General features: G+C 50.6%; 85 protein-coding genes, 1 tRNA gene and 1 riboswitch (1 of these 87 running past the window's edge). Of the genes, 50 read left to right on the top strand and 36 right to left on the bottom strand.

Translation table 11 applies throughout. The features are described from left to right. The 4 genes from NDI52_RS16775 to NDI52_RS16760 all read left to right on the top strand — a co-directional run. A protein-coding gene (locus tag NDI52_RS16775; protein WP_242045875.1) for a rhodanese-like domain-containing protein crosses the window boundary here: on the top strand, positions 1-60 show its final stretch. 357 nt of this gene lie to the left of the window's left edge; the window shows 60 of its 417 coding nt (coding positions 358-417); the start codon falls outside the window, past its left edge; the stop codon is at positions 58-60. A 420-nt stretch (positions 61-480) separates the two neighbouring features. After that, positions 481-954, top strand: coding sequence for a hypothetical protein (locus NDI52_RS16770; protein WP_190770563.1), 474 nt, complete (start codon positions 481-483; stop codon positions 952-954). A 931-nt stretch (positions 955-1885) separates the two neighbouring features. Beyond that, a complete protein-coding gene (locus tag NDI52_RS16765) occupies positions 1886-3160 on the top strand; it encodes a phosphatidylserine/phosphatidylglycerophosphate/cardiolipin synthase family protein (protein ID WP_190770562.1) in 1275 nt (424 codons plus the stop codon). Between the two features lie 256 nt (positions 3161-3416). Beyond that, positions 3417-3761 carry a hypothetical protein gene (locus tag NDI52_RS16760; protein WP_190770561.1) on the top strand — a complete coding sequence of 115 codons (345 nt, stop codon included), beginning with the start codon at positions 3417-3419 and terminating at the stop codon, positions 3759-3761. Between the two features lie 190 nt (positions 3762-3951). On the opposite strand, the gene NDI52_RS16755 is transcribed toward NDI52_RS16760, so the two are convergent. From NDI52_RS16755 to cruF, 3 genes are all read right to left on the bottom strand, one after another. After that, positions 3952-4731 (bottom strand): ZIP family metal transporter, encoded by a 780-nt coding sequence (locus NDI52_RS16755; RefSeq protein WP_190770560.1) that lies wholly within the window; start codon positions 4729-4731, stop codon positions 3952-3954. 64 nt (positions 4732-4795) lie between these two features. Continuing rightward, on the bottom strand, positions 4796-6013 hold the full coding sequence (gene cruG / locus NDI52_RS16750; RefSeq protein WP_190770559.1) for a 2'-O-glycosyltransferase CruG: 1218 nt from the start codon (positions 6011-6013) through the stop codon (positions 4796-4798). Positions 6014-6244: 231 nt separating this feature from the next. Next, positions 6245-7180 carry a gamma-carotene 1'-hydroxylase CruF gene (cruF, locus tag NDI52_RS16745; protein ID WP_190770558.1) on the bottom strand — a complete coding sequence of 312 codons (936 nt, stop codon included), beginning with the start codon at positions 7178-7180 and terminating at the stop codon, positions 6245-6247. 411 nt (positions 7181-7591) lie between these two features. Here cruF and NDI52_RS16740 point away from each other — a divergent pair, with 411 nt between their 5' ends. Beyond that, positions 7592-8779 (top strand): F420-0:Gamma-glutamyl ligase, encoded by a 1188-nt coding sequence (locus NDI52_RS16740; protein ID WP_190770557.1) that lies wholly within the window; start codon positions 7592-7594, stop codon positions 8777-8779. Between the two features lie 55 nt (positions 8780-8834). On the opposite strand, the gene NDI52_RS16735 is transcribed toward NDI52_RS16740, so the two are convergent. Then, positions 8835-9719, bottom strand: a complete 885-nt coding sequence (locus NDI52_RS16735; RefSeq protein ID WP_190770556.1) for an alpha/beta hydrolase — start codon at positions 9717-9719, stop codon at positions 8835-8837. Between the two features lie 501 nt (positions 9720-10220). Here NDI52_RS16735 and NDI52_RS16730 point away from each other — a divergent pair. From NDI52_RS16730 to NDI52_RS16720, 3 genes are all read left to right on the top strand, one after another. Further along, positions 10221-10808, top strand: coding sequence for a hypothetical protein (locus tag NDI52_RS16730; RefSeq protein WP_190770555.1), 588 nt, complete (start codon positions 10221-10223; stop codon positions 10806-10808). Positions 10809-11709: 901 nt separating this feature from the next. Next, a complete protein-coding gene (locus tag NDI52_RS16725; RefSeq protein WP_190770577.1) occupies positions 11710-12366 on the top strand; it encodes a sigma-70 family RNA polymerase sigma factor in 657 nt (218 codons plus the stop codon). 265 nt (positions 12367-12631) lie between these two features. Further along, positions 12632-13165, top strand: a complete 534-nt coding sequence (locus NDI52_RS16720; RefSeq protein ID WP_190770554.1) for a zf-HC2 domain-containing protein — start codon at positions 12632-12634, stop codon at positions 13163-13165. 433 nt (positions 13166-13598) lie between these two features. Here NDI52_RS16720 and NDI52_RS16715 read toward each other — a convergent pair whose 3' ends face one another. The 3 genes from NDI52_RS16715 to NDI52_RS16705 all read right to left on the bottom strand — a co-directional run bounded on the left by NDI52_RS16715 (position 13599) and on the right by NDI52_RS16705 (position 17773). Continuing rightward, a complete protein-coding gene (locus NDI52_RS16715; protein WP_190770553.1) occupies positions 13599-16289 on the bottom strand; it encodes an ATP-binding protein in 2691 nt (896 codons plus the stop codon). Between the two features lie 225 nt (positions 16290-16514). After that, a complete protein-coding gene (locus tag NDI52_RS16710; RefSeq protein ID WP_190770552.1) occupies positions 16515-17240 on the bottom strand; it encodes a DUF3891 family protein in 726 nt (241 codons plus the stop codon). After that, positions 17237-17773, bottom strand: a complete 537-nt coding sequence (locus NDI52_RS16705; protein ID WP_347280185.1) for a GAF domain-containing protein — start codon at positions 17771-17773, stop codon at positions 17237-17239. Before NDI52_RS16705 ends, NDI52_RS16710 begins: the two co-directional genes overlap by 4 nt. A 203-nt stretch (positions 17774-17976) precedes the next feature. On the opposite strand from NDI52_RS16705, the gene menD reads away from it, so the two are divergent. After that, a complete protein-coding gene (gene menD, locus NDI52_RS16700) occupies positions 17977-19710 on the top strand; it encodes a 2-succinyl-5-enolpyruvyl-6-hydroxy-3-cyclohexene-1-carboxylic-acid synthase (protein WP_190770551.1) in 1734 nt (577 codons plus the stop codon). 345 nt (positions 19711-20055) lie between these two features. Then, a complete protein-coding gene (locus tag NDI52_RS16695; RefSeq protein ID WP_348256469.1) occupies positions 20056-20691 on the top strand; it encodes a TerB family tellurite resistance protein in 636 nt (211 codons plus the stop codon). Positions 20692-22620: 1929 nt separating this feature from the next. On the opposite strand, the gene NDI52_RS16690 is transcribed toward NDI52_RS16695, so the two are convergent. After that, positions 22621-23445: a tetratricopeptide repeat protein gene (locus NDI52_RS16690; RefSeq protein ID WP_190770549.1), complete on the bottom strand. Its 825-nt coding sequence runs from the start codon at positions 23443-23445 to the stop codon at positions 22621-22623. A gap of 1224 nt (positions 23446-24669) precedes the next feature. On the opposite strand from NDI52_RS16690, the gene NDI52_RS16685 reads away from it, so the two are divergent. Both NDI52_RS16685 and NDI52_RS16680 read left to right on the top strand, forming a co-directional pair. Then, positions 24670-25398: an S-layer homology domain-containing protein gene (locus NDI52_RS16685; RefSeq protein ID WP_190770548.1), complete on the top strand. Its 729-nt coding sequence runs from the start codon at positions 24670-24672 to the stop codon at positions 25396-25398. A gap of 69 nt (positions 25399-25467) precedes the next feature. Beyond that, positions 25468-26250, top strand: a complete 783-nt coding sequence (locus tag NDI52_RS16680) for a class I SAM-dependent methyltransferase (protein WP_190770547.1) — start codon at positions 25468-25470, stop codon at positions 26248-26250. A gap of 57 nt (positions 26251-26307) precedes the next feature. On the opposite strand, the gene NDI52_RS16675 is transcribed toward NDI52_RS16680, so the two are convergent. Next, positions 26308-27123, bottom strand: a complete 816-nt coding sequence (locus NDI52_RS16675; RefSeq protein ID WP_190770546.1) for a carbon-nitrogen hydrolase family protein — start codon at positions 27121-27123, stop codon at positions 26308-26310. A gap of 756 nt (positions 27124-27879) precedes the next feature. On the opposite strand from NDI52_RS16675, the gene NDI52_RS16670 reads away from it, so the two are divergent. Then, the gene (locus NDI52_RS16670; RefSeq protein ID WP_190770545.1) at positions 27880-28425 is read left to right on the top strand and encodes an FHA domain-containing protein; all 546 of its coding nucleotides are present in this window, start codon (positions 27880-27882) and stop codon (positions 28423-28425) included. Between the two features lie 132 nt (positions 28426-28557). On the opposite strand, the gene NDI52_RS16665 is transcribed toward NDI52_RS16670, so the two are convergent. After that, a complete protein-coding gene (locus NDI52_RS16665; protein ID WP_190770544.1) occupies positions 28558-31353 on the bottom strand; it encodes an EAL domain-containing protein in 2796 nt (931 codons plus the stop codon). 438 nt (positions 31354-31791) lie between these two features. On the opposite strand from NDI52_RS16665, the gene NDI52_RS16660 reads away from it, so the two are divergent. Further along, positions 31792-34590 (top strand): DEAD/DEAH box helicase, encoded by a 2799-nt coding sequence (locus NDI52_RS16660; RefSeq protein ID WP_190770543.1) that lies wholly within the window; start codon positions 31792-31794, stop codon positions 34588-34590. Between the two features lie 327 nt (positions 34591-34917). Here NDI52_RS16660 and NDI52_RS16655 read toward each other — a convergent pair whose 3' ends face one another. Continuing rightward, entirely contained in the window at positions 34918-38133 is a 3216-nt protein-coding gene (locus tag NDI52_RS16655; protein WP_190770542.1) for a hypothetical protein, read from the bottom strand. Positions 38134-38695: 562 nt separating this feature from the next. On the opposite strand from NDI52_RS16655, the gene NDI52_RS16650 reads away from it, so the two are divergent. The 3 genes from NDI52_RS16650 to NDI52_RS16640 all read left to right on the top strand — a co-directional run bounded on the left by NDI52_RS16650 (position 38696) and on the right by NDI52_RS16640 (position 44083). Next, positions 38696-41503, top strand: a complete 2808-nt coding sequence (locus NDI52_RS16650) for a LamG domain-containing protein (protein ID WP_190770541.1) — start codon at positions 38696-38698, stop codon at positions 41501-41503. Positions 41504-42080: 577 nt separating this feature from the next. Further along, entirely contained in the window at positions 42081-43109 is a 1029-nt protein-coding gene (locus NDI52_RS16645; RefSeq protein ID WP_190770540.1) for a hemerythrin domain-containing protein, read from the top strand. 113 nt (positions 43110-43222) lie between these two features. Then, the gene (locus NDI52_RS16640) at positions 43223-44083 is read left to right on the top strand and encodes an SDR family oxidoreductase (RefSeq protein WP_190770539.1); all 861 of its coding nucleotides are present in this window, start codon (positions 43223-43225) and stop codon (positions 44081-44083) included. A gap of 124 nt (positions 44084-44207) precedes the next feature. Here NDI52_RS16640 and NDI52_RS16635 read toward each other — a convergent pair whose 3' ends face one another. Beyond that, positions 44208-45167, bottom strand: coding sequence for an FkbM family methyltransferase (locus tag NDI52_RS16635; protein ID WP_190770538.1), 960 nt, complete (start codon positions 45165-45167; stop codon positions 44208-44210). A gap of 480 nt (positions 45168-45647) precedes the next feature. On the opposite strand from NDI52_RS16635, the gene NDI52_RS16630 reads away from it, so the two are divergent. From NDI52_RS16630 to NDI52_RS16590, 9 genes are all read left to right on the top strand, one after another. After that, the gene (locus NDI52_RS16630; RefSeq protein WP_190770537.1) at positions 45648-47297 is read left to right on the top strand and encodes an alpha/beta hydrolase; all 1650 of its coding nucleotides are present in this window, start codon (positions 45648-45650) and stop codon (positions 47295-47297) included. Positions 47298-47641: 344 nt separating this feature from the next. After that, the gene (locus tag NDI52_RS16625) at positions 47642-48523 is read left to right on the top strand and encodes an alpha/beta hydrolase (RefSeq protein WP_190770536.1); all 882 of its coding nucleotides are present in this window, start codon (positions 47642-47644) and stop codon (positions 48521-48523) included. Positions 48524-49447: 924 nt separating this feature from the next. Beyond that, positions 49448-51511 (top strand): AMP-binding protein, encoded by a 2064-nt coding sequence (locus NDI52_RS16620; RefSeq protein ID WP_190770535.1) that lies wholly within the window; start codon positions 49448-49450, stop codon positions 51509-51511. A gap of 38 nt (positions 51512-51549) precedes the next feature. Then, on the top strand, positions 51550-53874 hold the full coding sequence (locus tag NDI52_RS16615) for a 3-hydroxyacyl-CoA dehydrogenase/enoyl-CoA hydratase family protein (RefSeq protein ID WP_190770575.1): 2325 nt from the start codon (positions 51550-51552) through the stop codon (positions 53872-53874). Positions 53875-53876: 2 nt separating this feature from the next. Further along, positions 53877-55055 (top strand): acetyl-CoA C-acyltransferase, encoded by a 1179-nt coding sequence (locus NDI52_RS16610; RefSeq protein ID WP_348256468.1) that lies wholly within the window; start codon positions 53877-53879, stop codon positions 55053-55055. A 151-nt stretch (positions 55056-55206) separates the two neighbouring features. After that, the gene (locus tag NDI52_RS16605; protein ID WP_190770533.1) at positions 55207-57630 is read left to right on the top strand and encodes an acyl-CoA dehydrogenase; all 2424 of its coding nucleotides are present in this window, start codon (positions 55207-55209) and stop codon (positions 57628-57630) included. 397 nt (positions 57631-58027) lie between these two features. After that, the gene (locus NDI52_RS16600; protein WP_190770532.1) at positions 58028-59026 is read left to right on the top strand and encodes an MBL fold metallo-hydrolase; all 999 of its coding nucleotides are present in this window, start codon (positions 58028-58030) and stop codon (positions 59024-59026) included. A 461-nt stretch (positions 59027-59487) separates the two neighbouring features. Further along, entirely contained in the window at positions 59488-60432 is a 945-nt protein-coding gene (locus tag NDI52_RS16595) for a phosphoribulokinase (protein WP_190770531.1), read from the top strand. A gap of 628 nt (positions 60433-61060) precedes the next feature. Next, a complete protein-coding gene (locus NDI52_RS16590; RefSeq protein WP_190770530.1) occupies positions 61061-62092 on the top strand; it encodes a helix-turn-helix transcriptional regulator in 1032 nt (343 codons plus the stop codon). Between the two features lie 312 nt (positions 62093-62404). Here NDI52_RS16590 and polA read toward each other — a convergent pair whose 3' ends face one another. Both polA and arfB read right to left on the bottom strand, forming a co-directional pair. Beyond that, positions 62405-65290, bottom strand: a complete 2886-nt coding sequence (gene polA / locus NDI52_RS16585) for a DNA polymerase I (RefSeq protein ID WP_190770529.1) — start codon at positions 65288-65290, stop codon at positions 62405-62407. A 240-nt stretch (positions 65291-65530) separates the two neighbouring features. Beyond that, complete coding sequence (gene arfB / locus NDI52_RS16580; protein WP_190770528.1) at positions 65531-65947, bottom strand: alternative ribosome rescue aminoacyl-tRNA hydrolase ArfB; 417 nt, start codon at positions 65945-65947, stop codon at positions 65531-65533. Positions 65948-66541: 594 nt separating this feature from the next. Between arfB and NDI52_RS16575 the strand changes: the two genes are divergently transcribed. The 3 genes from NDI52_RS16575 (at position 66542) to NDI52_RS16565 (ending at position 70554) form a co-directional block, all read left to right on the top strand. Then, positions 66542-67555 carry a TauD/TfdA family dioxygenase gene (locus NDI52_RS16575; protein WP_190770527.1) on the top strand — a complete coding sequence of 338 codons (1014 nt, stop codon included), beginning with the start codon at positions 66542-66544 and terminating at the stop codon, positions 67553-67555. A gap of 128 nt (positions 67556-67683) precedes the next feature. Then, on the top strand, positions 67684-68439 hold the full coding sequence (locus NDI52_RS16570) for a ferritin-like domain-containing protein (protein WP_190770526.1): 756 nt from the start codon (positions 67684-67686) through the stop codon (positions 68437-68439). A gap of 189 nt (positions 68440-68628) precedes the next feature. Next, positions 68629-70554 (top strand): ABC transporter ATP-binding protein, encoded by a 1926-nt coding sequence (locus tag NDI52_RS16565; RefSeq protein ID WP_190770525.1) that lies wholly within the window; start codon positions 68629-68631, stop codon positions 70552-70554. A gap of 184 nt (positions 70555-70738) precedes the next feature. Here NDI52_RS16565 and NDI52_RS16560 read toward each other — a convergent pair whose 3' ends face one another. The 5 genes from NDI52_RS16560 to NDI52_RS16540 all read right to left on the bottom strand — a co-directional run bounded on the left by NDI52_RS16560 (position 70739) and on the right by NDI52_RS16540 (position 73486). Further along, on the bottom strand, positions 70739-71914 hold the full coding sequence (locus NDI52_RS16560; protein WP_190770524.1) for a DUF4336 domain-containing protein: 1176 nt from the start codon (positions 71912-71914) through the stop codon (positions 70739-70741). After that, positions 71907-72068, bottom strand: a complete 162-nt coding sequence (locus NDI52_RS16555; protein WP_190770523.1) for a hypothetical protein — start codon at positions 72066-72068, stop codon at positions 71907-71909. Before NDI52_RS16555 ends, NDI52_RS16560 begins: the two co-directional genes overlap by 8 nt. Before the next feature lie 3 nt (positions 72069-72071). Then, positions 72072-72260 carry a CPXCG motif-containing cysteine-rich protein gene (locus NDI52_RS16550; protein WP_190770522.1) on the bottom strand — a complete coding sequence of 63 codons (189 nt, stop codon included), beginning with the start codon at positions 72258-72260 and terminating at the stop codon, positions 72072-72074. A 153-nt stretch (positions 72261-72413) separates the two neighbouring features. After that, the gene (locus tag NDI52_RS16545) at positions 72414-72947 is read right to left on the bottom strand and encodes an FKBP-type peptidyl-prolyl cis-trans isomerase (RefSeq protein WP_190770574.1); all 534 of its coding nucleotides are present in this window, start codon (positions 72945-72947) and stop codon (positions 72414-72416) included. 215 nt (positions 72948-73162) lie between these two features. Beyond that, on the bottom strand, positions 73163-73486 hold the full coding sequence (locus tag NDI52_RS16540; protein WP_190770521.1) for a phasin family protein: 324 nt from the start codon (positions 73484-73486) through the stop codon (positions 73163-73165). 366 nt (positions 73487-73852) lie between these two features. On the opposite strand from NDI52_RS16540, the gene NDI52_RS16535 reads away from it, so the two are divergent. From NDI52_RS16535 to NDI52_RS16500, 8 genes are all read left to right on the top strand, one after another. Further along, a complete protein-coding gene (locus tag NDI52_RS16535) occupies positions 73853-74158 on the top strand; it encodes a TIGR03792 family protein (protein WP_190770520.1) in 306 nt (101 codons plus the stop codon). Between the two features lie 388 nt (positions 74159-74546). Next, positions 74547-74903 (top strand): zinc ribbon domain-containing protein, encoded by a 357-nt coding sequence (locus NDI52_RS16530; protein WP_190770519.1) that lies wholly within the window; start codon positions 74547-74549, stop codon positions 74901-74903. A gap of 404 nt (positions 74904-75307) precedes the next feature. Then, the gene (locus NDI52_RS16525; protein WP_190770518.1) at positions 75308-75580 is read left to right on the top strand and encodes a GlsB/YeaQ/YmgE family stress response membrane protein; all 273 of its coding nucleotides are present in this window, start codon (positions 75308-75310) and stop codon (positions 75578-75580) included. A 167-nt stretch (positions 75581-75747) separates the two neighbouring features. Continuing rightward, positions 75748-77094: a hypothetical protein gene (locus NDI52_RS16520; RefSeq protein WP_190770517.1), complete on the top strand. Its 1347-nt coding sequence runs from the start codon at positions 75748-75750 to the stop codon at positions 77092-77094. Positions 77095-77292: 198 nt separating this feature from the next. Then, positions 77293-78762: a TldD/PmbA family protein gene (locus NDI52_RS16515; protein ID WP_190770573.1), complete on the top strand. Its 1470-nt coding sequence runs from the start codon at positions 77293-77295 to the stop codon at positions 78760-78762. A 170-nt stretch (positions 78763-78932) separates the two neighbouring features. Next, on the top strand, positions 78933-79373 hold the full coding sequence (locus NDI52_RS16510) for an NUDIX domain-containing protein (protein WP_190770516.1): 441 nt from the start codon (positions 78933-78935) through the stop codon (positions 79371-79373). Between the two features lie 356 nt (positions 79374-79729). Beyond that, entirely contained in the window at positions 79730-80275 is a 546-nt protein-coding gene (locus tag NDI52_RS16505; protein ID WP_190770515.1) for a DUF1003 domain-containing protein, read from the top strand. A gap of 197 nt (positions 80276-80472) precedes the next feature. After that, positions 80473-80673: a hypothetical protein gene (locus tag NDI52_RS16500; RefSeq protein ID WP_190770514.1), complete on the top strand. Its 201-nt coding sequence runs from the start codon at positions 80473-80475 to the stop codon at positions 80671-80673. Between the two features lie 62 nt (positions 80674-80735). Here NDI52_RS16500 and NDI52_RS16495 read toward each other — a convergent pair whose 3' ends face one another. After that, positions 80736-80942: a hypothetical protein gene (locus NDI52_RS16495; RefSeq protein ID WP_190770513.1), complete on the bottom strand. Its 207-nt coding sequence runs from the start codon at positions 80940-80942 to the stop codon at positions 80736-80738. Positions 80943-81422: 480 nt separating this feature from the next. On the opposite strand from NDI52_RS16495, the gene NDI52_RS16490 reads away from it, so the two are divergent. Beyond that, positions 81423-84686 (top strand): DUF1574 domain-containing protein, encoded by a 3264-nt coding sequence (locus NDI52_RS16490; RefSeq protein ID WP_190770512.1) that lies wholly within the window; start codon positions 81423-81425, stop codon positions 84684-84686. Positions 84687-84883: 197 nt separating this feature from the next. Here NDI52_RS16490 and NDI52_RS16485 read toward each other — a convergent pair whose 3' ends face one another. Together NDI52_RS16485 and NDI52_RS16480 are read right to left on the bottom strand one after the other, a co-directional pair. Beyond that, a complete protein-coding gene (locus tag NDI52_RS16485) occupies positions 84884-85876 on the bottom strand; it encodes a ribose-phosphate pyrophosphokinase (RefSeq protein WP_190770511.1) in 993 nt (330 codons plus the stop codon). Between the two features lie 387 nt (positions 85877-86263). Then, positions 86264-86383, bottom strand: a complete 120-nt coding sequence (locus NDI52_RS16480) for a photosystem II reaction center protein Ycf12 (RefSeq protein WP_190770510.1) — start codon at positions 86381-86383, stop codon at positions 86264-86266. A 177-nt stretch (positions 86384-86560) separates the two neighbouring features. Here NDI52_RS16480 and NDI52_RS16475 point away from each other — a divergent pair, with 177 nt between their 5' ends. Further along, on the top strand, positions 86561-86929 hold the full coding sequence (locus NDI52_RS16475; RefSeq protein WP_190770509.1) for a YkgJ family cysteine cluster protein: 369 nt from the start codon (positions 86561-86563) through the stop codon (positions 86927-86929). 120 nt (positions 86930-87049) lie between these two features. Here NDI52_RS16475 and ftsH3 read toward each other — a convergent pair whose 3' ends face one another. After that, positions 87050-88891 (bottom strand): ATP-dependent zinc metalloprotease FtsH3, encoded by a 1842-nt coding sequence (gene ftsH3 / locus NDI52_RS16470; RefSeq protein ID WP_190770508.1) that lies wholly within the window; start codon positions 88889-88891, stop codon positions 87050-87052. 508 nt (positions 88892-89399) lie between these two features. Beyond that, complete coding sequence (locus tag NDI52_RS16465) at positions 89400-90200, bottom strand: hypothetical protein (RefSeq protein WP_190770507.1); 801 nt, start codon at positions 90198-90200, stop codon at positions 89400-89402. 464 nt (positions 90201-90664) lie between these two features. Here NDI52_RS16465 and NDI52_RS16460 point away from each other — a divergent pair, with 464 nt between their 5' ends. Further along, the gene (locus NDI52_RS16460; RefSeq protein WP_206754915.1) at positions 90665-91045 is read left to right on the top strand and encodes a hypothetical protein; all 381 of its coding nucleotides are present in this window, start codon (positions 90665-90667) and stop codon (positions 91043-91045) included. Between the two features lie 385 nt (positions 91046-91430). Here NDI52_RS16460 and sat read toward each other — a convergent pair whose 3' ends face one another. Both sat and mnmA read right to left on the bottom strand, forming a co-directional pair. After that, positions 91431-92609, bottom strand: coding sequence for a sulfate adenylyltransferase (sat, locus tag NDI52_RS16455; RefSeq protein ID WP_190770505.1), 1179 nt, complete (start codon positions 92607-92609; stop codon positions 91431-91433). A 209-nt stretch (positions 92610-92818) separates the two neighbouring features. Next, on the bottom strand, positions 92819-93883 hold the full coding sequence (gene mnmA, locus NDI52_RS16450) for a tRNA 2-thiouridine(34) synthase MnmA (RefSeq protein WP_190770504.1): 1065 nt from the start codon (positions 93881-93883) through the stop codon (positions 92819-92821). 432 nt (positions 93884-94315) lie between these two features. Here mnmA and NDI52_RS16445 point away from each other — a divergent pair, with 432 nt between their 5' ends. Next, positions 94316-95314, top strand: a complete 999-nt coding sequence (locus NDI52_RS16445) for a CHAD domain-containing protein (RefSeq protein WP_190789285.1) — start codon at positions 94316-94318, stop codon at positions 95312-95314. A gap of 419 nt (positions 95315-95733) precedes the next feature. Beyond that, positions 95734-96513, top strand: a complete 780-nt coding sequence (locus tag NDI52_RS16440) for a class III extradiol ring-cleavage dioxygenase (RefSeq protein WP_190773619.1) — start codon at positions 95734-95736, stop codon at positions 96511-96513. 75 nt (positions 96514-96588) lie between these two features. Here NDI52_RS16440 and cysC read toward each other — a convergent pair whose 3' ends face one another. Continuing rightward, positions 96589-97137: an adenylyl-sulfate kinase gene (cysC, locus tag NDI52_RS16435; RefSeq protein ID WP_190773626.1), complete on the bottom strand. Its 549-nt coding sequence runs from the start codon at positions 97135-97137 to the stop codon at positions 96589-96591. Positions 97138-97429: 292 nt separating this feature from the next. Continuing rightward, positions 97430-97593: riboswitch (cobalamin riboswitch) on the top strand. 34 nt (positions 97594-97627) lie between these two features. Between cysC and NDI52_RS16430 the strand changes: the two genes are divergently transcribed. Continuing rightward, positions 97628-98713 carry a sirohydrochlorin chelatase gene (locus NDI52_RS16430; protein WP_190773620.1) on the top strand — a complete coding sequence of 362 codons (1086 nt, stop codon included), beginning with the start codon at positions 97628-97630 and terminating at the stop codon, positions 98711-98713. A 455-nt stretch (positions 98714-99168) separates the two neighbouring features. On the opposite strand, the gene NDI52_RS16425 is transcribed toward NDI52_RS16430, so the two are convergent. The 7 genes from NDI52_RS16425 to NDI52_RS16395 form a co-directional block, all read right to left on the bottom strand. Continuing rightward, positions 99169-99447: a hypothetical protein gene (locus NDI52_RS16425; RefSeq protein ID WP_190773621.1), complete on the bottom strand. Its 279-nt coding sequence runs from the start codon at positions 99445-99447 to the stop codon at positions 99169-99171. A gap of 5 nt (positions 99448-99452) precedes the next feature. Then, positions 99453-100100, bottom strand: a complete 648-nt coding sequence (locus NDI52_RS16420; RefSeq protein WP_190789243.1) for a class I SAM-dependent methyltransferase — start codon at positions 100098-100100, stop codon at positions 99453-99455. 56 nt (positions 100101-100156) lie between these two features. After that, positions 100157-100645 (bottom strand): VOC family protein, encoded by a 489-nt coding sequence (locus NDI52_RS16415; RefSeq protein ID WP_190773623.1) that lies wholly within the window; start codon positions 100643-100645, stop codon positions 100157-100159. Beyond that, positions 100645-101304: an HAD-IA family hydrolase gene (locus NDI52_RS16410; RefSeq protein ID WP_190773624.1), complete on the bottom strand. Its 660-nt coding sequence runs from the start codon at positions 101302-101304 to the stop codon at positions 100645-100647. Before NDI52_RS16410 ends, NDI52_RS16415 begins: the two co-directional genes overlap by 1 nt. 380 nt (positions 101305-101684) lie before the next feature. Then, complete coding sequence (locus NDI52_RS16405; protein WP_190773625.1) at positions 101685-102884, bottom strand: NAD(P)/FAD-dependent oxidoreductase; 1200 nt, start codon at positions 102882-102884, stop codon at positions 101685-101687. 270 nt (positions 102885-103154) lie between these two features. Beyond that, entirely contained in the window at positions 103155-104618 is a 1464-nt protein-coding gene (locus NDI52_RS16400) for a phospholipase D-like domain-containing protein (RefSeq protein ID WP_190789244.1), read from the bottom strand. 507 nt (positions 104619-105125) lie between these two features. Beyond that, a complete protein-coding gene (locus NDI52_RS16395; protein WP_190772860.1) occupies positions 105126-105851 on the bottom strand; it encodes a hypothetical protein in 726 nt (241 codons plus the stop codon). Between the two features lie 337 nt (positions 105852-106188). Here NDI52_RS16395 and NDI52_RS16390 point away from each other — a divergent pair, with 337 nt between their 5' ends. The 7 genes from NDI52_RS16390 (at position 106189) to NDI52_RS16360 (ending at position 112713) form a co-directional block, all read left to right on the top strand. Next, positions 106189-106707, top strand: a complete 519-nt coding sequence (locus NDI52_RS16390; protein WP_190772861.1) for a GNAT family N-acetyltransferase — start codon at positions 106189-106191, stop codon at positions 106705-106707. Between the two features lie 367 nt (positions 106708-107074). Then, positions 107075-107148: transfer RNA gene (locus tag NDI52_RS16385), tRNA-Pro, on the top strand. A 122-nt stretch (positions 107149-107270) separates the two neighbouring features. Next, positions 107271-107990 (top strand): hypothetical protein, encoded by a 720-nt coding sequence (locus NDI52_RS16380; RefSeq protein WP_190772900.1) that lies wholly within the window; start codon positions 107271-107273, stop codon positions 107988-107990. Positions 107991-108048: 58 nt separating this feature from the next. Beyond that, on the top strand, positions 108049-108576 hold the full coding sequence (locus NDI52_RS16375) for a hypothetical protein (protein ID WP_242035642.1): 528 nt from the start codon (positions 108049-108051) through the stop codon (positions 108574-108576). A 511-nt stretch (positions 108577-109087) separates the two neighbouring features. Continuing rightward, positions 109088-109405, top strand: coding sequence for a hypothetical protein (locus NDI52_RS16370; protein ID WP_190772907.1), 318 nt, complete (start codon positions 109088-109090; stop codon positions 109403-109405). Positions 109406-109463: 58 nt separating this feature from the next. Next, positions 109464-111116, top strand: a complete 1653-nt coding sequence (locus NDI52_RS16365) for a sensor domain-containing diguanylate cyclase (protein ID WP_348256467.1) — start codon at positions 109464-109466, stop codon at positions 111114-111116. Positions 111117-111255: 139 nt separating this feature from the next. Continuing rightward, on the top strand, positions 111256-112713 hold the full coding sequence (locus NDI52_RS16360) for a phosphoglucomutase/phosphomannomutase family protein (protein WP_190772902.1): 1458 nt from the start codon (positions 111256-111258) through the stop codon (positions 112711-112713). Between the two features lie 101 nt (positions 112714-112814). Here the strand turns inward: NDI52_RS16360 and dmeF are convergent, their stop codons facing one another. Beyond that, on the bottom strand, positions 112815-113828 hold the full coding sequence (gene dmeF / locus NDI52_RS16355; RefSeq protein ID WP_190772903.1) for a CDF family Co(II)/Ni(II) efflux transporter DmeF: 1014 nt from the start codon (positions 113826-113828) through the stop codon (positions 112815-112817). A gap of 454 nt (positions 113829-114282) precedes the next feature. Continuing rightward, positions 114283-115056: a 1-(5-phosphoribosyl)-5-[(5-phosphoribosylamino)methylideneamino]imidazole-4-carboxamide isomerase gene (hisA, locus tag NDI52_RS16350; RefSeq protein WP_190772904.1), complete on the bottom strand. Its 774-nt coding sequence runs from the start codon at positions 115054-115056 to the stop codon at positions 114283-114285. Positions 115057-115343 lie beyond the last annotated feature (287 nt).

The raw sequence follows: 115343 nt of genomic DNA, 5'->3' as shown, positions 1-115343 counted from the left end.
GGCCTTGAGGGCTGGAAAGCTGTCAGTGGTCCTGTAGATACGGCTCCAGGACTCATGTAAGAGATGGTTTGAAACGGTGTCCTCTTCAGGGTAATTGATAATATCCTTACCCGTTTCAAACCGATCTTCTGCACAGTCAAAATACAAGTTTCGTCAGGGGAGATGAGGGCAATACATTGCCCTCTTTTTTTTTGCTTATGCTGGCGTTGTTAATAAAACTCCGATTGGATAGTTATACATTCCAAATTTCAGCTTATTGAAGAATCCGCAATATGATTTTGTAAAGAAACTCAAGAATAATATTTATCCTGTCGTTGGGTAGAGTCAAGGGGAAACTATTAGCTGTATTCTCATTTTAGAAAGCGGTTTAGAAAGACTTTTCAGAAGTGAATTTTTCATGCTAGTGGACATGAAAAATTCACTTCTGAAGTAGCTTATTTAAGAAGTAAATAATATATTCTCTAAGGTTCCATAATGCATTTGTATTTTGGTTTTCCAGTTGCAGCATGGGCTAATCTTATTCAGTGTACTTCCCACACTGCACAACGAGAACTGGCTCATTTTTTAAGTCAGCAGTATTCTATTTTTCCTTGTGTTGAACTCCTACAGGTGAATGGTTTTTCTCTTCAGACTGCGGGAAGTTGGGAATTAGATAATGGTCTAATTGCTTGCCTACCGGTTAAAATATTTGGCTGGAATTTCCAGGATCAAGAATTTTCCTTAAAGCTATTTAATGGACTATTAGCTGAATCTCCCAGTTATGCTGAGATTTCTGAAGATGGAAAGCAAGTTTCCCTTTTTCAGTACCAGCCTGAAGCACAGATTTGCTACTCCTACCGTGCGATCGCTCGCACAGATTCTCTATATCCCACACGCTATCTAATTCAGGCCTTTGCCTGTACAGATCAGGAACATTGGGATCTTTTAATTGAAGGAGAATATCGTACCGCTTGAGTGAGCTATTACAGATTGGAACGATTGGCCGTTTTTCAAGAGCTTTATGGAGAACTCGCTCGTCATTACTTCCAACAACAGTTAAAAAACTGATACTTTAGAGCATCTTATTCAGAGCCGTATTTATCGATAGAGTTTGTGTGCGATCGCACCAGCTGTTATGTCGCGATTGAGTTCATATTCGCTATTGGGGAAGTGCGCCATACCGTGCGGGATCTAAGCAAAGCATAGAAGTGGCTTCTGGTAATTCCGAAACACTAGTAGGCGTAGGCTGCGGCCTAAGTTCACAACCTATGTTTTGTGTGGGGTGCGAAGCACCCCACACAAAACATAGGTGATGGATTTCCGCCTCAGCGTACTAGGTTCTGTTTGAAGGGTTGTTTTCGTGTGTACTTCGCACACGCAAATAACCCTTCCTACTGGCATGAAAGTACAGATCAAAACAGCTTGCTCCTGTAAGCGTCAAGCACCTATAAAGGTAGTTCAGCTTGAGACAAGCTGAAGTGCTTATTTTTATAGGCCCGAAGCGTATACAAAAATGAGCGTCTTCGAGCTCAAGCTTAGTAAGTTGTTTTCAGCAATTCTGATGGGTATATGCCGGCTCTGCAAGTGCGGTAATTTCCTTTCAGGTAACTGCGAAACCGCGATGTGCTTGAAAGTCTGCCTTCAGAGAGTTGTAAATGACGGTAAAAAGCCGCTATCTCTAATCTCATCAATAATAATTCTTGAGGCCGTATTCTGGGATGTGCGGATTTTATGTGCGCGTGGCGTATAAAAAATCAGTATTTCTTAGAGCACGGCTTGAATGAATAACAGTCAATCTATTTTTGAGGTTTTAGTCTCTGATGCACTAGCTATTGTCTCTTGGCATAGCTTTGTCTCTCAATCCATTTTCACCAAAGCTTATTCCGTAACTATATAGGAAAACTCAATGATAGAGCTGGTATCTCTGATTACAACTGTCATTCTTATTCTCATTCTTTTATTAGTGCTCTATCTACAGGGGTTCTTTCATGCAAAACAAACCTATAAATTATTGGGTTTACCTGCCAGTGCTCCTCATTTTCCCCTGACATTAGCAAGTCTTTCAGATTCCCAAACCACCACAGGTACAGCCACTTTTTTTCTGGATAATATTGATTTAATTCAAGAGTCCCGTCTGGAAGCGATTCGGGCTGCGAAGCAAAGTATTCAGTTTGAAACATTTATTATGACCCCGGGCGATCGCGCCGAAGCCTTCGCCCAGGTTCTCTGTGAGAAAAGCCAGGAAGGCGTTACGGTACAGCTTCTGGCAGACGCCCATGGGGCCGATAGCTTACCCTCTAGCTACTGGAAAAACTTGAGAAGTAAGGGTGTTGAAGTTCGTTTTTTCAATGCATTTTCCTGGAGGAATCCTCTTAGTTATTTGCGACGTAATCACCGTAAGTTGCTGATAGTTGACCAACAGGTTGCATCCATTGGAGGAGCGGGAATTTCAGATTGGTGGGATGGTCATGAACAGAAATATGATAAACCCTGGCTCGATTTTGAGACCCAATGGCGTGGCGAAGTAGTCAACTGGTTAACAGGAATTTTTTGGCAACATTGGTTGGATGCAGGGGGCACTGTTGACCTCACTGAGCATTGTCCCCCCGACAAACGTTTTGAACCAGATGCCGATGTCTTAATTACCCCAGGGGAAGACCCAAGCCTTCGTAGCTCCTCTATTCGTAGTTTGTTTCAGGTGGCCGTTTTATCAGCTCAAAAGCGAATTTGGATTGCTAGCCCGTATTTACTACCTGATAAAGCAACATGTCAAATGTTGGTTAAGAGTAGCCAACAGGGGGTTGATATCCGCATTGTGACCATGAGCCGATGCACTGATAAGCCTTATGTTTACTTCACATCTCAGGAACGTTATGGTCACTTGATTAAGTATGGCATCAAAATCTACGAGTATATGCCCAGTATGATGCATGCAAAGATTCTACTGATTGATGACTGTTGGGTCAGTCTGGGTAGTGCGAATCTAGATCCTCGTAGTTTCTATCACAATGATGAACTCAATTTATTCACGAATGATCGGTCTACTATTCAGGGCGTTGAATCATTCTTTGAGCGGGCTTTCACTCGCAGCTACGCGGTGAACTTAAAGCAATGGCTCCATCGCCCTTTAGGAGAACGTATTATTGGAAAGCTTTCGAATTTATTGTACTGGCAATTCTAAGATGTGCCTTAAAACTTATGGAAAGCGATGTTTAGCTAATGAATTAGTTAAACAAATACTTTATGGAAATTGCGGCTCAACTCTATCCCAAATTGTATACAACCCAAGAAAGATGCAATTAATTCCTATTTTTGAAAGACTATAGACCAAGCTGCTGTGAGTTTGCTTGAGGCTTTAGCAGACTATCTCTTGTCTTGAGATAACAAATGTTCAAGTTCACAGTTGAAAAGACTAAATTTGCAATTTGGAGTTGATTATGAACAATCCCAGGGTAGAAAGCGATAATTATGATCCCCATATTATTCCCGCTGAAACTGCTGCTCGTAAAGAGCGTGAGGAGGAGAACTATAAGCAACTTCCGGATAAGTGTGAAGGCGATCTAGATACAGGCGGCGGCTTTACCGTTGATAAGGAAGGCCTGGTCAATAACTTTGCCATTGAGCCTGAAATGTACTACGAAGTACCAGGCGATCGCCGCGAGAAAGAAGCTGCTGAGAAGGCTGCGCGGGAACAAGAACTACATGATGCTCAGCAAAACGACGAAACCGGCAAGCTGACCATGGAAGACGACAAGCGCAGCAAAGGACCTGGATTCATCTAATGTTGAATCTCTAAGAATAAAAGTGCGTGGCGTGGTGCGTCGCGCACTTTTTGTTTGTGGGTATCCTGCTCTAAAGGTTCTATGGCGATACACGCTCAGACCCAGGAGGTTCGTGTTTAAGAGCCTTATTCATCAAGGTTTTCAAACATGAACTGTTCTAACTAAATTGCGTAAGGCTAAAACACGGGTACTAGCCCAGGGTTACATCCAGAAAAAACATCAACACAAAGCCCACCATCACTCCAATGGTTGCAGCTTTTTCATAGCCCAAACGGTGAGATTCGGGAATGATTTCGTCGCTGATGACGAAGAGCATGGCTCCAGCGGCAAAACCCATCGCCAGGGGTAGGAAGGGCTGGAATAAAGAAACAGCCGCCGCTCCCAGAAAGCCACCAATGGGTTCAACCAGGCCAGTCAGTAGGCTGATCCAAAGAGCGGCAAGTTTGGTGTAGTTTTCTGTGAGCAAAGAGATTGCGACGACCAACCCTTCAGGAATGTTTTGCAGGCCAATCCCGGTGGTAAGGGCGATGCCGTTAGAGATATTCTCACCGCCAAAGCCGACACCGACCGCTAATCCTTCGGGGAAGTTGTGGATGGCGATCGCCAAAATAAATAACCAGATCCGCTTCAATTTGCTCTGGTCAGCATTTTCTCTCCCTTTGAAAAAGTGCTCGTGGGGAAAGTAGCGATGAGCCACCCACAGAAATGCTCCCCCAAGCAAGATGCTGATGACCATTTCCATCGCTGCCCAGAAAGGATCGAGCTTTTCCATAGCCGCTTCTAATCCTGGGACGATAAGGGAAAAAGAGGTGGCGGCAAGCATAACCCCAGCGCCAAACCCGAGCAAAACACCCTGGGTATTCTGGGTAATACGGTTAAAAAGGAAAATTGGTAGCGCGCCTACGCCCGTGCATAGTCCGGCGATCGTACTACCAGCCAGGCCTAACAGTAAAACGGGAAGGTCATTCATGGGAGCTTAGTTCGAATAGTTGATTTTGCCAGCCCAGGGGACTGGCAAAATCAACGGTTCAAAATTATTCGGGGCGAGCGGGATAAACCCGTCCCCGCCAGCGAGTGGGGGTACGGACGGAGGATAGAAGAATCCGCAGCACCGCTAAGGGATCAGCCAGGGGCGACAGCCAGTAGGCCCAGAAGCCGGACGTCTGGGTGCGATCGTAGGCTGAAAGAATAGCTGTTAGCAAGGCAAAGCGGATACTAACCAGAGCGACATTCGTTCCGAGCGCAGCTGTAAGGACAGGTGTATGGACACCCGCGAACCAACAGGCTCCCAAAAGTGGTAACACCAACCAGGGTAAGCCTTGTACGGCTGCAAGAAATCCTAAGTCTCCCCATTTTTGACCGGGGGATGCGGCATCTTTGAGGTCAAGAGAACGGCCCCACTCGCGCCATACCTCCATTGCGCCTTCGTACATGCGTACTCGCAGCAGGTTAGCCCCATCCAGAAAGCCAACACGTGCTCCGTGACGGGCTGCGTTGCGGGCAAGGGTTACATCATCACAGAAGGAACGGCGGGCGCTGCTGTAACCGCCAAGGTCAGCGAGGAGCGATCGCCGCACCAAAAAGCATTGTCCATTCGCCATGACGCGCTCAGGGTTTGCAGCATCCGACCCTGCAGCCCCAAAGCGGTAGAGAAGGGTGATCAGCAAAGCGGGCTGTAACCACCATTCGGCAGCACCTTGCAGAATAAACTGTGGAGCCAGGGATACCAAGTCATACCCCCGCGTTTCCGCCATTTGCACCAGACTGGCAATGAGCCCCGGTTGTGGACGTGTGTCAGCATCAATACCCAAAACCCATTGGCTGGATTCGGCTGTGTTGAGAAATCCGTTGTGCAACGCCCAGGGACGACCAACCCAATCCGCAGGGAGGGGATCATCGGTCATGACGCGAAAGCGAGGATCCCGCTGCTGCATCGCTTTGACCTTGTCTACCGTGCCATCTTGAGAGCGGCTGTCTACGACAATGACTTCCCGCAGTTCGTAGTTCTGGCGGGTCAGACCGTCGAGGCAGGGCTGGATGCGATGCTCCTCATTCAGGGTAGGAACGATAACACTGACGGTGCCCAACAGGTCAGGGGTTGGGGCCGCAGGCGGAAGCGGAGGAAGGCGGCTAGCCCCCTGCAAGAGGCGTGAGAGCAAAATGGCGATCGCCGGAAGCTGCACTGCTAGGAGGAGGAGTGCGATCGCACTCGTCCAGAGTTGCAAGGAGTTGAAGGCAGCGGAGTAATCCACAGGTGACCTGACAGAAATTGAATAGAAATTGTTAGAAATTAATAGTTGTAGGGGCGAATAACCATTCGCCCCTACAAGCCTGCTGGATCAGAAGAAATTAAATTGCATCTGCTCGGTTTAATCGACTGACTGGTCAAAAGCGAATAACTCTTCAACCCAGTCAGACAATTGAACACTAAGGGCTTAGCCTGCTGTCGCTCAATCAAGAGCAATCTTCAATTTCCCCTACGACTACTTGGTGCCAACACCGACCGAGGCAGATAGTTTTGCTTTCTGGGCTGCTTCCTGAGAGAGTTCCACGGTAGTTGTTGAGAGGCGCAGAACAGGCTTTTGTCCGGCACGCCAGAAGAGGATGGCCGGAATGGTACCCGTTAGCATTCCCAGGGAGACCGGCACCCAAAAACCAGCTGCCAGGCTCATAACTGTTGCAAAGGCAATATTTCCCAGGTAGATAGCCAGAGGATAATTCAAATCGGTCTGGCGTACAGTCGGTACACGATTTCCCCAGGTGAGGCTGGCGATACTCATGAACACGACACCTGTGCCAAACCAACCCGCAAAGTTTTGATAGGGCATGCCGAAGAATGCACCGGGGGTGTGCCAGTACCAGAAGGGCATAGCGGTCTGGCTCATAGCAGGATCCAGCACAAAATCCCAGGAGGTGAGTAGAACGGAGCCGAGGGCGATCGCCCCTAACGTCCGCCAGGGTCGGCCAGGATTGTTTTCAACATCGGCTTCCAAACCCGCGCGTGCCAGCAAGTAAGCACACAGACCGAGGTAGTACCAGGAGAGCGGAATGGTAAAGGGCACCAGACCTGCAATTTTATAGCCCAGACCGCTGAGGTAGCTGTAGTCACCAAAGGGAAAACCTGTGCTGGTGCCCAGCAATTCACTGGTCAACGAAATACCTACCGAGGGAATCAAAAAGCCCAACCAACCTCGCAGGCCTAAAACCCGTAAGGCATACAGGGTAACGCCAATCGCCCCAAGCAAAATATAGATCACACCGCCGCCTGCCATACTCCAGGCGTACGCTGTCGGCCCAAAGGGCACATGCTGCAAAAACTCTGGATGGGGCATTACCAGCAACAACCCCGCCAACCCAAATGCCATGGCGAGGAGATGCCCCACCAAACAGGAACGCTCAACCATCTGCCATTTCTGCATGACCCACTCCATCCCTTCTGTCAGCAAAGATTATCGGGTTCTGATCACTCAAAACGTTACACCCAAACACAGCCACGTTCACATTACGAAAGCCAAACTGAGCGAACTCTGAAGCTTGATGCCACGGTGTGCTCTAACGGCCAACTCCCAAATTTGAATAAGACTGACTTAACAAATGTTAAAAATTGACCGTGACAGCATCCTACCTCAGAGTCATAAGGTTTGTAAATTTAGGGCGATCGCCGGATTTAAGATCCTTCTGTTGGGTTGCGGTCGTGCCCTTCCCCTGCTTCTATGAAGCTTGGAGCAGGCGTAGAGTTTTTAGAGGGTTATGACTCAGGCTCACGTTCTGTCCTATCCAGAATGGCTCTGGATTTTCAAATGCCCCTTGATGCTTAGGTTGGAGACACTGTGGTCGTAGGAAAAATCGTTGCTGGACTGGGAGCCCTGGCGTTGGTAGGGTGGGCTGCTATTGAGTGGCAATACCGTCGCCGCCCCGGCAATGCACTGGAATTGACCGCTGGGGACTGGAATGTAGAGATTTATGAGCCCAATCACTACCGTCTGGTAGGTGATCTGGAGCTGCGCAATCAGACGAAACGTCTGGAAATTATGGTGCCTGAGGTCGAGGCCGAAGCTACGCTCCTCTCGAAGGGGAGTCTGGAGGGTGTGACTCATCGCATTACGATTACTCCCAACCATGCGGATGCTCCGGCCCGGCCCGATGGCTATTGGTTCGGCTACATCGTCAAGGTTGGAAAGAGTACCCGGTTGACGGTTACCCTTGACATTGAAGGCTCCGACTTGAGCCAGCTCCAGGCGGCATGGTTACGGCTCCGCTATGTCACCTATGGCCCTCAAGGACGCATTCCCAAAAACCGCAACGTGGTGGTGCCTCTCAAATTCCCGGCTGTGGAAGACTCCAATCGCTGGCGGCCCACGGAGGATGCTGATTTACTGCCCATTCGCACTCACCTGCTGAGCCATCTGGATACTCCTGAGCAAGTGATGCAGCGCTATGTGGTGCCCCATTCCCAACCTGGGGATATTGTGGCGATCGCCGAAAGCCCTGTTGCCCTCATGCAAGGCCGGTTCCGCCACCCCAGCGAAGTGAAACCGGGTTGGCTGGCGCGTCGCATTTGCTATTACTTCCTGCCTACCTCCAGCCTGGCAACCGCATGCGGTATGCAGACCCTGGTCGATTTGGTGGGGCCATGGCGGGTGGCGTGGGCTTTTGGGGTGGGGGCGATCGCTAAAAAGTTCCTCCGCCAACCCGGTATGTTTTATCAATTGGCTGGAGAGCAGGCGCGGCTGATTGACGATGTGACCGGCACCCTGCCCCCCTACGACCAGTTCATTGTGCTTGGCCCTGAAAACCCTCAGGACGTTGTGGACAGTATCAAGCGTGAAACCGGTTTATCTGCGGCGATCGTGGATGTGAACGACCTGCGAGCCGTCAAAGTGCTGGCAGCTACCTCCGACGTATCGTTGCCTTTCCTGGAGCGAGCGCTGATCTCAAACCCGGCCGGGAACGCCGATGAACAAACCCCCATTGTGTTGATTCGGCCTACCGCAGCAAAAGGTGGCACGTCGAAATAATCCAATTCTGTTGGGAGCAAGCCGATCTAGCGTAGGGGCGTTGCATGCAACGCCCCTACAACTTATGGAGCCATCGACGCAGTAACCCTATCGTTACGGCAGGTAGTTCTAGCTGTGGGGTAAGGCCACAGTCTTCGACGACTTCGAAGGAGCGAATAGCCTGAGGGTTGAGAGTTGCCAGGCGACGGCCCAGTTCCAGGTCAGTGAATTGGGAATTGCTGCCCCAGATGATGGCGGTGGGGACTCGCAACTTGGGCATACACTCGGCCAGGTCAAAGCAGAGATCGCCCCGCACAAAGGAGAGGGCGCTGTACTCAGCGTTGGGCTGTTGAGCAGAGGCCAGGTATGCCTCGACGATCTCAGGGCTAATCCGGTTAGCACGGGCAAATTGCCGCTGTTCCAGGAAGGAGCGAATGCCAAAGGGAGTGGCCAGTACTGTGCTATACAGAAGTCGATCGAGTAAGGGTGTACTGATGAGTTGGGCGAAGGGACTGCGACGGTAATCTTCACCAAAGTCAGATAGCCCTGAGGGTGCAACCAGAAATAGCGAATGGAAGCGGTGCGGTTCGGCGATCGCCAGGCGAATGACCAGGGCTGCGGTGAGGGAGGAGGCGATCGCGGTAACGGGCGTTTCGCTCTGATCCAGCACTTCTGAGAGGGTAGTTAAGTAATCTTCCGCTTCATAGCGTCGGGGCAGGTGTTCTGATCGCCCCCAACCTAATAGGTCAAGAGCCAGAACTGAGTATTCCGGTACCAGAGCGGGATAGACACGAGCCCACTCGTAGGCAGAGGAACCTCCCCCAAACCCATGGAGGAAAAGGAGTGGAGGGCTTGCTATATTGCCTCCTGCGGTAGCAAGCGTTTGATCCGGCTCATAGCCTATGAGAGTACCGCGGGTTGTTGTAAATCGGCGGAGTCGGAAGCCGGAAGGATAAAACATAGCTTTGATTTCACAAGATAATTTTGATGATCAAAATCTGGACATCTATGGGGAGGGCGTTTAGAGTATGGTCATCTATAAAAAGGCATAAAAGTTTAAAAAACTTTCAGTATGGAGTGACATTGATAAAAAGGACGTGAAGTAGACTATTATCTCTATGAATTTTTCGTGAAAAAATTCTAGCTCTTTCACACCTCCCAAGGCTGGAACGATTGCAATGTCAGTATTTTAACGGTTTGTTCAAGGGGTTGGGAGCGATAGCGTGAATCCGGAGAGCTCGAAAAAATTCGCGATAATCCAATATAGGAGTCAGGAAACTACGCAGAAAAAGCAACTTGATTTAAAAAAACTTTAGATTTGGTGCGGAGCATACATACGGAAGACTGTATCCCTGGGTATCATGCCTCAGTAGCCCTCAATGAGCCATCTACCAAAGCCCATAGCGACGCAGATCCAATTGGCTATCCCTTTTGTAAACAGATGTGGAGATGACAAAGATCTATGACAGGGTTTAATCAAGCGCGGGGTGAACGCCGCCATTCCAATTCTTCATTTTCTCAGCCAGTCAATTTTGCTGAGGCTCGTGCCCGAGGGTTGGATGTCTCACTAGAGTCACCTTCTAGCGAAGCCAGAACGACCGAGGCGATCGCCGCTCGTACTCTAGGCCAGATACGTATCAATTTCGATCAATTACGGCCCTTCGAGGTGGTTGATCGGCAGTTTCAAAACCATGGGGTGACCTTTAAGAATGTGATCGCCCTGATTCCCTCTAATCCTGCCTTTCCGGCTCGTAATGGGCAAACGGTACTGATGGGCAGCCCGAAAAGTGGATTGGTAGAAGCCCAATTTGAACGTCCGGTCGAGTACGTGGCGGGTTTTGTGACAGCATCTTCCAGCGCGGTTATGGCAGCCTACGACGCTGACGGTAAACCTCTAGCTCAGGATAGGATTTCTGGGGCAAATCTAGCGGGTTCTGATTCTAAAATTGCACCTAATGCAGAATTGCGGGTTCGGGGTCAGAACATTCGCCGGGTTACATTTCAGGCGTTTGACGGTCAGCTTACCCTGGGTGAATTTTGCTTTGGGTAGTCGAAGCAGTTATCCAGTCCATTTTATTTATCAAAGCTTCAATCAAGGAGCGGCAGAGGCTGACTCCTTGGCCTTGTGAGATTAGAACTATAACTTTTTGGGCGATCGGGTATGGCCGACTGCAGCTGGCTAACCTGTTTCTTTAAGCATCTACTAACGTTTTTATACTCCCACTTAATTTTTAGGGAAATCAGAAGAGAGGTAGCGTCCCATGCTGCCTCTCTTTTGTTTGAGAGGTTAATCAGGGATGTAGGGCTTTATCCCTTATCCCACCCTTATAAACATCAAGTTTCTATGAAGCTATATCGAACAAAAAACCGGTATTACGATTTCAACCCTGTATAGGTAAGTGACAATTTACTCTTTTCTAGAAAACTGGGAACGGCAGGGGATTCAATGCTTCACCGCTGGATTTATTTGTAAATCAATTTTTACGAAAGTGGGGAACGGCGATCGCCAAAATATTAGGAAAAAAATGTGGAACAGCGGTGTAGCCTCTTTTCTGCCTTTCATCGCTACAGCTTTAAATACGCCTGAAGACAGAGGGCATTTTTTTTAAGTGTGTTAAGGCTTAACGAGAAGTTGCCTGACTAGAATCCATATTTTGTTTTTTATCTAGGGACGGTTGATGTGCAGCTAAAAAACCGTCCCACTCTTCAGACGCATTCCTTGATATCAAAGGATAAAGTAACCATGCCTCAAGTTTATAGTTCATCACTAAATGTGTGATTAGCTGTGCATCAATGCTGCAGCTTTCTTCTTAAGGGGTACTCTACTCGCCTACGAAGAGACGCGACTCTGGCTCTTCGCTGACCGCACGACACTCTTCCGCTTTCACAGGAACTTGCGAGTTATGGATGCGTCATCTGAAAATATCAACCCTCAATGCAAAGCACTGCCCATGACTGATTCTCTGTCTGCTCCCTGGTCTGCTGTTGTGGCAAAGGCTTCCCAGAAGAGAGTCCCGATTGAGCAGCTCTCAAACTACGACTTAATTCTGCGGTGCCAAACTGGGTTTCGCCCAGATAAAGCCGCCTTCGCGGAGTTGATTCGCCGCTACCAACCCCATGTAGATAAGGTTCTGTACCACCTGGCACCGGAATGGACGGATCGAGCCGACCTGGGTCAAGAGGTATGGATCCGGGTCTACCGCAACCTCAAGCGGCTACAGGAGCCCGCTAAGTTCCGTGGATGGTTAAGCCGTATTACTACCAACCTGTTCTATGACGAGCTGCGGAAACGGAAGCGCGTTGCTCCTCCCTTGTCGCTGGATGCTCCTCGGAGCCTGACGGATGGGGAAATGGAGTGGGAAATTCCTGCTGACAGCCCTGGCCCGTCTGAGGAACTGGTGACCCGCGAATTTTACGACCAGCTCCGTGAGGCGATCGCCGACTTGCCCGAAGCATTTCGTACCACTATTGTGTTGCGGGAGATTGAAGGCATGGCCTACGAAGAAATTGCCGAACTGACGGGAGTTTCCCTGGGAACGGTGAAGTCTCGTATCGCTCGTGCTCGCCAGCGGTTACAGTCTCAGCTACAAGCCTATCTCAACGATTAGGCCTTCTGATGGCTCATATTTCATTCCGGAGTGATAGCCCCTATCCAACACATCCTGGCACTCAGGCTGCATCATAACGATTGAGGGGTAACAGGACTGGATAGGATGGGAATTCTTAGTGTAGGCTCTTGAGTAAGTCGCGTATTGCTGGTCAATGACCCTACCCTAAACGATAACCCGATAACAAGAATCCTCCTTGGCGAGGTGTGATGACTGGTTCCGATTCGCTTGAATCCATTCTTTTGAACTGAACTAGAGGCGCATAATGAGTGCTGATTTTGACAATAAACAGTATGGTGGGCCAACCCAAGCCTCCGACGATCTGTCCTATTGTCTTCCAACGGACGTGACCCAAAATTTTAAGCGCGATCGCTTTGAACTGCTGAGTGCTTACCTGGATGGTGAAGTTACTGCTGCGGAGCGCCGCCAGGTAGAGCAATGGCTAGACAATGACCCAGTAATGCAGAAGTTGCATGATCGGTTGTTGTCACTGCGCCAAGGGATGCAGTATTTGTCAACGGCTCCCACTCCAATGAGCAATCCTGAAGCAACGGTGCAGCAGGTGATGCAGCGCTTAGAGCAGCGTCCCCGACGGTTGGCTGCGGTAGGTGGCTTAACGACGGTAGCGGCGGTGTTTTTGGGAGCTGTCTTGGTGCCTATGCTGCGAGTTCCTGCTCCGCAGTATGCTGAAACTCCTACCCCTGTGACTGATTCAGCCGGTCTGATGATTGCCTTGGATAGCCCTGTAATCGAAATTCCCCATGTGAACAAGAGCATCGCAAAAGACTTGAAGCAGTAAGTAGCGCTGCTCGATGATTTCGATTGCGGAAGAACAATAACGTGTCTAAGTTGGCAAGCCCATAACAAAGGCTTGCTTTTTTGTAAGTATTTACTCAATACATATTTACGGCGCTCAAACGCTTAAAACTTGGTTATTTTTGTGAAAGTCGCGCGGAGCGTAGCTCTCACAAAAAGGTTATTTATAGCAATGTGCAAGTGCGTTAAGTACAGCAACGGCAATGTGGGGCACTTCGTGCCCCACATTGCCATACTTAATTAATGTGCACAGCGCTATAACTTCAGTTCAGGATAAGCTGAAGCGCTTATTTTGACGTGCGCAAAGCGCACATCAAAACAAGCGTTTTCGAGTGCCACGCGTTGCGCGGCACTCGAAAACGCCCTTAACCCGAACTCAGGTTATTTAGGACATAAGAAGCTGACAAATAGAGAAATTAGCCGTGTTGTAATGTCTGATGGATAACCTGCAAAAGATCTTCCAGGTTGTACGGTTTTGGGAGAAACCTGGCAACATCTAAATCTTCACGAATGGATTGTTTAGAACCACTGACAACCACAATCTTAAGGTCTGGGTTGAGAATGTGCAGTACGCGTACCATGTCTTCGCCGTTCATCTCAGGCATCATCATGTCGGTCAGAACTAATTGAATTTCTGACTGATTTGCCATGTAGTTGTTAATAGCCTCGAATCCATTTCGGGCGGTGAGAACTCGGTAGTTGTAAGCTTCTAGCGATGTACGCAGCATTTCTAAGATACGCACTTCATCATCTACAACTAAAATCAGCTGACCTTGTCCAGTAATGCGTTTTTCTGGGGGCGTTGCGGTTGCTTCTTGTTCGGGATCAGCCGGTAAATAAAGATGGAATTGGGTACCAACGCCAACTTTGCTGGTTACTTGTATAAACCCTCCGTGGCTTCTAATAATACCCAAAGTCGTTGATAGACCTAAGCCTGTCCCCTGACCGACTTCTTTTGTTGTGAAGAAGGGCTCAAAAATATGGTTGAGCACGTCAGGTGCTATGCCCATTCCAGTGTCTGCTACGGTGATCATGACGTAGTTTCCCGCACGGGCATCTGGATATGCCTGAGCCTCTTGTTCACTCAGGATTTGGTTATTTGCGATGAGGGTCAATGTGCCCCCTTCAGGCATGGCGTCGCGAGCATTTACACATAGATTCATCAATACCTGGTGCAATTGGTTAGCGTCAGCATTGATCATCCACAGAGATGCCCCCGTTAATTTTAAGTTGAGGCGAATTGACTTTGGAAAGGTACTTTGCGCAATCCCCCAAATTTCGCTCAGGATGTGTTTTACTTGCACAGGCGATCGCTCTCCTGCTAACCCTCGGGAGAAGGAGAGAATTTGCTTAACTAACCGTCCTCCACGCCGTGCGCTGATATCCAAAGTATCGAGGAGCCGACTGGTAGACGGATCCAGCTCCGGAAACTTGATGGGAAGGATTTGGGTCGCGATAAGAATGGGCGACAGAATATTATTCAGGTCGTGGGCAATACCGCTGGCTAACATACCCAGGCTTTCTAGACGCTGGGTGCGAAGGAGCTGATTTTCCAGTTGTTTCTTCTCAGTAATGTCGGTGTCAACAACCAAAAAAGCTTTGGATTGTCCGTTGCTGTTTCGAACGAGCGTCCAGCGACTCTGTACAATTCGTTCTTGACCCGATTTTGTTAAGTTGCTGAGCTCGCCCTGCCATGCACCCTCAGCCAGAACCATCCGATTGGCTTGCTCTAAAGTTGGGGTTGCCCTATGCAGCAAATTTTGGGCACCTTGATAGCAAACTTCTGCCCTTGACCAACCATAAATTTGCTCAGCTCCCTTGTTCCAAAACTGGATTGTTCCGCTGAGGTCAAGCACCATGATGGCATCGGTAGCAATGTTTAACAGGGCTGCCTGTTCACGGATGGTGGCGGCGTCTTCCTCCTGACGTTTGATGTCGGCCTGTAACCGCTGGTTGGCTTCTAGAAGACTCTGTCGCTGCTGCTTTGAAGTTTCTACCAGGTCAGATAGCGAAGTAGACAGAAGTGCAATTTCATCTTGTCGACGAAAGCGTGGAATTGTTACGTCAGGATTGCCGCGTTGAATGGCATCGGCAGCAGCGGCCAGGCGTAGAATGGGGGCGACAATTCGGTGCGATCGCTGAACAGACCACAATGCCATCAGCAACCCAACCCCGATCCCTACAGCCAATACTTGCAGCTGCAGCATTCGGGCTGGAGCGAGGGCAATCTGCGTGGGTTGGCGTACATAAACCTGCCAGCCCAACCCCGGATAATCACCATAGCCCTGGCTCTGAACGGTGCTCTCTAGATAACCTTTTTGCCGAAATAGGCGCGTGTTTGTTTGGCTATCCGTGGCATTTGTCAAGGAGCCGATGTGGGTTGTAGTGCGATCGCCTTCAAACCCGGTTGGGTACAGCAGAATTTGATTGGTGTGATCGAGGATAAAAATTTCGACCTGCCGATGTTGCTCAATGGGAGCTAACAGCGACTGTTGAACTTCTTTGGCCCAATTCCAACTCAGGTGAGCGCCTAAAATTCCAACGGCTTGACCTTGAGGATCTTTTACGGGAACGGAGACATCAACGAAACGCAGAGGTTCATTGGTGGGGTTAGGTAAGAGCTTAGCCAGGAGCTTAGCTTCATGGACATCTCCAACATAGGGAGCCAATTTGGCCTGTTGAAACCAGGGTCGCTGGCTTACATCTTTGCCCTCAAGAAGCCCACCGGTACTGGCTGTCACAGTACCCTGAAGATCGGTCAGCCCAATCCAGGCATAGTTGGGATAGGTGGTTTGTAACGTTTCTAGTAGTTCTCGTTGTGTTGCTGGGGATGCTGTCTGGTAAATGGGGTCGAGGGTTGCGGCTACCTGAATATCGCGATAGCGTTCAAACATACCCCGATCCAATTTGTCAGCCATTTGATAGGCCAGTTCATGGAGCGATTGCTGAATAGTATTCTCTAGCTGGAGGCTGCTAACATAACCCACCAACAAGCTTAAAACGATGGAGAGTAAAAGAGTTGTACCTGTTGTTGCAAGCCCTAAACGTATCCCTAAATAACGACGTGGATCAAAGCGACTTAGCAGGCGCAGCAAAGAGAGTTCCATATTACTTTTATTAGCCACGAAGCAAAATTCGTGACCTAGAGGCGATCGTAGTGCCTCAATTCAGCCTTGCCTGACAGGGATACCTCTCTATATATAGCAGCCCTTGAAAAAGTTAAGCAAACTTGTGAATTGCGTGTGAAGGAAAGGGCACACAGTGCCCTTTCCTTCACACGCAATAACCAGGAGGGCAGGTGTGAAACACTTGCCCTATCCTATCAAATCTCCTCAAATCTCCTTGAACGTCCAGTTAAGTATCTTACGTGGTGCAGTTTTTAAGGCATGCTTCAATTCTTCGTTGCTATCAAATTTAATTTGAGATAGGCAACAGGCCTCTACGTTGACTGTAATCTTGGGCTCGTTAAAGGGCCAAGGTTTTACGGTTAGCTCATCACCTAGCTGAATAATGTAATAGCGAGTGTTGTCGGGACCGAGGGTAATTTCTAACTCCCGTTCCCCGGCAGGAATTTCCTGCTGACATAGGATCAAGGAAAGGCGATCGCACCACCGCATAAAGCGATAAGCCGACTGAGCTTCTTCTTCAGATAGACCGAGCTCTTCCCGCCACTGGGCCTGCCACTTTTCTTGTTCATCTAGAAAAGCCGCAATTTCAGGATCCTCATCGCGCATACCTTGGGTCAGGAAGCAGAGGTGCATTGAAATGAGGAGAGCAACCCACCGTCCCCGATAGAGAGAATCCTCAACATGGTGTCGCAGTTTTTCGACGGACGTTTCATGTTGCAGGGTAAAGTCTAAGGGAGCGCCTGCTGGGGTTAAGTGATTGCCTTCCCATTCCTTTTCCAGGTCATCGTGATGGGAAATAGCGGCGACGGTTTCGTAGATGCGCTGGGGTGTTTTTTGACGATTCCAGTTTCCGGCCAGTTGTGCAGCGAGTAAAGCGTGGGCTTGATGGTAAATAATTTCCCAGCCGTTTTCTTGAAGATTGACAATCATGGGGTAATCGTCTCAGTAACGTATTGAATAACGAGCGGTGTAAGGCGAGGGATCAAATAATTGATAATTTCGTGATCCGCTTCAGACCACTTGCGGGGATGTCCGAAAACACTGGGTTGAAGAACTCCCCACAATTGATTTTGATCACACAGGTGCGCGTGAATTAACGCTCGATGACCAAAGTTTTCCTGTTCAAATTGACGGTTTAAAACCGTTGCATCAGCCGCTTCAACATCCTCTACAAAAATGGAGGGACGAGCTTGAAGAGCGGCTGCAAACATTGGATCTTCTCCTGGCAATTCGGCAGGCTCAGCTTTCCACTCCGGATCCTGCACCAGGGGAATTTCTTCATGGCGTCGCCAACAAAAAGGGGAGCATCCTCGGCTTTCCTGAGGATGGCGAAGATAGAGGAAAACGCGATCGCACGCTAACTGTTTTCCTAACTCTGGCAGTACCGCCGAAAGAATGCTGGCTGCATCCGACTGATGCTGAAAAATATGCTCAAAATTTTGCAATGTTGATGGGGTAGCCACAGAATCAATACTCAACGAATGAAAACAGCCTCATGCGTAATCGTAAAGACTGAAAATTTCGAAAGCATTGACCTTTGGACAGACTCATATTGCCCCTTCCACCACACCCAACAGATAGACTGATATAGCGGCAATGCTGGTGTTTCTTGCCTGGCGGCAGGGGAAAGTGGGTTGCCAAGTGATGATAGGCTGTTGGACATTTTATGGATTTTCGGAATGTGAATATGGTTTGGGCCTCGGTGGTGGCAGAAACCCTCCATCACCTTGGGTTAGAGATGGCGGTCATTTGCCCAGGATCACGCTCAGCGCCGTTAGCGATCGCCTTTGCCCAACATCCTGCCATCCACTCCATTCCTGTATTGGATGAGCGATCGGCCGCTTTTTTTGCCCTGGGAAGAGCCCGTCGGACTGGCAAGCCTGTCGTTCTGATCTGCTCGTCTGGCACAGCAGGGGCTAACTTTTACCCAGCGGTTATTGAGGCGCGGGAGGGACGAGTGCCACTGCTGGTTCTAACGGGCGATCGCCCACCCGAATTAAGGGATTGCAATGCAGGACAAACCATTGATCAACAGAAATTGTTTGGACACTACCCCAATCGCTTTTATGATCTGGCCGTTCCCTCAGTAGAGCTAAGTATGCTGGCCTATCTGCGACAAACCATTCAGCAGGCGTGGGAGCAAACGCAGTATCCGGTGCCTGGCGCTGTTCATCTAAATTGTCCCTTCCGAGATCCGCTGGCTCCATTGCCGCAAGTCGAGGCTCAGCAGTTGGCCGAACACTTTAACGCTGAGGAATTTTTTGCTGGATTGGAGCCTTTAACACCATCCGTCTTTCCCGCTCCAGTTGCTCCTTTAAAACTTCCGACAACGGAACGGGGAATTATTGTGGCGGGGCCTGCTCAACCACTGTCACCTCAGCATTATGGGGAGGCGATCGCCCACCTTTCTAAAACCCTCGGGTTTCCTGTGCTGGCGGAGGGGTTATCGCCGCTGCGAAATTATGCGGATCTGAATCCTTATCTTATTTCAACCTATGATTTGATTTTGCGAAATTCTCAGGAGGCGGAAGCGCTTGCCCCAGAAGTCGTGATTCGGGTGGGGGAAACCCCTACGAGTAAGGTGTTGCGGGGATGGTTGCAAACGGTGCAGCCGTTTCAGTGGATGCTGGATGCGAGCGATCGCAATTTAGATCCATTGCACTTACGAACCCGTCACTTACGACAGTCCGTGGAACAGATCGCGGCACAGTTGCAGCAGGAGCCTTCACCGCCCAGTGCTTATTTGCAGCGTTGGAATGAAATGGAACTCCAGATGCGGCAGCGATTAGATACAACGTTGGAAGGAATGGATGACTGGCTTGAAGGAAAAGTGGCCTGGCTGTTGTCGCAATCATTGCCAGAAAAAACTCCACTATTTATCGCGAATAGTATGTCGGTGCGTTATGTGGAATGGTTTTGGCAACCGGGCCGTTCTTGTATCCAACCCTATTTCAACCGGGGAGCCAATGGCATCGATGGTACGTTATCGACTGCCTTGGGGATGGTGCAGGGCGATCGCCCTGGTGTTCTGCTGACCGGAGATTTGGCATTGTTGCATGACACCAATGGATTTCTATTGGGCCAGAAGTTAAACGGACATTTAACGATTGTGCTGATTAATAATCATGGGGGCGGGATTTTTGAAACACTCCCCATTTCTCATTTCAATCCTCCGTTTGAAGAGTATTTTGCAACTCCTCAGGAAATTGATTTTGAACAATTGGCGAATGTATACAAAGTTCAGTATGAAAAAATTCACTCCTGGGCCCATTTAAAGACTTGCTTAAGAACTTTACCGCTCCAGGGGATTCGTGTCCTTGAAGTGAAATGCGATCGCAAAAGGGATGCTCAATGGTTGCGTTCCCACCTGAACTTTATAGGCGATGCCTCATTATGCTAGAAGGCTTCGACCTGAGGTCGCCATCTAATTCTTGTGTGGGGTGCAAAGCACCCCACACAAGAATTAGATGGCGACCTCAGCATACTAGTACGCTGAGGCAGAAATCCATCACCTATGTTTTGTGTGGGGTGCTTCGCACCCCACACAAAACATAGGTTGCGAACTTAGGCCGCAGCCTACTAGAAGCTTAAAGTATCAATAAACTTGCGGATTCTCACGTTGACGAAGAATTACCTTCAGCGACAGACTCGTCGATAGTTTTTCAAGCTTTCACCGCTTTGGTAGATGTTGTACTGAGTTGGGGTGCAGGCACTAAAAACGGTATCACTCCACAACCAACGCTCTATGACACCCAGTTTGATGGATTCCTTGCCACTCAATGTAACTCCGCAAATATTACTCTCTCATCTAACCGAGCAACCCTTATCTGAAGAGGACTCGACTCTGAATATGATTTTTGTTGCGGCTAGTGTGACTCTTATGTCGGGAGTCATGATGATGGATGGTGTCATTGACCCAGAAGAAATGGTTCACCTACACCAGCTTATGGGAGTGTGTGCTGACACCGATACAGCTTGCCATCGGCTGCTGCCCCGATTAATTTTAGGAATCAAGCGCCATCAGATTTACTTGAATCCCCGGTTATTCCTTGTTCTGGCAGAAGCGTTAGATTTGCCTCAGCGTCTGTTACTACTCGGCTTAGGCTACCGCATGGCAGCAGCAGATGGACATTTAAATGAGCGCGAGAATTTGTACTTGCGGGCGATCGCTCAACGGCTCTGCATTGACCCCCAACACGTTGCAATCTTAGAGGCCAACTCCTTAAAGTTTACTTTGTTGGAGACTGAGGCGTTATGGGAGGTTAATCACTACCTTGACCCATCCAATTTTCAGCTACACGAGTCACTACTTCGGTTGATTGCTCGCACTATTCATAGCAATCTACCAGCTATAGCTATACCTACTGCAATCAACGCTTAAGGGAGCGCGATCGTATTGTGTACAGAGGGCATGGGGATGAGGCTTCCATGCCCTCCTGCTTACAAATAGGTAACCTCAGTTCGGGATAAGCTGAAGTGCTCATTTTGGCGTGCGCAAAGCGCACGCCAAAATGAGTGTTTTCGAGTGCCGCGCGTTGCGCGGCACTCGAAAACACACTTAACCCGAACTCAGGTTAGGTATATTAGAATATCCTCACTTGAGTCTAATTGGTATTGAAATGAGTCTAAATGTAATAAATTTAAATCTCATCTTGAGATTTAAGATAAAGGAAGAGTTTGCCTATATTTGATGGTGGAGTTGTCCCGTGTCTCACCGTCAGACATGAATGATCTCTGCTACTTGGTACAGGGGCCTGTTTAAAGGCCAATTTTCTGTGCGCTAAACAGACGAAATGCCCCTTTTGCCAGCTTCGAAGCACGCTCTAGTGTCTTGGGAACAAATACGAGATTTTTGTAATCGGTATAAGAAAATACAAAGATATAAATCTATGTATGAGCTTAAGATCATAGAGTAGAGCCTTGAATATTTTTACTTTTAAGGTCTTATAAATGGATGCTTCAACCGCTCTTGCTTTTGTTACGGCTACAAAGCTTGGATATCGGCTAGTTGTCGGTACTCTTGAGGATGGCCAAATTTATACCCTCATCAACTTAAATAGCGGTTGTCGCATTGGGTATAAGACGCTAGAGGCCGTGCTCAGTTATTTAGAGATAATGAGCTCGTCATAGAAACCGTTTGCAGAAGCTAATTTCTCGTTGCTAGGTAGGAAGGATCAACTCCTGTAACCAAGCCTCAAGCAGCTTTTTGAAGTAGATACACTTGACCCTAAATAGGAAAAGGGTACTTTTCGCCCCCCCCCTCTTATATAGGGCTAAGTTTACTCAAACCGAGAGCCGTTGTTTTCGTCGCTTGGCGACGAAAACAACGGCTCTCGGTTTGGGCTTTAAAGAGGTACAAGATATAAGTTTAGAAAACCGCCGGTAGACATACGGCGGACACGCTAGCTGACTTGAATGAAAGATAGTGTCTCAGTAAGCACCCCCTAAAACATCCTCCTGGAGTAAAGCCTTATCGCGATCGCAAAAAATTCCAAAAAAAAGCCGCAGTTTGAGCTGCGGCAATAAATCTCTTGACTATTTTTGGGATGTAAATAGTTTTGCAGCGATCGCGATTTATAGCATCCCTCAAAAAGTAGAGCCCGGTCACAAACACAATTTATCAAAACAGTATCTAAGCTGAACATCTGTTGCAAGAAACGCCATTAAGAACATTCTTCCAAATAAGAGATTGAACCTGGTGCAGTTAAAGAATAAACACCTTCAATCGGCCGTGATGGCTCTCTAAAAGATGACTCTTTAAAGGGTTCTAATCTGAAAAAAAATTATGACGATTGCCCTTAGGAGCTCTTCCTAGAGCAGAGATCGGTTGCCCCCAGAAGAAAAATCCATGTCCTTCTAGCCAGGGCTAGACCTCTAAACTGGAGGACTTACGGCCCCATGAATAGTTGCGGTATACGCAACTATTCATGGGGATGGATTCTCTATTGTGTAAGGGTTTCATAGCATTGTCTTTTGGCCTGGACTAAAATTGGACTAAATTTTGAGGCTCGTTTTTAGCCCATCCGTGAGCCCTTGGTAGTGCAAAGCAACTGCTGAGTTGCAGCCTGCCTCTCCTGATATCTACCCCCGGTTGCCAATTTGTAACCTTTTCTACGCACCTCTACGGATCATCTATAGCTCCGCTTGGAGCACTTGCAGTAATCTCGCGGTGTTACTTCTAGAGACAAAGTGAAAAGATACAAATCATATAAACAGCAGATAAAAACGAAAGATAAAAACGAAATTTCTCTTGGCTACCATCAGTCCCGCGAGCTTGCCTCTGCGGGATTTTTGTTTTAATACTGTGGCGTTAGTTTGGTTGAGTTTGTAGTAACAATTCAACCTCTTCCAAAGCACTTTGGGCTTCTGTAAATGAAGGGTCAAGTTCAGTGGCTATTTGATACTCTTGTTGAGCTTCCTCTAAACGACCCTGACGCTCCAACGATAACCCTAAATCAAACCGGAGGACTGCATCATCAGGGCTAAGGGCGATCGCCTGTCGATAGGTTTCTTCTGCCGCTGCAAATTCCCCTCGATCATCAAATGTATTGGCAAGAATACGATGGTGTTCTGAATTTGTAGGTTCTAGGGATACAGCTCGCCGCAAAATTTCCAGAGCCTCCGAAGTCTCCCCTTGCACCCGCAGCAAATCTCCCAAAATAGCATGAGCCGTCCCATTATCTGGAAGCTGAGCTACAACTTCGCGCTGCATTGTGATTGCTTCTGCTAACTGTCCGGTTTCTGTAAGCAAAAACACAAGATTAGCGTAGGCCGGTAAATACTTGGAGTCGATGGCGATCGCCTGCCGCAGAAGCGCAATGGATTCATCAACCAACCCCTGGCTCGCTAAAACAATACTCAAATGCTCATAGGCTGGCATAAATCGAGGTTCTTGCTCGATTAGCCCTCGCAACAGCGTTTCCGCTCGCTTCAAATCACCATTGGCATATGCCTCATAGGCTTCAGTATCTTGTTGATAAAGCTCTTGAGGAAAATCATCCTGAGCCAACAAATTTGAAGACCCGTTTCCATATCTCAATCGTTCACGATCAGTGGCCGAAGCTGGATATGCCACCACCCCAGCCAGCATCAGAACCACAGAACTCAACCCCAAAACAACATTGGCAATTTTCATAAACTTTCCTCACGAAGAAGCAACGTCATCACTGAAAAACCCGGGATTTGGGCACTCCAGACGCTTCCCTACCCCTATCTTAGGCAACCTATTTGTCTTCTGAAAAAATTCTCTGGCCTAAACGCAGCTTATTCTGGCAACACAATTTGAGTCTTAAAAATAGACAAAGGAGCCTATCACTAGACTCAAAATAGAAATATGTGTCTCAAAAAAAGACAATTCCGTTCATAACCTCATTATGAAGTTTGTCCAATTATAAGACTTAAAATTCTATATACTAGACTCAAAATAATACGCAAAATCTTGTTGTAAGACAGATTATAAATACGTTTGCAAATATCAAATGAGACTCATGATAGGAACCTGGGTCTACCCTGGAGATTAAAGATAGATTCTAAGGATGTTCAATTTACGTAAGTCTCATGCATCTTGCCAAAAGACCAAAAATAATACTCATGAGTCTATTTTCAAGACAAAAAATTTAAGGTGTGGGAGAGAGGGCACAAGGTGCCCTCTCTCCCACACCTTATCCATGTGATAGAAGAACAATTACACCCTTAATCTGTGCATTTCAGCGATTTGGCCGACCTCAATGTCACATCATAATTCTTGGATCTCATTAAGAGACTTAACTGCATCATAGTGAGTCTATCTTTTGGAATTATGAGTTTCATAATGAACTGACACACCGCTAAATTGCTAGGGATAATCGGCCCTACAGAAATACAAAGTCTTGGGACAGTTTTTTGGGCTAAAAAGCTGGGCAAAACCAACAGTTATAGAGGTTATGGAAGGTTGCAGGGGAGAAGTAGATCCTGGTAAAACCTTCTAAAACGTGGGTAATAACAGGAGCTCAGTTGGGATTTCTATGGGATTCCTCAGCGATAACTGTACCAAGCTTTTTCCCGCAACCAGACTGAGCGTATATCCTGATAAAGATTTGAATTCGTCTTTTGGATACATCAGGCACCAGAACCCTTCTGGGTTTCGAACTCAACTTCATTTGATTACAAGCACCTTCTCAAAAAGTCAGCTTATTTAAACTCTGGAGTCCAACTAAGTTCAATCTTTCCTATAAGACGAGTTTGATGGGTCGGTTTTCTGAGGAACTTCCCGGAGGCTCAACCGTCACCCGAAGCAAGTTGGATGAAAACAGATGAATTCACGGACTGAGCCGTTGAATATCCTGCTGTAATCTTGACGAAATCGAAAGAGGATGTGAGGATGGGACGCTTCCGCGAAGCCGCCATACTGACGTTAATGTTGGCGATCGCATCAACAGTCGGTCAGCCACTTCAATCCAGACCAGAACAAAGTTTTGTTGACGCTGGAACTATACGTCAGTCAGTGAGTAATAAGCTTCAGAAGAATAAACTGCTCACTCGGGCTGAACTAGCGGCCATCCTGGTTGAGGCCTTTGATGTTGAAGATCGCCAATCGTCGCATGTGCGACTTTCCCATCAACTAAAATCGGTCAATGATGTTCCTGCCAACCACTGGGCCTACTTAGAAATTCAAAGCGTTATACAAACAGGAGTCATGACCACCTACCCTGGTGGGAACTTCCGGCCTAACCAAACCGTAACCCGTGCCGAAGGGTTTGCTGCGATCGCCCAGGCTTACGGAGCCACTCCGCCTTCTCCCCAGGAAGCTGAGATAATTCTGAAACGCTTCCCCGATGCGAGAGAGGTTCCGGATTGGGCCAAGCCATCTCTGGCCTCTGTCATATCTAAAGGGTGGGTCAATGTAAGCGAAGACCTCCGCCTCGATCCCGACAAACCCTTGACGCGGGGAGATGTCGCCCACACCCTCAGCATTTATTTAAGCCAGCATCCAACCTATCAGCGTCAGCAATCGCACACCACGTTCGATAATGTTGCGATTAGCAGTACTGGTTTTACTCTCAAAACGCCCTTTATACAAACGGCCCAGCTCAACATGATGAATCCATAACGGAGACACTGATATCCTTGAGCAATCTCCTTTGCACTAGATATTACCCCTGTCTCAAGGCTTTGACCTATGACTCCTGACCTGCTTCCCCTGCACCAGCAAAATCCTCTGGGGCGCTTTTCTGATCGCGCTCAAGACTATGCCCGCTATCGCCCCACTTATCCACCAGAGGCGATCGCCACCCTGCTCCGTGGTTTAGGCGATCCCACCACCCTGATCGCGGCCGATATTGGTGCAGGCACTGGGATTTCTGCTCGGCTGTTGGGCGATCGCGGTCTGACCGTGTGGGCTATTGAACCCAACGCTGCTATGCGCGCCGCGACAGAACCCCACCTTCAGGTTGCCGTCCGAGCAGCCACCGCCGAAGCGACAGGTTTACCGGATGCCAGTGTCCACCTTGTCACCTGCTGCCAGGCCTTTCATTGGTTCAAGGCCGAGGCAGCGCTTGCAGAATTCCACCGGATCCTCAAGTCCGGTGGCCGAGTCGCGTTACTGTGGAACGAGCGCAAACCCATTGATCGCTTCACCGAATCCTATGAAGCCATTATCTGCAATGCTTCAGATCGCCAGATCAAAGTTATTACAGACTATAAATCCTCTGAAGCTCTGGCCCATGCCCTTCAGTTCAAAAACTACCAGACCCACTACTTCGACTGGCTCCGCCCCATGACCTACGACGCACTGATCGGCCTCAGTCTTAGTGCCTCCTACGTTCCCAAATCAGGAGACGCCCACGAGCACATGCTGCATCGCCTCCGTTATCTATTTGAGCAATGGGCGGAGCTAGATGAGAATGGCGATCGCCAGATTCATATGGCTTATCGCACCAATGTTTATCTTGCTAGCAAATAAAGCTGCATTAGTGGATGCGTATTTCATCCTCCATCCACTAATGCGACAGAGCAAAGATTAGCCAAATACCCGATGTTGAAGAGCAGGCATTTGCCGACGTACTTGCTCTAAACGATTGGGAGTAATGGAGGCGATCGCTACCCCCGGTTCTTCCCCTGCATCAGCCAGCACCAATCCCCACGGGTCAATGATCACTGCGTGACCATGAGATTGTCGCAAGCTATAGTGCTTTCCAGTTTGGGCTGGAGCAATGACATAGCAGGTATTTTCAATGGCACGGGCCTGGAGCAAAATCTGCCAGTGGTCTTTTCCTGTATAAGCAGTGAACGCTGCGGGAACAAACAACACCTCAGCTCCCATGTGCGATAGGTGTCGATACAGCTCCGGAAAACGCACGTCATAGCAAACCGACAATCCAAGGTGGCCGAGCTCCTTGGAGGGATACACCTGTGGCAATTGCTTGCCCGATTGCACACTCTTTGATTCCTGATAGGTGTTGCCATCTGGCAGGTTCACATCAAATAAGTGGGCCTTTTCATAGCGAGCCAGTTCCTGCCCATCCGGGCCGATCAGGAGAGCAACGTTAAAAACCTTTTCAGAGGTTTCCGTCGGTACTGGGAAACCGCCCCCCAGCAGGGTGATCTGATAGCGCTGGGCCATAGTTTTGAGAAACTTTTCGCTGGCTTCAGCGATCACTGGGGCTTGAGTGACTTTGTCACTTTCAAGCCCCAAAAATGAAAAATTCTCAGGTAAACCCACCAGTTCGGCCCCTTGGCGAACCGCTAGATCGATCAAATCCTCAGCATGAGCCAAGTTGCGGCCCACGTCAGGAACACTATTCATTTGTACAGCGGCAGCCAAATACGACCTCATAAACCTTAGTAACCCAGCGTAGAATTAGCGAAACAATGGCAGAGTAATGGGGCAATCCGGAAAAACTCTAGCCCAAATCTTAACACCAATGGGGTTAAGGCTTGGGAGGTTAGAAATTTCCCGTGGTTAATCCTCTAAACCAATACTCTGAAGATTTTTTAAGATCTCGATTCTCCCCATACTTCGTCTACGCAGAATCAAGGATCTCAAAAATTCTCTGGAGTACTGCTCTAAATAGTTCTCGCCCAAGAATTACTGTTATTTGTATGAATGATTTGAATTATAAAATCATTGTTTCCCAAGACGGGGTAAGGATTTCACCGCTAATAACAGATGGCAAATAGCAGTATTCTTGCAAGAAATAAATTTGTTTATAGTCTATGTAAAAGTTCAATAAAATACCGGATGTCACTGCTTGCCGAATTGTTATAAAAATGAATTAATAGGGCCATAGGTAAACTTGCTCTTCTACAGGGTCTTCTCGGATCTTCATCTCCGGTTAGTGGGTGCAACTCTTCACAACTCCTCACATTTGACCTGTTCCCAACAGTAGTGGGCCAATTTGCCATAAAGCTCGCTGCTACGACATCCAGCACAAGATGCTACTGCTTTTTCTGGATTTTAAGGGTAATTTTCGCCGATCAAAGTAGGCGATCGCTTCTACTAGGACCTAAAAGACTCCTGTCGCCAGAGTACTCACAGGCTTGCCCTGCCTTTGTGCTTTTTGCTTGACCTCCTATTCCAGAGCTGAAATTCATGAATAATGACAATCTTGGTCACACCCTGACGCATGACTTCCTGGAATTTTCTGTAGATAGCTCAGAAATGTTGAATTTGGACAGCAACACCTCTAATGATTCAATGGCCCCCTTAGTCCATTGGGTCTGCCAGGCAGCGCGCCGATGTCAAGCTAGCCAATACTTCATTCAGGCAGTTCAAGCCATTCAAGGCGTTTGCTTAGCCACTAACCTGAGTTGCTTAAAGCAGGTAGAAATTACAACCGTATCTTCGGGATGGGCCATTGGCCGCAGTTCAACTTGTGCCATTCGCATTCCAGATACCTCTATTTCTCGTTGCCACGCTATCTTGAACTATCATCCCGAAAACGGTTTTTTTATTACCGACCTGGGTAGCCGAAATGGAACTTGGGTTAACACTCGACGCCTCGACAAGATGGAGCGTCAGACCTTACGGGATGGCGATCTACTAAAGATTGGCAAAGTGAGTGTGGAGTTCTTTGTCACAGGCTGCACTGAGCAAAAAGGGATTTCCACCCTCGCCTATGAAGAAACCCGTTCGTAATCTCCCGCAGCTATACAACCCAGTGTGAATTGGTTCGGTACAAAAGGGATAGGGTGTGGGATGTTTCATCCCACACCCTATCCCTTTCTTTGTACTTCAAGGAAAGAGGCAGAGCGGTGCTCCGCCTCTCCCCTATCCTTTGCTTTGTCGCTGAACGGAGCAATCCAGAGGCGAACATTGCTGCAGCAACTCGGAGACTGTATCCGTGTCTAACGGTTTGGCAAAGTAGTAACCCTGCCCCGACTCACACGCCATCTCAAGCAAGTAGCGGCGCTGCTCCTCCGTCTCAACCCCCTCGGCGGTCACATCCATGCCCAGGTTATGGGCCAGCGTGACAATCGTTCGCACAATCTCAGCACTGTCCTGGCCCAGATCCATTTTTGAGACAAATGAGCGGTCAATTTTCAGGGTGTTGATGGGAAAGCGCGATAGATAACTGAGGGAAGAATAACCGGTTCCAAAATCATCAATTGATAGCTGGATACCGAGGGATCGCAGCTGATTCAGAACATTGATGACGCCCTGTCCTGTATCCATAATGGTGCCTTCGGTGATTTCTAGCTTCAGGCAAGAGGGGGGCAGTCCAGTCTCTTCCAGGATGCTCTGAATCTCGTGGGTCAAATTGGGAAGAGAAAACTGTCGGCTTGCTAGATTCACGCTAATGGTTAAAGGTGGCAGGTCGGGATATTGATTCTTCCAGACCTGCATCTGCCGACAGGATTGACGCAAAATCCACCAGCCCAGGGGAATAATCAGCCCCGTTTCCTCCGCCATGGTGATAAATCGGCTGGGGGGAAGAAAACCCATGGTGGGATGGTGCCAGCGGGCTAACGACTCAAAGCCAAGGATGCGAGACGTTGCCAGATTCACGATGGGCTGGTAGTAGAGCATGAGCTCTTGATGTTGGTTGCCCTCCTCCTCCAGATCCTCGACCCAGCGATGTTCGTGGCTAATCGCTCGGCGCAGGTCATTTTCTAACTTTAAGCGGGCCAGCATACGGCTGTGCATGTCTGGATCAAACACTTGGCAGCGCGCCTTACCCTTTGCCTTCGCCCGATACATGGCGGTATCCGCATCCTGGAGCAAATGCTCAGGGTTTTTATGCCGGGTCGAGCTAATGGCAATGCCAATGCTGACGGTAATATAAACCTCGTGTTCATCCAGGTGAAACGGCAGGGACAGGATCTGTTGAATTTGCTCGGCCGTCCGAGTTGCATCACCGGGATGCTCTACATTCTCCAGTAGCACAATAAATTCATCGCCCGAACGACGAGCAATCACCGACTCCAAATTGAAAAACCCCTTGAGGCGCCGGGCGATCGCCACCAATAACTGGTCACCAATGTCATTGCCCAGGCTGTTATTGACCACCTGGAATCGGTCCACATCCATTAGCAACACGGCATAGACATAGAGCGCATTCTTCTCAGCTGCCACAATGGCTCGCTTCAACCGATCCAGGAAAAAAGCGCGGTTGGGCAATCCCGTTAGATCATCGTAGTAAGCACTACGCCAGAGCTGCTCCTCAACCGCTTTGCGGGCAGTGATGTCGAGCTGCGAACCCGCCATACGATAAGGGTTGCCGTGGCGATCGCGCACCACTACCCCTCGGCAAAGCATCCAGCGGTAAGAACCATCCCGGTGGCGGAGCCGATGCTCATTTTCAAACTCGCTTCGCCTGCCCTCCAGGTAATCCTGAATACTAGCCTGGAGTGGGGCTAAATCATCAGGATGCACCCGTTCGTACCAGGATTCTGGGCGATCGTCTACCCCATCCCCTTCTTCCCCCAACATTTCCTTCCATCGCTGCGAGAAGAAAATCGTATTCGTTTGCAGATTCCAGTCCCACAAACCACCATTGGAGCCCTGCACCGCCAGGGCATAACGCTCCTCGCTCTGGCGCAACAGACTATTGACCCGCAGTTGTTCTTTGAGGGTAACGACCGCCGTGGTTAGCGTTAGCAGAAGCAGCGGCATCGCAATGGGAATCCAATAATCCCAGTGAAACAAAAAAATGCCCAGTAGGCCCCAGCTGAGGCACAGGGCTGCCCAAAAAGACAGCAAGCGTTCAACTCGCCAACGGCTGACCAAACAGCTGAGCCCTGGCCCTCCCAATAGCAAAATCAGTACAATCCAACCTGCACCCAGGCGTTTTAGATCGTCATTTTGCAAGAGGTTCCCAATAGCTGCGGCCTGTAAGTAAACGCCACTGGTAGGTGGGTCACGGTCGAAGGGCGTTTGCAGGGCATCTAAAGTAGGGGTCGTCAGCCCCAACACCACGATGCGATTGGCAAACACTTCAGGGGATACCTTGCCACTGAGAATATCGAGCAGAGAATAGTGGGGGGCCATGTCGGCAGGCCCAGCCCAATTAATCCACAGGGGGCGGTTGAGGCGATCGGGCAATTGCAGGCTGCGATCGCCCTGATGGGCACTCATCGCCACGACTGACAGCGCAGGTAAACCGTTTCGTTTCAGGGGAATTTTTCGCACCAATCCATCCAGTTCCCGCTGTTGTTCGGTGTGCCCGATGGCCCAGGCGGCCTCTCGCAGCTTCGATGTAGGAGGAATTTGAGCGCCGGTTTCGTCCCAAGATTGGGCCAGCACCATGCGATTAAACTGCCCCATAGCCTTTGCCAATTCCCCATCAGACGGTGTGGATTCCGACAGCAACAGGTCAAGGACAACGACGCTAGGTTTTCCCTGGGCCAGAATATTAAGCAGCCCTACCAGGCGATCGCGCGACCCCATAAACTGTCCTTCCGTTGAAGTGCGCGACTCATCAATTTCTACGACCACCACATCGGAGCTCCAGGGCACCGAACCTCGCAGTTGAAATAGCGTGTCATAGGTCAGATTCTCAAGCGAATCTCCAATTCCCAGTTGCAGCAGCCCCAGCATCAGCAACAGCGCTAGCAAACCTGCCATGCCGTTGTTCCACAAACGCTGTATTGGAGCAGGCCAGTACCGTGAAAAGAGCCTGGGCGATTTTTTGCCCAGCCACAACCATGAAAGTAGCTCCCCTGAAAAAATCTGCTTCATAGATTTCAACTGATCCAACCGTTGCCCTATTGCCATTGAAATTCCCCGCCTAGTAGCTGCACTGCTACACAGGACAAAGCAATCGTCTCGAAGTTCCTGTGGAGCGGACATCTAGACACTGACGCTTCTTTTCGATTAAAGCCTTTGCCACTGGGCGATCGCCATGCTCAGAGCAGGACTTCATGCTTCCATCAAAAACAGTGCTTTGGCGATTACTTGCCCTGAATTTCGCTTGATGCACCAAAATGGACGTTAGAAGGTCAACCAACCTTTGAAAATATCATCTGCTATATGATGGCACTGAACGGAGAATAGCGAACTTTAGTGAATACATCTTCTCCAACGGCTGAATTCAACGTACGAGAGTGGTTCCCCTTTGAGCTGGATAACTTCCAGTTGCAGGCGATCGAGGCTCTCAATGCCGAAAAATCGGTAGTGGTGTGCGCCCCCACAGGGTCCGGTAAAACCCTGATAGGGGAATATGCCATCCTGCGTGCCCTGGCTCACAATGAAGCTCTAGCGGCAGCAGGCTCCCCAGAACGGCGCCGGGTGTTTTACACGACGCCGCTCAAAGCGCTGTCAAACCAGAAGCTACGTGATTTCCGTAATGCCTATGGTGAAGATAACGTGGGGCTACTCACAGGCGACACCTCCATCAACCGGGATGCCCCCATTCTGGTCATGACCACGGAAATCTTTCGTAACATGCTTTATGGCACCCCCATTGGCCAGATGGGCACCTCTCTAGAGGGGCTGGAGGCCGTGGTACTGGATGAGTGCCACTACATGAACGATCGCCAACGCGGCACGGTTTGGGAAGAATCCATTATTTATTGCCCGCCCCAAATTCAACTGGTGGCGCTGTCGGCCACCATTGCCAACAGCGAGCAACTCACGGACTGGATTCGCCAGGTACATGGGCCTACGGAGTTGATCTACTCCGACTACCGCCCGGTGCCCCTAGAGTTCCACTATGTTTATCCCAATGGCATTGTGCGGCTGCTCAACGACACCAAAACGGCGATCAACCCCAGTCTTAAAAAGCGCGCCAAGAATAACAAAGGCAAAAACGGCAAACCTCAGCGGCAAGAAGCTCCTACCATTTCCTCGGTGGTCAGTCGCTTGGCTGAGGCGGATATGTTGCCGGCGATCTATTTCATCTTCAGCCGCCGGGGGTGCGATCGCGCCGTTAAAGATATGGGCGGCCGCTCCCTTGTCTCCCCAGCTGAAGCAGCCCAGCTCAAAGAGCACATTGACGACTTTTTGGCCCGCAACCCGGATGCTAACCGCGCACACCAAATAGATGCGCTCTATCGGGGAATTGCCGCCCACCATGCTGGCATTTTGCCAGCATGGAAGGTGTTGGTCGAAGAACTTTTCCAACGGGGGCTAATTAAAGTCGTTTTTGCCACAGAAACCCTGGCTGCCGGGATTAACATGCCTGCTCGCACCACGGTGATTTCTGGCCTTTCCAAACGCACCGATGACGGCCATCGGTTGCTGACCGCCTCCGAATTTCTGCAAATGGCTGGCCGCGCCGGACGCCGGGGTATGGACATCCAGGGCCATGTCGTCACCGTACAAACCCCCTTTGAAGGGTCACAGGAGGCGGCTCATCTGGCGACGGTGGGTCCAGATCCGCTGGTGAGCCAGTTTACTCCCAGCTATGGCATGGTGCTGAACCTGCTGCAAATCCACACGGTGGATGAAGCCCGAGAACTGATCGAGCGAAGCTTTGGGCAGTATCTCGCGACCCTTCACCTGCAACCGCAGCAACAGGGCATTCTCGATGTAGAACGGGAGATGGACCATCAGCAAGCCCAGATTGCCCATGCCGATTTAGCTCAGTTGCAGCAATTTGAGAAATTGAATGGGCGACTGAAAGAGGAGCGCCGTCTGTTGAAGATTTTGCAGCAGCAGGCGATGGAGCTACAGTCACGGGATTTGCTGCTGGCGTTGCCGTTTGCGATCGCCGGTACCCTCCTCTCTCTAAAAGGCAAAAACGTTCCTGTCCATACTCCGCTAGCCGCTACCCTGGTAGCAAAAATACCCGGTTCGGGTCAATTTCCCAACCTGATTTGTCTTTCCCCTGACAACCGCTGGCATGTTGTCACCGTTCACGACGTCGTCGGACTTCATGCCGAAATTCCGCGGTTGGCCCAGGCTGACCATCTGGTACCCCCACCAGAACTCCCGCTCAAACCGGGCCAGAGCCGCAGTGGGGATAAAGCATCTGCCGCTGTCGCCGCACTCATTCCTGATCTCAGCCACACCGCTGAGTCGGCTCCAGAGGTACAGGAGCAGCAAAACCTGGTGGATTCCCTTGAACGGGAGTTAGCGAATCATCCGGTGCAGCAGTGGGGCAACCCGACCCAGTTGCTCAAACGCTTCCATCGATTGCAACGGTTGGAGGATGAGTTGCGCGATCGCCGCGTCAAGCTCAGCAAGCACAGCCAGTATTACTGGAAAGAATTTACCAAGCTCATGGAAATTCTGCGGGAGTTCGATGGGCTCCATCCTTCGGATGCGGATGGACGTGTTTTTCCTACAGAACTGGGACAAATTGCCGCTGCTATTCGAGGGGATAACGAGCTATGGCTGGGTCTTGCCTTGGCCTCTGGCGAACTGGATCACCTGGAACCGCACCAACTGGCTGCTGCCTGTGCGGCCCTGGTCACCGAAGTATCGCGCCCGGATGTGTGGAACGCCTTCAATATATCCATTGAGGTGGAAGAAGCCCTGGAGGAATTGCGAGATATTCGCCGCCGCTTGATACGGCTGCAAAACCGTCATCAGGTGGCTCTGCCCGTCTGGCTGGAATACGATTTCATCGCTCTCGTGGAACAGTGGGTGTTGGGAGATGTGTGGCGACAACCCACTGCCTCAGAGCAAGCTGCAATTGATCCCTCCTCCCAAACGACTCCCATACATGGAGTAGATTGGCAACAGCTCTGCGCCAACACCAGTTTGGATGAGGGAGATGTGGTCCGTGTGCTGCGACGCACCCTTGATTTCCTATCCCAGATTCCTCATGTGCCCCATGTGTCTGAGCGGTTGAAACGGAGCGCGATCGCTGCCATTCGTAGCATGGATCGTTTTCCAGTTAGCGAGAGTCTGACCTGAAATGAGAAGTGGGACAGGTCTTATGGCTGGGTCTCTTGGTTGATGAGTGAATCCGCAAATTGGAGCCACTGCCGAAGGTGAGTGTTCTCGCAGCAAAGCGGCTGCCTGGACCCCCATAACTCTTTTCAGGCTATGTGGCTCCCAGACTTATATCATGTCGTGTTAAATGCACACAACAAAAAGCAAGGTAACGCTTTGCGTCACCTTGCTTTTTGTTGTGTGCATTTAACCTTACTTGTTATTACGTCAGTGGCTGGCGGCAGTTCAACAGCAGGATTACACGGAAAACCATCCATAAGGAATTTTCCCAAAAGGTTCTATCAATGGTTAGTTTTGCTCTGCATTACCGAGCTGTTTTTGGGCATCCTCAATCCACGATTCGGGGTTAACTTTCGGTGATTTGGATTGGATGATTTCGCGGATTCGTTCAGGACTTTGAGCGACTAATGCTGCAAAAGTAGTTATTCCAGCGTCGTACAGGCGTTTTTCGTAAATTGGGCCAATCCCTCGAATCTGTTGGAAGGAATCCCGATCAGAGGTCGAAACCTCCGCCTTTTTACCAGATGTTTTCTTTGTAGACGCCGTATTAGGGGTAGGAGTGGGCGTTGCAGTTTTAGTAGCAGCCTGTAAGCGAACGCTCGCCTCTACCAGTGTTTGTGTTTTTGATAACTCATCTTGAAGCCGTTGCATCTCTTCAAAATGAGCTTTGAGTGTAAAATTCTGTTGTTCTAAACTATTCTTTTCTATTTGCAAATATTTTAAGCGATTCTGTAATTCATCACGTTCATACGATATTTGAAATATTTGTGATTCAAGATATTGAGAGCGATCGCGCAATGATACATTTTCTGCTTCTAAAGTGACTTTCTCCTGCTCCTGTAACTGTTTAATTTGCAGGAGTTTTTGCTGTTCTGTTGTGGCCTGATTTAGACTCTCCTCAAGTATCTGGCTCTGTTCTAAGAGGACACCATAATCGCGTTCCAAATTCATCTTCTCAGTTTCTAGTTCTGCATTTTTATGCTGTAGCCCATCAAGTTTTGTCAGAATCTCAGCCTGTTCCTGACTCGCTGTTAGGGCAAGGGTATCCAACTCAGAAATTTGGGTTTGAGCGATCGCCAACCCTACCTCCAGGTCAGCTTTTTCATTCTGCAAGTCCGCTTGTTCCCCTTGTAAGCGCTGTACCTGTTCCTGAAAGGCTTTACGGTCGCTCTCAGCAGCAGCCAAAGCGGCTTCTACTTCTGCAATACGCTCCTGCAACAAAGCCAGAGAAAATTCTAAATCCGCTTTTTCTGTTTGCAGTGCCACTGTCAACCCCTGCAAGCCTGCTTGTTCTGCAACAGCAGCAGCTCGTTCCAAGGCAAAATTTTGAATTTGCTCCTGAGCCGCTGCGAAATCTGCTTCTAAAACCCAGCGTTCAGCCTGAAGCATGAGGAGTTGTCGGTGTAGAGCCGTACATTCGGCCTCCAGGCTACTGTAATGATCTAAGCCTTGCTCCCATTGGGTTCGTAAGGATGCAGTTTCCTCTTCGAGTTGGGCTCTAGTCACGTGCGCCGCTTCCAACTGGTGACGCAAATCTGACAAAATTGCCTCCATTTGAAGTTGGTCAGCTTGTTGTCGAGCGATCGCTGCTTCCAACATCTGCACCCGCTCCCGTTGCTGAGCCGCTGCCTCATTCAGTGCGGCAACATCTACCTCGACCCCATGCTCAGGGCGATAACCCAATAATGCCTCTTGTAAACTGCCCAGAGTTTGTTGAAGGCGATCGCGCTCCCACTGCGCCACCTCTGCTGCCGCTAACAAGCTGGTGCTTTCCAACCGTGCCGCCATCAAGTCGGCCTGGAGCCCTTCCAACATTTTCAGAGCTTGTTCGGCTTCATTGCGGGCGATCGCCGTCTGCTCTTGCTCCTGAGTAAGGCTACGGCGCAGCACTAGATTATCGAACTGAGCAGTCTCTAGAGCCTGATGTAAAGCATCAATCTGAGCATCCCGATCCGCTTGGAGAGTGTGAGCCCCCTCCAATTGTGCTAGAAGGTCTGCCCGTTCTGGCGATAGAGCATGTTCGGCCTGGAGAGTGACCAGTTGTCCCCGTAAGCGGTTCAGCTCTTCGCGATCGCAAGTTCGTTCAGCCAGAGCGGTTTGAAGTTGTTCCTGTAAGGAGGCGAGTTGGGCGATCGCCGTATCTCGCTCCTCCTGCACTGTCACCAATTGTCGCTGAACTTCAGTCAAGGTAGATTCCGCTACGACCTGCGCGGTTTGAGCCAGTTCGAATTGATGGTGTAACTCCGTTCGATGGTTCTCTGCCTGTTCCAGAGCGGCCTGAAGGCGCTCTCGGTTAGCTTCAGAGGTGGTCCACTGGTCCTGCAAGACAACCCGATGGGCTTCCACTACATCCAGCTGTTTTTGCAAGCTACTTCGGTAGGCTTCGGCCTCCGACAGACGCTCCTGCCATTGCTGCCGATCGCCATCTACCTCTGACAGTTGTTCTTGAAATACCAGACGCTCGGCCACTGCCGCCGCTACCTGTTTTTGCAATTCAGCCCGTTGAGCTTCAGACGTAGCCAACTCTATCCGTAGAGCATCCCGGATGGTTTCTACCGTTGCCAACTGTTCCGCCAGGGCTGCACGATCAGCTTCGGCAACCGCTGTTTCTCCTTGGGTAAACGAGAGATGCGATCGCACAGCAGCCACTTCCTGCTGCATCCGGAAGGTTTCTGCCTCCGCATACTCCAGGGCAGCTTGTAACGCCCCGGCCTCTGAATCCTGTATCACCTGGCGGAGCCGCAATACCTCGGCTTGTAACTGGCCATGATCAGCCTTCAGTGTCTCCTGTCGCTGCTCTAAATCCGCAACCTGGGCTGTGAGGGCTGTTCGCTGCCCTTCCAGTTCGGCTACCTGAGTCATTAAGGCCGCCTGTCGGTGATGGAAATGTTCTTCTGTTTCCTGATACTGAATCAGACTGGATTGGAGTTGTTTCCGCAATGTCTCTAGCTCAGCTTCAACCTTTTGATGTTGGATATGGGCTGTTTCTAATGCTTGCTCGACCGCTGCCAGAGCTGCGCGGTTGCGATCGCCTTCAGCCTCCAACTCTGCTACTCGCTTATCAGCCTCTCGGATTTTCGCCTCCTGGGCCATACTGCCATTCGCACCTGAAGCGGTGTACTCCTGGGATTCTGGCTGAGCTGAAACATTTGTTAAATCATTTGTGAGGGGCAGACGATCCCGTGTTTGAGCGGACATAAAACCTATCCCAACAACCCCAGATAGCACTTCAGAACGTTGCCGTTGCCATATCCACCGTAGGATGAGTGCTAACCCAGGCACCAGTCCTAACCAAATTAGCCATGCTACCCCCCCTTCACCGACTGGCATCCCCGACAGTTCAGGTAGCCCAGGAATTTGCGCTACAGACGGTTGCGCCCAGGCACTCCTAGCCCAGGTGAGAGGGGTCAGAATTAGCCAGCAGGCGATCGCCAGCCGCAGCCCCCATAACCCCAATTTCGACCAGACGAGTGAACTATCGGGAGCTGAAGATCGCTGTACCATACTTGAACCCAAGTTTCAGCTATACAGGAGAAAATACCGCAGTACGATGCTCCTGTGAGGGAGTGTTAGTAATATTAACCTGAGGGATATAGAGAAGCCTTCGACGGCACCTGAAATAACGAGGGACGAGAGATGAATGCAGAACGTCGTTCCATATTCATCTCTTATATCGGGTATGTTCCAGTTTTGTGATTACGGCAAGCTTCGCCCGCCACAATTACAAAATTGGGTTTTCAATCTGCAATCGAGAGCCCCCTTTTGCTGTTCAAAGCAACGGTAAAAGGGGGCTCTCAATCAATTCTGCTACAAGCTCTGAAAGCAGGCTCTTGTGAAGTCAATTCATCCAAAACACACCTGTTGAAAACTCTCATAAAGGCAAAGACTATTTCAGAGAAAATTCCAGAAGATTCCGGAATAGCACAGGTGGAATTCGAAGTTCTCTCTGTCTTGAAGCAGTTTGTCAATGGGCTCCATTTTGAGGTTTGACAGAACCAGGATTGAGCCTACAAACCTGAGTTTGGTTCCTTTCTGTGCGATCGCCCCCTATTGTAAAGATTGAATCATGGTGAACCGTCTAACGTTCGATCTTATTCCTTCCCAGAATCCGCCCCCCAAGATTGAGCTACCCGATGTTGATCTGACACAAGACGTTCTCTTAACAATCCGCTTAAATGGCGAAGAAATCCCCCCCGAAAATAAGCTATCCATTGAGCCTGTAGGTGATGCCCCTGTTCCTCAGCAAATTAACACCAACCCATTCATTCGCTTTCAACGGGCAGGAACTTATAGCTACAAAGTTTCAGTTCCGTGGGTTAACGATACACGTCTAGAACGCACCTTTGCGGTCACCATTTTGGGGCGTCTAATCGTTTCGCCAACGGCTGTGGTGTTGGATGGGTCTTATACCGCCTTTACCGTTGAAAAGATTGTGGAAGGCAACACACGAACACTGGTACCGTCGTCCCAACAGACCTGGACCAGACAGGGTAGCCCAGACGCCCCCCTTCCCTTTCCCGATCCATCGTTTCCACAGACTACGATTCAATTTCTAAAACCGGGCACCTACACCTACCTCATCGTCGTACCCCACGAATCTACACTCCTACAGAAAATAGTCACTGTTACGGTGACCGACAAGGTTGTGCCTGAAGGGCCACCTCCCACGTTAGAAATTAGCCCAACGGAAGTATTTCTAGACGGCTCCTATGCCACCTTCACCGTTGAAAAGGTTTCGGAACGTGGGCGATCGCTCGTCCCTCCCTCACAGCAGACCTGGAGTAGCGAAGATGGTGGACCATTACCTTTCCCGGGTACATCATTTCCACAAACCACCATTGAATTTCTGCAACCGGGTCGCTATACCTACCGAGTCCTGGTGCAGCACGACCCAGATCCCCTTCAAACGGAGTTTGCTGTACTGGTTAAAGAAGAGCCTCCGGCACCACAACTGGTTACCCCTCCCACCGAAGTTACCCTACCCAACGAGGCCCAGGTACCCTTTCTGGTACAACCAACCATTCAACCCACATGGAGACAGGTCAGTGGCCCAGGCCAAGCCATCTTCGGAGGCCAGTGGGAAGCCGGGGCTATTCCCACCATTCGCTTCCCTGTCGCTGGAGTTTATGTCTTCGAAGTAACCGTAGGCATCGATTCCCAAATCTTCAGTATTCTGGTCCGGCCAATGCCACTGAACCAGCCTCCCCAGGTTAACGCTGGCCCAGATGCGATCGTCAATCTACCCAATGCCGCTCTCCTGAAAGGCACCGTCACCGATGATGGATTACCCAACCCGCCAGGGCGAGTTACGGTACTATGGCGGCACGTGGGTGGGGGTAGTCAGGTTGTCTTCAGCAACCCGACTCTAACTGAAACTCCAGCAATCTTCTCCGATAAAGGGCGCTACATATTAACCTTGACGGCTCACGATGGAGCCGCTGAAGGTAGCGACGAAATGATTGTGATGGTGAATAAAACACCCGTGATTCAGGCGATCGCCCCCGGTGTTGTCGTATTGCCCAACACAGCCACCCTCTCCGGTCACATCTTAGATGATGGCTTAGGTTCTCCAGAAAGTGGAACCATCCATAGTTTTTGGGTTAAAGTCAGCGGTCCAGGTTCTGTCACCTTTACAGACGTTCCATCCTCGACCCCACAAAGCTCAGATATTATAACCGCTACCTTCTCCGAACCAGGACGCTACGTCCTACGCTACATCGTCAGTAATGGCTGCTTAACGGCGGTTCAAGATGTAACCGTGATAGCCTGCCTATCACCCCTGGTGCGAGCGGGAGCTGACCAGAGCATTGCCTTCCCCCTCCCCGTTACCCTGGATGGAAAAGTACAAACCGAAGACTGGCCCTCATCGCGTCCCTTACAAATTCAGTGGGCCAAAGTAGAAGGCCCAGGACAGGCAACCTTCGAGTCGCAACGCCCACGCACCCGAGCCACCTTTTCAGAAATTGGGGTTTATACCTTACGCTTAACCGCCACGGACGGAATTACCACCGCCAGTGATGAAGTAATAGTAACGGTTACCGCCACAACGGCCGTAACGCGTGTGATCCAAGATCTCGTAGTGCTCTACACCTTCAAGGAAGGCCGAGGCTCCACTGTGCAAGATGTATCGGGTGTTGGTTCCCCAATGCATTTACAAATCACAGACACCAACTGTGGGCGAGCCGTATGGCTACCCTCTGGTGGATTAGCAGTGGAAGAGCAATCGAACCCCCCAAAAGGACAGGTACCCAAATCCCCCAGCATCCAAACAAATGGCCCTGCAACAAAAGTGATTCGGGCTGTCAAAGCTACCAACCAATTGACCGTAGAGGTGTGGTATCGCCCAAGGAGCGATCGCCCCATCTATCAAACCAACAACCCTATCCGTATTCTATCTATCGCCGCCCGAGGACAAAACGCTCATGAGAATCGCAACTTCACGCTGCAACAGGGGCAGTGGCAGACAACCCAGGCCAACTTTTACCATGCTCGTCTGCGCTCAACTAATAACACAACCAATGCAGAAGATGGATTAAAAACAGCTACTGTGATTCAACCCAACCCTGCTACTCAGCAGAATGGAAATCTTCTAAACCGTTGGAAGGTCAATCACATTGTTTATACATGGGATGCAAATGGAAATGCACGACTTTATATAGATGGCGTGCCACAAGCAAGAAAAAGTTTTGTAGCACCCAAAGGAGGGTGGGCCAGAAGTCTTGCAGACTGGAATGAGCACTATCCACTCGCCCTGAGCAAAGACCCAGATGGCCTGCGTCCAGGTCGCGGTGAATTTCAATTAGTTGCCATCTACAACCGGGCGCTAACGGCTCAAGAAGTCACTCAAAACTTTCAAGCGGGCATCCCTCAGTAATTTGTCGAATCGTACAGTGAAAGCCCATTTCGTCTCCAAGTGGCAAATGGGCTTTCACTGTACGGCAGTAAAAACTTGAGTTCGGGTTAATGGCTTTTTCGAAGAGTGCTTTGCAGCTCTTCGAAAAAGCCATTAACCCGAATTAAGATCAAAAAGTATGATGATTAGAATTATGCATCAGCCCGCCAAAACACATATCCAGAGCTGCATATGAATTCAATCATCTAGCCTTCAGAAACCGTGAAATAATATCAAACTCAGTTGAAGAACCATAATATGTAGTGGCGTGGCATAATACACCGCACTATTACATATGATAGTATTAAATTTATATACAAGAGCTTGCTGAGTTGATGTATTAAACCATTCGCTCTGTTTACTGACTTCGTTATCTAACCTTTGAAGTATTCCATTAGACCCATTGATAAAAATTTAGCGCTTTGAGGGAACTTTCCCTTAAAAATCTTCAACTACGGGTAGATAATTTTCATCAATCGCAAACGTTAGTTTGTATTGGGCACGAAAGCCCTCACAAAAAGCTTAGTGATAATTTCTCATACCGAAGTTGGAGAACACCATGACTGCAACTCTTACAGATCAAAAGCGTGCTGCGATCGCCGAAAAATTGGCGGATATGCTAGCCGTTCAAAATCTTCTCATCGCAAACGAACAGCGGCTCTTGAGTGAGATCCAGGAAAGCCATCTTCGTGAGCGTCTCCAGGACATGCTGGAAGATGACCAGAAGAACAAGGGCATTATCGAAACCGTTATTACCCAATATGGTATTCAGTCTGACCCTAAGCGCGAAGTTCAGCAACTGATCGATCAAACCCAGAAGCAAATGCAGGGTTCTGATATAAGCCTGTATGCCAAAGTGACTCAGCATGAACTGCTGAAGCACGGCCAGTGTATGACGGGTATTGTCATTCATAAGGCTGCTCAGTTAGTTGGGGCAGATGTTGAGCAGGCGATCGCCCCTCTCAACACCGTTAACTTCGAAAACCGCGCCCACCAGGAACAACTGAAAGGCGTAATGGAGTACGTAGGTACCCGCGAACTGACAGGTCAAGAGCCTGATCAAAGCCTGTGGGGCCGCGTTCAGGATGCTCTGGCTGCTATGACCGGCGTTGTTGGTAGTGCTGTAACTCAGTCCTCCGACAAGTCTGACATGGACATCACCCATGTCATCTTCATGGATCACCAGAAAGCCAAGACCTTGATGAACGAAATCAAGGGCTCCAATGACAGCGCTCGCTGCTTGGAGTTGTTCAATCAGCTGTACACCGATCTGCTGGTTCACGCGAAAGCTGAAGAGCAGGCCGTATATCCCATGGTTCGCTCCTTCTATGGTGAGAACGACACCCAGGATCTGTACAACGAGCAAGCCGAAATGGAAACTCTGTTGAACCAGATCAAAGCCGTTGGCCCCAACGATTCTCGCTTCAAGGATGGTATCCGTCAGCTGCGGGAAATGGTGAGCCACCACACCAGCCAGGAAGAAAATGGCATGTTCCCTGCAATTCGCCGCAACCTGAGCGAACAGCAGCGTGAACAAATGGCGACCCAGTTCAAGGAAGCCAAAAAGCAACTTCAGCCCAAAGTCTAATTACGCTGAAATTGCTGATTAGATAGATAGCTTAGTGGTGTGGGACGCAATGCGTCCCACACCACTCTCCTTCATGCAGACCTTCAAAACACTATTTAACAGGAGCTCACATTATGACCGCTACATCGGACAAACTTCCTCCTCAATCTCAAAACCGCATGCCGGGTTTGGAATCTGAAATGAATCCGGCCCCTGAATACGATGACCCCAATTATCGGGGTAGCGGTAAATTACAAGGCAAAGTTGCCCTGATTACAGGTGGCGACAGTGGCATTGGCCGATCCGTTGCCGTTTTCTACGCTAAAGAAGGCGCCGACATTGCCATTGTTTACCTCGACGAGCACGAAGATGCTCAAGTTACCAAGCAAGCCGTTGAAGCTTACGGACGTCGCTGTATTACCATCCCTGGTGATATTCGGGGCGAGAAGTTCTGTCAGGAAGCCGTTGAGCAAACCGTACGAGAACTGGGCAAACTCGACATTCTGGTGAACAACGCCGCTGTCCAGTATATGGAAGAGAGCATCGAAGACATCGACCCGGCTCGTCTGGGCGATACCTTCGCCACCAACATCTTCGCGATGTTCTACTTTGCTAAAGCAGCTCTGCCCCACCTCAAACCCGGCAGCACCATCATTAACACGACTTCAGTGAATGCTTACAAGGGCAACTCTAGTCTGCTCAGCTACTCCACTACCAAAGGAGCTATTCTGGCCTTTACGCGATCGCTCGCCCAACCTATGCTAGAAAAAGGCATCCGAGTTAATGGCGTTGCTCCTGGCCCCATCTGGACACCCTTCATCCCCGCCTCCTTCCCACCGGATAAGGTTTCCGAGTTTGGTCAACAGGTACCGATGAAGCGCCCCGGTCAGCCCCGGGAAGTTGCTCCCAGCTTTGTGTTTCTTGCCTCCGAGGACTCATCCTACATGGCAGGACAGGTGCTCCATCCCAACGGTGGCGTTGTGGTTAACGCCTAACTTGAAAGGTCAGTGGTTTGTGTGCAGTGGACACAAACCACTGACCTTCCTGCGTGGGTCGTTGCGCGGTTTCGCCGCGCAACGACCCACGCCCTCAAAAACTGATTCATGCAGGAGGTCTAGTTTAAGCAGAACGGAGGTTTTGCATGAGTCGAAGATTGGCGATCGCATCATTCGACATATTCAACTCCAGCAGAAAATCTTCGATCGCTGCGGTGAAATTGTAACGCGGATCGCTTTGCCCTACCGTCAGGGTCAGATGTTCCAGCAACTCGAAAGCAAAGTCTAAAAATCCAGATAAAAAAGCAATACAGGCAAGCTTTAAAGTTCGCTCAGAGCTTAGCTTTGATTCCTGTGGATAAAGTAGCAGAGGGTCACGCAAGTAGAAAGCTTCTCCCCACAACAACTGGCCAGGACGATTGCGGTTAAAAATGGGTGAGTGTGCGCGTTTGCAGCGAGTGCCGATCAAATCAAACAGACTAAAACCTTCTAACCGAAGAAACGTATCAATATCTGCAAAGAGAGGTTGGTTCTCATAGAGTGGAGCAAATTCCACCTCAATCTGAATCATCAGAACGGTAGACAGAAGCTGACGCGCACCGTGTAAAACATGCAAATCAGCACCCTGCACATCAATTTGAAGAAAGTCGATGAATGGCACTTGCTCGGCTTCGCAGAAAGCGTCAAGAGTGGTCGTCTCGACTTCTAAGGCAAAGTCCAGATTCATAAACTCTGGCAACTTCTCAAAGCGGGCCAGCAGGGGTTCATTCGGAGGATAAAGAGATGTGCACATGGGGTCCTGCGTTACATACAGAGCCTTGTTTGCAGCAGTATCACTGAGAGCTAGCGGAACATAGTGTTCCTGCCAATCTAAATGACGTGTGGCAAAATCAAGGCTGGCTATATCACAGGCGTCGGCATCGGCATCAAATCCATAGACAGTGAGATGAGGCGCAAAGATACCCCATCCCTGTGCCTCAAAGTCATCTCCATCGGCCACCTTACGGGCACCAACCGAGCAAACGTTGAAATGAAGACCGTCAAGATGACCGCGTTGTTTCAGATGGCGGAGGAGTGCAGTCAAAATAATCACCTCTAGTAAGGGAAGCAGCTGAAATAAACAAAGGGAATCGAGACAGTCCTAGAAGGACTGCCTGGACTCACAGGTATGGGGGTTTAGGTCAGGTGGAGGCTTTAAAAGGTCTACTCCCGTATTCCAGTTACCAAACCAAAATCCGGGTTTTGGCTCATGAATGATGAACAGGACTTACGCATTTGTGTTGTAGGTGGGGTGCTTTGCACCCCACCTACAACACAAATACACTACATATAGCGGGCTTGCGTAAGTCCTGATGAAGCTGGTGGATGCAATTTATAGCGATCGCCCAACTCTCTTTCAAAGTCATGTTTTCGTACACTCCACATACAAAAAAATGACTTTGAAAGAGATCCTAATTGCTCAGAGTGTTGCTTATTATATCGACGCCCCTATTCGGGCCAGGCGTGGTTTATAACAAGATCAGGAGAGGCAGGACGGCAATGCTGGTCTGCAAGGTGTTGTGCCATGGGTTACGTTGACTCTCCGCCCGATTCTCCATCTTCTAGTTTTCGTGAAGCTGCATTTAATCGCCTTAAAGTTTTGATTCTGAGGGCATTACGGCGATCGCAAGAATTCTTCGACTCTAAAAAATTACCCTACGTCGCGAATCAGGTTTGTCAAGTTTACTTTGGTAAAAGCGACCCCCAATATCTGTCGAGTTGCCGTCGAATTTTGCGATCGCGCGTGGAACTCAACCCAAAGCAACTTCAGTATTTCCTGCAAACAGGCCTGGGTGGTTATCTACTGCAATGGCTCGCCCCCTTCTTTCACTTATCGGATGATGCGATCGCAGAGGTGCTACTCCAGCTAGCTGCCGACCCCGATGGCCTCTCCCTATTGAGCATTTTGCGGTATGGTCCAAACGCATTGCAGGTGAACGTCGATCACCTTTTAATGACCACCAACCGAGTGAGATTACTTCTAGAAGTAACTGAAAAGGCGATCGCCACCATCGGAGAACTAGCCGAAGCCGAAGCCATTCTCGACGCGGTAGTTGATGCCAGCGTACTGTCCGCGCTTCAGCAACCCGGCCCCTGGGCAGTGCAAGCCTACGATCTGGTAGTCGAGCGGGGGTCACGAGGAACGATGCGGGTTATCTGTTATCAACCGCAAGATTGCGACAATTCCTCGATTCCCGTTGTCATTCAATCCCATGGGTTAGCCTCCAACCCAGAAGACCTCGCGGAATATGCCCACCATCTCGCATCTCATGGTTATTTTGTTGCCGCCCCCCAACATCCAGGTAGCGACAGCGTGTATGCACGGGAGATGTTAGCGGGGCGATCGCCCGAAGTCTTTGAACAAGCCGAGTTTATTCATCGACCCCACGATATCAGTGCCCTTCTTGATGAGCTAGAACAGCGGAACAAGAGCCAGTTTGGCGATCGCTTGAACCTCACATCTGTAGGTGTTCTAGGTTACTCCTTCGGAGCCTATACCACCTTTGCCCTGGCTGGTGCCGAGCTACACTTTGAAGCTCTGGAAAACACCTGTCATATTCACGTCCGCCATCCCCATAACCCCTCACTGTTACTGCAATGTCAGGCCCTCCGTTTACCTCGCCATATCTATAACCTGCGAGATCCGCGTGTCCAAGCCATCCTGGCCATGGAACCTCTGGGTAGTGAGATGTTTGGCGCAGAAGGCATGGCCCATATTCAAATCCCCGTACTATTTATCGCCGGAAGCCATGATGCCGTCACTCCCCTTGTACTAGAACAAGCCCGCCTATTTCAATGGCTCACGGCTCCTCACCGCTACCTTGCCCTCATGCAAGGAAAATCGCACCTACGCGACCTACAACGCCTCGTTCAACAGTTAGAATTACACATCAAACTATTGCCCCCCACCCTACCCCTTGCCACCACGCAGGAGCCAACCCCCTTTGACACCTACACCAACGTTCTCAGCCTCGCCTTCTTCAACCAACACCTACATTCTGGCGTCCCACTTACCCCCACCCTTAGCGCCACCTTCGCCGCTGCCCTTAGCCAACCCCCTCTAGGGCTATCATTAATCAGCGATCGCTCCAGCTCTCAACTTCAGACGCTCCTCCAAGAACTTAACGAAACATTAACAGCCATAACCACAGCACCCAATTCCCCCCCTTCATAAGCTGCCTAAAAAACGTCTCCAACCCCAATTCATCATGCAGAGCCCAACAGCCCCCAACACTACATACTCCAATCATTCCCTCATAAATACCCCACCCAAGCCGGATCAAAAACCCCACAGATGCGAAGTGGCCTAACGCCTCCCATCCAAAACTCCTTTTGCCAAGGAGGTCTGGGGAACGGGCAACCGCCCCTCAGTGGGGGGAGGGGCGACGCACCCCCAAGCAGCAACCCTTAACATCCATCACGATTTTCAATCAACCCACAGCTTTCTCTAAAACTCAAAGTTGTTTTTCTCGTGTGCTTTCCACCCAAAAACAACCGCCTTATTCAGGAAACAAAACCATGCCGCACTCCGAAGGAACCTTCAAGGGCACAAACGGAATTGACCTTTATTACCAAAGCTGGCAGCCCTCAACCACCCCCAAAGCTACGATTGGCATCATCCACGGCCTCGGCAGCCACAGCGGATGGTTTCAAGGCATAGCAGAAAACTTAGCATCCCAGGGGTACGCCGCCTATAACCTCGATTTACGGGGTCACGGGCGATCGCCCGGTCAACGCGCCTATATTAACCACTGGTCAGAATTCCGGGGCGACATCGATCGCTTTCAGCAATTAATGGCAGATCAACACCCCGATATCCCTTGCTTCGCATTGGGCCACAGCCTGGGAGCCATCATTCTGCTCGACGTAGCCCTGCGCGATCGCCAGGCCCTATCCGGCCTCATTCTCATGGCCCCATCCCTTAACCCCTCTGGCGTCCCAGCGTGGCGCTTAGCTGCCGGGCAAATCCTCTCCTGGGTCTACCCCCGCTTCTCTCTCGACACGGGTATTCCTCAAAATGCAGGCTCCCGTGACCCAAATGTCATCACCGCCTACACCCAGGACCCTCTTCGCCATCGCAGAGGCACGGCTCGTCTGGTTTCCGAGTTTCTAAAAACAATTCGGTGGATCGATACGAACCTGGCTCAGCTACAAATCCCCGTCCTAGTTCTCCATGGCGGAAACGATATTGTTACACCACCGGCCAACAGCCATGAACTCTTCGAAAAACTAGCCATTGTAGACAAAGAGTATCGCGAATACCCAGATGCTTACCACGACTTACACAATGACCTGGATATGCCTCAAGTAATCGTAGATATTTCGAATTGGTTAGATCGACATATCGATGGAGACTTACATGTTTGTCGATTGAGCGGTCGCCTAATTTCTATCAGCTAAAGACTTAGCTTCTAGAAACCCGGTAGTTGAAAAACACCGGGTTTCTAAGTCTTTTACAGCCCAGCGAAATATTTTAATAGATAGGCAGGTATGCCACACTTTTAACTTCTCTTAGTCTGGTAAAGCACGAAAGATAGATATGGGATTTCGTTTTATATTCATCTCTCGTACTTAATCAGAATGGAAAATAACGTAAAACAACTTTTTCAAAGATTAAGTAATCCTACAAAAGCACTATCTGAAAAAACATAAAAATGAGTTCTTCATAAAGTTATGTGAACCCCTTACAAAAGTATATTGATTTTCCATACTTATCTCAGACGTATCCACGTAAACACGATTCATCTGGCTTGTATTCAGCCTGTTTATGAGAGATGTTTACAATCGGTATCATTTAACACAGATTCGAAATGCCTGAGATATACTGGGATCACATCTAAATAGCGGCTTCTGTTGATTTAAAGGATATGAGTTTCCTATCAACAGAATGCTCTCTTCGAAGTTCATTCTGCTACTTCGAACGTGAGTAAGTTGATTAAAATTAGAACTTGATTTTAGTTCTTAAGACTCCGCTATAGGCTTTGTTTTTTAATAGCCTAGCTCACTATCATGGTGTGAACTCACGATTCATCCATTTGCTTGAGGCACTTTTGCTTAACTCCATAGAAGTTGCTTAAAGGCATTTGGAGTCGCTGCGGGAATATCCCCTAAACTAAATCCCTCCTCTCCGTCAATTGAATTCTGTGGCTTCTCAAGAGCCATTTAATTCCCGTAGCCGTATTGAGTATCTACTTTGTTTGAAGGGGTGCTTGAAAAGTTATTTTCCGTTTGTTATGTGGGCGGGAAATAATCCTATTCTAAGGCTTTTCAAAATTCCCTCACCCTCCACAATGATGCGAAGCGCAATGGACGCTTCCTAAAAACATGGCTGGACTATTAACCCTCTACCATGCCCCACCGGATACCGGTAGCCTGAGCTTGGGGCGTACGTTGCCTTCATTGTTGGATGAAGCGTGCGATCGCTATCCCAATGACCATGCCTTAAACCAGTGGCAAAAACGCCGTTGGCAATCCCTTTCTAATGGAGAATTTCGTACTGCTGCTGAAGAATTTGCATTAGGGTTATTATCATTTGCTTTGCAACGAGGTGATCGCGTTGCATTCGTAATGCACAGTGATCTGCCCTTTTGCATTACCGACATGGGATGCTTACTGGCGGGTCTGGTAGATGTTCCCATTGACCTCACTCAAACCATTGAGAACATCCTGGTTATCCTGCAACACTCGGATGCGAAGATTCTAGTTATTTCCAATGTGGATCTGTTTTACCAGATTGCACCCCATTTACAGGAAGCTCCATCGCTACAAGCCGTTCTTGTAGTAGATGTTCCGGGGGACTGGGAGCAGATTCGACGACACCTCAAAAACAATGAGGAGCAGCCAGGGCAAAAGGCCCATGGTCCTCTTGATGACGACTGCCTGCATGAACCACAAATCTTCAATGCCGCTCCATTAGAACCCGTTGGTCAGGTGGAGGGGTTGCCCTCTCAATTGCAAATCTGGTCACTGGATGAGGTGAGAACAATAGGGCGAGAGAGATGGTCTGAGGAACGCTTACAGTCGTTGCGAGAGGCGATCGCCCCTTCTGATTTAGCCACCATCCTCTATATCGCCAGCGAAACGAAACGCCCCCGTGGCGTCATGCTCAGCCATGAAAACATCTCGGCCGATATTCTGTCTGCCTTCAGTTGCTTTCCCGGCTTAGAGACAGGTGAAAAGGAAACCGCTCTGTTGTTTCTACCCCTCACTCATATCTTTGCCCGTGCCTTCTTCTATGGACATTTAGCCTACGGCCACAGTATCTATTTTTCAGACCCTAACCATATCGTTAAGCATCTCAAAACCGTTAATCCAACGATCCTAATTACGGTTCCACGCTTAATTGAAAAGATATACGAGCGCATTTTGGAACAAGGTAAACGGCTGCAAAAATTTGATCGCGCTGTGTTCACCTGGGCACTCAAAGTTGCACAGCGATATGAACTTGGCGAACCTCCTAAGCGGCTCTATGGGCTTCAACTGAAACTGGCAGATCGGTTGGTGTTTAGCAAATGGCGAGTTGTATTTGGCGATCGCATGAAAGCCTTAATCTGTGGTGGAGCCGCACTACGTCCTGACTTAGCCAACGCACTCTCAGCCGCAGGAATTCCACTTCTACAGGGATATGGTCTAACAGAAACCAGTGCTGTACTCTGCTACAACCGGGGCAGCCATAACCGGGCAGGGACTGTAGGAGTACCGATTCCGGGAGTCGAGATAGCGATCGCCCCCGATTGCGAAGTTCTCATTCGTGGCCCGTTTGTGATGCAGGGATATTATCGGGATGCAGAAGCAACAAAGCGGGCGATCGATAGCGAAGGTTGGTTACATACGGGCGATTTAGGCGAAATCACACCGGATGGATTTCTACGTCTAACTGGAGTGAAAAAATCGCTATTCAAACTGTCAACCGGCAAGTATGTTTCAGCCCTGCCATTGGAGCAAGAACTCAATCAATCTCCTCTGATAAGCCATGCTGTTATTGTCGGTGCCAATCATAAATTCTGCGCTCTCCTGATTTTCCCAAATCTGGATTGGGTACAGCGGGAACTAACCTTGCTGGGTGCTGCATCGTCATTGACAAGCTTGCAGCATCCTTGTCTGCTGACACGGTATCAAGCATTAATCGATGCAGCCAACTGTCATCTACCGTATTGGTCAACGGTGCGTAAATTCAAACTCATTCCAGTCGAATTAACCATCGAAAACGGATTCCTCAATGCGGATGGAACACTGAATCGTGCACAGGTTCTAGACGCGTTTGCCAGTGAGATTGGCGCATTTTATAGCAACGAAATTGAGTTGCAATCAGATGATCCCAATGTGGTTTGTCCACCGATGGCCGCTGCTACCTGCCCTGCCTATGCTCAGTCCCTAACCCATTACTAAACGCATCATCAACTGCTGCATTGTGAGGAAAATCAATGATGTTTAAACCATTTCGAACAGCTGCTGTATTGGGTGCGGGGGTAATGGGAACCCAGATTGCCGCCCATCTAGCCAATGCAGGTTTAACCGTGCACCTGCTAGAACTTCCAGCCCAATCGGGCGATCGCAACAGCCTGGTAGAAGGAGCTTTCAAAAAAGCGTTAAAGCAATCCCCCCCTGTTTTTTATACCGAGCAAATCGCTCAGCGGGTGATTCTGGGCAACTATGAAGATCATTTCGATCGCTTGGCTCAGGTGGATTGGGTGATTGAAGTCGTCGTGGAAAACTTAGCTGTTAAACAACAGTTGATGGAACGGGTCGAAAAGACCGTTCGCCCCGACACCGTTATTTCCAGCAATACCAGCGGGTTGTCCATTGGGGCGATCGCCCAACACCGTTCCAAATCCTTCCGGAAGCGCTTCCTGGGCACCCACTTCTTCAACCCACCCCGCTACCTGAAGCTATTAGAACTGATTCCCACCGCTGATACCGATCCAGAGGTGCTGGCACGGATGCAGTGGTTCGGGCGGATGCACCTGGGCAAAGGTATTGTCATCGCGAAGGATACGCCCAACTTCATCGCCAACCGCATCGGCGTATTTGTCACCATGCTGGGGCTGAAAGCTTTGACGGAGCAGGGTTACACCATTGAAGAGATCGATCAGTTGACGGGTACCGTAGTTGGTCGGCCCAAATCCGCCACCTTCCGCACCGCTGATTTAGTGGGGTTGGATACGCTTACCTATGTATCCGATAACCTATATCCAGTTGTTCCGAATGATGAACAGCGAGAAATGTTTCGCATCCCGGAGTTGATGCGAAAGTTGACGGAAACTGGATCATTGGGAGCCAAAGTTGGGCAGGGATTTTACAAGAAAGTGAAAGGAGAAATCCATTCTGTTAACATTCATACCCTGGCCTATGAACCTGCAAAACCAATGAATTTGGGCAATTTGGATGGAATTGCCAAACTCCCAGATCTGAGCGATCGCCTGCGCAAGCTCTATCACCAAAAAGGCCGCGCTGGAGACTTTTTCCGGCAAACCACCCTGGCCACCCTGGCCTACAGTGCCAACCGCATTCCCGAAATTGCCGATCGTCCTATCGACGTTGATCAGGCCATGCGCTGGGGCTTTGGTTGGGAGATGGGACCGTTTGAAATCTGGGATGCCCTGGGTTTTGAAATGGTTCGTGCCGATATGCAAAAGGCTGGCCTCACCGTACCAGACTGGGTGATGTCGATGTCTGGTGGGTTTTATGGGCAAGTGGGGGCGATCGCCGCAAAACCCATCGATGAAATTCACCTGGCCGACATCAAAGCTAATCCCAAAGCGACCCTCTGGCACAATTCCGAAGCAGCTTTGTTGGATTTAGGAGATGGCGTCACCCTGTTCGAGTTCCGTTCTAAAGCCAACACACTCAGCGTTCAGGTAATCGATGGGTTGATTGCGGCTCTAGATTGGTTGGAAACCCACGATTACCGGGGCATGGTGATTGGCAACGAGGGTGAGAACTTCTGCGTCGGCATTAACCTGGCGGAAGTCGGCAAAATTGTCCAATGGGAAAACCTGAATCCCTTCAACCGCAATCACCGTGCCCTCACCGACCTGATCATCAAATTCCAAACGCTGGTACAGCGCATTCATTACTTCCATAAGCCGATCGTGGCGGCGATTCAAGGACGTGTGCTGGGTGGCGGTTGTGAGCTGGCGATGGCCTGTCCTCACATCGTCGCTGACGCAGAAACCTATATTGGTTTAGTGGAGTTGGGCGTTGGCCTGATTCCCGCAGGCGGTGGTTTGATGCGGATGGCTCGCTGGGCGGCCAGTCGTGCCGCAACAGACACCCCCGGCGACATCCTGCCATTCCTGAAGCGGGTCTTTGAAACCATCGGCATGGCGAAAGTCGCGAACAGTGCCTATGAAGGGGTGGCGTTAGGATTCCTGAACCCGATGACAAAAGTGGTGGTGAATGGCGATCGCCGCCTCTACGTTGCCAAACAGGAGGTTCTCGACCTCGACTATCTGGGCTACACGGCCCCACCCCGTAACCCCATTCACGTACTGGGACAACCCGCCCGAGCCGTATTTGAGCACATGGCCCAAACCCTGGAGCAGGGAGGCTACATCAGCGAATACGACCATGCCTTGGCCCATCGGTTAGCTTACGTCCTCACCGGAGGCGAGTTGACGGCTTCCTCCCTGGTAGATGAGGACTATCTGCTGCGGTTAGAGCGAGAACTCTTCTTGCCGCTGGTGGATGAGCCCAAGACGAAAGAACGAATCTTACACATGCTGACGACCAAGAAGCCGCTGAGGAATTAATCATGAACAACACCTACATTGTGAGCAGCGTCCGGACAGCGGTAGGCAAGGCACCTCGAGGCACGCTCCGCCACACCCGCCCCGACGATTTGGGAGCCACAGCCGTGAAAGGGGCGATCGCCCAAATTCCCAACCTGGTCTCCAACCAGATCGATGACGTTATTCTGGGATGCGCCATGCCCGAAGCCGAGCAGGGCTTCAACCTGGGCCGTATCGTTGCTATGCGAGCGGGTCTTCCAGACTCCGTTTCCGGCTGCACCGTCAATCGCCTCTGCTCGTCAGGCTTGCAGTCCATCGCTATGGCGACTCAGGCAATCGCCTTCGGCCAGGCCGATGTCATAGTAACGGGTGGCGTGGAATCCATGAGCTTGATTCCCATGGGCGGTCACCAGTTCTTGCCCAACGCCGATTTGTTGGCGGATGCCCCTGGCGCTTACATCACCATGGGCCTCACCGCCGAGAACGTGGCAGAACGCTTCCATGTGTCTCGCGCGGATCAGGATGCCTATGCATTGCGATCGCACCAGCGGGCGTTGAAGGCGATCGCCGCTGGTCACTTCAAGGATGAAATCATTCCTCTCACCGTTCGCGAAACCCTCTACGAGAACGGCCAACCCGTTACCCACGAAATCATCTTCGATACTGACGAGGGGCCACGGGCTGACACCAGCCTGGAAGCCCTTGCCAATCTCAAACCCGCCTTTCGCTTGAACGGCACTGTCACCGCTGGTAACGCCTCCCAAATGTCGGACGGCGCCGCCGCCACGGTCGTCATGAGCGAACGCATGGTCAACGAGCTTGGGGTTAAACCCCTGGGACGCTTGCTGGGATACGCCGTTGCGGGAGTCGCACCTGAAATAATGGGCATCGGCCCAGCGGTTGCGATTCCCAAGGTGTTACAGCAAGTGGGGCTGACACTGGGCGACATCGGCTTAATTGAACTCAACGAAGCCTTTGCCGCCCAGGCGCTAGCCGTCATCCGCGAACTGGGTCTGAATGACGAGATCGTGAGCGTCAATGGAGGGGCGATCGCCCTTGGCCACCCCCTCGGCTGCTCCGGAGCCAAACTCACCGCCACCCTCCTCCATGAAATGAAGCGACGTGGCGTACGCTACGGTCTGGTTAGCATGTGCGTTGGCGGCGGTATGGGTGCAGCAGGCGTATTCGAGTTGATGCTGTAACCCAACCAGGAATAGCCGCTAAGACGCCCAGTGTTTTTGAAAACACCGGGCGTCTGGACTCCACACTCCACAATCTAAAAGTCAATTTGTAGATGAGTTTTATCCCTTCACTAAACTCATTCATTCGTACATCTCCCTAGGATGGTTAGTTATGATCTCCCTACCGTTCATATTTACGATCCCAACACTGCTGATTTTATTAGTCGTGTTGGGTTATTTAGGTGTGTCGCTGTGGATATGGACGGTGTATGCGATCGCCGTTCTCGCCATGTTCAACCCACCCATTGCTGTGTGGGGTATATGTGGGGCGATCGCCCTGATCCTCAACCTTCCAGCCCTCAGACAACGGCTCGTGACCGCGCCGCTGGTCAAGCTGATTCACCGCATGAAGCTGTTGCCCAAAATCTCTGATACAGAGCGGGCCGCGATTGAGGCGGGCAACGTGTGGGTTGAAGGGGAGTTTTTTACTGGAAAACCCAACTTCGATCGCATTCTCAACGAACCCTATCCGGAATTATCACCCGAGTTACAGGCATTTCTCGATGGGCCAGTGGAACAAGTCTGCCAAATGGCAACAGACTGGGACATCTATCAACGAAAAGACCTGCCACCAGAAGTTTGGGATTACCTGAAGCAAGAACGCTTCTTTGGGATGATGATTCCCAAAGAGTACGGTGGATTGGGCTTCTCAAACCTGGCCTACAGTGCCGTCATGGTGAAACTCTCCTCACGTTCCTTCACCTACATTGCCACGGTGGGCGTTGCCAACTCCCTCGGCCCCGCGAAACTCCTCCTCCGCTACGGCACAACCGAGCAGAAACAGCACTACCTGCCACGACTTGCCAGCGGCGAAGACATTCCCTGCTTTGCCTTAACGGAACCTACAGCCGGTTCCGATGCAGCCAACATTACCTCCCACGGTGACGTGTTCCGGGGTGAGGATGGCAAGCTGTATCTACGGCTGAACTGGCGTAAGCGGTACATTACCATGGGGGCGATCGCCACCCTCCTCGGCCTCGCCTTCCGCCTGCGCGACCCCGATAACCTGCTGGGCAAAGGTCAGGATGTTGGCATCACCTGCGTTCTCGTTCCCACCAACACCCCTGGTGTCCTCATCAATAAACGCCATGATCCCATGGGAGTTCCCTTCTACAACTCTCCCACAGAAGGCCATAACGTCATCCTGCCCATCGAACAAATTATCGGTGGCGTAGAGCAAGCAGGTCAGGGTTGGAAAATGCTCATGCAATCCCTCGCTGCCGGACGGGGCATTAGCTTCCCGGCAAGCTGTACTGGGGTTGCACAATTGGTATCTCGCGTTGCCAGTGCCCACAGTGTTGTGCGCCAGCAGTTTGGCTTATCCATTGGCCGATTTGAAGGTGTTGAAGAACCCCTGGCCCGTATTGCAGCCTTCACCTATATGATGGACGCTGTGCGACTCTACACTTGCGGTGCCGTAGATCGAGGCGAACAACCGGCAGTGGTGTCGGCGATCGCCAAATACAACACCACTGAACTCTACCGCCGCATCATCAACGACGGCATGGATATTCTGGGCGGCTCCGGGATTTGTCGTGGCCCCCGCAACCTCTTAGCCAACCTTTACACTGCCACTCCCATTTCCATCACGGTCGAAGGAGCTAACATCCTCACGCGCACCTTGATGATCTTTGGACAGGGTGTAATCCGCTGCCATCCTTACGTGTATGCAGAAACGCAAGCTCTACACACTGGCGATGTCGCCGCATTTGACCAGGCCTTCTGGCCGCACATGGGTTCGCTGGTACGCAACGTATTTCGAGCAAAACTGCTTTACTTAACCCGAGGACGACTGGCCCATTCCCCCGTTTCTGGCCCCACTGCACAGTACTATCGCAAACTCACCTGGGCCTCGGCCACCTTTGCACTACTCACTGATATTGCGCTCATTGCCTTCGGTGGCTCTCTGAAACGCAAGGAAAAACTGACTGGACGGTTTGCCGATGTTCTCTCCTGGCTGTACCTGGGCACCGCTACCCTGCGGAGATTTGAGGCCGAAGGCCAGCAAGCCGAAGACTTACCCATGGTGCATTGGGTCATGCAATATGCCTTCGCCCAAATGCAGGAAGCCTTTGAGGGCATCTTCAGCAATCTAGATATTCCCATCCTTGGGAGCCTCCTGCGTGGCCCTGCTTTGACTTTTTGGCGATTGAATCCTCTCGGCACCGTTCCTTCCGATAAGTTGGGGAGCCAGGTCGCGCAGAACTTACAGAAAGGTGGAGTGGTGCGCGATCGCCTCACCACAGGCATTCACATCCCCACCGATGTCGACCAGGCGTTGGGCCGATTGGAGCACGCCTTTGATCGGGTTCGTCAAGCCGACCCCATTCTCAAACGGATCAAGGCATCCAGTCGCTCCTCCGGCCCCCTCGATCCGATCGAAACGGCCTATGCATCAGGTCTCATTAGCGACGCTGAAAAGAACCTGCTCCGAGAAGCCGAAACTGCCCGCAATGATGCAATTCAAGTAGATGCCTTCACCACAGAAGAGTATCAGCGAGAACGCCTTATGCCGATTAATACAACGGTCGTTTAATAAAGCGACCCTTGAGAGGCTAGATTTAGAAGTCACAGTTCCCTAGATACAGAAACCCGGTGTTTCTAGAAACACCGGGTTTCTAGGCTTTTTCTGGCTTACTCAATTCACGTCAATGAACATTGAAATGGGCGATCGCCACCTGACACAATTCGCATCCCTAATACAGGTCAAAAAGTATCACCAAGTTAATATCACATCGGGTTAAATGCTTATGATAAAAAGTGGTGCGGTGCTTTGCGCCGCACCACTTTTTATCATAAGCATTTAACTTTACTTGTTATAAGACAGGGCATTGTCCTGCCTCCATAACAATCACCCATCCGGCGATAGTCCAAATCTTACAGCCACAGTAGTATGGGTGGCGACATAAATCCCGTAAGGTTTCTATAAATCCATGAAACAATTTCGTCGATGGATTGTAGGTCTCGCCATCACCCTAGCCACCGTGCTAGGAGTTGTGAGCTTGCAACCCCAAACCTCTGCTCAGTCACCTGAAGTAACCCTGGAATCGGCAGGGGTAACCGTGCAGCAGGTTGCCAATGGCGTCTACAGCTTAATTGCTAGCACTGACTTTCCCCCCACCGACCCGGCAAACATCGCCATTTGCAACGCTACCATCGTCATTGGCTCCGACGGCGTTCTGGTCATTGATCCCTTCCAAAATGAAGCCCTCGCCAACCTTGTATTCTCGACGGTGGCGACCCTCACCGATCAACCGATCCGCTATGTAGTCAACACCCACTATCACTTCGACCACTCCGGCGGCAACGCAGCAGCTGACGAGCGGGGTTTTCCCATTGTTGGACGTGGCCCCATTCGCGAGTTCATGCTCACCCGCAACCGGGAAACAGATCCGAACGTAACCCCTCCCGACATTGTGGTGAATGGACAGGAAGAGCTGTGGTTGGGCGATCGCCAAGTTCGACTAGCCGAGTTTGAAGGCCATTCCAGTGGAACCGATATGGTGGCCTACATTCCCGATGCGGATGTATTGGTAGCTGGTGATCTACTGTTTTCAAAGCGTATTCCCTATGTAGGCGATGGCAATATTCGAGTCTGGAGAGATAACCTGACGCAACTGATCGCCGCGTATGGCACGGCCAAAGTGGTGCCGGGTCATGGGCCTGTGGGCGATCGCGCCACCCTAGAAGAACTCAAAACCTATCTCACCGATTTAGAAACCCTCGCCCTGAGTTGGCGAGAGGCAGGCCTCTCCCAGGAAGAAGCCCTGGCCCAAGCGACTGTCCCAACACGCTATGCAGAGTACCTTTTCCAGGCCATGTACCCCAACAATTTAGAGGTGGCCTACAAGCAAATCACCCTTGGCCAGGATGATGCAGCCTCAATTCAACAATACTTTGCCGCCCAACCCCGCGAGCTGAAAGATCTGTAGAATCTCCCTTCTATCGATGGTTGGTTGGCGATCGCCTAACCGAAGCAGACCCGGTGTTCCTAAAACACTGGGTCTCGCGCTTTTAGTTGAATAACCAGACCGTCGAAAGTTATTTTTTTCGTGCGCTTTGCACAAAAAACAACCCTTCTAGGGAGTTTTAGAGCGCGCCCTAAAAAGATTTGATGAGGTAGGTGTAACGTTCTATTACGAAATGGTTCAGGAGCTATTGAGGTAACTGCATTCTTCTTATGAGTTCGCAAAGGCATTAAAAGCCCGGAAATAGTTGGTTAGTCGTTGCTGTACAGAAGCGCAATTAGCAATTCCAACAGCTTTTTTTGTGATGAGCTGAAGATTCATCGCGAATATTGGGGCGATCGCATTCTTGTTCTTACTCCCTCCGCATTAGATAATGAAAACCCTAATCGCCCAAAGAGAATGCTCTGCCCGCCTCAGGAGGACTCATGAATCAGCGCCCCATTATTCTCGGCATCGTCGGTGATAGTGCTGCCGGAAAGACAACCTTAACCCGAGGGATTGCTCAAGTACTGGGTGAGGAAAACGTCACGGTTATCTGCACCGATGATTACCATCGTTACGATCGCAAACAGCGGGCAGAAATGGGAATTTCAGCGCTTCACCCTGATTGCAATTATCTAGACATCATTCAACAACACCTGAGTCTGTTGCGCGCCGGGCAACCCATTCTCAAACCCATCTACAACCACAGCACCGGGATGTTTGACCCGCCAGAGTACATTAAACCGGCTCAGTATGTGATTGTTGAAGGGCTCCTGGGTTACAGTACCCGTGGTATGCGCGATAGCTATGATGCCAAGGTTTATCTTGCACCACCTGAAGATTTGCGAGCCAACTGGAAAATTACTCGAGACACCCGGAAACGCGGCTATAACGTCGACGAGGTGCTAGAGCAACTCCGCAAGCGCGAACCCGATTCAGACGCTTTTATCCGTCCCCAACGTCAGTGGGCCGATGTGGTGGTGACTTTTTACCCGTCAGAAACAGAAGCAAAAGACGACTTACTGCTGAATGTGCGATTGGTACTCCGACCGACCATTCCTCACCCTGACTTCAGTTTGTTATTGGATGAGCCCGGCAGCCACTTAGGCTCAGCCGTACGTCTGGGATTAGACCGCGACATGGGCAAACCCGTAGATGTACTAGAAATTGACGGCCATGCTACAGACGAACAGGTACATGAACTGGAACGGATGATGTGCAATGAAGTAGAAGAACTGAGCCAATTCTGCTCTCTGAATGGCAACACAGGTATTGGCAAGGTCATCGGTACGACCGGGGAAACCTTACAAAGCTATCCTCTTGCCATTACGCAATTGCTCATCACCTACCATGTCATTAAGGAAGCTAACATTAATCAAAAGGTATAGTTCTTTAGCTATTCTTATTTGATTGAAGTTTTGGGTTGCATGTTTTCATCCTGAAGCCCAAAGGACAAAAATGGGTTGTCCCATGTTAAGTGAGACAACCCATTTTTAATCTCAGTTTGGGGCAAGCCAAAATGGGCGAGTTCGAGTGCCGCACAACACGCAGCACTCGAACTCGCCCTTAACCCGAGCTCAAGCTTTTTTATCTCTTAAGGAAATTTAGACGGCTATATAGCGCTGTGCGGGTTGATTAAGTAACCTCAGTTCGGGTTGAGGGCTTTTTCGAGTGCCGCGCGAAGCGCGGCACTCGAAAAAGCCCATTATTGCGTGCGCGATGCGCACGCAATAATGGGCGGTTCGGCTTATCCCGTACTTAACGCACTTGCACAGCGCTATAAAGCCAATGTTAAGGATTTTATGGTTATTCGACCGGTCTGACATACTTCCTGTTAATTTTTTATCGTTCTAGAGGGAATTTATACGTAGATTTCCTGACCAGATATCCGGAAGAGCGATCGCACATAGCGAAAGACTATTCGATGAGTGGGTGAATGCCTACAGGTGTGGATATAGGTTCCATTCTGTTCGTCGGTCTTTATCCAACTGAAGAGTAGCACTGAGGTCATTAGTTATGGTTGCCACAACGACGTTTTACCTGGAAGGCCAGGATCAGGCCAGAATTGCATTAACTCGCGAAGGGCTGAGCGCACTACTGGTACAAGTGGAAGCAGAATTGCATCGCAGTGAAACCTATCAAGAGGCAATCAACCGCTTTGGTCAGGGCGTCGAGGAAACAGCTCAATCTTGCCAATTAATGATTCGCGCCGTTGGGCGAGAAGCCATTCGTCTCGCTCTACGACAGGTCGTGCGCCAATACCGTACGGCTCCGTCTGCCTCGCCATTGCCTGAGCAAGCCCCTTCCCCACTGGTTGCGCCTTCCCTGGAACCAGAGCTAAGCACCAACAATACCTCCGCCCATTCAGAACCTGCTCACTTCATTCGTGTTCCTGAACCACAACATACCCAGCCCACAACGGCACCCTCTGCCGGCCCATCTCAGCTAGTACCACCCCCTCCGCCTCCTCGTGCCATTCAACGGGTCGCTTTAAAGCCACCTCTATCTCTCGAAGCCGAAAAACGGGCCGAGATGTTGCAGCAAATTGGGCAGGCCCTCCGCGAAGCACGAGAAGCACAAGGCATCTCCCTGGAACAGCTTCACCTCAAAACCTGGGTACCCATTCATCAACTGCGGGCACTAGAACTGGGCGAGACCGATAAACTACCCGAAGATGTTTATATCCAAGGATTTTTGCGTCGTCTTGCACCTGTGTTGAAGGTAGAAGCCACTGAGCTGCAAGGATATTTGAAACCCTTACAAACTCCTCGGAGTGCTGTTCCCTCCTGGTACCAGGACGAATCCTCTCCGGCTCAATTGCAACCGGTTCATCTCTATATGGGTTACGCTGCCCTCATGGCCGGAGCCGCTGGCGGCTTAATGTGGATGTCTCAACAGCCTCATGCCGTCCAATGGAGCCCCGATCTACAACCAAGCTCCGTCGTGCAACCGTCTGCCGATATCGATGACATTGGGGCACCCCAGGCAGCCGGAGGGGGAGGCGCGATCGCCAGCCCTGAAACCGTCCCACCCCAAGCCCTACGATAAAACTCACGAGGTACAGAGTAGATTAACATCAGCTCAAGCCAAAGCTCCCTCACAACGCTGAGTCGAGAGCGTCTCTCATTGCCATAAAAAGAAAGTCACTAAAGAATACGACGTTGCTGTATCCCCATTCCAACTCCCCCAACCCCCGAGGGAGTTGGAACCCCCTATCCAAACTTCGCCTCCCCCTTCCCTGCTATAAACCTTTGCCTGGGTAGCTAACCTCAATCCGGTATAAGCTGAAGTGCCCATTTTGGCGTGCGCTTTGCGCACGCCAAAATGGGTGTTTTCGAGTGCAGCGCTATACCCTCTGTTCTATTTCGCCTCCATCCAATTTGGCCCCGCATTCATCTCCACCTTGAGAGGAACGCTTAAACTAACAGCCGACTCCATCGCAGACTGAATTTCTGGCTTTAAGGTCTCCCATTCTTCAGGCGCTACCTCAAAGACCAGTTCATCGTGAACCTGTAGTAGCAGGTTCGATTGATGCTGCTTCAAAATCTCGTGGAGGCGAATCATCGCAATCTTAATAATGTCAGCACTAGAACCCTGAATCGGGGCATTTGCAGCAGCTCGTAGAAGCTGAGCATCATACTGGTCACGAGCACGAATCTTGTTCAAGTCAATCGAATCAGGATCCCGACCGCGCAAAACCTGCATATCAGTTGTGTTGAAGTTGAAGTACCGGCGGCGACCCAAAATAGTTTCGACGTACCCCTGAGCCAGTGCCTCCCGCTGCATTTGTTGCAGATATTCAAAAACTTTAGAATAACGTTCGTAGAAGCGATCGATAAACGTTTTTGCTTGAGCCGTGCTAAAGCCTGACTCTCGCGCAAACCGCTGCGCTCCCATGCCATAGATCACACCGAAGTTGATAGTTTTCGCTAACCGTCGTTCATCGGAGGTGACGTCATCTTTCTCAAATAAAAGACGCGCGGTTAACGCATGGACATCTTCGTTGTTTTGATATGTTTCGATGAGAATCGGCTCCTGGCTCAGGTGAGCAAGAATCCGCAACTCAATCTGTGAATAGTCGGCCGCCACCAACAGCCAACCCTCCCGAGGCAAAAAGGCTTTGCGGATTTGGCGGCTGAAGGCCGTGCGAGTGGGAATATTTTGTAGATTCGGGTCAGAGGACGAAAGCCGCCCTGTTGTCGTAATAGCCTGGTTAAAGTCGGTGTGCACACGATGGGTATCGGGCCGTACCAGAGCAGGCAGCGCATCCACATAGGTGGATTTCAACTTGGACAACGAGCGATATTCGATGATGTAGTCGATTACCGGGTGATCACCCTGCAATTTCTCTAAGGTCGCCGCATCTGTGGAGTAACCTGTTGCCCGTTTCTTAGACTTTCGATGGTTTAGCTTTAGTTTTTCAAAGAGCAATTCGCTCAATTGCTTAGGAGAACCCAGCTTAAACTTTTCGCCCGCTACCTCGTAGGCGTGTTTTTCAATCATGGCCAGGTCTTCTTCTAACTGCTTCGAGAAATCCGCCAGGTACTCCTGATTAATGCGAATTCCCGTATATTCCATCTCCGCCAGAACAGGCTCCAAAGGCTGTTCAACAGCTTCCAGTAGTCTTCGGAGTTGAGGTAGAGGCTCCATCCTGGTCCGTAGCTTCGACACGAGCAGATACGTTGTGTGGACATCGGTGCCACAATAATCAGCGACATCCGCAATGCTGACATCCGCAATCGTTTTTCCCTTGGGGACCAGATCGGTATAACTCTTGGTGATCAGGCCCAAATACTTGAGGCTCAGTTCGCCGAGGTTGTGTTTCTCCTCTGGGTTGAGCACGTAGCTGGCTAGCATCGTGTCAAACACCACTCCAGCCAAGCAAATACCCTGGCAGCGCAACACCAGGCGATCGTATTTAGCATTCTGCAACGCCTTGGGATAGGCTTTGTCTTCTAGAATCGGACGCAGCACTTCTAGCACAACATCTTTATCTAGATTCGTGCCATGGGTATGACCAACCGGGATATAAGCCAAGTCCGATGGTCCCGGCCCCCAGCAGCAGCCAATACCGACCAGGTCTGCATCCCGAGGTTCCAACGAAGTCGTTTCCGTGTCCCAGGCGACAGGCTTATCGGGGTCGGTGTAGGTGATTAGAAGGGCCAGCAGTTCTTCTAACTTCTCATTGGTATCAATAATTTGAGGCTGGATATTGGCAGTGCTGGTTGTGTCTGTATCTTCTGCACTGAAGAACCAGAGATCGCTATCCTCAGGTTCCTCTTCCTTAATAGGAGTCACTTCTACCTTCTCATCAGCAGGAGGTAAGCCGTTAAAGCGATCGCGCAACTGCCGCAACTGCCCCAAAAACGAGCGAAACTCCAGCTTCTCAAACATAGGAACAATGGTTTCCTCGTCAAACCCTTGCAGCTTGCACTGCTCCAGATTGACATCCACCGGCACATTCAGATGAATTTGGGCCAGGTATTGCGATCGCAACGCATCATCCTTCCCAGTCTCCAACTTCGTCCGTACTGCCTTCTTCGGCACCTCATCCAGCCGTGAGTAGACTTCTTCCAGGGAACCAAATTGCCTCAACAACTCTACTGCCGTCTTGTTCCCGATTCCCTTCACGCCCGGGATATTGTCGGAGCTATCCCCACATAGGGCTTTGTAATCAACGATCTGAGACGGTTCGACGCCCATTTTCTCACGCACCTGTTCCACGCCAAACTCCCGAGGCGGCGGTGTGCTTTTACCAAAGACGGTGCTGAGGTAGAGAATGGTGGTTTGCTCGTTTTCGTCAATGAGCTGAAACAAATCGCGATCGCCCGTCAAGATCTTCACCCGAAACCCTTCCGCCACCGCTTTTCGGGCCATCGTCCCGATCACGTCATCTGCCTCATAACCGGGAACACTACAGAGCTGGAGATTGAGCGATCGCAACAACTCCTGCAAGTTCTTCAGGTCCGGCATAAAATCTTCGGGCGCATCGGGACGACCTTCCTTGTACGTTTCGTCTGCCTCGTGGCGGAAGGTACGCTCGCTGGGGTCAAACGCAACCATTACATACTGCGGATTCTCAATTTTCATCATGTCCAACAGTGCTTTTAGAAAGCCGTAGGACACGCTGGTGGGGATTCCCGTAGAGGTGCGCAGGCCGCCATCCTTTCCTTTAGCGTGAGCAAAGTAAGAGCGGAATGCGAGGGAATGACCGTCGATGAGAATCAGCAGCGGTTGAGAAGACATGAGGACGTTGAGTGGATGGGTGGACGAGTGGGCGAGTGAATGGGCCTAACCCATGTAGCTTATACCAGGAAAGGGGATGTTGGCAGAAGCAGGGCCGGGGCACCAGCAATTCTCGTTATAGGCTTCAAAGCCGAGAGTTTGCGCCCGCCGGGCGCAAACTCTCGGCTTTGAGTCCTGAAAATAGCCCACCTTCGGCGGGCTATTTTCAGGACTCAATTCAAAAACAGCAGCCAAGAAAACCTATTCCTCGATGACTTTACCTCGCAGGGACTTGACCTGCGATCGCCGAGTTTTGCTATCCAATCGTTTTCGCTTAGAACTAGCAGTCGGCTTACTCGGTTTACGTGGCTTCGGCACCGTCACCGCACTGCGAATAAGCTCCTGTAGGCGTTGTAGCGCATCCTCTCGATTCTGTTCCTGGCTGCGATATTCCTGCGCCTTAATCACAATTACGCCATCCTTCGTAATGCGCTGATCACTACGGCTTAACAAACGCTCTTTATAGCGCTCTGGCAACGACGAAGCCGGAATATCAAATCGTAAATGAATGGCAGTTGCAACCTTATTTACATTTTGCCCGCCCGCCCCCTGCGAACGCACCGCACTCATCTCAATCTCATTGTCTGGAATACTCACTGTATTTGATATTTTCAGCATGAGATCTAAACACCACAACAAAGCCAAAGCCCATATTTCTCCTATTTTGACTCAGATTTGTTCTAAACCCGAATACAAATTCTTCTGCCGAAAGACATATAGCGCTGTGTATGTTGATTAAGTACGGTGGTGTGGGGCACTTCGTGCCCCACACCACCGTTGCTGTACTTAAACTTACATACCGCTATATAGCACCGTTCGAACTGGTGAGGTATGAGAGATAAATACGGGACAGTGCCCCACATAGATCTCTCGTGTCTCACAGTTCGGAAAGGGTTATTCGTAGAGCATTGTGATGAACATAAGACCCAAACGGTTGTGCAGCCCGCAAAACAGAAGATCCCGCCTTTTGGGCCTTAGGCTTAAGTAGTAAGGCTAAATACTGATGATAAAAAGTGGTGCAGCGTGAAGCACTGCACCACTTTTTATCATCAGCATTTAAACCGACATGATATTACAAACAATTAGCAAAGTTACCCAAAATCCAAGAATTAAACAGCTACGATGAAGGCTTCTATCGCTAACAGGTCAAAATATACAATCTGCAGGCGATAAATCCATTAAATTAGCGCTTAAACCGTTGAGGGAAACCCTATGCAGCAGGCGATCGCATCACCCACCTCCGTCACCCCTGATGTGCAAATCATCGATTGCAGCAGCTTCGATGAAACTACCATGAACCTGTTCCTCGCACCCGGCCCCAACCCTTACAAAGACACCGAAGAATTTTTATTAGATTGTGAAATGCGTGCCGACGAAATGCCCCGCTTCGTCCGCCGGATGCTATTAGAATTCCAAGTTCGCTCCAACCCTGAAGGAATTCTACTGATTCGCGGCCTCCCCATTGACCCCGGCCTCTATCGCACCCCCACCCCCTCTGATGGCCTGCGCTCTGCCAGCAAAACCACCTACGTCAGCGAACGCTGTCTTTCCATGATTGGCAGTCGCCTGGGCCACCTTGTCTCCTACATCCAGGAGAAAAACGGCGACCTCTTCCAGAACCTCGTGCCCGTTCAGGGTAATGAACGTGTTCAGGCCTCCAGCGGTTCTCAAATCCGTCTGCAATTCCACCGCGAAACCGTCTTCCACCCCTACCCTCCTGAATTCCTGCTCCTCTTCTGCCTCCGCCCCGATCACGATCGCCTTGCCGAAACAACCTACGCCAGCATCACTCACGCCCTGCCGCTGCTATCTGACACCCACAAAGATTTGCTCTTCCAACCCCTTTACCGCACGGGTGTGGATTATTCCTTTGGCAACATCCAAAGCGACAAAACCAACGGCAAAGTGCTTCCCGTCCTCTACGGTAATCGCAACGACCCCTTCCTCAACTACGATGAAGACCTGATGGAAGCCATGACCCCCGAAGCTCAGGAAGCCTTAGAGGCATTAAAAGCCGCGATCGCCTCCGTCTACCGGGGCGTCAAACTCGGCGTCGGCGACCTCCTCTGCATCGACAATCGCCGCACAGCTCATGGGCGCTCCTCCTTCGTCCCCCGCTACGACGGCTTCGATCGCTGGCTCCAACGCTCCTTCGTCGTGCGCGACCTGGGATTATCCGCTGTTGACCGGAAAGGTGATCGCATCATCCGTACTGCTTTTAATTGAGGCAGGCCGGAGACAGAGGGCAGAAGGGTGAGTATGAGTGGATGGGGTATTCCCTTCTGCTTACTGCTCTCTGCCTTCTTTGTTGAAATCGTTTAGAATCACCGTGACTCCCTACAGCAGAATCTCCCATGAACTTTCTGACGCAATTGCTTCATTTGGTGGGTTCGGGTGCATCCGCTTACATTACTGCGTATAATCTGCGGCACTTACCAACCCGGCCCACCATGCTTGCGGGCTTTCAGTTAGCAGAATCCGGCTCCGTTCCTTTCCTGGAAGCATTGGCCGAGCGGGCTGAGCGAGAGGGCGATCGCTGGCTCTCTGAACGACTCACAAAACACGCCCAGGACGAACGCCGCCACGGTCAAATCTTCGCCCAGGCTCTGAAGCAACTGAATAAGCAGGCGATCGATTTCTCCAAAATGCCTGAACAGACCGACGAGAATTCTAGCGATCGCCGCAGTCCCTTTTTCGATGCCTACTTTGCCAATTACACCCGAGAGCAACTGAGCCCTCAAAACATGGACTGGACCGTCTTCTTCGCTAGCACCTACATCCTGGAGCTAGACGCCAGCCGTGATTTTGTACGGATGGCCCGAGTATTTGAGGGTGACGCCGTGAATGGCAGCTTGAACAAGGGACTGTTGAGCATCGCGCAAGACGAAACAGGCCATGCTCGTTATTTAAAGGAAGCGATGGAACGTCGCCTTTCCTATAACGAAGTGAACGACCTGATTGACGAGTGGCGCACTCGGAAAGTGAACGCGTTGCTGGCGATGGTTCGCAATCTTATGGAGAAAGGCGGCAAAATGGCTTCTCTAGCAACCGATGGTGTCCCTGCTGAAATGTCTGAAGGAATGGCTGAGGCCGCCGAAGTTGCGGTCTAATCACAACAGTCTCCGGGTTTGGTGGTGTGAGCGCCCACACCACCAAACATAGATTGATTTCCACAGTAAAGTACTGGCAATAGAACTGTTTCATCTCATTCAGATTCCCGACAAACCTTGGATTTTGGCCAGGGCTGCTAGAATTTGTGAATCTCTCCTTCCATTTCACGGGTTCCTGCCCTACCTCCCATGAGTGATACCGTTCTCGACGTTCGCAACCTGGAAGTTCACTTTCGCAACGATGGTCGCTTAGTGCGGGCTATCGACGGCATCTCCTTTCAGCTCCAGCGAGGGCAAACCCTGGGGATTGTGGGAGAGTCAGGTTCAGGAAAATCGGTGACAGCTTTATCCGTGATGGGGTTAGTGCCCAATCCTCCCGGACGCATTGCTGGCGGAGAGATTTGGTTTCGGCCAGAAGGGCGGGAGCCTGTAAATTTGGTGGCGCTATCTCAAGAGCAGTTACGGCAGTATCGGGGCGGGGAAATCTCCATGATTTTCCAGGAACCCATGAGCTCCCTGAACCCTGTTTATACCTGTGGCTTTCAGTTAGTGGAAGCGCTGCGGTTCCACAACCCGGATATGCCGGAGCCAGAAGCACGCCGTCAGGCCATTAATCTGCTGCAAGAGGTAAAGCTGCTGCCCAGCGATGAAGACTTGGAAGAGCAGGTGCGGCAGGACTGGTATTCGAGCCGGCCCATCAGTGCAGATTCCGGCGCGAAAATGAGCGATCGCGACCTCATGCTTGCCGTCAACGAGCGCAAGCAAGCCATCCTCAAACGCTACCCCCACGAGCTATCTGGCGGGCAAATTCAGCGGGTGATGATTGCCATGGCGATCGCCTGCGACCCCAGCATTCTTATTGCCGACGAACCCACTACCGCTCTGGATGTCACCGTCCAGGCCACCATTCTCGACTTACTGCGAGAGTTGCGGGCCAAGCGGGATATGTCCATCATGTTCATCACCCACGATTTGGGCATCGTGGCAGAAATTGCCGATGTGGTAGCGGTCATGTATCGCGGCAAAATTGTGGAATTTGGCCCGGTACTCGAGATCTTTTCCAACCCCAAGCATCCCTACACGCGAGGCTTGCTCACCTGCCGTCCCCAACCCGATCGGCGGTTGCGCTACCTACCCACCGTGTCTGATTTCATGGAGGTTGAGACCGGAGTAGACGGACAAATCATCATTCGCGAGAAGCCCCAGGATGCCAGTCAGGCGTTACGGATTTTTGCTGAAGTAGAGGATGGAGAGGTGCGCGATCGCCTCACCCAACTCCAAACCCAGACGCCGCTTGTCAACGTCAAAGATCTGCAAGTCGGTTTTCCCATTCGTGGCGTGTTGGGACGTACCCAGCAATACTTTATGGCAGTGAATGGGGTGTCTTTTGAGGTTTACCCCGGCGAAACCTTAGGGTTAGTGGGTGAATCTGGATGCGGTAAATCAACTCTATCGCGGACGCTATTGCGACTCATTCCATCCATGGGTGGCAGCATCGAGTTTGAAGGTCGCGACATCACCAAGGCTTCATCGCAGCAACTGCGCCAGATTCGCCGGGACATGCAGATTATCTTTCAGGATCCCTTCAGTTCCCTCGACCCGCGCATGAGCATTAAAGCTGCGGTCATGGAACCTCTGAAAATTCACAAGGTAGCGCGCAGTAAACGAAATCTAGAGGAACGTGTCGCCTACCTGCTAGAGCGAGTCGGGCTGAACCCGGCCTGGGGCGATCGCTTCCCCCATGAGTTCTCCGGTGGTCAGCGACAGCGCATCTGTATTGCCCGTGCCCTTGCCCTTAACCCTAAATTCATCATTTGCGATGAATCCGTTTCAGCCCTGGATGTGTCGGTACAGGCCCAGGTTCTAAACCTGCTAAAAGCCTTACAGGATGAGTTCAAACTCACCTATATCTTTATTTCCCACGATTTGAGTGTAGTGAAATTTATGAGCGATCGCATTATGGTCATGAACCGAGGCCGGGTCGAAGAAATCGGCCCGGCTGACCAGGTGTATCGTCATCCTGAGGCCGCTTATACCCAAAAGCTCATCGCCGCCATTCCCACCGGCAGCATTGATGCAATTCGTCAGCAACAATTACAACGCGATGCCAGTTAATTAATGCCAATTAATCAACCTCAGTGCGGGATAAGCTGAAGTGCTCATTTTGGCGTGCGCAAAGCGCACGCCAAAATGAGCGTTTTCGAGTGCCGCGCGTTGCGCGGCACTCGAAAACGCCCTTAACCCGAACTCAGGTTAATCAATACTGAAAGAGCGAGGTGTTAGCACCCCACTCTTTCCTTCAAGGATTTCTGGGGGCTGTCGCAACCCCCAATCTTAGCAACGTTGCCTCGATCGCCTTCACATATTGCAAGTCATCCTCCGGCAATGAATGCTGAGTCTGAGCAGGTGCATTGGGCTCCAGAAAGGCAAAGGCCTGTCGGAACTGCTGCGGTGTTGCATGAATGGGTGCATCAAAATGAGCCGCAATAATCCGCTCAAACGACCAACCCGCCACCCGTTGCACCCACTCGTGCACCAGCTTAGGCGCTTGCGGAAAAATTAGCGTTTGCAAAATAGGCGCAACGAACGGCCGCCCACCCGCTCGCAACCCCTCAAAGGATTGCGGCCAGTCGGGCCGCCACCGGAACGGATAGAAGCCAAAGTAGGCTTTGCGGGAGCGATCGCCCGCCTTCCATGCCTCCCGTAATGCCTGCCCTAACCCCACAATTTCGAGGCGACTGGGGCCAAAGTAAATGGCAAATAGGGAAATGCGCTGCCAACCCTTGCGCCGATTTGCCTCTGTATCTTCCATCGGCTCCAAAGCAGTGTCTCGGGAGTGGAAGAGGAGCGGGTAGGGATCCAGTTGGGCGATCGCCGGTGGTTCTTCGGGTACCGACAGCACCGTATCCGTTACTAGTAACGTATGAGAAGGACGGTGGAATACGGCCACCTCCACAAACGCGCCCCGACCCAAATCGAGTTCTAACACGGCATAGTCGATTTCTCGCCCAAAGGGAGCCAGAGAGCTGTCCGTTGGTAATTCTTGCGTTCGCTGGGCCGGAAACCCTAACCAACTCAGGGGCAGGTTAAAGGGAAAGCTCCACTGTCTGGGTGCAACAAATACTTGAGCCTGCGGGAAGTAACGGGCGAACGGCCCCACAAATATTTTGTGTTCCAGTCCAGAACTAGTCGGCAACAGAATGTATTTGACTTCGCCGTACTGTGCCACCAGCTCCTGTACCAGACGAATACACTCCCGAGTGGGCGCAACAGGCGCATAAACAAATAGCCCACCGGAATCGAGCCGTATCACCGTCATGCGGATGGGCACCACGGCGTAAAGGATGCCGTGCATCTGGTCAAACGTCCAGATACGATCTGGCAATATTTCGGTACGGAGAGTTCGACGTCTACCGTAGGGGTAGAGGGGTAATAGGGGCCAGAAACGCCACTCCCAATCTCTTTGATCAGTCATCTGCAATACACCAGGCCAGGATACCGCCCACAATACCTAATGTCAGCCAGAGGGGAATGTGTAGCCAGGAAAGGAACGTCGCAGGCCACACCACCAGCAGGCGAAACATTAAAATCGTGGCGACTAACAACACACAACTTAGCAGAACAGACATGGCCTACCCCTCGTACTCCGTGTCGATTTCTACTTCCAGGGTATCTTCATCAAAGCGGATATAGAGAATGTTAGGACGACAGCACACCTGACAGTCCTCCACATAAGATTGCTGGCTTCCGGCACTCCAGTCCACAAAAGTCAGGTTGGGCTCGCCACAATAAGCGCAGATATATTCAGCCGTGTTTTCCATAGCAACCGAGAATAGGTACAGAGCCCAAATATAAAACGTGCGCAATGCATTACACCGCGCACGTTTTATATTTGGCTTTTTGAATTGTTCTAGAGCCTGCTTTAAAGGTTTTTGCGCCTTGCAAAAAACTTCCAGTGAGCTTTAAAGCGCAGCTTAGCCGCCAATACGCAGCAATTCGACATCGAAAATCAGCGTAGCATTGGGGGGGATCACACCACCTGCACCCCGAGCACCATAGCCCAATTCGGGGGGAATAATCAGTCTGCGCTGACCACCAACACGCATAGAAGCAATCCCTTCATCCCAACCCCGAATAACCTGACCAGCTCCCAGCCGGAAGGAGAAAGGTTGGTTGCGATCGCGCGAGCTATCAAACTTGGTGCCATCCTCCAGGGTGCCCGTGTAATGGACGAATACCGTTTGCCCAGCTTCAGGCATCGCTCCGGTACCCTCGACCTCATCCGTGTATTTGAGACCAGAATCAGTGGTCACAACATTTTCGTTTTCCGCCATAGCAATTACCTGAGGGGTGGATGAATCAACAATTTTTGTAGCGGCTGGTTGCGAGATAGACGACTCAGATTGGGGAGCGGCGATCGCCTCCTGGGTCTTTCCGGCAACCTGTGCAACCACAATCACCACCAGGCACACCACCATAACGCCAAAGCTAATCAAAATCTCACGCACAGCAACCTCCAGTAGCACGGTGAACAAGATAGCAAAGTTGGAAATGACAATCAAAGAACGAGGCTCGAACTTTTTAGACAGCTCAACAGCCCCTATCTCCATTTTCCGCCTATGCCCTTTTCAGTTTACCGTCTAAGCGTTTAGCGGGTTCATAAAATCCAAACAAGAGAGGGTGTGAGCAAGCCCACACCCTCTCCTAGATTTGTAAGCCTGCATTAGCGCCAAAGCTTGTTTTCTAGATCGCGAATTTGCCGCTCCAGACGATCTAGACGGCCCCGCAGTTCATCCATCTCACTCTGCCGAGGTACACCCAAATCTTGCATGACGTTCCGCACTTGCCGTTGCATTAAATCTTCTACGCTGCTCTGGTCTGTGCGTAATTGCTGCATAACATCATTCACCATCCGAGTTGCCTGATCAGGGTCAATCTTACCCTCGCGCACCCACTGGTCTGTGGCCTCCCGAATCTTATCGGCCACTAACGATGTAGTTCCGATACCCAGCATGAGCAATTGTTTGAGTACGTTGTTAGTATCCATCTCGTCTACCTTGGCAACCCCCACATTACGACAGTCATTCTAGTTGGACGTAAACGGTTAATTGCGATAAACCTCGCAATTAAAGATAAAACTTTTCTGACAGCGCGGCATTAGGACAGCTCATGTGAGTGCTTCATGGACAGAGCGCACTCCTTCTCGACCCACTGGCCCTGCTTCCAGTCTTATTTTGACAAATTCCATCGCGTCTCTCAGACCCAAGAGGGTGCGGAAATCCGTCAAATGCTATAGTTCGGACAGTTTTTCTGATTTTCTGAAAGAGTTGTTTTTGGGTGGAAGTGCCTGCACACAAGGAATTCTTTCAGAAAATCAGAAAAACTGATTGGTGTGTCGTGAAGGAGATCAAGTGTGGTCATTGAATGGCTGAATGTGGCAGTTCAAGCGGATTTGCGAGAACAGTACGTACAGAAAGATGAAGAGATTTGGACACCCGTATTAGCCCAGTACCCTGGCTTTTTGGGCAAGGAAGTATGGATTAGCCCGGATGACCTGTCTAATGTCGTTTTGGTCATACGGTGGGCCAGCCTGGAAGAATGGCAGGCCATTCCCCAGGAGGTACTGGACAAAACGGAGGCCCGGTTTCAGGAAGCTATGGGTGGCGAAACCTACCGGATTACGGACTCCAAACGGTTTCAAGTGCGGAAGTATTCATAACCATAAAGCTTGTCTTGATGGCTACAGCGCTTTGCGCTTGAATCAGCCACGGTTGTTTTTGTGAGCGCGCGGAGCGCGGCTCTTACAAAAACAACCAGATCAGGACTTACGCATTTGTGTTGTGGATGGGGTGCTTCGCACCCCATCCACAACACAAATGCGTAAGTCCTGCAGATTTTAAGCGCTTGAAACGCGCTGTAAGCATTACTTGACGTGTTGCTATGAAATGGGAGGTAGAACCACAGTTCCACCTCCTATTTCATAGCTCCGTCTAGCAACGGGTTGCCTGGAGTGTAAGTTAGGGTAATAGTGAAGAACCTAAACAGAGCCTTCTTCGTAAGTACGTTCTTGAAAAAAGCTGACTCTGTCCTTCTATCCTCGCTTTCCTATGCCGTCCTGCCCCCGTTGCCACCAGCAAGTTGATGCTCAGGCGATCGCCTGCCCTTTTTGCCACACCGAGCTCAAAGCTCACGGCCATCCCGGGATAACGCTACATCGGGCGATCCAGGAGGGCTATCTGTGTGATACCTGTACCTATCATGCTGATGACACCTGCAACTTCCCTCAGCGCCCTTTTGCCAAGGAGTGCACGCTTTATCTAAATGTAAATCGTGTCAGCAATTCCAAACCTTACAAGCCCACCTTCAACACAACTCTACAAGGTTGGCTTCAACGAAATGCAACCTGGATAGTGCTGGGTTTGTTAATTGCCGTCAGTCTATTTCTGGCGATTAGCGGTCGTTAGGGGCTCACTTTGAGCTTTACCGCACAAGATTCCGAAAAAGAATCAACCCTTTGTTGTACTGTCAGAATAACAAAGGGTTGATTCTTTTTTTAGACCTATCATCGGCGTATCTAAACTCAGTAACAGAAACCCTCATTTGCTACTTTCAAAATATCCTTAGAGCTTCTATTAATAAGCATTAATATATCGAATCTAATTTTTAGAAGGGGTTAATTCTACAAACCCGAAGTATCCTCAGGATTACTTCTTCTAGTGAACATATCTATAAGATTGCTTACGCCTTTATATCTCAGCATGTTCGCCCCTAGGATAGACGAATTCAGCTTGTGTGATTGATATTCTAAAAGTGTTGAATGCCTAGGGAGATTTCTCAAACGACTAGGCTACTGTATGGAGAGGCAACTATGAATATCTTAGCTTGGATTGTATTGGGTTTGATTGCTGGTGCTATCGCGAAGGCTATTTATCCTGGCCATCAGAGTGGCGGTCTTCTGGGTACATTGATTCTTGGTATTATTGGTGCGTTCGTTGGTGGAAGCCTTTATTCCTTGCTGACCACAGGAACGTTAGCGTTAACAGCATCGGGTCTGAGCATTGGTGGCATCGTTGTTGCGGTTTTGGGCGCCATCATTGCACTGTTCATCTACTATGCTGCAATGCGTCGTAGTGCAATCTAGTGGGATCGAGTGAAGCAATAATTGTTTCCGGTGAAGTTCCGCAGAAGTTGACGGTATGTCAATTTCTGCACTGCTTCCCCACGCAAATCTATAGCATCTGCTACGTCTAGCAGATGCTTATGTGCGTATATGTCAGAAAACATTTATTACACCGAAATTCAAAGACTATGAGTACTCCCCTGGAGCGTTCTGCTGAACTCAAACAAGCTCTACTAGATTTTGTGTTTGACGCAGAAGGCGATGTTGCTGTCGCGTTGGAAAGTTTTACGAAAGCTCAACTGGAGAAATGGTCTAAGTCGCCATTTCAAGGCCAGAGCCAAAGCACGATGGCAATGGATATGTTTATTACTGAGGGGAACGTCGGTAACAAAACCCCGATTGATTGCTTTATGGATGAGTACGCCGAGCTGACGGAGAGCGATCGTCAACTCCTAACAACATGGCATCGTAGTTTTAATGGCTTATTCCAGGTCATGGAACGTTCATCCACAGGCTATGAACTGATGAACTGGCTGACAACAAAACGTTATCAAGTTCTACCTAATGGTTTACAGGAAGAAGCCAAACTATCCCGACTAAAACCCGGCGAAATTTTGGTCACTCGAATTTCTCCCCTTTCTGAAACGGAGTGGATTTTTTCGGGGCCAATGGAGCTGCTTGGAATGCTTGGAAAACCCAAACTAGCCGTTGCCATTGGAAACTTTAAAGATAAATATAGGCAACACCTTTACGGTGATGCACCCGAACTATTAGAAGAAGCTTGGCAATCGGTCGAGAAATATCACCAGGAATTCGCAGACTTCTTTGGAAGCTCTGAAGTGACATTACCGGGCTATGAATTTGAAAAGAAATTCAAAGAGTTCCAGGAAATCCTCACTAAGAAGCAATTGGAGCAAGCGGGTATTGATGGTTCCAAATCCCTTAAGGAATTAGCCGAAGAATCCGGCCTATCCCCCGAAGAAATGGAGGAAATGACCGGGGATTTGGGCGAAGCGCAAGCGGCCAATCAACTGCTGAATAGCGGCAAATCCATCCGTATGATCATGCCCAAAGTGGAACTGCCCAAGCCGTTGCAGCGGGCTGAACACTTAACGGCAATGCTGCATCCTCGTTGGGGTGCCAGCTTTCTGGAGGATTATCAGTTGCTGCGCGATCGCCTGAGCCAGGATAGTGACACCGAGACTGAGGGGTTGGATAAGCAAATAAAGAAGTATCTAGAAGACGCCACAATCAATCCTTACATCTGGCAAAACCTGGCCAAAGACTATCCAAAATCCCTCGAAAATGCCCTGCGTCGGGTTCTTCAGAAACCAGATTTCGATATTCAAAAGGATTTGCAAACCACATTGGAATCCTACGGGAAACCAGCAGAACCCGAATTACCGGAAATTGCCAGCGTTCCTCTGCATCTCAATGACCTGTTCCAGGAGGCGTTAGCCGAGGTCAACCGGGATAAAAACAAAGGTAAGTCCAAAGCCAAACAGAAGGCCAAAACCGGCTTTGGCGTACGCTAAACCTCTTCCTCACACACAGCACAGGATTCTCCGGTTACACCTAAAACCCGAGAATCCTTTTTTTGCAACATCTACCTATCTACCCCCCTACCCCTAGAGGGCAACCCGCCCCCCTACCAACCCCAATCCCTTGCTAGACTGAACATTGAATGTCTACAGAAATCCTCTTCCAAGGTATTGCCGATGCGACTTGCCACCCTGCCGGATGCTCTGTTGGTTTCCAAGCAAATTCCTGAACTCAGCTATAGTGCGACGCGCGATCGCTTTGACGAATCCTGGCGTGCACCTCTCTCCACACTGCTGGGCTTGGGCCGGGCTGCAGGAGCCGACTTCATCGAGTTTTTCCTGGAGCGCACCAACTACATCAGTTGTCAGGCCGAAGAGGACAACATCACCAGCATTTCCCCTAGCATCAGCCTTGGTGCCGGAGTGCGCGTCTTCAAAGGCTTGGCTGACTGCTACGTCAGCACCAACGACCTCACCTTTAATGGCCTCAAAGCCGCTTTAGAAAAGGGCTTGTCCATTCTTGGTCTGATCCTTCCCAGCCCCAACGCCTTTGTCCCCGAAATCAACCTGGAATTGATGCGGGACTACGCGACCGTTCGCAACAAAGATAGCTGGCTCACCAACTGTAGCCCCATGCGCGAAATGGGCGAAGTGCTTCTGGCTGCCAATGCCGATGTCGGTAAGAAAGCCACTCACATTCAGTCCCGTCGCGCCGTCTACTTCCGTGACTGGCAGGAAGTGTTGGTCGCCGCTAGCGATGGCACCTTCGCCCGCGACATTCGCCTGACCCAATCTGTGGGTTACAGCTTGCTTTGTGCCGATGGCGAACACCGTACCTCCATTGGTAAGCGCGTTGGTAGCACCAGCCAACCCGACTTCCTTCGCACCTGGAACTACGAAGCTGATGGCGATCAGGTAGCAGAATCTGCTGGCAAAATGCTCTATGCCGACTATGTTGAGTCCGGCACCTATCCCATCATCATGGCCAACGAGTTCGGCGGTGTTATCTTCCACGAAGCTTGTGGTCATCTGCTCGAAACCACCCAGATCGAGCGCAAGACTACTCCCTTTATGGATAAGAAAGGCGAAAAGATTGCTCACGAAAATCTCACGGCCTGGGATGAAGGGCTTTCCACTGACGCCTTCGGCACCATCGATATGGATGATGAAGGGATGCCTACTCAACGCACCCTGCTGATCGAAAACGGCATCCTCAAGAATTTCTTGAGCGATCGCGCGGGTTCCATGCGCACCGGTCATCCCCGCACCGGCAGCGGTCGTCGCCAGGGTTACACCTACGCAGCCGCCAGTCGCATGCGCAACACCTATATCGCCCCCGGCAATTTTGATGTCAAAGACCTGTTTGCCTCCGTTGACAAAGGCATCTACTGCAAAAACATGGGCGGCGGCAGCGTTGGCGCTACGGGACAATTCAACTTCGCCGTTTCCGAAGCCTACCTGATCGAAAATGGCGAAATCACTAAGCCCCTCAAAGGCGCAACCCTCATTGGTGAAGCCACGGAGATCATGAACAAAATCTCCATGTGCTCCAAAGACCTGAGCTTGGCAGCAGGCTTCTGCGGCTCCGTCAGCGGTAGCGTCTACGTCACCGTTGGTCAGCCCCACATCAAAGTGGATTCTATCACCGTTGGTGGACGTTAGATTTTGAGTTGAATCTTTAAAGAGAAAGGAGGGGCGATCGCCCCTCCTTTCTCTTTAAGGCAATTGTCTCGAAAGGTTTGTTAGATCTTCCGAATAAGAGTGATTGAAACGGTAGTTTATCCTGTGCAAAACACAGGATAAACTACCGTTTTGGATAAAGAGAAGAATAGATGGGAGCAAACCAGATTCGGGTTATTGCAATTTGTGTGTTTCGGTGTGAAGATGAAATCCTTGTAGCCGAAGAGTTTGACCACGTAAAGGAAACACCATTTTATCGACCTCTTGGAGGTGGAGTAGAACCAGGGGAATTGGCGATCGCTGCCATCCAACGAGAGATCCTGGAAGAACTTGAAGAATCCATTCATCAGGTGCAATTGCTGGGAGTGTTGGAAAATCTATTTGAGTACGAAGGGAAACCGGGTCATGAAATTGTGTTTGTCTTTGATGGTCAATTCGTAAATCCTGACATTACCCAGCAAACTATTTTGAGAGGGATGGATAGTGGCGATCATGTCATTCAGGCTAGGTGGCGATCGCTCGACAGCTTTGACTCCTATCATCGCCTTGTGCCAGAAGGACTGATGCAGCTTCTAATTACTCAGCCTAATTAAATATAAGACCTAAAAGGTTGCGTTGTTTGTGAAGCGAATGGCACAATCTTTTAGGTCTTATATTTAACTGAAATTACCTGCTTAACCTCAGTTCAGGATAAGCTGAAGTGCTCATTTTGGCGTGCGGTTTGCGCACACCAAAATGGGCGTTTTCGAGTGCCGCGCAACGCGCGGCACTCGAAAACGCCCTTAACCCGAACTCAGGTTACTTAACAGAAATACCCAAGATTTTTGTTTTTTTAGTTCTTAGTTGCAAAACCATGAGCAGCGTGTACTAAGCACATATTGATTACAGGCTTTAGCAAAACCTTCTGGAGTGTTGTATACAGAGATGTATCCATTTCAGGCGTCTGAATATGCACTCATCTCCTCCAACCCAAGGTAAAGTTCAGCCGAATGTTACACCCGAAGAATATCAGCTTATTCAGGATTTGCGGCAACGAAACCCAGCCCAAAATCCACCTCGAATGCCATTAACGTTAGGACAACGGTTAGCTGATTTGGTGGCAACAGCCGTTGGTTCGTGGCGATTCATTATCATTCAATCCACGCTCCTCATTCTATGGCTTATTACAAATTCAACAGGCTTCATTAATCATTGGGATCCTTATCCTTTTATCCTGCTTAACCTCATGCTTTCCTTTCAGGCTGCCTACACCGCGCCTATCATCATGATGAGTCAAAACCGACAATCTATCGTCGATCGCCAGGAGGCGAAGCATGACTACGAAGTTAATCTCAAAGCAGAACTAGAAGTCGAACTATTACAGGACAAATTGACTACACTTCGCGAACAAGAACTGGCTGAAATTCTTCAACTTCTTCGCGTACAACAGGAGAAGTTAAACTCCTTAGAGATAAACCTAACAAGCCTTCTAATCAACCGTGACAACGAACACTGATTGTTACAACCCTCTGCGATCTGGCGAGGTACGGAAGAAGGAGTGGAATATCATCCCACATCCCTCTCTCGTACCTCCTCAATTGGAAATGCTGTATTGCGGTCAAATCAGCCTTCTGGAAAAGTGGCACACTCTGTTAAGCGATACTGTAGTTCTTGGACTACACTTGTAATACAAAGGTTAATTGGAGATAGCCAATGGCTCAATACTTAAAGCGGTGGGAGTCGCCTCGCCGTGAAGGACGAAATGATAAAGGCCGAGGTGGCAGTGCTCGACAGCGACAACTCCGCAAACAGTTCAAAGCGCTGAAGAAAAAATTACAGGGCGATCGCCCCACGAAAGGAGGAGAGGCTTATCTCTCCTCCTTTTTCATATTCAGCCCACCCACCAAAAGCTAGAGGCCAGATTTTGCTACCGTTAAGCGACAGTAGAATCTGGCCTCTAGCTTTTGGTGAGACCATTAACGCTCTTCCACCTCAGAAGACTGAGTAAATCGCAAAATGGGGAGGCGATCGCCCCGAAACACCTCTTCACTGGCCTGACTCAGGCCCATCATCAATTCACTCACAGCACGCCCCACAATTAAGCCCGCCAGAAGCGGCACTGTGGCAACACTGAGAAGCAGGTCATGGGGCTCCAACTGAAATTCACGCTTCTGCTCAGCCATAGATCCCTCTGCTACATCGCAATCTACTTCTCCTCCTATCTTGCACTAAAACCTAAAAACCCGTTTTGCTGGAACCTAGAGTTTGGACTAATTCTGCCTGCCGCGCGGCAGGCTTTCGGGTTTCGCTTCGCTGAAAAGCTTGCTACGCAAGCTTTTCAGCGAAGCGAAACCCAACTTAGTCCAAAGTCGAGTGGGAAGGTAGTCGTCTCGCAGCTACTCCCACAACGTCATGGTTGAACCAGGTGGATGGGGTGCGGTGAAAGGGGCACGAAGTGCCCACACACGCCTAGAACACTACCCAGAACGGTTCACAACGGACGTGAGATGACATATAAGTCTAACGACGTTACCAAATCGCGCTAAACTTCACAAAAAAGTTGGGTTTTCCCACGGGATAGTGCACCAATTTGAGAAGAGTATGTTATCCCTGAATGGCAGATCTGTTCTGGGCTTTGTGTTGTGATTTCGGCTTAAACACGAATGGTTCAATCGACTCCCCAACAGCGAAATAAGTCCCCTCTGGCGCAGTGGTTTCATGAAACCGTGTCCCTCGATGATGCGCGGGTACAATTTCGGCTAACGGGCAACAACCTCATTATTACGATTCAGAGTGAGGCGGAGCCAGCGCCAGACCAGACTCTCATCCTGTCTCAGTTGCTTCCGGCCCTCCAAACGGTCAACCTGAACGACCTGATACCCGCGAACCAACCCGAAATCTATCAAATTTTCCTGTACGGCCATGTCGCCAAGCAGAAACGCCCCAGTTGGACGACGGCCATTGACCTGAGCCAACTCGATCGCCACATTGAGCAATTTCAGCAAATGCAGTTAGAGGCAATTGCCCTTAACCAGCCCGATCCGGAAGAAGGAGAAACCCAATCCGAAGCGATCGCCATCAGCCATCCTCACGCTGAAGCCTCACCCAAATCTTCCTCGCTTGCGCCTCCACTCGATGCCTCTCCACCCGAGCCAACCTCGGCTCCCGTACTTCCCAACCCCACCCTCTCCCCTGCGCAACGGGGAAATCTAAAGGCGATCGCTCGTTACCTGAGCGAAACCTTAAGCAATCAAAATATTGCCGTTCAAGTGCGAGAGCAAACGCTCCCACCTGCCCCCTCTGTTCGATCTCGGGGCCTCATTCGTCGTCTTTGGGTTACCTGCGAAGCAGTTTACAGCCCTGACCCATCGCTACTTGCAGAACCGATTGCTCAGCAGTTGCGATCGCTCAATCTGGAAAGTTTTCAGGATGCCCTGGTAGTCGTGCAGGTACGGGGTGAACCCAACCCTGACTGGCTGCTGCGAGTCGACCTCACCCCGCCCGATGCGATGTTGCAGGATTGGGGCCGTTGGGGTGATGTTCAGGCCATTACCCGGCTCGTGAGTCGGGCCTTGAGCCATGAAGACCTCACCATCTCTACCGCATCCCTGCGGGAGCAAACCCTGCACCTGTTTTGCAGCCCCCTGTCAGGCCACAGCGAAGCGGCGATCGCCCCCTCAGAAGAGCAAGTGCGGGGCATCATTAAGCCGTTGCTGGATAGCCTGGCTCCCCGAGGCATTCATGGAGCGACCGTTTACGGTCAGCCCCTCGATGCCGAGACCCCGGCCTGGGTATTCTGGCTGCATCTGCCAGCGTCCCAACGGGAAGATCGCTCCGAATCGGCTATGGAGCGCGCACGAAAGGGTGACTGGGGGGCGATCGCCTTCCTCCTGAGCCGTCTGCTCAACCCTGATTTGGAGCGGCAACTCGCCACAGGTGGAATTCGCATTCAACTGCTCGCCAAAGCCGATCGGGACGGCGGCACCCTGCTCCATGTCATGGCTGATGCCCCCGTTTGCCCCGATCAACATGATGTGTCCACAACCGCCGAGCGTTTTCTGCGGGAATTGCAGCTACCCGATATAGCCGGAGTACGCATTTATGGCCGCCGGGCCGGACAAAAACATCCTCTCTGGTGCCACGGTGTAGACTTCCGCTCCCGCGCCCGACTTGTACCCGAAGCGATTCCTGAGTTTGCGGCAAGCGATGCCTATGTCAGCGAACTTATTGCTCCAGGGGATGGTGCCAAACTGCGGCCCGACCTGACTTCCGAGGATGTGCAACAGGCCTGGAGTAACTGGCGCGATCGCCTTTCCCAGGGTTTGCGCCACCTCTTGGTCCAGAGCTATCTGCTAGTTCCTGCACAGGAAACCCCATTACTGACAGGCACAACAGAACAAAAAAGTGGTTGGGCGCTGGCCTTCGTCTGGGGAGCAGCGGGCCTGCTCCTGGCATTGCAAACAGATTGGGCACTGGCTCGATGGTTGCAACCATCAACCACTCAAACCGCTAATACAGCGCAAGTTCAACCTAAGCAGCCTGATATCCCTTCCCCATCGCCCGCAACGACCCAGGCGCGCCTCAATCAGCCTGCGGAGACTTCAACGAAGAAGCAGGAAACAACCTCTAAACAGGACGCAAAGAAGCAAAAAGCAACGGCACCCAGTTCTGACCGTTTCACCCAACCCAGCCCGAGCTCCGAGAATGAGCTACCTTATACGCCCATTAAAGTAGAATCCCAGCTCACCACGGCAGAAATTTTGGCGGGTAAGTCACCCTACCCAACCTTTAACAGCCGTCAGCTCGATGAAAAGCTGTTGCTCTACTACGAACGCATGAAACAGCAAGCAGCGCCCTCGGATGTGCTGATCGTAGGTAGCTCACGAGCCTTACGGGGCATTGACCCTGTGGCCCTTCAGACAGAACTGGCAGCGCTAGGCTACAAAGACATTAGTGTATTCAACTTCGGCGTCAACGGGGCTACTGCCCAAGTAGTGGAATTGTTGTTGGATCAGCTACTGGAACCAGGCCAATTGCCGAAACTGGTCATTTGGGCCGATGGAGCCCGAGCCTTCAATAGCAACACGGTGGATGTCACCTATAACGGCATTGCGGTGTCTCCCGGCTATCGTGATTTACGATCTGGCCGATTAGAACGCCCCGCTCTCCCGACAGACGAGGCCAGTGAAACCCTGGCTAAAGCAGAACCCAAAGCTCAGGGCATTACCGCACCGCTTGCCGCTAGCTATGAAACCGTTGATCGGCAGATTAGTGAAGGTCTGGGGCATCTTTCTGCCGTATACTCTCAGCGCGATCGCCTCAAGCAACAGTTTCAGGAAACCGTTGCCGCCCTCCTGCCCTTGCAAAACCTGATTCCGGCCCAAGGTGCCCAACTGGCGGATGCCAATCTCCCTCCAGAATCCCTGGTTTCTCTCTCAGAGCAAGGGCGTGAAATGGTCGATTTTGACGGCTTCCTGCCTATATCCCTGCAGTTTAACCCTGCTACGTACTACCAAAAATACGCCCGAGTCGCCGGCCGTTACGATGGCGATTACCTCAATTTTCGTTTAGCCGGAATACAAGCCGACGCCATGCGCAAGTTGGTAACAACCATGAAGGCACGTCAAGTTCCTGTCGTGTTCGTCAACCTGCCTCTAACAGACGAATATCTGGATAACGATCGCCAATCCTACGAACAACAGTTCCGCGAGTTCATGGTCAAAGAAACCCGCAATCAACCCGACCTGATGTTCCGCGATCTCTCCGAACTCTGGGTAGAAGGGTATGACTACTTCTCAGATCCCAGTCACCTCAACCGTTACGGGGCCTATGAAGTAGCCCGTCGCCTCGCCCAAGACCCCCTCATCCCGTGGGACGTCTTGAAGCAACCCGAGCCAAGTCCATCACCAAGCTCCACTGTGCCTTAACAGGACTTACGCATTAATGTTGTGTGTGGTGTACGAAGCACACTACACACAACATTAATGCACCAATTAAGTTTGGTATCGCTACAGGTATTCATCAATGAATACCCTTAACTTTCATTAAAAAATAAAAAAACCATGGCTACCTATACAAGCATTAGTAGCCATGGTTTTCATGCTCTAAATCAAAGAGAAAACACTTAGCGGAACATACTGCTAACAGAGCTTTCCTCATGAATACGCCAAATCGTCTCACCAATGATATTGGCAACCGAAAGGAGCGTGAGCTGCGGGAAACGCCGCTCCTCGGGTACTGGAATTGTGTTTGTTGCAATTACCTCTTCAAACAAACCGCTAGACAAGCGCTGACTTGCAGGAGGCGAAAAAACAGGGTGAGAAATACAGGCATAAACTTGCCGTGCGCCATGTTCGCGAAGTATTCGAGCACCCTCACAAATGGTCCCAGCAGTATCGATCATGTCATCGACCATTACTGCCGTTTTTCCAGCGACATCCCCAATCACATTCATGACCTCGGCCACATTATGGGCCTGTCGACGTTTGTCAATAATGGCCAGAGGAGCCTCATTCAGCTTCTTCGCGAAAGCACGGGCTCGAGCCACACCACCCACATCAGGAGAAACAACCACAATGTCTGGTAATTGCTTGCTAAGCAGGTAGTCAATCAAGACCGGGGAGGCATAGACATGGTCAAAGGGAATATCAAAATAACCCTGAATCTGAGCCGAGTGTAAATCCATCGCCAGCACCCGGTTAGCGCCAGCCTGAGTAATCAGGTTTGCCACCAACTTGGCCGTAATGGACTCTCGACCCGCAGTTTTACGATCGGCCCGAGCGTAACCATAGTAAGGAATCACCGCCGTAATTTGGCGGGCCGAAGCACGGCGACAGGCATCGATCATGATGAGCAACTCCATCAGGTGATCATTCACCGGATTGCAGTTAGGCTGCATCAAATACACATCACAGCCGCGAATGGATTCTTGAATCTGAATGTAAAGTTCGCCATCGGCAAACCGCTTGCGAACCATGGGAGACAGATCCATTCCCAAGTAGCGGGCAACCTCCTCTGAGAGGGCTGTATTCGCAGAGCCCGAGAGTAGCCGCAGGCGGCTATTCTCAGCCAGGGAGGGAAATGATGGTTGGAGGGTAAGAGTGGCAGAGCGGGTCACGACAGTTCCTTGCAGAGAAGAGTCACCGCAATATTATCATTCCGGACTTAAAAGGCTATCCGAATTCATTACAATTTGTGGCGTTCTTGCAAAACTCTGCAGAAACGCCATAAAAGACCCAAAAAAGGATTGACTCAACGCTAAAGTGCGGTGTGCGTCAAAAAGTAGGGAAATGACCAAATTAAGGAAAATCATTGAAATAAAGGTAAACGCTTCAGATTGACTGAAGCGCACACCTCTATAATAAGAGTCTTCCCTTTTATTTGCCTGACCAAGACAGGAAACAATCTTCTTAAAAGATTGCTTCCTGTGCTTCAAGGGACAAGGGCAGGCAAGTGCTGGCAAAGGTTCTAAACCCTAACAGCGTTCGGGATGTTTTATACCCCTTTAGAGATCGCCGCCACGGAATGCCAAAACAAAGATGACAATGGGGCCAGCGAGCATGATCATCCCGACCAGGGTCAGTTGAGCGATGACTTCCCAGTTGAGGTTGCTAATTAGATCCATGTTTTCCTCAGATTTGCCGACGGTGGCTAATAGATAGTATTTGTAAAGCTGAGAACCATTCTACCTGTGGTGGGGCGTTTCTTTACGAAGAAAGTTGATCATTTCTCAGAATTCTTCACCTCGTTTCAGACCTGTAAGGGTCAGGCATACATTTCCCAATTTCTTGTGCAAGATTTTATGGCTACCTGGTTCTGTGTTAAAAAGTGCGGTGCTTGCTGCCAGCTCGATCCAAGCGATCGCCCCGATCTCGATGAATACCTTTCCCCGGAAGAACTTGAGCAGTACTTGAGCATGGTGGGCGAAGATGGCTGGTGCATCCACTATGACTCTGAGTTACGTGAGTGCCAAATTTACGACGATCGCCCACGCTTCTGCCGTGTGAGGCCTGACACCTTCCAGGACATGTTTGGAGTGGAGCCTGAGGAATTCAATGACTTCGCCATCGAGTGCTGCCAACAGCAAATTGAAGGCGTCTACGGCAACGTTAGCGATGAAATGCTGCGCTTCAGCCTGGCCCTCGGTTGGGATGCCCCCAAAGATTTATAACCCCAACTTCATCGCAGTGTGCATTCTAATTGTGGGTGGCATGTGAACCCCACCACCCACAATCAAAAAAGAAACGGGAGCAGCTTACTGCTCCCGTTTTTAAGGTTTTAGAACTCAAGATTAGGCGATCGGAGCCATCTTCACATCGCTAACCGCCAGTAGCTCTTGTAGCTCTTCGGAATCGACGGTTTCCCGCTCAACCAGCATTTGAGCCAGTTGATTCAGGACCGAACGGTTTTCTGCCAAAACCGACTTAGCCCGACGGTAAGCCTGCTCAACCAGGTTACGAACCTCGTCGTCAATGGCAGAAGCGGTTTCTTCCGAGAAGTCACGCTCAGCCATGATGTCGCGGCCCAGGAACATACCACCCTGCTGACGCCCCAAAGCAACAGGCCCCAGACGCTCGCTCATCCCGAAGCGAGTAACCATTTGACGGGCAACCCGTGCCACCTGTTGCAGGTCGTTGGAAGCACCCGTCGTGACTTCCTCTTCACCAAAGACGATTTCTTCCGCGACACGACCACCGAGGGCAACCGCCATCTGATTTTGCAGATAGGAACGGGAGTAAAGACCCGAATCCATCCGTTCTTCACTGGGGGTAAACCAGGTCAAACCACCCGCACGGCCACGGGGAATGATGCTGATTTTCTGAACAGGGTCGTAGTCCGGCATCAAGGCCCCAACAAGGGCATGGCCAGCTTCATGGAAGGCAACCAGTTCCTTGCGCTTCTCGCTCATGACGCGATCTTTCTTCTCGGGGCCAGCCAGGACGCGATCGATCGCATCATTGACTTCATCCATCGAGATTTCCGTCAGGTTACGACGGGCCGCCAGAATCGCAGCTTCATTTAACAGGTTTGCCAGATCAGCCCCAGTAAAACCAGGAGTACGGCGAGCGATTTTGTCGAGATCCACATCCTTCGCCAGAGTTTTACCCCGAGCATGGACATTGAGGATTTCCAGGCGACCTGCATAGTCGGGACGATCAACCACTACCTGGCGATCGAAACGACCGGGACGCAGCAGAGCCGAATCCAACACATCAGGACGGTTCGTAGCGGCAATGATGATGATGCCACTGTTCCCTTCAAAACCATCCATTTCAGTAAGTAACTGGTTCAGGGTCTGCTCCCGCTCGTCGTTACCGCCACCCAGACCAGCACCCCGCTGACGACCTACGGCGTCAATTTCATCAATGAACACAATACAGGGGGCGTTAGACTTAGCCTGTTCAAACAGGTCACGAACGCGAGACGCACCAACCCCAACGAACATTTCAACAAACTCAGAACCCGAAATCGAGAAGAAGGGAACACCGGCTTCCCCAGCTACCGCCCGCGCCAGTAGAGTTTTCCCGGTTCCCGGAGGCCCAACCAGCAGCACACCGCGAGGAATCTTGGCCCCAACAGCTGTGAAGCGTTCGGCATTTTTCAAAAAGTCCACAACTTCGGTCAGTTCCAGCTTGGCCTGCTCAATACCCGCAACATCGTTGAAGGTAACTTGCGTCTGCGGCTCCATCTGAACACGGGCCTTGGACTTGCCAAAGTTCATGGCCTGGTTGCCAGGACCACTCTGGGCTCGGCGTAGGACAAAGAACAGAACAACCAGGAGCAAGAAGGGAATGAGAAGAGTACTCAGAACTCGAGCCAGCACGTTCTCATTGTTGGGGGGAGACACAATGATTTCAACATTGCTGTCATCGAGAATTTGCAGGAGATCAGGATCGTTGGGCAACAGGTTGACCTGAGCCTTTTGACCGTCTTCAGTCGTCACCCTTGCCCAGGTACGGTCAGCGCTAATGGTGACCTTTTCAACGTGGTCCTGCTGAACCTCTTCAATAAATTGGCTATATCGCCAGGAGCGAATGTCTTCAGGTTGCCGATCTAACAGGGAGTATCCCAGGAAGATCACAACAACAATCAAAAGAACATACAGTCCTGCATTTCTCCACCGTTTATTCACCGGGGGTTTTCCTCCTGAACACTGAGCTGTGGAATGGAATGAATCTCAAGAACTGGGATTTAAAGTAAAGTTCTCTGAAGAATTTAGGGTCATTACCGACCAAAGAGAGATCAATCTCGGTTGAATCGGCAAGGCCGAATGTCTAAGCCAGAGTATTGATTTATGTTAATTAATATTAACCTAATCTTTCATAATCCGGCGATCGCATTTCCAGGAATGCTTTTACGGGCTGATCCCAGTTAAGAGGCATTACTCCAAATTATAGATCCTTGATTCGGAAAGGCTCGGAAACGAATTCTGCTCTCAGGGATGACACAAGCACAAAAATAAGGTTTAGAAATTTGATGACGGGATGAGATGCTCACTAAAAGAGCACGTCATCCCATCATCGAGAGGAATCAAAACAGGGGGTGAATCCCACTCTTGTAAGTGAAGCGGGCGAAGCTCGCTTCACTTACAAGAGTGGGATTTCAAATTTGCAAAAGTGGGATGCACCCAAAACAGGTAACTAATCCTGCGGAGGTGGCAGGATTTGAAATGTACCATCTGGCTTAGAAACCACCCTTCCCCCAACCTGCTCAATTCGCTGCACCGCAATCTCGCGGGTCAGCTTATCCTGCGCGGTAGATAGTACCGTGCCCCAGGCTATAAATTGGGCTATGCGGCTCTTCGGGTTCCGGGCAATAAACGCCGCCGTCTGTCGGGAGCTCTCGGCGACTTGAGCGGCCTCTGGTAAAGGAGATTTTTCAGCCCACTCAGCCGCGGTCAGGAAGGATTGCTGAGCTGCTTTTGCATCTCCGAGAAACAGCAATTCATCAATACCTTTGCGGCGCCATAAATAAAAGGAGTCAGGGGGAGACGTAGGGGTCAGCTGCGACAACCCTCTGTTCGTCAGTTCAATGGTTCGTTCTGGCATCCCAGCATAGACACTGGTGCTGTTCGACAGAAACAGATAGGCCAGGGAAAAGTGCGGATCTCGACCCAAAATGACTTCAAAATATTCTGGGCTAAGGCGGTAGTCAGTGCGCAACCGCACAGGCTCATCACCAAAATATTGCAGGAAACGTAAAAATACCCAATCTGCCACGACATTGTCAAAACCAAAGGTAGGAGCCTTCTTTAGCAGATTTAACTGTACTTGCTCCGCCTCCAGGTCACGACGAATATCAGCGATAGGAGCTTCCTGGCTACGAGTACGGAGTTGCTGAAGCTGAGGCCATTGCAGTAGGGCGATCGCCCCCACACAGCCCAAAATACAAGCCATAGTGACAACAACTTGGGTTATGGGACGCTGGACCTGGGCATTCATTGGTTCGTTACCTATCAACGGAAAAATTTATGGAATTCTTTGTTCTACAAAATAGTGGCTCTATCTGGCTATCAGATGCCCACCAGCACTGATACAGCCATGCCCCTTGTATACCCCATTCAGCTAAATTGTGCGCAACCCTGACCAAGCCAGGCTCGGTTCATGGGTATTTTTGAGCGCGGTTTGTACACCGAAAAACATTTATGACCCGAACTTAATTTGACTAGTAGGCTACGGCCTAAGTTCGTTGCCTATTTTTTGTGGTGGGGTGCTTCGCACCCACCACAAAAAATAGGTTGTACACTTCTGCCCCAGCCTACTAGTTCACCACCACATCGGAACAGATTGTGTCATATCGCTGATAGCTGAATCCAATTCTAGGGGCAGGCTAAAACCAGGGAAGGTTGATAGACCGCAGGAAGCCTACTACCTTGCCTCAACCCTAACAGCGAGGTTCCGGCTATATGTTTCGAGTGATGCGTAACGATCAGGTGCGAAAGGGCTTGCAAGTTGTCATGGGGCTCTTCTTTGTTAGTTCTCTCGTATCAGCCATGCTACCAGCCTACCGAGGAGGGGTACCACAGGGAACCGCGTCAGCAACCGCAGAAGAATCCGTATCCCCTGAGCAGGAATTGCAAAATCAAGCCCGGGGCTATGAAATGGTTTTGGCCCGAGAGCCCCATAATCAAGTCGCCCTGGAAGGGTTAGTTCAGGCCCGGTTGAGGCTGAATGACCCTGCTAAAGCGATCGCGCCCCTCCAAACCCTGGTCAAACTTTATCCTTCCCGAGCCGACTACAAAGCTGAACTGAGTGCCGCTCAGCAGCAGTCCGCTAAGCAGCCTTAAAATATCCCTGCATCTGCCCCATCTACTTCTGCGAACCCATAACAGGCCACATACTCCTTTACACCGATGATCCCGGTGAAGGGGACGTTGCTCAATATAACCATGCAATACTGTTGGTGCTTCAGGAGCAGGGCTACCGCGTCACAGCGGCACAGTCCCAGCGAGCAACGCCCACTCCGCTCTACACCCGTCTGACCACAGCTGCATTTTGCCGGGGCAGGTGAGGGCGATTGCGGCCTGAACTCAAAAATAAACTGCCTGCTGAGCACGTAGCGCTATGAACATAAAAAATTGAACAGCGCGACAAAAGAGAAGGGTGAAAGCTTTGCTTTCACCCTTCTCAACGATGAGAGAGCTAACGCTCCTCATCGCATTTGATGGACACTTAGGCCTCAACAGGAATGCGCATTGCCCGAGCTAACTCCGCTGCCACCTCAGGACGGGAGAACTCTGGAGGCGGCAATTCGCCACGACGCAGCATTTCGCGCACCTTTGTACCCGAGAGGTGGATGCGCTCTTCAGGCAGGCTGGGGCTGGTCTTGGTCGTCGCCATCTGCTGCGTGCGCTTGCAGAAGAAAGCGTGCTCAAACTTCAACGGAGTAATGCCCAGCTCGCTAGGGGAGAACTCATCGAAGATGTACTGTGCGTCATAGGTGCCGTAGTAGTCGCCCACCCCGGCATGGTCACGTCCCACGATGAAGTGGGTGCAGCCATAGTTCTTACGAATCAGCGCGTGGAAGATCGCTTCACGGGGACCTGCATACCGCATTGCAGAGGGGTTGATCGCCAGAATCACGCGATCGCGCGGGAAGTAATGTTCCAGCATAATTTCATAGCAACGCATCCGTACATCGGCGGCGATGTCGTCACTCTTGGTGGCGCCCACCAGGGGATGCAGGAACAAGCCGTCTACGATTTCCAGAGCACACTTGATGATGTACTCGTGGGCACGGTGGATCGGGTTGCGGGTCTGGAAGCCCACTACAGTCTTCCAGTTCTTTTCACGGAAGAGCGCGCGGGACTCGATGGGGTCAATCTGGTAAGAGGGGAAGCGGGGGTCAGAATCCCGTTGCAGCAGCCAGACTGGACCAGCCAGGTTCACGGGGCCTTGACTGTAAACAACCGATACACCCGGATGCTTCTCTTCATTGGTGCGGTAGACATGGAGCGCTTCATGCATCTTGTCATAGGTGTACTTCTCCGTCAGTTGCAGTACACCGACAAACCGACCGGATGCATCATCCAGACGCACCAGATCACCCTCCTTCAGGGAGCCGGCCACATCTTCGCTCACGGAGAGCGTCACCGGGATAGCCCAAGGCAAACCATTAGCCAGGTGCATTTCGTTGACCACGCGTTCGTAGTCCGCTTTGCCCAGAAATCCGGTAAGGGGGCTGAACCCACCGATCGCAATCATCACTAAATCGGAGAAGGCGCGATCGTCAATTTGCACCCGAGGCAGAAAATCCGCCTTATCCAGAAATTCCTGCCGTTGCTCAGCAGTGCAAATGCGATTGATCAGTTCTCCCCCATGGGGAGCGATGCCATCGGTATGCAAACTCAAAGTGTGTCCCTCCAGAACAGCGCGAAAAACCTCACTCGTCCATCCTATTACGGAGTTGGGTAAATCTACTCAATCCCGATAGACAAAGGGCGATTTTTTTAAAAAGACCCTAACAGGACTTTCACATTCTTGTTGTGTGGTGTGCAAAGCACACCACACAACAAATCCTACCTAAAGAAAATGAGCGGAACAAAGGCCGCTCATTTCACTTACAAAGCTTCGGGAAAACGCTCGATTATACCGCCCCCCAGGACGCGATCGCCCTCGTACCAGACTGCTGCCTGTCCGGGAGTCACCCCAAATTGTGGGTCCTCAAATACAATCCGCACACGGTTATCCGCTAAAGGAAAGAGGGTCGCGGGTATAGCCTTCGTTCGGTAACGAACCTGAACCTCGACTGGGATAGGCGCTTCCGGTTGGGAAATCGAAACCCAGTTCACTCGCTGAACGGTGCATTCGGGAAAGTAGACAGCATCGCGATCGCCTACAATCACCTGATTTCGCCCCACATCCAAACCCACCACATAAAGCGGATTGGCGGCTGCAATCCCCAGCCCTTTACGCTGACCAATGGTGTAGTGGTGAATGCCAGTATGCCGCCCCAATACCCGACCCGTTTGATCGACAATGTCCCCTTCCTTAGGCGCCAAGAATTGGTCAAGGAACCCTTGCATAGAACCGTGAGTTTCCACAAGGCAAAGATCCTGGCTTTCCGGCTTCTCAGCAGTATGCAGACCAAACTCAGCAGCCATCTGACGAGTTTCGCTCTTGGTCTGGTCACCCAGGGGAAAGAGAACGTGGGCCAGAATCTCCTGGCTCAGATCGTACAGGAAGTAGGACTGGTCTTTGCCGGGGTCTACGGCTCGGCGCAGCTCATAGCGCCCACTCGTCGGGTTGTGGGTGATACGCGCGTAGTGGCCCGTGGCGATGCGATCGCACCCCAACTCCTCCCGAGCATATTGCAGCATCGGGCCAAACTTCACGGCCCGGTTGCATTGAGAGCAGGGCAGAGGCGTAATGCCCTCCCCATAACCGTTCACCAGATAATCCACGATATTTTTTTCAAACACATCGCGGCTATCGACGATGTGATGAGGAATGTCGAGTTCCTCACAGAGCCGCGCCGCATCTAGCATGCCATCCGAGCAGCACTGCCCCTTCCCCTTCATTAGCCAAAGGGTAACGCCCACGACGTCATAGCCATGACGGTGGAGGGTAGCAGCGGCAACCGAACTATCGACGCCTCCCGAGAGCCCAACAACGACCTTATCCATGGAAGGTAAGACTTTGCAAATAAAATCACTCTTTCCAGGCTAGCATTTGTCTCTGAAAATCAGGACTCAGAAATTAACAGTATTCACCGCAAATTGGGCTTCAAAGCCGAGAATTGGCTTCTTAAGGAAGCGAACTCTCGGCTTTGAAGCCCGAAAACCGTACTCTCCAATATGCCCTTAACCCCAACTCGGGTCCAAACACTCTAACCTCGTCAGTCCGGAGGATTTTAGGACGCGTAGAGAATAGTAATGTGAAAGTGTAAGATTTCCTCCTGAGTAATGACTTTTACAAATTACCCAACCTAAATTTCAAAGATATTTGAAAAGTTCTGAACGTCGTTGATTGGCTTTGCACTTCCCGCACGAAGAATGAATTATTCCAGCGCCCTCTGGGGTAGTCTTCTAAATTAAAGAATGGATGGTTTACCCACCATGAGCAAAAAATTGCCCAGACCAAAGATACCTTCTGAGACGACAGAGTCGAACGTCTCCAACACTTCTGAGGCAACTCCGAAAAAGAAGAACCAGCAAACACCACCTGATGAATCTTTAGCGTTAGGCCAGTACGCTGTAGAAATTCTGCAACAGGAATATAAGCAGCTCACCAAGCAAGAGAAATCCGTCTTAGCCGATAAAGATCCTGAACACTTGCACCAGATGCGAGTGAGTAGTCGACGTCTTTATACTGCACTACAAATTTTTGAAACGGCTATCGAGTTGCCCAAGGCAGCGAGTCCCAAGCGAGTTCGTACACTAACCCGCGTTCTGGGCCAACTGCGAGACCTTGACGTACAACTGCAAGCCCTCAGCGAGGAGTATCTGGTCCAATTGGACAGCGCTGAGCAGAAGCAGTTGACGCCCACGCTAGAACGCCTAAAACAGAAGCGGAAAAAGGCATTGGCAGGTACACGAGATACCCTATCCCAGAGCCGCTACTGCGACTTAAAGACAGCTTTTGAAAGTTGGTTTGCCCAACCACGCTTTACCCTGCTGGGCAATCTACCGATCAAAACTATCCTGCCTGATCTACTCAGTCCGCTACTCTCTGAGTCACTGCTGCATCCGGCTTGGCTGATCGCGGCAGCAGACATCACGGAGGATAACGTTGTCGTTCTCCATGATTTACGAAAGTCTTGCAAGCATGTTCGCTATCAGGCCGAGTTCTTTGTCCCCTTTTACGGAGAAGCTTTCAAGTCGTGGATCAAAGATCTAAAAATTTTGCAGGATAATCTGGGGAGCTTGCAAGACATTGAGGTGCTCAAGCATTTACTGTATAAGCAGCAGATGGATCCGAGGCAAGTTCCACAACTCCAGCAGATCATTCAGGATAAGCAGGCAGCGCTGTTGTCGAAGTGGGACGTTTATCGGCAGCCTTACTTAAAGGCAGATTTTCGATATCAACTGCATCAAATGCTTTTGGCTCCGACTTGAAAGGAATAATCTGACAGAGAAACAGCTTTAGCAAACAGCTCTTTTCGGCTGAGCAGTTATTAAGCCTGGAGGACAGAAGTATAGTGCCCGACGCTAAGCGTCCTATGCTATGACACTACATACTCAGAACCAGGACGTTTATTTCTGAAAAGCCTCTGGCACGAAGCTTTTCAGAAATAAACGTCCTAACCTCATTGCGTAAGGCTATACCTTCAGTATCAACTTAGGAGATTTCCAGTAATGAAATTACCCCCAGAATGTTGGTGCTTTGCCCGCTTCGCGGGCAAAGCACCAACATTCTAGATAAATTCTTATGCAGAAACCTCCTTAAATACCGCGATAGTACGTGTTAGAATAATTGCAGATGAAATTATCTACCAGTATCTCTAGCTTATTTTTTGTGTTTGAGGTCGGATTTTATGCAACGTCTGCCGTCGCTCTTTATCTCCCACGGTGCGCCTGATCTGCCGATACGAACTGGGCCAACGCAAGATTTTTTGCGTCGTCTCGCGACAGAATTGCCCAGGCCAAAAGCCATTCTGGCGGTTTCTGCCCATTGGGAGACACCGTATCCGATGGTAAGTGCCGCGCCGCAGCCCAAAACAATTCATGACTTCAACGGCTTTCCAGAAGCGCTGTATCGGCTGCGCTACCCAGCCCCAGGTGCGCCTGAGCTGGCAAGACAGGTATCCCAACGCCTGGTGGATGCTGGATTTCAAGCTGATATTCACCCCTCTCGTGGTCTAGACCACGGGGCATGGAATCCGCTTTTGCTCGTTTATCCTGAAGCTGACATTCCTGTCACCCAGCTCTCCATTCAGCCCTACCTTGGCCCAGCCCATCACCTCCGAGTAGGACAAGTGCTGGCTCCATTGCGGGATGAAGGGGTTTTAATCTTCGCAAGTGGTGCGGTAACCCATAATTTGGGAGCATTGGATGGTCAGGACAATACATCCCCGGCAGATTGGGCTATGGTGTTCGATCGCTGGTTAGCAGAAGCGATCGCCCTCTCCTCTACGGAGCGGCTGTTGGATTATCGAGCGCTTGCCCCTCACGCTGCCTTAAGCCACCCGACAGACGAACATCTACTGCCTCTATTTGTGGCACTGGGAGCAGGCGGAGAACAGGCCAAAGGTCAGCAGATTCATCAGGGATACACCTATGGATCTCTGAGCATGGCAGCCTACGCTTTCAACTAACCTGTCTTTGCCTATTGAGCACAAAACGCCCCCATAGGGGTGTTTTGTGCTCAATAGGCAGAATGCGATTGGAGGTTAAACCGCTATCGAAGCTTCAGACAGATAACCGGCCTGTTGCAGATAGTCGAGAACTTTTGCCGTACTTTCCTCCAGGGTTTCCTGGTCAGTGTGGCACTCCACCTCGGGGTTTAGGGGTGCCTCATAAGGGTCATCAATACCCGTGAACTGCTTGATTTCCCCAGCTCTTGCCTTCTTGTAAAGCCCTTTGACATCCCGTTCTTCGCAAACTGACAGGGGGGCGTTGACATACACCTCAACAAAATCACCAATTTTCTGACGCACCTCTTCACGGGTGTTGCGATAGGGTGAAATCGCAGACACCAGCACAATTACCCCATTCCGGCTCAACAGATGGGCCACAAACCCGATACGGCGGATGTTTTCATCGCGGTCTTCCTTGCTAAAGCCTAGCCCTCGGGTCAAGTTCTGGCGCACAATATCGCCATCCAAAACCTCAACCTTGAGATGGCGATCGCGCAGTGCTTTCTCTACGGCCATCCGAATCGTGGTTTTTCCTGCACCACTCAATCCTGTAAACCAGACCGTTACACCACGCTGTTGCATCATTGTTTTCGCTCCTCGCCGACGGGTCAAGTTCAACCTCATATTCTAGAAGCCGATGCTCTCAGCGTCCAGAAGAGCCCGTCCGGTTGATTTTTTGGCCCATAGGGCCGTGCCAGCCAACCAAACAGACTATCGTTATTGCTTCGCACGACCCAACTGTTTGTCAGGAAGACTGTATCAAACTTCAGAAACCCAATTTTGCCGCCGCTCACAGCGGCAAAATTGGGTTTCTGAAGTTTGGTGGTATCAAGCGAAGAGTATGAGTCAAGCTATTTGGGCTAAGATAACGGGGCAAACGTGAACAGCCACAGGTGGGGAAAGGTCGGTGCAAATCCGGCGCTGTGCCGCAGCTGTGATGGGATGATGAATGGAAAAACTGCCATAGTGATACCCACTGTCCTGGTTTTCATTTTCATTCCCTTAGCCAGAATGCCTGCCTGGAGCCTTTTCACTCTATATCCTGCGTTGCACAGGAGAGAGTCCTCGTTTTATGTCCCATTTGCTTTCAACGGTTACCCCTTCCTTGTCAGAAATTGATGTGGCGATTGATACGGCGATCGCTCTCCCCCCTCTTCCCGAAAATCGTCCCCTCCTGCTAGTAGGCCACGGTAGCCGCGATGAAGCGGGCCGCCAGGGCTTGCTCGATTTTGCCGCTGCTTACCAACAGTTGGACACCTCTCGCCCCATTATTCCGTGCTTTTTAGAACTGACCGAGCCGTCAATTCAGCAGGGTGTGGATGAGTGCGTGAAGTTGGGGTACACCGATTTGTCGGTGCTGCCGGTGTTGCTGTTTGCGGCCCGTCACAACAAGTTCGATATCACCAACGAGTTAGATCGCGCTCGGCAACAGCATCCACAGGTGAAGTTCCACTATGGGCGGCACTTTGGTATCGCGCCGGGCATTTTGGATTTGTGGCGATCGCGCCTCGAAGAACTCGATAAGCCCGAATGGAACCCTCAGGGTATTGCCCGGGAAGACACCGTTTTGCTATTCGTCGGTCGTGGAGCTAGCGACCCCGATGCCAACGGCGACGTATACAAAATGGCTCGCGTTCTCTGGGAAGGCAGCGGCTATAACACCGTTGAGGTCTGCTTCATTGGCATTACCCACCCGCGTCTGGAGGAAGGCTTCCGTCGAGCACGACTGTATCAGCCCAAACGCATCGTTGTTCTGCCGTACTTCTTGTTTACAGGTGTACTGGTGAAGAAAATCTACGACATCACCGCCCAACAGCAAACACAGTTCCCCGACATCCCAACGATTTGCCTCCCAGAAATGGGATTGCACCCTCACCTGTTCAGCATTCTACGGGAGCGAGAAATCGAAACCCAATTAGGACAGGTCGCCATGAACTGTGAGATGTGCAAGTTCCGCTTAGCGGCTGTAGAAGCAGGTCACAGCCACGGCCATAATCATGACCATGGACACAATCATGGGCATAGCCACGACCACGGCCATAGCCATGGACATAGTCATAACCATAGTCATAATCACGGCCATGACCATGGTGCTCCGGCACCAGATCCTTATGCTGAGCCAGCAAAGTACCATGAGCGAATCTGGCAAGTTCCTTAGTACCGAACTCCCGTCGTGAATTGTTGTGTGGCTGCGCCGCACAACAATTCATGCACTCAAAGACGATTGATGCATCCATCGTGAATTGTTGTCAGCAATTCTCAGTATGGGCATCAAAGCCAAGAGTTCACGCCCTACGGGCGTGAACTCTTGGCTTTGATGCCCGAAAACCGCGCGCCTTTGGCGCGCGGTTTTCGGGCCTGATTTCAAAATGAGAATTGCTGAATTGTTGTGTGGCCGTGTCACACAACAATTCACGTACTCAAAACTGATAGATGCAAGAGGCCTAATAAAATGGGCACGGCGTCAAGCACCGCGCCCATTTTATTAACTAACCTCAGTTCGGGTTAAGGGCTTTTTCGAGTGCCGCGCTTCGTGTGGCACTCGAAAAAGCCCATTATTGCGTGCGCGTCGCGCACGCAATAATGGGCGGTTCGGCTTATCCCGAACTGACGTTAACTAGAAGAACTAGGAATAGAATCGTCTTCTACGGCCTCAGCTTCTTCCATGGCTTCCTGAATAAAGAGGCGAACCAAACGGTTGTAGGTTCCGGCTCCAATGTATTGCGGGTACGTGTGGGAGAGGCTGTAAACCCAAATCAGATCCTCACCGTCATAGATGCGGACGTCATGCAGCAAACTGCGGCATTTGGGTTTGAGAGAGTTCGCCATTTCTAGCGCATCCGTCCAGCGCTGAAATTCCTGAGAAAAATTAGGGGTGATGACTTTGAACATAGGATTTAGCTCACCCGACGGGCTATCACAGCATAAAAAGGATCACCTCCTGGAATTCCAATCATTCGCAGGATTGAAGGCAGGGTGGACGGTTGGGCGATCGCCTCAATTTCCGCAAACCCTGGAATTGCAGCAAAGTAAGACTGCACCAGTTGCACTCGTTCCGGCTCAGATGCCTCACGCCAGGCCTGAATCGCCTTCTCGTAAAACATCCGGTTCGAAAAACTGACGATAGCAATACCGCCAACCTTAAGAGTGCGATAGATCTCCGCAAACACGGCTTCGGGCCGTTGCAAATACTGCACTGAAACTGTAATCAGTACCGCATCAAAGGATTGATCAGGGAGCGGTAAAAGCTGTTGCTTATTTAAGTTTTGAGTGAAGTAGTGATCCAGTCGCGGATTGCGAGCCAGTTCCTCTGCATTGAGTCCATGGCCTTCCACATGAGCAAACTGGATCTCCTCAGGCAGATGAGAAACCCAACTGCTCATTAAGTCCAAAATACGAGTACCCGGTTGTAGGCGATCGCGATACAAATCCGTTAACTGTTGGATAAATCCTTCATCCACATGGGTAACGAACCGGGGGACGCTGTAGAACTGATCGTCGTCGTTCTCGTTAAGCTTCGTGCGCTGGGTAGGTTGTAAAAACATCCGAATAGTACCGATGCGGCTCTTACACACTTCAGTGTACGGAAAATTCCCCAAGCTTAGCCGATGTAAACCAGCTCAAGGCAGAGTCCGTCAGGATCTTTAAACAGGACTGCATAATACTCCCCCTGCTCGGGGGCAGAAACTACAGGGAAGCCTTCTGAAGGAGTCACAGAATCCTCAAAAGATTCCTTCCCCGCCGAGTCAGGCTCGGTAACGGCAGAGGTCTCTGGATGGAGTGCCCGTGCAGGAGCCTTAAGAACCGGGATACCTAACGTTTGTAAATGTTGGTAAAACGCATCCACCTGCTCACGGGAATCCGCATTAAAGGCTAGATGGTGGAGGGTAGAAAATACCTGGGTCGAAGACAGCTCAGGCAGAGCTGAAATCGTGATGGCTCCCGCTCGGGGTGACCACCACAGAGTAAACTCATCAGTCTGCGCGGTACGGCGATAGCCAAGTAACCCTAAAACCCGATCATAGAAAACCTCGGAGCGGGGGCGATCGCTCACCCGCAACGCCAGATGGGTCATCGCACCCAGTACCATTACGACTCCCGGCTTCGCTTCAACCAGAAGCCCCGCAACCCGGCTGCCCGTGCCCCCTGGTAGTCATCCTGAAAGCTATCGCCAATGTGCCAGGCTTCCTCAGGGGTGCAGTTGTGTTTTTGCAAGGCCATCTCAAACACGCGAGCATCGGGCTTGGCCACCCCAACTTCCGAGGAAATGGTGACCGACGTGAAAAAGCTTGACAGGCCCAGGGTCTCCATCACAGTGTGAATACGAGAGTCGAAATTAGAGACAACTCCCAGCTCCACGCCCTGATTAGCCCAATGGTTCAGGGTATTCAGGGTGTCGGGGTAGACAAACCAGGGCTCAGCACTGGCGAAGTGATCATAGAGGGCGCTGAAGAATGTGGGAAAGTCGGCAAATTGATTCAAAGCCCCCACCTTCTGAAAGGTTTCGGCAGCGATCGCCCACCACCATCCATACTCCCGCTCAGGAATATCTTCCGGAGCCGTACCTGGAAACGCCAGGGAGCCAGCCGATTCAAAACTGTCAAAAAAGGCTAGATTTAGAGCCTTTGGGTCTACCGTAACCCCAAACTGTTGAGCCAGTTGGCTATAGACTTCTCCAACACTTCCCTGAACCCCAAAAAGGGTGCCAACAGCATCGAAAAAGATCACTTTAGGTTTTTGAGCGGCCATGCCTGGTTACTGCTAAACGAACTGAAAAAACCGTGAGCGCCCCGGTAGAGGCAGCCGACCTATTGGAGAACGCGAAATTCTATACAAGGTATCTTATTAAACTCTATTGAGCTTGAAACGAGAGTTTTTTGGAAAAAAATTCAGTGAGTTTTTGTATACAAATTTAGAAGCGATGAGCTATGTGCTCACCCCTTCTTAAAAAAGAAGCTGTCCGTGTATTGTTAACCTAGTTCAAGGTCAGGGATTTCTGGAGGAGCGCGCTTTGTGCTCCCTCCAAAATGGGCACTTATAACAAGTAAGGCTAAATGCGATGATAAAAAGTGGTGGGGCGCTTTGCGCCGCACCACTTTTTATCATCGGCATCTAACCCGACATGGATATTAGCGGGTAGCAGAGAGAAAGTCCCGAAGAGGCTTTGAAATCCAGTTCAGCCCAACCTTCACCTGATGTTCAAAGGTAGGCATGCGATACAGATAAGCCAGCCGTCGCGCTACATAAGCCAAAGGGCCCTCTAGTTTGACTCCAAGCCCAGAAAGTGTCGCATTATCCGTGCCCAGCGAGATCATCTCACCGAGGTGCTGATACCGGAAAGGAAGAAGGGGGCGATCGCTCAACGAGGCCCACACATTCCACCCCGTGTAATCTGCCTCCTGAAAAGCAGCCTGAGCGGTGCCCGGCACCTGTTGCCCTTCGGCATCTCGGCACTCGGCAGAGTCTCCCAAGGCAAAAATTTCTGGGTGGTCCTCTACCTGCAAGGTTGGTGTCACAATCAACTGCCCCCGCTTGTTCTTCTTCAGGGGTAAGTCGTTTAATACCTCAGCGACCTTGGTGCCAACCGTCCACAACACCAGGTCAACGGGAATGGTATCGACCGCGCCTCTAAATTCCAGGGACAGACTATCAGCGGCGACATTGGTAATCTGGGTTTCGAGATCAATCCAGACGCCCAGTCGCTCTAATGCCTTCTGAGCGGTTTCTCGGTTAAATTCCGGCGACGTGCGAAGAATTTGGTCGCTCAACTCCACCAACCGTATGCGACCACGATCGCCCAGCCGCTCTGCCAGTTTACAGGCTAGCTCCACCCCACTGTACCCCGCTCCGGCAATCGCAATTCGGATGCGATCCTGATCCGAATCCTCTAAAAACCTGAGCCGCTCCTGCAAACGATAGGCATCCTCTACCGATCGGAAAGCAATCGCATGTTCTTCAACCCCTGGAGCCATGGCCATCGGCGTCTCACCTCCCAGGGCAAGAACCAGGCGATCGTAGGGCAACGGTGGTTGCTCCTCTAGAAAAACGGTGCGGCTTTCAATATCAATACCACTCACCTTTGCCTGTATAAAACGAATACCTGTGTTGTCTAACAACTCAGGAAAAGGTGGCGCAATCTCCCAGGTTTGCAGTTCTCCGCTCACCAGCTCATACAGTAGGGGTAGGAAGAGAAAGCGATCGCGCTGATCCACCAGCATAATTTCAGGCTTTTCACCCCCGCTCCAGGGCAACTGGCTGAGGCGCAGGGCTGTGTAGAGGCCGCCAAAACCACCCCCCAGAATACAGATGCGGGCTGGGCTCTGAGTCATAAACAGAATCCCCTCAAGGCTGAAGATAACGTTTTGCAAACTTCTTCAGCATAGCGAAGGAATGGAGAGAAAAGGCAGGAACCCAGGATAGTTTGAATCGTTGATTTTTGGATGCGCCGCGCACAGAAACAGGACTGAGGCATCTTGTTATGCGTGGTCTGCTTCACACACCACGCATAACAAGATGCCTCGGTCCCAAGAGAACAGGTGCCTTCACTTACAAAAGTGGGTTTCCCAATTTGCAAAAGTGGGAAACCCAAGAGAACTCGCTTAGTGCTGACATCTAGCCGTCTGTTCGTGAATTTTCTCCTGAATGTTCAGGGGAACACCCAGCGCTGCATCCCGATACAGCCGTTCAAATTCCCGCTCAAAGTGGGCTGCAACAGTGGCATTGTGGATCACCAGAACATTTTCATCATTGCTCTGGTTAGCCGATGCACTCCAGTTCTGAGAACCCGTAATCACCGTAGTACCATCGACCACAGCAAATTTGTGATGCAGCATATCGCCGTCCGGAAGATTAGGCGTGCCAACAGAGGCGATCGCCTCATTCCAGGGATGATTGCCCGCTTCAATACGGCAGCGATCATCCGGCAGCGCAACGCCCATCATATCCAACCCCTCACTATAGTTTCGGGAAAAGAAATTGGCATCGATCAAAGCTTGTACCGATACCCCCTCATGGTGACGGGCTTCTAACACATAGCTGAGATACTGGTCACTAAACACGAAGAGCGCGATATCAATTCGTTGCTGAGCCTGACTGAGCGTACGACCAATGAGTCCGTTGCCACTCACCCACCAATTTTGAGAGGGCGACGTTGGAGAAAACTGCACCGTAACGGTTGAGCCAGGGGCAAGTGTGACAGTCTGAGGACCACGGTAGGGTTTCTGTAACCCAAACTTGCTATCGGGTTCCTTCCCAACACCATCGCCCCACATAAGGGCAAATTCGCGGCTAAATGTTTGTGCTAGCTCCCGGTTTTCAATTCTCAGTAAGTGATTGGCATTGCCATGGGTATCGGGAGCTAAAAAGTCACCATGCATATCTGATGGGGTGAAATTAGCAGAACCCACCACAAGGGTATGCCCATCCACCACGACAAACTTGTCATGCATCAGAGCACTGCCCCGCGAACCATCGGCCCGGTCATCCAGAATTGGGATACCTGCTCGCTCTAAAATCACCAGCGCATCGTTTTGGGCAATTTCTTCCGGGGAAAGGTGCCCATCCCGATTTTGATCGATGATTTGGATGGCATCCTCGAAGCGATCGCGATCCCGTTCCTCCATTGCAACCGTCCCCTGAGACGCCATTTCACTGAGAGGTTGACGGTACGAGTTCTCAAGAATGATACGGACTCTTACACCCGCTTGCTGCCGTTCCCGGAGGGCGATCGCAATTCCGGGTAAGCGCAATTCCTGCACAGCCACGTCTACCGACTCATGAGCTGATTGGACAGCATCAATCACCACCTGCTCCAAGTTATCCCCCTGACGAGATTGATGGCGGTAAGGCTCGGTATAAAACGATGCTTCAGAGTGATTAAAGTATGCCTGGATATACGGATCCTGGGGGAGGGGTTGCAGTAAGGGCTCAGCATGGAGCGATCGCGCCCACCGTAGCCCCCAAAGGCTAGTCCCTGCGATCGTTAATCCAACCAACCCAATCCAGGAAAAGCGCCGCAAGCGCTGAGGGAGAGAGGGCGATCGCTCCCGAAGAAAAACAGCCATAGGTACAATGCCAAACCCTGAGGTCATGAATTCTGGCAGTTCTTCTGAGACCCTTGTCCACCTGCATAAAGCTTATTAACTTTCCAGTCTGGTAGGTACGAGAGACGGGCATGAGACGCCGTCTCACACCCATTGTCTCGTACCTACCAGACTGGAAAATGCTGTACGTCAAAGGGTTTAGAAGAACTACTCAGAGTACTGTGAGGTGCAACCATTGGAATTGAAAATGGGAGTCCCTCAAAAGAAACTCCCATTTCTAACCCCGCATGGGTCTAACTAAAACATGCCCAGAGCAAAGAGATAACTAACTATGCTGCATTAAAATATACTCAACATATTTCCAGCACCCCTTCAGCCCCTAGTAATTCAGCAAGTGGACTCTAAGGAGGTTTCTGCATAAGAATTTACCCAGAATGTTGGTGCTTTGCCCGCTTCGCGGGCAAAGCACCAACATTCTGGGGGGTAATTTCATTACTGGAAATCTCCTAAGCTTTTGCAGGGTACGAATTAAAACTGACGCCCCAGTAGACGCTGGCGAACACTCTCAGCAATTTTTTGCCCCAAATATTCTGGAATCAAATTTTCGTTCGGACCCAGCAAGTACAAGATCAACCGTGTCCGCCCTCGCCAAACCAACAAATTGGCATTGACTACCAGCAAATCTTCCTGCCAGATCGCGTACATCACCTTGTAAAAAAGACCTGGTTGGTTGTCAGCCTCAATGAGCAGAGCAGGAAGATGAAAGACTGGATCTACATAAAACTCCGTTTCAACCTGCTCTAAGCCTGCATCCAGGTTAAACTCGACCGCCAGCATTTCTTCCACTTCAAAACGGCCCGCCAGCGCCTCACGCACGGCCCGACAGACATTCTCAGCGGTCTTATCCGAGAGTACTTTGCCACCCCGCGACACCACCAACTTGATGAACACCAACATGGGTGGGTAAATTTGCCCATACAAGCTAAGGCTGTGGATGGTTAACCCATAGGCAGCTAGCACGCCGAAAATGTCACTGAGTAAAAAAGACTGATTCCGGTAGGCAAAATGCAGGGCGCTTTTGTTGCCTTCAGGCTTCAGTTCAATGACTGCTTGTTTCGTTTTGTAAAGATGATAGGCCAGTCGCAGATTTTGGAGCTGAATCTCGCTGCTCACAAACTGCTCATAGAACTGAGGAAACGCTCGGTTGAAGCGCTTCAACAGTTCCAACGTCGATGATTTTAAGCCCGAAGCCATAGTGGGGAGGAAACCTGGTCTGTCCGCCTGAGAAGAGGGAAGGTACCGAATATGTAAGTTAATTCTGACTAGAAAAGCTAACTTTACGACACCCTGTTCAAAATTACGAGATGAACTTTTAGGCTAACCTATAGTTTTGAGGTATAGCACTCCCCATCTGGATCTCCTTGGCTCTGATTTATATAGGGGCGATCGCCCTCCCAGGGTAACGCCGGTAGAGAAAGGAAAATGCCAGCAGCTTTTAGGATGGACTTCCGTCGTATCGCTCAAGCTGGGAAAGGGGGGATATACTAGCTAGTACCTCAGATACATCGTTCGTCGGGTTGGTGCTACTCGCATGGGTTTTTGGAAAAGCTTGTTTAGTACCTCAGAGACCGCCACCACCAGACCAGTACAGACTGAGGGGGCGGCCTCATCCAGTCTGGCGGCAGGGACAGGATCTCGCATCTTTTTTAGTACCGATCGCGACATCGACCTCTATGAGCTAGAGGAACTATGCGATGCCGTAGGTTGGTCACGGCGTCCTCTCCGGAAAGTTAAGAAAGCCATTCAGCACAGCTTTATGGTGCTCACGATGTGGGAGCAGAAGGGCACCCAGCGCCGTTTGATTGGGTTCTCGCGGGCCACTTCTGACCATGCATTTAATGCCACTATTTGGGATGTAGTGGTTCATCCTGACTTTCAGGGTAAGGGCCTTGGAAAAGCGCTCATGGCCCAACTCATCAAAAAATTACGGACTGAAGATATTAGCAACATCACGCTGTTCGCTGATCCCCATGTGGTGGACTTCTATCGGCAGCTAGGCTTTATGCCAGACCCCGAAGGAATTAAGGGAATGTTCTGGTATCCAGACTAGGATCGACATCCTAAATTTTAGGTGTGCTCAACACACCGGCCATTCTCATTTTGGAATTAAACCCGAAAACCGCTCGCTTTAGGCGAGCGGTTTTCGGGTTTGAAAGGCGAGATTCGTGCTGATTGGGCGCGACCTCTCGCCTTTCAAGTTCACAGCGAGAATTGCTATCAGCAGACAGCAATTCTCAGTATGGGCATCAAAGCCGAGAGTGCGCGCCCGTAGGGCGCCCACTCTCGGCTTTGATGCCCGAAAACTACTCGCCTTTGCGAGCGGTTTTCGGGCCTGATTTCAAAATGAGAATGGCTGATCAGCAGATATAAAATTTAGGGTCTTAGCAAAAACTGTGATAACCTAGAAAAGACTGCTACGGGATGTAGCGCAGCTTGGTAGCGCGCCTGCTTTGGGAGCAGGATGCCGCAGGTTCAAATCCTGTCATCCCGATTTATACCTGTACATAGTGATTGGGTGGGCACTGAGTGCTTACCCAATCATTGTTTCTAGGGAAGTTGGTGCGTTCTCTAAAATCGTCGTTATCCTTTTTGAAGTGAGTCGATGAGGTGTGTATGCAGCAGAAATATCGGTGGTGGATGATCCTTCTTAGCATGACGTTGATGGGATACGGTTGTGCAAGCAATACCCCCACGTCCACATCTCAGGTAGAACCCGCTTCACCCGATGCAGTCGTAAAGGTCGCCAAAAACGCTGAACCTGAATCTTCCCCCCCAGCAGGTGACCTTCCCGAAGAACTCTCGCCTTCCCAGGATGCACTCAAGCGATTGCCTCAAGTTAATGCTGGCCGGGCCAATCCCTTCGGGTCCATTCTTCCCGGTTCTGTTCCGGTTCGCCCCCGTACCTCATCAGCGATGAGTTCAACCTCGACTCCTATCCCGGTCCCTCCTACAATTTTGGAACCAACCGTTCCGGTAGCTACTGCACCGATCGCCCCTCTTCCCGCTCCTCTGCCTGCCCCCCAAGTTGCCGCAGCGCCCGTCACCTCTGTTCCTGTCCCCGCAGCAGCCCCGGCAGCGATCGCCCCGGCTCCGTCTCTACCCTCTCTCGCTGCGCAAATTCGCATTAGCGGCATTGTGCAGATTGGTAATCAGCTGAATGTGTTGGTGGAAGTACCCAATGGCGGCGGCTCACGACCTGTTCGAGTCGGAGAAGACATCATTACGGGGCGGGTTCGATTAGCCCGGGTTGATGTAGCCGCCAACCAAGAACCTCAGATTGTGTTAGAAGAAGGAGGAGTTGAGACGATCAAAACGGTTGATAGTGGTGTATAGAACACGGCGTGAGAGACATGTCTGACAAGATGAAATCCTTCTGCTCCCTGGAGGTGTCATGATGCCAGAATCTCAATCAAGCTCTCCCAAAAAGCGTACCGGAGCTTCCATCGATTTAGAAGCTCGTGCCCTGAGCTTTCAAGATACCTATTTGTGTCCTATTTGTCGTCACGGTTCAATTACAGGCTTGACGCTCATGGATGCGTTTGCCTGCGATTTTTGTCGGCATATTTTGACGGCTAATCTGCAAGAGCAAACCGTACAGGTTGTAGATACTCAGCCCATGACATGGCGCTGGAACGGGCGTCGGTGGTTGTCGGGAACGTTACAGAATGGCCAATTCACGGGTCTGATCTGGCTGGTTGGTATAGCTGTCGTGATACTACCGCCCACCCTGATTGGACTATCGGCTTACACATTTCCTCCTCTGCCCGGTAGCCGCTGGGCCTGGTTTCCGGTAGCTTGGGCCTGGACGACACTGGTCGTTCACTTACTTATGGTGAGTTGGTTAATCGCAGAGCATTATCAATTCTCGCCATACATTACTGGGAAAGTTTGGATACGGCATTGGCTCAGGCGACAATAGATTTTATTAATTTTCAGTTTGTCGCACCGAAACCCACGCAAGTTCTCAAGTTCGCTCATTTTTTACAGTAAAAGCCTTACTGAGAAATGAGTGCTTCAGACATAAATTAAGACTTATGCAAGTCACCCTATGCAGAGCATTCTTGGGGGGTGTGGCGTATTTTGAACACTACACCCCCCAAGAATGCTTAAATCCTGATAAAAATAAAAGCCAAAATGGGCGCTTGGGCTTTCCCGACTTGGGGTTAAGCTTAGTTGATGAGCCAGAAAGCTACCGTACAAGCCCTCTAGCCCATCAGGATGTAAAAGCTGTTGAACTACACAATTATCTTTCTAGAGGTCTTGTGTAGTCTGATAGCTACCAGATGCACGTCCGGTGTTCACATTGAATTTCACTGCCATAAGAAATTTCCCTTTCATCCAGAAACGAAGGTTAGGATGAAGGGAAATTCCTCAACCCTGGGCATCCTTGGGGTACGAATCCCTAAGTTCTGTAGAACCGAATTGATTCTATGACACTGGAATCCTGTCCCAAATGTAGTCACAAACTGGCACCACCACTCAAGTCTTCAGGTCGTCAAATCTGTATGAAATGTGGTTGGTCTGATCGCCCTCGGGGTGCTTCAGGTGCCAAACCTCCCACTAAGGTGCAACCTCGGGAGGATATTTCGCAAATGGAAATCAAAAAAATCCTGGCAGAGGCTACGGAAAAAGCCAAGCAAAATATGAAACCTCGCCGTCTTCAGGAGACGGATGAGGGACCATTAACTCCTGACTCAGCGCGATCGCCCTTAGAAGACTTGTTACGGCGCGATCGCTCCACGGATTAGCTCCGGGTATTAGGTGCAGTGCCTTTGTAGAATCGATGCTCCCAACGTCAGTTTATACATGGCGTTGGGACAATACTCGCTGACCGAAAACCTTTCAATGGCGGCTTCTATGTCCCCCTGGAATCGTGTGTCTGTTTACCCTCTCCCGACCTCAACAGACGGCTTGCTGGAGCCATTGCTACGAACAACTTTGCATGACCTGGCACAAACCTACCGAGCAGAGGTCGCCATATGGGTACGGCTAGAAGGGTTTCCCCATGAAATGCGAGTTTACCTTCTGGGGCAAAGTTGGCAGCTGGAAGAAGAAGCCCTGGCAGCTTCTGAAGATGGGATCCAAGGTGTAGCGCTTTCTAGCTATCCAGGGTGGCTTATGGACTTCGAGGATCATGCCCAGGTCAGTGAACTGAGTACCGGTGATTTGCTAGTACCGATGCTGTGTCCAGCCCTGCGGGGATTGGAGAGCGACGACGAAGTGGCTCCTCAAGCTTTGGTGCCATTGGTGCTGCAATTACGGCGAGTTCCGGCAGCAATCCCCGCTACCCCGTTGTTGACTCCTGAGCAAACTTTCGCGCCAGCGATCGCCCGCTGGTCGGAAGCCGAGGTGCAAGACCTGAAAGAATCCGTTCGAAATCTCGCTATTTGCTTTCAACAGGCTACATTACAGGAGCGGCTGGGCTGGTTACGCCAACAGTCAGCCCTGGTCGGGCGAATTACGCATCTGCTTAACTCATCGCTGAATCCTGATGTGGTGTTGCACCAGATCCTGGCGGAGTTGGGGCAGGGGTATGAAAGTGCTTGCTGCCTCATGCTTGACCTGCGTGACACGGCACAAGTAAGTCTGAGTGCTCATTGGGAAAATGGTGCAACCTCTTCTCCACCGGATCTCTCGCCTCTGACCCCCAAGCTTTGGGAGTCTTTGACCGAGCAATTTTTGCAGGATGGAGCCTCCTACGTAATTTTGCAAGCTGAGGATGCTGAGATAGAATCAGCCCTCTGCGAAACGTTGGAGGTACCTGCCCTATTACTGGTACCCGTATTTTTTAAAACAGAATTTTTTGGAGTATTGACGCTGGCCATGGAGGCCGAGCGCCCCTCCTTCCGCGTAGAAGAGTTGCAAACCCTGTATCAGGTCGCTGACCACGCTGCGATCGCCCTCAACCAGATTTTTAGCGTCCCTGATGTTACCCGTCAGGGCGATCGCCCTGACCCACTTAACGAATGGCGCGATGCCCTCACCCACTTGCCCAACCGGGATGCATTGGATCAGGAATTGATGCGCTTGAGCCATGCTACTCTCTGGCCGACTCAGGCCGACTTTAGCGTTTTACTGGCAGATATTGACTACTTCAAACTCATCAACGACAACTACGGCAATCACGCTGGGGATAAAGTGTTGCAAGCGTTAGGGCAACGGTTGCAAAAGCAACTGCGGCATGGAACTTTGATGTACCGCTACGACGGAGAAGAATTTTTGATTCTCCTCCGTCGTACTCCCCTCAACGCGGCAGCCGATGTAGCCGAGCGGCTACGAGCAACGGTGCAGCAACATCCCATTGAAACGTCTGCAGGGCTGGTGACTGTAACCGTAAGTTTTGGGGTGGCTCAGCGCGATCGCACCCGCGACTCAGATGCCTATGCCGTCGTGGAACGGGCCGAACAAGCGCTTCTGGAAGCCAAACGCCAGGGACGCAACCGGATAAAGGTCTTGTGAACGGGAAGTTTAACGAACAATCCGCACTAAAATGGCGGGAGAAATTTGAAACGACCTCAACACTGACCTCGTACCGCTCTGAATTTAGCCGTTCATCCAGATTTTACTGATATTTCCCTAACTCTGAGGCAGCTCCCCTATGGCAGGACCACTCTCTCCAGCATCCTTCGTCAATAAGCCCATCTCCTTCGGCACCGATGGTTGGCGTGGCATGATTGCGGCAGACTTTACCTTTGACCGGGTGATGCAGGTAGCCCCACGAGCGGCGATCGCCCTGCAACAAACCTATGGCGACCAGGTCACCAGTAAAACGGTGATTGTGGGCTATGACCGTCGTTTCCTATCGGTGGAGTTTGCCCAGATAGCAGCAGAGTCGATCCAGAAAGCCGGGTTTGATGTGTTGTTGTCAGAGTGCTTTGCACCCACCCCTGCGTTTAGCTGGGCCGCTAAACAGCAGAATGCCCTGGGAGCAATCGTTATCACTGCCAGCCATAACCCCGCTGCATACTCGGGTCTAAAGATTAAGGGATACTTCGGTGGTTCGGTGCCCCCCGAAGTGACCAAAACCGTGGAGGCAATGCTCACCCAAGAACTTCCCCAAACCGAAGCTGGAACCCTCACCACCTTTAACCCCTGGACAAGCTATTGCGAAGCTTTGCGGGGCAAGGTGAACCTGGACATGATTCAGAAGGCAATCGCCTCCGGGCAACTGGTCGTGTTCGCGGACGTCATGCATGGGGCTGCGGCTACAGGCCTAGAGCAGATTTTAGGAATTCCGGTTCGGGAAATTAATGGTGAGGCTGACCCACTATTTGGAGGGGGTGCGCCGGAACCGTTACCCCGTTACCTGCCCGATTTGTTGCATCAGATTAAGACGTATCAGCGTCAGGGCAACGAGCAGGTCGTTGGGCTGGTGTTTGATGGAGACAGCGATCGCATTGCGGCCGTCGATGGTCAAGGCAACTTCCTCAGCTCCCAGATCCTCATTCCCGTGTTGATTCAACATCTGGCTACCCATCGCGGTTTTACGGGAGAAATTGTTAAAACCATCAGTGGCTCAAACCTGATTCCAGAAGTGGCAAAACTTCATGGTTTGGAGCTTTACCAAACACCCGTAGGCTACAAGTACATTGCCGACCGCATGCTGGAGTCGAAGGTGTTCCTGGGTGGGGAAGAGTCGGGTGGCATTGGTTACGGCAACCACATTCCCGAACGGGATGCACTGCTCTCAGCGCTGTATGTGTTAGAAGCTGTCGTCCAGGCTGGAAGAGACTTGAGCGATCAGTATGCTGACTTGCAAGCCAAGACAGGCTTTGATGCTAGCTATGACCGCATTGACCTGCCGCTGGCCAATATGGAGGCGCGCGATCGCGTTCTCACAGAACTCAAAACCAATCCTCCCACCACTGTTGCAGGCCATGCCGTAACTGATTGCCTGGATATCGATGGTTACAAGTTTCAACTGGCGGATCAAAGCTGGCTGTTAATTCGCTTCAGTGGCACTGAGCCCGTGTTGCGCCTTTATTCAGAGGCCCCCACCATGGAGCGAGTGCAGGAGAACCTGGCATGGGCCAAGAATTGGGCACTGGCACTATAAGCGACTGAACCCCGGTATATGTTGTCAAAATGCTGCTGCCGCACGACAGCAGCATTTGTTTTTGGGCCTTTAGGGCAGTTTTCCAACTCATGACAGTCAATCTAAAAATTCTGAGGTACATACATATCTCTACAAGATTCTGCCTGGCATGCATTCACTTCAATCAGAACATGCGCTAGGGAAGGAATATGCTTGAGCCGGCTCTTATAATGCTCCGGGGGATGAGGGGTATGGGTTACGAGGGAAATGGTAGCCGCTAGGTGGTGAGGGCTCAGGTTCCAAACATGCAGATCAACAACTTGGTTGTCGGCCTCGTCTTCAATGGCGGTCACGATCGCCAATCGGGTTTGTTTATCAATACCGCCATCCAACAGAATAACGCTAGTTTCACGCACCAATCCGTAGGCCCAGCGGCCAATGACAGCAGCCCCAACAAAACCCATAACAGCATCTAACCAGACCCATCCCAAGAACTTGCCTGCACACAGAGCAACAATAGCGAGCACAGATGTTAAAGCGTCTGCCAAAACATGCACATAGGCCGCTTGTAGGTTGTGATCTTTGGGATGGTTGTGAGCATGATAGCTATGGTCATGATGGTCATGGTCATGATGGTCATCATGCTCGTGAGCATGGTGGCCAGGGTAATGGTCATGGCCGTGGTGATCCTGAAGCAGCAATGCACTGGCGAGATTGACGATTAAACCAATAATCGCGACATAAATAGCTTCCGTGAATTGAATCCTTTCGGGATGAAAAAGACGGCCTGCCGACTCAATAGCCATGAGAAATACCACGACTCCCAGGGCGATCGCACTGGTAAACCCGCCTAACACTCCGACTTTTCCTGTCCCAAAGGTAAAAGCCGGATTGTTAGCATGGCGACGTGCGTATTGATAGGCAAAGACGGTAATTCCAAAAGCTGCCACATGGGTTGCCATGTGCCACCCATCTGCTAGCAATGCCATGGAGCCAAAAATGCTTCCGGCAATAACTTCCGCAACCATCGTGATGGCCGTTAGCAGCAATACAATTTTGGTGTTGCGTTCGGCTTGCTGCCGATCAATTAAAAAATCGTGGGAATGTTGCCACTGCTCATGGCTATGGTTGTGCATAGAACTTTCTGAAAAAGAATTAAATTGGAGAGCTACTGCATAGCTTAACAAGTTTGCTCTCTATCCAAGAATTGATGATTTCAAATGTTCTCTGAAAAAACCAACTTGCCTATGGTTTAGGATGTCAAACCCTCCTTTCCAAAACCTCCTAAACCATCAATTCCGAAGCAATAAACTTAATATTTTTTTGGCGAACGAGCGAATTTGAAAATGATAATGATTCTACTTATTCCAGCATTTTAAAAAAGAACTATACTCCTTTCCAAACAGGTGAGGTACGAGAGATGGATGTGGAATAAAGTCCCGCATTCAGCTCTCGTATCTCACCGGAAAATCTGACGGATTAAGCTTTAAGGAGATTTCTAGAAAAGAACTTCCCCATTTTTTGGAAAGAGGACGCGGCTTCGCCGCGTCCTCTTTCCAAAAAATGGGGATATTGTTTTTCAGAAACCTCCTAAGCGATCGTTGATGAGCCAAAGTCGGGGGGTACATCTTGCCAGCGGCCCGGCCCTACTGCTCGTAGGGCATCCTTCAAGCTTAAGTCTTCTGTGTAAAGGGCTTTGCCAACGATCGCCCCTGTTACCCCTTGAGGTTCCAGCACCAGCAACTTCAGCAGATCGCGCGTGGAACTAATGCCACCCGAAGCAATCACCGGGATAGAAATTGCCTGAGCCAATTCTCTTAAGGCTTCGTGGTTTGGACCTTGCAGCGTACCATCCCGATGAATATCGGTGTAAATGATGGCTGCGGCTCCCAACTGTTCCATACGTTGCGCCAGTTCAACCGCCTCGACTTCCGAGGTCTCTAACCACCCTCGGGTTGCGACCTTTCCATTACGAGCATCAATGCCCACGATAATTTGGCCGGGAAATTCGCCACATAAATCGGCTACTAAATCGGGTTGCTCCACCGCTACTGTGCCCAAAATCGCCCAGCGTACACCCAGGCTCAGCACATCGGTAACAGAGGCGCGATCGCGCAACCCACCACCAACTTCTACAGGTACACTTACGGCTTGAGCGATCGCCTGAATTACCGCCTGGTTAACGGGATGTCCCGCTTTTGCCCCATCCAGATCCACCAGGTGCAGTCGAGTTGCTCCCTGCTCCACCCACTGCTGCGCCACCGCCACCGGGTCGTCATTAAACACCTGGGATTGAGCATAATCGCCCTGATACAACCGCACACAGCGGCCCTCTAGCAGGTCGATAGCGGGTATAACTTCCATAGGGTTCGGGTCTCCGAGACGAGAGTTAGCGTGACAACACAATCTTTCATCTTATAGACTTAGAGCCATTTTTGTTTTGTTAAACTGAGTCCGGTTTATAGGCGTTTTTGTGTGCTGCACGTTGCACAGCACACAAAAATGGTTATATCCCCTCAACCTAGCCTGGATAGGTCACTAGTGGGTCATCTGGCGTGAGTATTGCCATTTCAGGTGGAGCATTTCAGGCCACCAAGGACTGGGTTACAGCCCCAGACCCTCCTAATCGATGCTTAGGTCGTTTAGATCGC

It is taken from the genome of Leptolyngbya sp. PL-A3, assembly GCF_039962325.1.
Taxonomy (GTDB): Bacteria; Cyanobacteriota; Cyanobacteriia; order Elainellales; family Elainellaceae; genus Vacuolonema.
This window is presented reverse-complemented; position numbering and strand designations above follow the sequence as displayed.

Coding starts and splice junctions, on each gene's coding strand:
- NDI52_RS16765 (WP_190770562.1), top strand. CDS start 1,886: ATGATAGAGCTGGTATCTCTGATTACAACTGTCATTCTTATTCTCATT.
- NDI52_RS16760 (WP_190770561.1), top strand. CDS start 3,417: ATGAACAATCCCAGGGTAGAAAGCGATAATTATGATCCCCATATTATT.
- NDI52_RS16755 (WP_190770560.1), bottom strand. CDS start 4,731: ATGAATGACCTTCCCGTTTTACTGTTAGGCCTGGCTGGTAGTACGATC.
- cruF (WP_190770558.1), bottom strand. CDS start 7,180: ATGCAGAAATGGCAGATGGTTGAGCGTTCCTGTTTGGTGGGGCATCTC.
- NDI52_RS16735 (WP_190770556.1), bottom strand. CDS start 9,719: ATGTTTTATCCTTCCGGCTTCCGACTCCGCCGATTTACAACAACCCGC.
- NDI52_RS16730 (WP_190770555.1), top strand. CDS start 10,221: ATGACAGGGTTTAATCAAGCGCGGGGTGAACGCCGCCATTCCAATTCT.
- NDI52_RS16725 (WP_190770577.1), top strand. CDS start 11,710: ATGACTGATTCTCTGTCTGCTCCCTGGTCTGCTGTTGTGGCAAAGGCT.
- NDI52_RS16720 (WP_190770554.1), top strand. CDS start 12,632: ATGAGTGCTGATTTTGACAATAAACAGTATGGTGGGCCAACCCAAGCC.
- NDI52_RS16715 (WP_190770553.1), bottom strand. CDS start 16,289: ATGGAACTCTCTTTGCTGCGCCTGCTAAGTCGCTTTGATCCACGTCGT.
- NDI52_RS16710 (WP_190770552.1), bottom strand. CDS start 17,240: ATGATTGTCAATCTTCAAGAAAACGGCTGGGAAATTATTTACCATCAA.
- menD (WP_190770551.1), top strand. CDS start 17,977: ATGGATTTTCGGAATGTGAATATGGTTTGGGCCTCGGTGGTGGCAGAA.
- NDI52_RS16695 (WP_348256469.1), top strand. CDS start 20,056: ATGACACCCAGTTTGATGGATTCCTTGCCACTCAATGTAACTCCGCAA.
- NDI52_RS16690 (WP_190770549.1), bottom strand. CDS start 23,445: ATGAAAATTGCCAATGTTGTTTTGGGGTTGAGTTCTGTGGTTCTGATG.
- NDI52_RS16685 (WP_190770548.1), top strand. CDS start 24,670: ATGGGACGCTTCCGCGAAGCCGCCATACTGACGTTAATGTTGGCGATC.
- NDI52_RS16680 (WP_190770547.1), top strand. CDS start 25,468: ATGACTCCTGACCTGCTTCCCCTGCACCAGCAAAATCCTCTGGGGCGC.
- NDI52_RS16675 (WP_190770546.1), bottom strand. CDS start 27,123: ATGAGGTCGTATTTGGCTGCCGCTGTACAAATGAATAGTGTTCCTGAC.
- NDI52_RS16670 (WP_190770545.1), top strand. CDS start 27,880: ATGAATAATGACAATCTTGGTCACACCCTGACGCATGACTTCCTGGAA.
- NDI52_RS16665 (WP_190770544.1), bottom strand. CDS start 31,353: ATGGCAGGTTTGCTAGCGCTGTTGCTGATGCTGGGGCTGCTGCAACTG.
- NDI52_RS16655 (WP_190770542.1), bottom strand. CDS start 38,133: ATGGTACAGCGATCTTCAGCTCCCGATAGTTCACTCGTCTGGTCGAAA.
- NDI52_RS16650 (WP_190770541.1), top strand. CDS start 38,696: ATGGTGAACCGTCTAACGTTCGATCTTATTCCTTCCCAGAATCCGCCC.
- NDI52_RS16645 (WP_190770540.1), top strand. CDS start 42,081: ATGACTGCAACTCTTACAGATCAAAAGCGTGCTGCGATCGCCGAAAAA.
- NDI52_RS16640 (WP_190770539.1), top strand. CDS start 43,223: ATGACCGCTACATCGGACAAACTTCCTCCTCAATCTCAAAACCGCATG.
- NDI52_RS16630 (WP_190770537.1), top strand. CDS start 45,648: ATGGGTTACGTTGACTCTCCGCCCGATTCTCCATCTTCTAGTTTTCGT.
- NDI52_RS16625 (WP_190770536.1), top strand. CDS start 47,642: ATGCCGCACTCCGAAGGAACCTTCAAGGGCACAAACGGAATTGACCTT.
- NDI52_RS16620 (WP_190770535.1), top strand. CDS start 49,448: ATGGCTGGACTATTAACCCTCTACCATGCCCCACCGGATACCGGTAGC.
- NDI52_RS16615 (WP_190770575.1), top strand. CDS start 51,550: ATGTTTAAACCATTTCGAACAGCTGCTGTATTGGGTGCGGGGGTAATG.
- NDI52_RS16610 (WP_348256468.1), top strand. CDS start 53,877: ATGAACAACACCTACATTGTGAGCAGCGTCCGGACAGCGGTAGGCAAG.
- NDI52_RS16605 (WP_190770533.1), top strand. CDS start 55,207: ATGATCTCCCTACCGTTCATATTTACGATCCCAACACTGCTGATTTTA.
- NDI52_RS16600 (WP_190770532.1), top strand. CDS start 58,028: ATGAAACAATTTCGTCGATGGATTGTAGGTCTCGCCATCACCCTAGCC.
- NDI52_RS16595 (WP_190770531.1), top strand. CDS start 59,488: ATGAATCAGCGCCCCATTATTCTCGGCATCGTCGGTGATAGTGCTGCC.
- NDI52_RS16590 (WP_190770530.1), top strand. CDS start 61,061: ATGGTTGCCACAACGACGTTTTACCTGGAAGGCCAGGATCAGGCCAGA.
- polA (WP_190770529.1), bottom strand. CDS start 65,290: ATGTCTTCTCAACCGCTGCTGATTCTCATCGACGGTCATTCCCTCGCA.
- arfB (WP_190770528.1), bottom strand. CDS start 65,947: ATGCTGAAAATATCAAATACAGTGAGTATTCCAGACAATGAGATTGAG.
- NDI52_RS16575 (WP_190770527.1), top strand. CDS start 66,542: ATGCAGCAGGCGATCGCATCACCCACCTCCGTCACCCCTGATGTGCAA.
- NDI52_RS16570 (WP_190770526.1), top strand. CDS start 67,684: ATGAACTTTCTGACGCAATTGCTTCATTTGGTGGGTTCGGGTGCATCC.
- NDI52_RS16565 (WP_190770525.1), top strand. CDS start 68,629: ATGAGTGATACCGTTCTCGACGTTCGCAACCTGGAAGTTCACTTTCGC.
- NDI52_RS16560 (WP_190770524.1), bottom strand. CDS start 71,914: ATGACTGATCAAAGAGATTGGGAGTGGCGTTTCTGGCCCCTATTACCC.
- NDI52_RS16555 (WP_190770523.1), bottom strand. CDS start 72,068: ATGTCTGTTCTGCTAAGTTGTGTGTTGTTAGTCGCCACGATTTTAATG.
- NDI52_RS16550 (WP_190770522.1), bottom strand. CDS start 72,260: ATGGAAAACACGGCTGAATATATCTGCGCTTATTGTGGCGAGCCCAAC.
- NDI52_RS16540 (WP_190770521.1), bottom strand. CDS start 73,486: ATGGATACTAACAACGTACTCAAACAATTGCTCATGCTGGGTATCGGA.
- NDI52_RS16530 (WP_190770519.1), top strand. CDS start 74,547: ATGCCGTCCTGCCCCCGTTGCCACCAGCAAGTTGATGCTCAGGCGATC.
- NDI52_RS16525 (WP_190770518.1), top strand. CDS start 75,308: ATGAATATCTTAGCTTGGATTGTATTGGGTTTGATTGCTGGTGCTATC.
- NDI52_RS16520 (WP_190770517.1), top strand. CDS start 75,748: ATGAGTACTCCCCTGGAGCGTTCTGCTGAACTCAAACAAGCTCTACTA.
- NDI52_RS16510 (WP_190770516.1), top strand. CDS start 78,933: ATGGGAGCAAACCAGATTCGGGTTATTGCAATTTGTGTGTTTCGGTGT.
- NDI52_RS16505 (WP_190770515.1), top strand. CDS start 79,730: ATGCACTCATCTCCTCCAACCCAAGGTAAAGTTCAGCCGAATGTTACA.
- NDI52_RS16500 (WP_190770514.1), top strand. CDS start 80,473: ATGGCTCAATACTTAAAGCGGTGGGAGTCGCCTCGCCGTGAAGGACGA.
- NDI52_RS16495 (WP_190770513.1), bottom strand. CDS start 80,942: ATGGCTGAGCAGAAGCGTGAATTTCAGTTGGAGCCCCATGACCTGCTT.
- NDI52_RS16490 (WP_190770512.1), top strand. CDS start 81,423: ATGGTTCAATCGACTCCCCAACAGCGAAATAAGTCCCCTCTGGCGCAG.
- NDI52_RS16480 (WP_190770510.1), bottom strand. CDS start 86,383: ATGGATCTAATTAGCAACCTCAACTGGGAAGTCATCGCTCAACTGACC.
- NDI52_RS16475 (WP_190770509.1), top strand. CDS start 86,561: ATGGCTACCTGGTTCTGTGTTAAAAAGTGCGGTGCTTGCTGCCAGCTC.
- NDI52_RS16465 (WP_190770507.1), bottom strand. CDS start 90,200: ATGAATGCCCAGGTCCAGCGTCCCATAACCCAAGTTGTTGTCACTATG.
- NDI52_RS16460 (WP_206754915.1), top strand. CDS start 90,665: ATGTTTCGAGTGATGCGTAACGATCAGGTGCGAAAGGGCTTGCAAGTT.
- mnmA (WP_190770504.1), bottom strand. CDS start 93,883: ATGGATAAGGTCGTTGTTGGGCTCTCGGGAGGCGTCGATAGTTCGGTT.
- NDI52_RS16445 (WP_190789285.1), top strand. CDS start 94,316: ATGAGCAAAAAATTGCCCAGACCAAAGATACCTTCTGAGACGACAGAG.
- NDI52_RS16440 (WP_190773619.1), top strand. CDS start 95,734: ATGCAACGTCTGCCGTCGCTCTTTATCTCCCACGGTGCGCCTGATCTG.
- cysC (WP_190773626.1), bottom strand. CDS start 97,137: ATGCAACAGCGTGGTGTAACGGTCTGGTTTACAGGATTGAGTGGTGCA.
- NDI52_RS16430 (WP_190773620.1), top strand. CDS start 97,628: ATGTCCCATTTGCTTTCAACGGTTACCCCTTCCTTGTCAGAAATTGAT.
- NDI52_RS16425 (WP_190773621.1), bottom strand. CDS start 99,447: ATGTTCAAAGTCATCACCCCTAATTTTTCTCAGGAATTTCAGCGCTGG.
- NDI52_RS16420 (WP_190789243.1), bottom strand. CDS start 100,100: ATGTTTTTACAACCTACCCAGCGCACGAAGCTTAACGAGAACGACGAC.
- NDI52_RS16415 (WP_190773623.1), bottom strand. CDS start 100,645: ATGGTACTGGGTGCGATGACCCATCTGGCGTTGCGGGTGAGCGATCGC.
- NDI52_RS16410 (WP_190773624.1), bottom strand. CDS start 101,304: ATGGCCGCTCAAAAACCTAAAGTGATCTTTTTCGATGCTGTTGGCACC.
- NDI52_RS16405 (WP_190773625.1), bottom strand. CDS start 102,884: ATGACTCAGAGCCCAGCCCGCATCTGTATTCTGGGGGGTGGTTTTGGC.
- NDI52_RS16400 (WP_190789244.1), bottom strand. CDS start 104,618: ATGGCTGTTTTTCTTCGGGAGCGATCGCCCTCTCTCCCTCAGCGCTTG.
- NDI52_RS16395 (WP_190772860.1), bottom strand. CDS start 105,851: ATGGCTTCGGGCTTAAAATCATCGACGTTGGAACTGTTGAAGCGCTTC.
- NDI52_RS16390 (WP_190772861.1), top strand. CDS start 106,189: ATGGGTTTTTGGAAAAGCTTGTTTAGTACCTCAGAGACCGCCACCACC.
- NDI52_RS16380 (WP_190772900.1), top strand. CDS start 107,271: ATGCAGCAGAAATATCGGTGGTGGATGATCCTTCTTAGCATGACGTTG.
- NDI52_RS16375 (WP_242035642.1), top strand. CDS start 108,049: ATGATGCCAGAATCTCAATCAAGCTCTCCCAAAAAGCGTACCGGAGCT.
- NDI52_RS16370 (WP_190772907.1), top strand. CDS start 109,088: ATGACACTGGAATCCTGTCCCAAATGTAGTCACAAACTGGCACCACCA.
- NDI52_RS16365 (WP_348256467.1), top strand. CDS start 109,464: ATGGCGTTGGGACAATACTCGCTGACCGAAAACCTTTCAATGGCGGCT.
- NDI52_RS16360 (WP_190772902.1), top strand. CDS start 111,256: ATGGCAGGACCACTCTCTCCAGCATCCTTCGTCAATAAGCCCATCTCC.
- dmeF (WP_190772903.1), bottom strand. CDS start 113,828: ATGCACAACCATAGCCATGAGCAGTGGCAACATTCCCACGATTTTTTA.
- hisA (WP_190772904.1), bottom strand. CDS start 115,056: ATGGAAGTTATACCCGCTATCGACCTGCTAGAGGGCCGCTGTGTGCGG.